Origin of the sequence: Dapis brunnea BLCC-M229 (genome assembly GCF_050015995.1) — a bacterium.
GTDB lineage: Bacteria > Cyanobacteriota > Cyanobacteriia > Cyanobacteriales > Microcoleaceae > Trichodesmium.
Genome location: NZ_JBNHEP010000253.1, coordinates 1 through 92081, shown reverse-complemented (window position 1 = coordinate 92081; position 92081 = coordinate 1). Strand labels below are relative to the sequence as shown.

The 92081-nt window shown below is 36.6% G+C and carries 77 protein-coding genes, 2 tRNA genes and 4 pseudogenes; 43 read left to right on the top strand and 40 right to left on the bottom strand.

All coding sequences use genetic code 11. From position 1 onward, the window contains the following. Window positions 1–207 precede the first annotated feature (207 nt). From ACP6PM_RS29570 to ACP6PM_RS29560, 3 genes and pseudogenes are all read left to right on the top strand, one after another. Complete coding sequence (locus ACP6PM_RS29570) at window positions 208–384, top strand: hypothetical protein (protein ID WP_426590453.1); 177 nt, start codon at window positions 208–210, stop codon at window positions 382–384. 218 nt (window positions 385–602) lie between these two features. Beyond that, window positions 603–755, top strand: a pseudogene (locus ACP6PM_RS29565) (IS5/IS1182 family transposase); the annotation flags it as partial. A gap of 261 nt (window positions 756–1016) precedes the next feature. After that, window positions 1017–3704 (top strand): HEAT repeat domain-containing protein, encoded by a 2688-nt coding sequence (locus ACP6PM_RS29560; protein ID WP_426590452.1) that lies wholly within the window; start codon window positions 1017–1019, stop codon window positions 3702–3704. 332 nt (window positions 3705–4036) lie between these two features. Here ACP6PM_RS29560 and ACP6PM_RS29555 read toward each other — a convergent pair. The 5 genes and pseudogenes from ACP6PM_RS29555 to ACP6PM_RS29535 all read right to left on the bottom strand — a co-directional run. Then, a pseudogene (locus tag ACP6PM_RS29555) lies at window positions 4037–4210 on the bottom strand (IS630-like element ISMae25 family transposase); the annotation flags it as partial. Between the two features lie 325 nt (window positions 4211–4535). After that, window positions 4536–5420 (bottom strand): tetratricopeptide repeat protein, encoded by an 885-nt coding sequence (locus ACP6PM_RS29550; RefSeq protein WP_426590451.1) that lies wholly within the window; start codon window positions 5418–5420, stop codon window positions 4536–4538. Between the two features lie 156 nt (window positions 5421–5576). Beyond that, window positions 5577–6911, bottom strand: a complete 1335-nt coding sequence (locus ACP6PM_RS29545; RefSeq protein WP_426590450.1) for a sensor histidine kinase — start codon at window positions 6909–6911, stop codon at window positions 5577–5579. Window positions 6912–7699: 788 nt separating this feature from the next. Beyond that, the gene (locus tag ACP6PM_RS29540; protein ID WP_426590449.1) at window positions 7700–7858 is read right to left on the bottom strand and encodes a hypothetical protein; all 159 of its coding nucleotides are present in this window, start codon (window positions 7856–7858) and stop codon (window positions 7700–7702) included. Window positions 7859–8672: 814 nt separating this feature from the next. Continuing rightward, on the bottom strand, window positions 8673–8825 hold the full coding sequence (locus tag ACP6PM_RS29535; protein ID WP_426590448.1) for a hypothetical protein: 153 nt from the start codon (window positions 8823–8825) through the stop codon (window positions 8673–8675). A 351-nt stretch (window positions 8826–9176) separates the two neighbouring features. Here ACP6PM_RS29535 and mazG point away from each other — a divergent pair, with 351 nt between their 5' ends. Further along, window positions 9177–9977: a nucleoside triphosphate pyrophosphohydrolase gene (gene mazG, locus ACP6PM_RS29530; protein ID WP_426590447.1), complete on the top strand. Its 801-nt coding sequence runs from the start codon at window positions 9177–9179 to the stop codon at window positions 9975–9977. A 362-nt stretch (window positions 9978–10339) separates the two neighbouring features. Here mazG and ACP6PM_RS29525 read toward each other — a convergent pair whose 3' ends face one another. After that, window positions 10340–11161: an alpha/beta hydrolase gene (locus ACP6PM_RS29525; protein ID WP_426590446.1), complete on the bottom strand. Its 822-nt coding sequence runs from the start codon at window positions 11159–11161 to the stop codon at window positions 10340–10342. Window positions 11162–11290: 129 nt separating this feature from the next. On the opposite strand from ACP6PM_RS29525, the gene gcvH reads away from it, so the two are divergent. Together gcvH and ACP6PM_RS29515 are read left to right on the top strand one after the other, a co-directional pair. Further along, window positions 11291–11692 (top strand): glycine cleavage system protein GcvH, encoded by a 402-nt coding sequence (gcvH, locus tag ACP6PM_RS29520; protein WP_426590445.1) that lies wholly within the window; start codon window positions 11291–11293, stop codon window positions 11690–11692. 285 nt (window positions 11693–11977) lie between these two features. Beyond that, complete coding sequence (locus tag ACP6PM_RS29515; RefSeq protein WP_426590444.1) at window positions 11978–12331, top strand: hypothetical protein; 354 nt, start codon at window positions 11978–11980, stop codon at window positions 12329–12331. Window positions 12332–12455: 124 nt separating this feature from the next. Here ACP6PM_RS29515 and ACP6PM_RS29510 read toward each other — a convergent pair whose 3' ends face one another. Continuing rightward, window positions 12456–13577: a pentapeptide repeat-containing protein gene (locus ACP6PM_RS29510; RefSeq protein WP_426590443.1), complete on the bottom strand. Its 1122-nt coding sequence runs from the start codon at window positions 13575–13577 to the stop codon at window positions 12456–12458. Between the two features lie 638 nt (window positions 13578–14215). Here ACP6PM_RS29510 and gcvP point away from each other — a divergent pair. The 3 genes from gcvP (at window position 14216) to ACP6PM_RS29495 (ending at window position 18840) form a co-directional block, all read left to right on the top strand. Continuing rightward, on the top strand, window positions 14216–17095 hold the full coding sequence (gene gcvP, locus ACP6PM_RS29505) for an aminomethyl-transferring glycine dehydrogenase (RefSeq protein WP_426590457.1): 2880 nt from the start codon (window positions 14216–14218) through the stop codon (window positions 17093–17095). A gap of 913 nt (window positions 17096–18008) precedes the next feature. Continuing rightward, window positions 18009–18137, top strand: coding sequence for a hypothetical protein (locus tag ACP6PM_RS29500; RefSeq protein ID WP_426590442.1), 129 nt, complete (start codon window positions 18009–18011; stop codon window positions 18135–18137). Between the two features lie 238 nt (window positions 18138–18375). Then, a complete protein-coding gene (locus ACP6PM_RS29495; protein WP_426590441.1) occupies window positions 18376–18840 on the top strand; it encodes a COP23 domain-containing protein in 465 nt (154 codons plus the stop codon). A gap of 409 nt (window positions 18841–19249) precedes the next feature. Here ACP6PM_RS29495 and ACP6PM_RS29490 read toward each other — a convergent pair whose 3' ends face one another. Beyond that, window positions 19250–20434 (bottom strand): GUN4 domain-containing protein, encoded by a 1185-nt coding sequence (locus ACP6PM_RS29490; protein ID WP_426590440.1) that lies wholly within the window; start codon window positions 20432–20434, stop codon window positions 19250–19252. Between the two features lie 20 nt (window positions 20435–20454). Here ACP6PM_RS29490 and ACP6PM_RS29485 point away from each other — a divergent pair, with 20 nt between their 5' ends. Beyond that, window positions 20455–21132, top strand: coding sequence for an RNA-guided endonuclease InsQ/TnpB family protein (locus ACP6PM_RS29485; protein ID WP_426590456.1), 678 nt, complete (start codon window positions 20455–20457; stop codon window positions 21130–21132). A 194-nt stretch (window positions 21133–21326) separates the two neighbouring features. Here the strand turns inward: ACP6PM_RS29485 and ACP6PM_RS29480 are convergent, their stop codons facing one another. The 10 genes from ACP6PM_RS29480 to ACP6PM_RS29435 form a co-directional block, all read right to left on the bottom strand. After that, on the bottom strand, window positions 21327–22160 hold the full coding sequence (locus ACP6PM_RS29480) for a hypothetical protein (RefSeq protein WP_426590439.1): 834 nt from the start codon (window positions 22158–22160) through the stop codon (window positions 21327–21329). Between the two features lie 620 nt (window positions 22161–22780). Then, window positions 22781–23026 (bottom strand): alpha/beta hydrolase family protein, encoded by a 246-nt coding sequence (locus ACP6PM_RS29475; protein ID WP_426590438.1) that lies wholly within the window; start codon window positions 23024–23026, stop codon window positions 22781–22783. Between the two features lie 133 nt (window positions 23027–23159). Continuing rightward, window positions 23160–24623, bottom strand: a complete 1464-nt coding sequence (locus tag ACP6PM_RS29470; protein ID WP_426590437.1) for a hypothetical protein — start codon at window positions 24621–24623, stop codon at window positions 23160–23162. Between the two features lie 566 nt (window positions 24624–25189). Then, window positions 25190–25327: a hypothetical protein gene (locus tag ACP6PM_RS29465; protein WP_426590436.1), complete on the bottom strand. Its 138-nt coding sequence runs from the start codon at window positions 25325–25327 to the stop codon at window positions 25190–25192. Further along, window positions 25328–25510: a hypothetical protein gene (locus ACP6PM_RS29460; RefSeq protein ID WP_426590435.1), complete on the bottom strand. Its 183-nt coding sequence runs from the start codon at window positions 25508–25510 to the stop codon at window positions 25328–25330. 557 nt (window positions 25511–26067) lie between these two features. Beyond that, window positions 26068–26142, bottom strand: a tRNA-Asp gene (locus ACP6PM_RS29455). Between the two features lie 283 nt (window positions 26143–26425). Beyond that, a complete protein-coding gene (locus ACP6PM_RS29450; protein ID WP_426590434.1) occupies window positions 26426–27415 on the bottom strand; it encodes a GNAT family N-acetyltransferase in 990 nt (329 codons plus the stop codon). Between the two features lie 6 nt (window positions 27416–27421). Then, window positions 27422–28285: a GNAT family N-acetyltransferase gene (locus tag ACP6PM_RS29445; protein ID WP_426590433.1), complete on the bottom strand. Its 864-nt coding sequence runs from the start codon at window positions 28283–28285 to the stop codon at window positions 27422–27424. A 51-nt stretch (window positions 28286–28336) separates the two neighbouring features. Beyond that, window positions 28337–28406 (bottom strand) — tRNA-Leu (locus ACP6PM_RS29440). A gap of 217 nt (window positions 28407–28623) precedes the next feature. Beyond that, entirely contained in the window at window positions 28624–28824 is a 201-nt protein-coding gene (locus ACP6PM_RS29435; RefSeq protein WP_426590432.1) for a hypothetical protein, read from the bottom strand. A gap of 730 nt (window positions 28825–29554) precedes the next feature. Between ACP6PM_RS29435 and ACP6PM_RS29430 the strand changes: the two genes are divergently transcribed. The 8 genes from ACP6PM_RS29430 to atpC all read left to right on the top strand — a co-directional run bounded on the left by ACP6PM_RS29430 (window position 29555) and on the right by atpC (window position 36172). Next, a complete protein-coding gene (locus ACP6PM_RS29430) occupies window positions 29555–30289 on the top strand; it encodes an SDR family NAD(P)-dependent oxidoreductase (RefSeq protein WP_426590431.1) in 735 nt (244 codons plus the stop codon). A gap of 166 nt (window positions 30290–30455) precedes the next feature. Continuing rightward, window positions 30456–30674: an AAA family ATPase gene (locus ACP6PM_RS29425; protein ID WP_426590430.1), complete on the top strand. Its 219-nt coding sequence runs from the start codon at window positions 30456–30458 to the stop codon at window positions 30672–30674. A 102-nt stretch (window positions 30675–30776) separates the two neighbouring features. Then, a complete protein-coding gene (locus tag ACP6PM_RS29420) occupies window positions 30777–31067 on the top strand; it encodes a hypothetical protein (protein WP_426590429.1) in 291 nt (96 codons plus the stop codon). Window positions 31068–31290: 223 nt separating this feature from the next. Continuing rightward, on the top strand, window positions 31291–32082 hold the full coding sequence (minC, locus tag ACP6PM_RS29415) for a septum site-determining protein MinC (RefSeq protein WP_426590428.1): 792 nt from the start codon (window positions 31291–31293) through the stop codon (window positions 32080–32082). A 361-nt stretch (window positions 32083–32443) separates the two neighbouring features. Beyond that, window positions 32444–33250, top strand: coding sequence for a septum site-determining protein MinD (gene minD, locus ACP6PM_RS29410; protein ID WP_426590427.1), 807 nt, complete (start codon window positions 32444–32446; stop codon window positions 33248–33250). Between the two features lie 61 nt (window positions 33251–33311). Then, on the top strand, window positions 33312–33596 hold the full coding sequence (gene minE, locus ACP6PM_RS29405; RefSeq protein ID WP_426590426.1) for a cell division topological specificity factor MinE: 285 nt from the start codon (window positions 33312–33314) through the stop codon (window positions 33594–33596). A gap of 588 nt (window positions 33597–34184) precedes the next feature. Continuing rightward, window positions 34185–35639: a F0F1 ATP synthase subunit beta gene (atpD, locus tag ACP6PM_RS29400; protein ID WP_426590425.1), complete on the top strand. Its 1455-nt coding sequence runs from the start codon at window positions 34185–34187 to the stop codon at window positions 35637–35639. 119 nt (window positions 35640–35758) lie between these two features. Continuing rightward, window positions 35759–36172, top strand: a complete 414-nt coding sequence (atpC, locus tag ACP6PM_RS29395; RefSeq protein WP_426590424.1) for an ATP synthase F1 subunit epsilon — start codon at window positions 35759–35761, stop codon at window positions 36170–36172. Here atpC and ACP6PM_RS29390 read toward each other — a convergent pair. Together ACP6PM_RS29390 and ACP6PM_RS29385 are read right to left on the bottom strand one after the other, a co-directional pair. Next, complete coding sequence (locus tag ACP6PM_RS29390; RefSeq protein ID WP_426590423.1) at window positions 36169–36468, bottom strand: DUF7734 family protein; 300 nt, start codon at window positions 36466–36468, stop codon at window positions 36169–36171. The two genes, atpC and ACP6PM_RS29390, sit on opposite strands and share 4 nt — an antisense overlap. 296 nt (window positions 36469–36764) lie before the next feature. After that, window positions 36765–37385 (bottom strand): DUF3177 family protein, encoded by a 621-nt coding sequence (locus tag ACP6PM_RS29385; protein ID WP_426590422.1) that lies wholly within the window; start codon window positions 37383–37385, stop codon window positions 36765–36767. A 375-nt stretch (window positions 37386–37760) separates the two neighbouring features. On the opposite strand from ACP6PM_RS29385, the gene ACP6PM_RS29380 reads away from it, so the two are divergent. Then, window positions 37761–37895 carry a hypothetical protein gene (locus ACP6PM_RS29380; RefSeq protein WP_426590421.1) on the top strand — a complete coding sequence of 45 codons (135 nt, stop codon included), beginning with the start codon at window positions 37761–37763 and terminating at the stop codon, window positions 37893–37895. A gap of 795 nt (window positions 37896–38690) precedes the next feature. Here ACP6PM_RS29380 and ACP6PM_RS29375 read toward each other — a convergent pair. Continuing rightward, the gene (locus tag ACP6PM_RS29375) at window positions 38691–38918 is read right to left on the bottom strand and encodes a Calvin cycle protein CP12 (RefSeq protein WP_426590420.1); all 228 of its coding nucleotides are present in this window, start codon (window positions 38916–38918) and stop codon (window positions 38691–38693) included. Window positions 38919–39828: 910 nt separating this feature from the next. On the opposite strand from ACP6PM_RS29375, the pseudogene ACP6PM_RS29370 reads away from it, so the two are divergent. The 3 genes and pseudogenes from ACP6PM_RS29370 to ACP6PM_RS29360 form a co-directional block, all read left to right on the top strand. Continuing rightward, window positions 39829–40239, top strand: a pseudogene (locus ACP6PM_RS29370) (RNA-guided endonuclease InsQ/TnpB family protein); the annotation flags it as partial. After that, the gene (locus ACP6PM_RS29365) at window positions 40240–40521 is read left to right on the top strand and encodes a zinc ribbon domain-containing protein (protein WP_426590455.1); all 282 of its coding nucleotides are present in this window, start codon (window positions 40240–40242) and stop codon (window positions 40519–40521) included. 56 nt (window positions 40522–40577) lie between these two features. After that, the gene (locus tag ACP6PM_RS29360) at window positions 40578–41822 is read left to right on the top strand and encodes an FIST signal transduction protein (protein WP_426590419.1); all 1245 of its coding nucleotides are present in this window, start codon (window positions 40578–40580) and stop codon (window positions 41820–41822) included. A 342-nt stretch (window positions 41823–42164) separates the two neighbouring features. Here ACP6PM_RS29360 and ACP6PM_RS29355 read toward each other — a convergent pair whose 3' ends face one another. After that, a complete protein-coding gene (locus tag ACP6PM_RS29355) occupies window positions 42165–43256 on the bottom strand; it encodes a metallophosphoesterase family protein (RefSeq protein ID WP_426590418.1) in 1092 nt (363 codons plus the stop codon). 436 nt (window positions 43257–43692) lie between these two features. On the opposite strand from ACP6PM_RS29355, the gene ACP6PM_RS29350 reads away from it, so the two are divergent. Next, the gene (locus tag ACP6PM_RS29350) at window positions 43693–44898 is read left to right on the top strand and encodes an RNA-guided endonuclease InsQ/TnpB family protein (RefSeq protein WP_426590417.1); all 1206 of its coding nucleotides are present in this window, start codon (window positions 43693–43695) and stop codon (window positions 44896–44898) included. 863 nt (window positions 44899–45761) lie between these two features. Next, window positions 45762–47489 carry a hypothetical protein gene (locus ACP6PM_RS29345; RefSeq protein WP_426590416.1) on the top strand — a complete coding sequence of 576 codons (1728 nt, stop codon included), beginning with the start codon at window positions 45762–45764 and terminating at the stop codon, window positions 47487–47489. 600 nt (window positions 47490–48089) lie between these two features. Here ACP6PM_RS29345 and ACP6PM_RS29340 read toward each other — a convergent pair. The 8 genes from ACP6PM_RS29340 to ACP6PM_RS29305 all read right to left on the bottom strand — a co-directional run bounded on the left by ACP6PM_RS29340 (window position 48090) and on the right by ACP6PM_RS29305 (window position 57324). Then, window positions 48090–48827: an XcyI family restriction endonuclease gene (locus ACP6PM_RS29340; protein WP_426590454.1), complete on the bottom strand. Its 738-nt coding sequence runs from the start codon at window positions 48825–48827 to the stop codon at window positions 48090–48092. Window positions 48828–48830: 3 nt separating this feature from the next. Further along, window positions 48831–49025, bottom strand: coding sequence for a hypothetical protein (locus tag ACP6PM_RS29335; RefSeq protein ID WP_426590415.1), 195 nt, complete (start codon window positions 49023–49025; stop codon window positions 48831–48833). Between the two features lie 11 nt (window positions 49026–49036). Then, a complete protein-coding gene (locus ACP6PM_RS29330) occupies window positions 49037–49795 on the bottom strand; it encodes a hypothetical protein (protein ID WP_426590414.1) in 759 nt (252 codons plus the stop codon). A 36-nt stretch (window positions 49796–49831) separates the two neighbouring features. After that, window positions 49832–50371, bottom strand: a complete 540-nt coding sequence (locus tag ACP6PM_RS29325; RefSeq protein ID WP_426590413.1) for a hypothetical protein — start codon at window positions 50369–50371, stop codon at window positions 49832–49834. A 125-nt stretch (window positions 50372–50496) separates the two neighbouring features. Continuing rightward, the gene (locus ACP6PM_RS29320; protein WP_426590412.1) at window positions 50497–51084 is read right to left on the bottom strand and encodes a hypothetical protein; all 588 of its coding nucleotides are present in this window, start codon (window positions 51082–51084) and stop codon (window positions 50497–50499) included. Between the two features lie 1351 nt (window positions 51085–52435). Further along, complete coding sequence (locus ACP6PM_RS29315) at window positions 52436–54154, bottom strand: ABC-F family ATP-binding cassette domain-containing protein (protein ID WP_426590411.1); 1719 nt, start codon at window positions 54152–54154, stop codon at window positions 52436–52438. A gap of 1986 nt (window positions 54155–56140) precedes the next feature. Beyond that, window positions 56141–56539 (bottom strand): response regulator, encoded by a 399-nt coding sequence (locus tag ACP6PM_RS29310; protein WP_426590410.1) that lies wholly within the window; start codon window positions 56537–56539, stop codon window positions 56141–56143. A 146-nt stretch (window positions 56540–56685) separates the two neighbouring features. Further along, window positions 56686–57324 (bottom strand): hypothetical protein, encoded by a 639-nt coding sequence (locus tag ACP6PM_RS29305; RefSeq protein WP_293103599.1) that lies wholly within the window; start codon window positions 57322–57324, stop codon window positions 56686–56688. Window positions 57325–58926: 1602 nt separating this feature from the next. On the opposite strand from ACP6PM_RS29305, the gene ACP6PM_RS29300 reads away from it, so the two are divergent. After that, window positions 58927–59295 carry a hypothetical protein gene (locus tag ACP6PM_RS29300; RefSeq protein ID WP_426590409.1) on the top strand — a complete coding sequence of 123 codons (369 nt, stop codon included), beginning with the start codon at window positions 58927–58929 and terminating at the stop codon, window positions 59293–59295. A gap of 43 nt (window positions 59296–59338) precedes the next feature. Here ACP6PM_RS29300 and ACP6PM_RS29295 read toward each other — a convergent pair whose 3' ends face one another. Then, on the bottom strand, window positions 59339–60274 hold the full coding sequence (locus tag ACP6PM_RS29295) for a TauD/TfdA family dioxygenase (protein WP_426590408.1): 936 nt from the start codon (window positions 60272–60274) through the stop codon (window positions 59339–59341). Between the two features lie 141 nt (window positions 60275–60415). Further along, complete coding sequence (locus tag ACP6PM_RS29290; protein WP_426590407.1) at window positions 60416–62179, bottom strand: pentapeptide repeat-containing protein; 1764 nt, start codon at window positions 62177–62179, stop codon at window positions 60416–60418. A 781-nt stretch (window positions 62180–62960) separates the two neighbouring features. Between ACP6PM_RS29290 and ACP6PM_RS29285 the strand changes: the two genes are divergently transcribed. From ACP6PM_RS29285 to ACP6PM_RS29270, 4 genes are all read left to right on the top strand, one after another. After that, window positions 62961–63608 carry a DUF3386 domain-containing protein gene (locus tag ACP6PM_RS29285; protein ID WP_426590406.1) on the top strand — a complete coding sequence of 216 codons (648 nt, stop codon included), beginning with the start codon at window positions 62961–62963 and terminating at the stop codon, window positions 63606–63608. A gap of 95 nt (window positions 63609–63703) precedes the next feature. Beyond that, window positions 63704–63946, top strand: coding sequence for a NifU family protein (locus ACP6PM_RS29280; protein WP_426590405.1), 243 nt, complete (start codon window positions 63704–63706; stop codon window positions 63944–63946). Window positions 63947–64489: 543 nt separating this feature from the next. Further along, window positions 64490–66433 carry a response regulator gene (locus tag ACP6PM_RS29275; RefSeq protein ID WP_426590404.1) on the top strand — a complete coding sequence of 648 codons (1944 nt, stop codon included), beginning with the start codon at window positions 64490–64492 and terminating at the stop codon, window positions 66431–66433. Window positions 66434–66488: 55 nt separating this feature from the next. After that, entirely contained in the window at window positions 66489–68555 is a 2067-nt protein-coding gene (locus tag ACP6PM_RS29270; protein WP_426590403.1) for a PAS domain-containing sensor histidine kinase, read from the top strand. Between the two features lie 989 nt (window positions 68556–69544). On the opposite strand, the gene ACP6PM_RS29265 is transcribed toward ACP6PM_RS29270, so the two are convergent. The 3 genes from ACP6PM_RS29265 to ACP6PM_RS29255 all read right to left on the bottom strand — a co-directional run bounded on the left by ACP6PM_RS29265 (window position 69545) and on the right by ACP6PM_RS29255 (window position 72047). Continuing rightward, window positions 69545–70576 (bottom strand): methyltransferase, encoded by a 1032-nt coding sequence (locus ACP6PM_RS29265; protein ID WP_426590402.1) that lies wholly within the window; start codon window positions 70574–70576, stop codon window positions 69545–69547. Window positions 70577–70773: 197 nt separating this feature from the next. Next, the gene (locus ACP6PM_RS29260; RefSeq protein WP_365674077.1) at window positions 70774–70908 is read right to left on the bottom strand and encodes a zinc ribbon domain-containing protein; all 135 of its coding nucleotides are present in this window, start codon (window positions 70906–70908) and stop codon (window positions 70774–70776) included. Window positions 70909–71150: 242 nt separating this feature from the next. Then, on the bottom strand, window positions 71151–72047 hold the full coding sequence (locus ACP6PM_RS29255; protein ID WP_426590401.1) for a sulfotransferase domain-containing protein: 897 nt from the start codon (window positions 72045–72047) through the stop codon (window positions 71151–71153). 1033 nt (window positions 72048–73080) lie between these two features. Between ACP6PM_RS29255 and ACP6PM_RS29250 the strand changes: the two genes are divergently transcribed. The 5 genes and pseudogenes from ACP6PM_RS29250 to ACP6PM_RS29230 all read left to right on the top strand — a co-directional run bounded on the left by ACP6PM_RS29250 (window position 73081) and on the right by ACP6PM_RS29230 (window position 77102). Next, window positions 73081–74622 (top strand): pyridoxal phosphate-dependent decarboxylase family protein, encoded by a 1542-nt coding sequence (locus tag ACP6PM_RS29250; RefSeq protein ID WP_426590400.1) that lies wholly within the window; start codon window positions 73081–73083, stop codon window positions 74620–74622. Window positions 74623–74841: 219 nt separating this feature from the next. Beyond that, complete coding sequence (locus ACP6PM_RS29245; RefSeq protein WP_426590399.1) at window positions 74842–75813, top strand: DMT family transporter; 972 nt, start codon at window positions 74842–74844, stop codon at window positions 75811–75813. A 151-nt stretch (window positions 75814–75964) separates the two neighbouring features. Beyond that, window positions 75965–76153, top strand: a pseudogene (locus ACP6PM_RS29240) (zinc ribbon domain-containing protein); the annotation flags it as partial. 179 nt (window positions 76154–76332) lie between these two features. Then, entirely contained in the window at window positions 76333–76461 is a 129-nt protein-coding gene (locus ACP6PM_RS29235) for a hypothetical protein (RefSeq protein WP_426590398.1), read from the top strand. Window positions 76462–76721: 260 nt separating this feature from the next. Beyond that, complete coding sequence (locus ACP6PM_RS29230; RefSeq protein WP_426590397.1) at window positions 76722–77102, top strand: response regulator; 381 nt, start codon at window positions 76722–76724, stop codon at window positions 77100–77102. On the opposite strand, the gene ACP6PM_RS29225 is transcribed toward ACP6PM_RS29230, so the two are convergent. Further along, window positions 77085–77207 carry a MerR family DNA-binding transcriptional regulator gene (locus ACP6PM_RS29225; RefSeq protein ID WP_426590396.1) on the bottom strand — a complete coding sequence of 41 codons (123 nt, stop codon included), beginning with the start codon at window positions 77205–77207 and terminating at the stop codon, window positions 77085–77087. The two genes, ACP6PM_RS29230 and ACP6PM_RS29225, sit on opposite strands and share 18 nt — an antisense overlap. A 514-nt stretch (window positions 77208–77721) precedes the next feature. On the opposite strand from ACP6PM_RS29225, the gene ACP6PM_RS29220 reads away from it, so the two are divergent. Then, window positions 77722–80247 (top strand): hypothetical protein, encoded by a 2526-nt coding sequence (locus ACP6PM_RS29220; protein ID WP_426590395.1) that lies wholly within the window; start codon window positions 77722–77724, stop codon window positions 80245–80247. Here the strand turns inward: ACP6PM_RS29220 and ACP6PM_RS29215 are convergent. Further along, entirely contained in the window at window positions 80186–80749 is a 564-nt protein-coding gene (locus tag ACP6PM_RS29215; RefSeq protein WP_426590394.1) for a Fur family transcriptional regulator, read from the bottom strand. The two genes, ACP6PM_RS29220 and ACP6PM_RS29215, sit on opposite strands and share 62 nt — an antisense overlap. 1175 nt (window positions 80750–81924) lie before the next feature. Here ACP6PM_RS29215 and ACP6PM_RS29210 point away from each other — a divergent pair. The 5 genes from ACP6PM_RS29210 to ACP6PM_RS29190 all read left to right on the top strand — a co-directional run bounded on the left by ACP6PM_RS29210 (window position 81925) and on the right by ACP6PM_RS29190 (window position 85026). Further along, window positions 81925–82212: a DUF4212 domain-containing protein gene (locus ACP6PM_RS29210; protein WP_426590393.1), complete on the top strand. Its 288-nt coding sequence runs from the start codon at window positions 81925–81927 to the stop codon at window positions 82210–82212. After that, window positions 82213–83904, top strand: a complete 1692-nt coding sequence (locus tag ACP6PM_RS29205) for a sodium:solute symporter family protein (protein WP_426590392.1) — start codon at window positions 82213–82215, stop codon at window positions 83902–83904. Between the two features lie 88 nt (window positions 83905–83992). Continuing rightward, window positions 83993–84145, top strand: a complete 153-nt coding sequence (locus ACP6PM_RS29200) for a hypothetical protein (protein ID WP_426590391.1) — start codon at window positions 83993–83995, stop codon at window positions 84143–84145. 228 nt (window positions 84146–84373) lie between these two features. After that, the gene (locus tag ACP6PM_RS29195; RefSeq protein ID WP_426590390.1) at window positions 84374–84625 is read left to right on the top strand and encodes a type II toxin-antitoxin system Phd/YefM family antitoxin; all 252 of its coding nucleotides are present in this window, start codon (window positions 84374–84376) and stop codon (window positions 84623–84625) included. Window positions 84626–84627: 2 nt separating this feature from the next. Next, window positions 84628–85026 (top strand): type II toxin-antitoxin system VapC family toxin, encoded by a 399-nt coding sequence (locus tag ACP6PM_RS29190; protein WP_426590389.1) that lies wholly within the window; start codon window positions 84628–84630, stop codon window positions 85024–85026. A gap of 210 nt (window positions 85027–85236) precedes the next feature. Here the strand turns inward: ACP6PM_RS29190 and ACP6PM_RS29185 are convergent, their stop codons facing one another. Both ACP6PM_RS29185 and ACP6PM_RS29180 read right to left on the bottom strand, forming a co-directional pair. After that, window positions 85237–85563 (bottom strand): hypothetical protein, encoded by a 327-nt coding sequence (locus ACP6PM_RS29185; RefSeq protein WP_426590388.1) that lies wholly within the window; start codon window positions 85561–85563, stop codon window positions 85237–85239. 147 nt (window positions 85564–85710) lie between these two features. Beyond that, window positions 85711–86124 carry a hypothetical protein gene (locus ACP6PM_RS29180; protein ID WP_426590387.1) on the bottom strand — a complete coding sequence of 138 codons (414 nt, stop codon included), beginning with the start codon at window positions 86122–86124 and terminating at the stop codon, window positions 85711–85713. Between the two features lie 204 nt (window positions 86125–86328). Between ACP6PM_RS29180 and ACP6PM_RS29175 the strand changes: the two genes are divergently transcribed. Then, window positions 86329–87702, top strand: a complete 1374-nt coding sequence (locus tag ACP6PM_RS29175; RefSeq protein WP_426590386.1) for a helix-turn-helix domain-containing protein — start codon at window positions 86329–86331, stop codon at window positions 87700–87702. Between the two features lie 138 nt (window positions 87703–87840). Further along, the gene (locus ACP6PM_RS29170; RefSeq protein WP_426590385.1) at window positions 87841–89586 is read left to right on the top strand and encodes a sodium:solute symporter family protein; all 1746 of its coding nucleotides are present in this window, start codon (window positions 87841–87843) and stop codon (window positions 89584–89586) included. 181 nt (window positions 89587–89767) lie between these two features. Here the strand turns inward: ACP6PM_RS29170 and ACP6PM_RS29165 are convergent, their stop codons facing one another. Beyond that, on the bottom strand, window positions 89768–90007 hold the full coding sequence (locus ACP6PM_RS29165) for a DUF4926 domain-containing protein (RefSeq protein ID WP_426590384.1): 240 nt from the start codon (window positions 90005–90007) through the stop codon (window positions 89768–89770). Between the two features lie 1011 nt (window positions 90008–91018). Here ACP6PM_RS29165 and ACP6PM_RS29160 point away from each other — a divergent pair. Further along, a complete protein-coding gene (locus ACP6PM_RS29160; protein ID WP_426590383.1) occupies window positions 91019–92068 on the top strand; it encodes an acetyltransferase domain-containing protein in 1050 nt (349 codons plus the stop codon). Window positions 92069–92081 lie beyond the last annotated feature (13 nt).

The following is a 92081-nucleotide window of genomic DNA, read 5'->3' as shown; positions in this document are numbered from 1 at the left end:
TGTAGACCAAGCATTATAGTCTAATTTGGCCAGTTAAGTTGTGTAAGTCCCAATAACTGAAATTACCCATACTTTTAATTCTTTAAAACCTCTCAATTGCTTTTGCCTCTTTTCAAGGTTAATGAAGCTGATAGCTAATAGCTGACGGCTGAATGCTTACGATTTTTTTGCAAATAGTTAATTTTTTTTGTATCCCAAGTATACTTGATGATCCGAAACTGCTGTAATCAATTTGATGGAGAAGAGGTAATTAGAGATTTGATAAAAAATTCTACTTTATGGGCAAGTTTTTTATTCACAAAACCGATTTTTGCTCCCGATAAAAATGGCTTGAGTTTTAGTGGTTTAATCGATACACTGTTAGTAATGGCTCACTTTTATTAACTTTAGAACGATTAGGAGCAGTCGTAATACTTAATAAAACCAGGGATAAATTGTCGAAATTAGAGGTGCTTTGGGTAGATCAGGGTTATTCTGGTAAGAATTTTGCGAGTGCAGTTCAGGAAGTTTGTAGCATTCGCGGAGCGTTGCGTCAGCAGTATTGCGTAAGGGTGGAAGTAATCAAGAGAACTTCCCAAACTTTTTAGCGCTTACCTAAGCGATGGATTGTTGAGCGAACTTTTGGATGGTTGAATAGATTTCGACGCTTAAGCAAGGATTATGAGGTGTATTCAGACGTGAGTGAAGTGATGATTTATGGCTCTCTAATTCACCTTATGGTTAAGCGACTAGCTAGTTTAAGATTTACTTTATAAATCAGCTCTAATATTAGTGAAGCTAGCGATCGCTAGATCCACTTTACTAAGAGAACACAATTAGCAAAATTTATGTATAGCTAACTAGCTGGAGATAATTAATATCTACTCTACCTACAATTTCTAAAATTTATCAGAATCTAACTCAATCTATAGGTAATTTAATCTATAATAAATAATCTGTACAACTGTACTATCTAGCTTATACCATTTACCTTTAAAAAATAGAAAAATTATTATTTCCTAGAGGCTACTATGATAATGCTCACAAATGATTCAAATACCTTATTATCCCTCAAACACAAAGCAGTGTTTGATGAGGACCCAGACTTACAACTAGCAGCAGTCGAACAGCTAGCCATCCAATGGAAAAACCACCCGGATACTGTACCTATTCTCAAACAACTAGCTATATCTGGTCAATGTCCAAATGTGCGGAAAGTAGCAATAGAACATCTTGTCCAAGGTTGGCCAAATGACCCCAATATCCTACCTTTCCTTAAACAATTAGTAGTATCCAACAATGAGTATTGGTGGTTGCAAGAAGCCATACTCACGCAATTAACCACAGGTTGGCATGACGATCCGAATACGATCGCTTTCCTCAAACAACTAATTTTAGCAGATCAATATCGGTCTTCAAATGTCCGCTCTGTAGCCCTCAAACAATTAGCGCGAAACTGGCAAAATAAACCAGACACACTACCTTTTCTGAAACAACGAGCCATATCTGATATTGATGAAACTTTGCGGGAGACCGCAGTCGAACTCTTAGCTGAGGGTTGGCAAAAAGACCCCTTTACTTTTGCCTGGCTCAAACAACGAGCGGAATCAGATCGACATTGGGGAGTGCGTCTCGCAATAGTAGAAAAATTGAACCAAGATGGAAGATATGATGCCGAAAATATCGCCTGGCTGAAACAAATGGCGATATCCGATCCAAATTCCCATGTGGCTTCAGAGGCAGTATCCCAGTTAGCCCGACTAGCCAAAGACGATACCGATACTGTAACTATTCTTAAACAGTTGGCTGTTTCTGCTCAAGTTGCAGAAGAAGTAAGACAAGCAGCTATGAGTCAGTTAGCTGAAAATTGGCAACATGACCCGGAAATCTTATCAACTCTCAAACAACTGGCAGTGTTCGATCAATGTTCTCATGTCCGACTGGCAGCAGTGGAAAACTTAGCACAAGATTGGAGAGAAGATTCTGATATAGTGGCTATTATGAAGCGGTTGGCTGTATCAGATGCAGTTTTTTCAGTGCGAAAAGCAGCTTTGGGGTATTTGATCGAAAACTGGCAACATGACTCAGATACTGTAGCTATTCTCAAACAAGTAGTTCAGTATGACGAATCTTGGCAGATGCGAGAGTTAGCTCTGGTACAGTTGGGAGCATTTTGGCAACAAGACCCCGATGTATTAACTTTTCTCAAACAACAGGCTGAATCTCCTGAATGTTGGGTAGTCGGAGAGCTGGCAGTAGCACAATTAACTGTTGGCTGGAAAGATGATCCTACTGTTTTAGCTCTCCTGAAAAAATTGGCTATGTCTAATTCTGATGTACGAGTGGCAGCAATACGGGAATTATCTATAGCTTGGAAAGATAACCCCGATACTATAGCTATCCTCAAAAAAGCTGCTTTGTCTGACGACTCTTGGCACGCTAGGAAAATAGCAGTTGAACAACTAGCGACTGGTTGGCATGACGATCCTGATACGTTTGCGATTCTCAAAAAAGCTGCTTTGTCTGACGAACAGCACGATGTAAAAATTGCAGCAATGGAGATGTTAGTCACTGGTTGGAAAGATGACCAGGAGGCGATGGCTACTATTAAAGAAGTAGCTGTGTCTGATAATTTCTCAGAGGTACGCAGAGCAGCAATGGAAGTGTTGACCAAGACTTACAAAAATGATCCTGATACTCTGGCTACTCTCCAGCAAATAGCTGCTACAGACCAATGTTCAGATATCCGAGTAGCAGCAATTAGCAAATTAGCTAATGATGGTAAAGATGACCCCAAGATTTTAGCTTTGCTCAAACAACAAGCTATTGACGATCCATGCTCTTCTGTACAACGAGCAACAATGGAACAGTTAGCTACAGATTGGAAAGATGACCCTGATACTCTAAATATTATTAAAGAACTTGTTATGTCTGGCAAGTGTTCCGAGCTACAACAATCAGCAGTGGTACAGTTAGCTACAGATTGGCAAGATGAACCTGATACTATATCTGCTCTCAAAAAGCTGGCTGTATCTGCTCAGTGTCCAGATTTACAACAGTTGGCAATGCAACAATTAGCTTTGGGGTGGAAAGATGACCCTGATACTTTTACTATTATCAAACAAAGGATTGAATCTGCAGATGAACTGGAAGTACGACAAGCAGCAATGCAGCAGTTAGCCATCGGATGGAAAGATGATCCTAATACATTGAGGTTGTTTAAACGGTTAGCTATTTCTGATGAGGATGTGTGCGTGCGACAAACAGCAGTAGTAGAGTTGGGTATTTGTTGGCAAAATGACCCTCAGACAATAGAAATTCTCAAACAAGTGGCTATCAATGATGATAGTTTTTATGTGCGACAAACTGCTGTGGAATTATTAGCTTTGGTAGAAAAAAATCATCCTCATACCTTTGTCATTTTGAAACAATTAGCTCAGTTCGATCGGAATGCTTATGTGCGACGTTCAGCAATACAGCAGTTAGCTTTGGGTTGGTATAATGAACCGGGAATGTTTGAGTTTTTCTGCGATCGTGCCTGCTCTGACCCTTTTGTCCGTCAGGAAGATTGGGAGGATAACCCGCGCCAAGCTTGCCTAGAGGCAATTATCGAACAACATCGAGAAAATGATTTGGTTCTCCAGATATTGCGCGATCGAGCCGAAAATGATTTAGATGATCAGATCAAAGTATTTGCTATGAAAACTTTGATCCAATTCGGATAAACGGGGTTGCTATCGATCGTTCTCTCAATTACCAACGACTAAATTAAGACCTCTTGAGACACAAATCTAGCTAAATCTCTTTCCGGGATACAAAACCTCTGAGTTTTCCAAGACCGTAATTGTTTTTTTTAAGAAGCGGTCAGCACTCAGAACTCAGCAATCAGTAGGATCATTTTTTTTACGTGCGAGATGGATATTTTAACCCATAGCTACAAAAGCTCAAGTTCATAGTTCCGACCCAGGAGACTAGCTGTTTGCGGAGCATTCCGGCACCGAAATGCTCAAAGCTGATACCTAGTTAAAATACGACATACAGTTTCACTGGAAATTTAGGTGACAATTGTACGTTTTTTGAGTTCTGAAGTTAATAATTTAATTGTCCAAGAATATCTTGCTTCAGAAGGTTCAGAACAACACAAGGCAATAATTTGCCCTTCGGTCGCTCCGTCTACTTTTGGGGGTGTGGGTGGAGTTTTTCTGTGTTGTCGATTCAAAGCAAGATTTTCTGTTCTATAGCAATGAGCGCTCAGGTATTTACAACTTCCAGTTCAAAGTGCAGTAAGCGAAAAGGTCTACAAAAAATAATGTGTAAAGATGCCAGCGCACATTGCTATACTAAACTTACCGAATAATTAAGGTCTAAAGCCTCTCCTTTTAAGGAGAAAAAAGAAAAAAATCATTTTGCTCAATCCTATCCGTTTTAAGAAGAGGTAATTATTAATTATTAATTATTAATTGTTAATTATTAATTATTGAACCAAACTTACCCATACACGATAGTCCTCCTTTGCTATATATATTGCAATATTTTAGCTGTGTCAGTCCACTACCTCAAGGAGAAACCTGGCGAGACGGTGGTAAATCTTCTATTTGAGCTAAAGTTTCTTGAATACGAGGAGTTGCCAGAAATCTTTTCGCATCTTCAATTAACCGTTCCCCCCACAGATGTTGGTCAAGATAATCAATGTCTGCATAATTGCTATCTAATCGCAGTGCTTCTTCTCCCATAGCAAGACTTTGTTCTTTATCACCTTGAGTGTAGAGAGCTACTGCTAGCGCTAGAAGTGGTTCTGCAGCTTTATTATCAATAGAGACAGCTTTACGCCATTTTTCGATCGCATCATCTACTTTTCCCATCTCATATTTAACTAAACCAATATTATTAATTGCAGGCCATAGATTTTTTTCTAGGTCATAAGCTTGTTCGTATTGTGCGATCGCTCTTTTAAATTTACCATGCTTGTAATAAGCATTACCCAAGTCAAATAAAGCTCCTGGGTTTTCAGGTTTAGATTTCAAACCTTTTCTTAATTGCTCGATAGCGTTTTTATAATCAGATGTTTGAAAATAAGCTCTACCAAGAACAAATCTAATCTCCGCATTACTTGGGTTTAGTTCTTGAGCTTGTTTCAAGGCAGCAATACCTTCTTCTAACTCTTCAGCTTGAATGTAAAGACTGCCTAATAGTGCCCAAGTTCGTTGATTATTTGGGGCTAATTCTGTAGCTAGTTCGGCTCTAGATAAAGCCAAGTCAAACTGTTGAAATCTTGCTAACTGTAACGCTTCCTCAGCTAAACTTAAACCTGTCTGTTCTAGTTGAGCTGAGTCCAGTTGTAATATATGAGGAACTAATGCCTGCCCTAGTATAGGTTTAACATTAGTACCCCACATACCTAGGGTAATTAATAAACAAAGTAATAAATTTCGATTTGGCACAGTTAAAGAGTATATATGGTTAAAAAGTTCAGTTTAAAGTATCTAGTCTCATATACTAGCCTAAAAATTTCACAATTTGCAGTATAATCTACTAAAAATTATCTTTTTATAGTTTTATCGTTTTAAGTTTAGGATAAATATCCTATATTCAATTAATTAAAATATTGGTAAAATAATTTCAAATTCAGTACCCCTACCTTGTAAAGATTTTAGTTTAAGTTTTCCACCATGTTTTTCATTAATAATTTGGTGACTAATAGCTAAACCCATACCTGTTCCTTTGCCCACCGGCTTAGTTGTAAAAAAATTATCAAAAATTTTATCTTGTATCTCTAAAGGAATACCCAAACCATTATCAGCCATTGTAATACTCACCCTATCATCGTCTTTTCCTACTATAACTTCCGTAGTAATCTTAATTTGAGGTTGCCAATTTGAATCTTCTAGTTCTACATATTTTTCATTTAGTGCATCAATACTATTACTAATTAGATTCATAAATACCTGGCTAAGTTGACCAGAATAACAACTAACCATTGGTAAGTTAGTACAATAATTTTTAATAACTTTAATACCGTATTTAAGGCGATTATTTAAAATTAGTAAGCTACTATCTATACATTCATGGATATCTGCTGGTTTCTTTTGAGATTCATCCATGTGGGAAAAGTTACGAAGACTATTCACAATCTTCAGTAATTGTTCTGAGCCAAATCTAATACCTTGAGTCGTCTCAGATAATTCTTCCTGTAAGGAATCATATTCTATTTGTTCCTTAATTTGATTAATAATTGGAGATGGCTCTGATATTTCGTCATAGGTAGATAAAAGTTTACTAATTTCTTCTAGATAAGAACAGAGAAATATTAAATTATTCCAAATACAGTTAACAGGATTTCTAATTTCATGGGCTACCTCAGCAACCATTCTGCCCAAGCTAGCCATTTTCTCTGTTTGAATAGCTTTTGCCTGAGTTTGTTTTTGCAGTAGATTACTTGTAAGTTCATGAATCTTTGATTGAGCCACCAATAATTGATGCACATCTAATAGTTTATAAACATTAGGTTCTATTTCTACAACAATAGGCTCATAAAGTAATTCCGGCCGTCTGTGTAAAGATTTTTGCGCCGCCTCTACTATCAATGTATTACCAGGAAGAATAGAAATATCTATTTGAGAGAACTGATACAAAGCTTCTATAGGCCGCTTATAAAACATCTCTATACCATAACGACTTCCCATTCTTTCAAAAAATAATCGTCGGGAAATCATACCGATAAACCTACCTTGCTGATCGATCAGAATTACACCTGGTAGTAAAGGATTAGCCTCAAACACAGATGCAACATCTTTACCAAAGTAGCTAGATTCAATCAGAACATCTTGCAGTGGTAGTTCCTGTATAGTTGATTCTAAAGATAGAATTTTACTTTTAACCTCTAAATTAGGCACTGTAAATGAATCTGAATTTGACTCATATAAAGCAAACATATTAAGAAAGTTCCTAGTATGCTAGTATCAAGAGATACATATTTGAAAAATATTCCAGATAATTTGCCTTAATCCTAAGAATATATTAAGATTAGTTTTCACCTTTCTAGCATAACCTCAAAAGGATAATCAGAAAACATAAAAATTACTTAACTTTCTTGATAAACTAATTTGTTTATTTTATATAAATTAAACAGAAGATTGAGTAGCCTCCCTCTTAGTCAAGAGATGACCTATATTTTGAGAGGCATTCCCATCGGCATTGCAAGTGTAACTATCAAAACCTCTCAAAGTATGCTTTACCCTCTCGCCTATTACACCGTCTAGTATATGGGGCGGTTCAACAATTAATAATTAATTATTAATTATTAATTATTAATTATTACCTCTCCTTGAAAAGGAGAGGATTGACTAATTATGAAAATTTTTTCTTGTTTCTCCGTTTCTCCTTTAAAGGAGATGCTTTAAACCTTAATTATTTCGGTAAAGACTCTACTGGTACAGGGGCTTTAATAGCCTTGTACCTGCTCAACAACTATAACCGATGAAAAGCCAAGTGGTCTTGGTTTTGACTAATACCTTCCCCCCTTTCAAAGGGGGGAACTAAAGGGGGGATGGGTTGAAGTGAAGTTTGTCTGATGTCTGATAAGTCTTCAAACCGCAATCCCATATTATACCTTGGCAAATTGTACTAATTGTTTAGAAATCACAGGATCGATCTGAGTCATTATTATAGGCTCACTTCTTTCAATGTCCTTAATTTTCCTCAGCTTTTGAGACTCTTGAAGTTACGCAAAGAAGTTTTGATATTTACGCCTTAAGCTTTTTACTTGCTTTCCACTCCAGAACTTACCAAAACTATTCGGTAATGCTGCCACTGCAATATTATTTTGTCGTCTATCAACTCCGATCCAACCATTCACTAATTCCGGTTCTGGAACATCCATAGATACCGAGATTAGGAAATACTAAATACCTTAGAGAGTCAAACAGAGCATCTCCATTAATAATCTTGTTCAGAGTTTTTTGGTGTGAAGCAGAATGGACTCTCAGAGGTATTCGTTTTCTCTTACCTCGATATAGACTCAGAGAAACTGTGAATAAATCACCTTGACGACTAATATCATCTCCGGATAATTAGTGATAAAAAAAGTTTTTGTTTGTAGTAGGGCTTTAAGCCCGTGAAATATCTATCTTAGGGCTAAAGCCCTACTACGAGCTGTAATTATAACTATTCAACCGGAGATGATATAACATTGTACCCTTGGTTATTCACTTCCAAAGGCAAGCGTTTAAACTTTTTAACTTTAGTAAAAGCACAAGTATTACCGAAAAATTCAGGTATAAAGCCTTTCCATTCATGGAAAAAAAGCGGTCGTTTGCGTTAGCGTTAGGGAAGCTCCTCTGCAAGAGGCAGCTCCTCTGTTTCGCTGCGCGACATGAAAAGCGCAGCTCCTCCGTTTGCGAAGCATTCCGCAGGAAAGGAGGCAAGAGTCAGCATGACCTAGGATGGGATGGCGAGGAAACCTCGCCATCCCTCGACCAAGAGAGCGGTCATTTTACTGGGGCACAACTTCGCACTTCGGGGTTTCGCCGACTTGAATTGCGCAGCAGACCGTAGGGTGGGATGGCGTTTCAGCTATCGCTGACTTTAATTGTGGAGCGGCTCTGCAAGAGTGAGTTTCCCTTCCCTGGGGTCTCGAAGAGAACACCATATAAAATCGACCAACAGAAGAAAAAAACCTTCTAGCCAATCTTCATTTAATAAGAAGAGATAATTATTAATTTTTGAAGAATAGTTTGATTAATACACATTGAACCTATTTCAACATGATGAAAATCCTTACTCGTATACTTGCGACCTTCTGATTTATCTACTCTCAGCAAGGTGTTAGCTACTTGAGTATTGAGCAAGGTCAATAGCTCACTCTTCAGCAGCCTTATAAGCATTAAGCCGATAAGAAGGTAGTTTTAGTGTCAAGGTTAATTTACTCATGGTATGATGATAACATAATCCTACACACCTGTGTATAATACTACGGAATAAATCCCGTGGCTCATGTTTTATCCAGGGATTAAAACTGCCTGGCTCTCATCTTCTACGAAAAAATTGGTAGGGGTTTAGTGACCAAACCCTGACAATTAATTCTCCTGACTTTAGTCCAGGGAGTAGTCAGATATGTCTTTATAACTACCTTAGATGCCAACTCCAGAGTTGATTTGAATATCATACTATATTAATATTAAGAAACTTCGTTATTTAACATGAATTCGACATTATCTGCATTACAAGAACTAATAGAAATAGTAGCTAAATTACGTTCTCCAGAGGGGGGTTGTCCGTGGGATTTAGCTCAAACTCCAGAAACTTTAACTCCTTATATTGTTGAAGAAGCTTATGAAGTTGTAGATGCCATAAAAGGTGGGGATAAAGAAGCGATAATTGATGAGTTAGGAGATTTATTATTACAGGTAGTTTTGCAAGCACAAATAGCTAGTGAAGCAAATGATTTTACTTTAGCTGAAGTTGCTGAAAATATTAGCAAAAAAATGATTAGAAGACATCCCCATGTATTTGGAGATGTGAAAGTAAATAGCACTGAAGAAGTTAAACAAAATTGGGAAGAAATTAAGGCAGCAGAAATTGGGGAAACTAATGATTTACTGAGTAAAAAATTAGGCAGATATGCTCGGCAGTTACCTCCAATTATGGCAGCAATGAAGATTTCTAAAAAAGCTGCTGCTGTTGGTTTTGAATGGGAAAATGTTGATGGGGTTTGGGAGAAGTTTCACGAAGAAGTAGGGGAGTTTGAAGAAGCTTTAAAGTCAGAAGATAAGGAACATCAACAAGCAGAAATGGGAGATATTTTGTTTGTTTTGGTGCAGTTGGGACGGTGGTATGATTTAAACCCAGAGCAAGCATTACAAGGAACGAATCATCGGTTTTTGAAACGATTTGCTTTGCTGGAGGAAATGTGCGATCGCCCTATTTCGGAATATAGTTTGGTAGAGTTTGAACAAATGTGGCAAAAGGCAAAAGCAAAATTAGCAATGGATAATGGATAATGGATAATTAGAGAAAGTTTTCAGGTAGTCTTGTTGATGTAGTGATTTAGGGTAAAAGTAGGAAACATAGATTACCTTAAAGTTCGGCTTTTTCCAAAAATATTGTATTCTCTTGACTAATTGACTTCTGCCAGAAACTGGGTTTGTTAGAAACAAATATTAGTATGGTAAAGTATCTAAGGGAATAGCAGAAAATAAATTATCCCAATTTTTGTACTCTATTTTTGTACTATATCCTGACTGGTTACTCCCTACTCTCTTACTTTTTCAATTTCTTCCCTATTCCCTACTCCCTTATTTTCATAGCTAATGGGATAATTTTTTATTTGGAAGTCCCTAAATACAAACCCGGTTTCTAAACTTTAGTTTCTTTCTATCAAATTAACAAACTCACCCATAACCTTTACATATTCCTCACCTGCCACTTCTAATAAATTAAGATGACCAGCACCATCAACCCATAAAGAAAGCTTGGGTTGATTAGCTGTAGCAAAAAGTTGCTGTCCATGGGAAAAAGGAATTACTCGGTCAGCATTTCCGTGCATTACCAACACCGGGCAATTAACATTTTTAATCTTGTCAATACTGGTAAATTTGTCAAAGGGATAAATAGGGATACGGGTCACTACCCGAAAGGCAGTTGTAAATGAACTTTCTATTACCAAACCAGCTACAGGTTGACGGGATGCCAAATCTACTGATGGCCCCCCACCCACTGAACGTCCATAAACAATAATTTGATTTGCAGGTATCCCTAATTTTTGGGTCAAATATTCATAAGCAGCATTAATATCTTGATAGGCAGCTTTGACTGAAGGTTTTCCCTGACTTGTACCATAACCCTGATAGTCATAAGAAAATATATTAAAGCCAATATCTCGCAAATCTTGTAACCGGGGTAAAATTGCCCCCAAGTCTTCAGCATTGCCATGACTGTAGAGAATTGTATATTTTGCCTTGGGTAATGGTAAATAAATTCCTGTAATTTGGACTCTATTGCTAGACTCAAGCTTGACAAAATCCTGGTTTTCCTGGTATTTAGATGGACGAGGTAAAAAAATTAACCGATCTGAGAAAAAGAAAGCCCAGAAACCTACAAGGAGATAAATAATTAAGGCAGACCGAATTAATCTGATAACAGAAAATTTCCCTAAAAGTACTCCTATAATATTTTTCTTGTCCATAAGAACTGGGTGTTTACCTTATTAATAACTGGGTGTTTACCTTATATTATTCTTTACGGAATAATTTTTAATGCAAGTCTAGTCTTGCTTTGACTAACATAATTTGTACTATTTTTGGTGAGGAACTAAATGACACTAGAATTTCCAGACGACCTCAAATATCTCGAAACCCACGAGTATGTAAGAATGGATGGCGAGATTGCCACTATTGGTATTAGTGCCTTTGCTATTGAACAGTTGGGAGATATTGTATTTCTGGAACTTCCAGAGGAGGGAGACCAAATAGAAAAAGAAGGCTCCTTTGGCAGTATTGAGTCTGTCAAAGCAGTAGAAGACCTGAAAGCTCCTATTACTGGTACGGTAGTAGAGCGTAATGAAGAAATATTAGAAAGTCCAGAGCGGTTATCAGAAGAAGACCCATACATAGATGGTTGGCTCCTCAAGGTGCGTGTTAAAGACCCTGATGAACTAGAGGGAGATGATGTTTTCTCTGCTGACCAATATCGTGAGATGGTAGAGGGAGAAGAGTAACTGGATAATGTCTGATTAATTCTGTATTTTTCAGATAATTTACAATATATTCCTTTACTTCTTTTTATCCCTTATTTCATTGACTGAAGTTAGAGGATTTAATGTAATTTAATACCCGGTCGGGAATTGTTAATGCCCGGTCGGGAATTGTTTTTTTTGATGAATTTATATTTTTCAGTAGGGTATATATGTTCTGAGTTAATTTTATTTTTTATCTTGCCGGAGTATGATAATTTGCAGATGATATAATAAATATATAGGAGAAAATATACTTGGAGAACTCAAATGAAAAAATGTTATATATTGTTCGGTTTAACTATTGGTTTAATTACCTTAATACCTTTGCCAGTACGAGCAGAAAAAACGGAAACGGCAGAGGAAATTGCTAAGATGGTTGGTGCTATGACTTGGTGTACAAATAATGTCGCTAGAAATAGATCGGAAGAATCTCTTTATGAGTCTGCTATAAGTGCTGGAAATACTAAACTTTACACAGCTAATAATCAAAATGATCGAAGTCTAGAGGGATTAGAAAAAGTAGTAGCAGAAACGACAAAGGGTAAATATGATAATAAACAACTTAGTCAAGAACTTTGTGAAGAAATCCGCCAAAAGCTTCTTAATGTTCTTAATGAATGAAAGTTTGATATTGAAAAAATAAAATTATACTTCTTACACAAGTAACAATTAAATCTTTTTTTTCCTTTCTTTTCATTTATTTTTTTCCCTGTTTCTAACCTCTGCAACAAACTTATGAAATTAATTAATTGGCTGGGCAATTTTTATCTTCTCTTTTTCCATTTGGCATAGTTGTCTTACAGAAAGTAGCAAACAATAATATGGTGGTTTTATCTATTTTGGCTCCAGTAAGGTTGGCATGACTTAAGTCAGCTCCGCTTAAGTCAGCACCACGCAGATCGGCATTATTCAATTTAGCATGACTAAGATTAGCATCCCTTAATCTGGAACCTCTCCATTTACTTCCTACTAATGTTGCATGACTTAAGTCAGAATTTACAAGAACAACATCTTCAAATTTGGCATTAGACAAGTTGGCACCTCTTAAGTTAGCGTCTTTCAAATAATCACCAATTAATTGAACATTTTCTAGGTTGATACTTTGAAGATCTATTTGATTACAATCTAAATCTGTTTGACATAGAATTAATCTAGTTTCATACAAAAATAGCAATAATAATCCTTTTAGTTTAGCGTCATCTTCTAAACGTAATGCTAAATTCCATGTATTGGCCTGAATTAAACCATTAAATATATCCTGATTATCCCGATCGGTATTATTAGGATTAATCTTTTTTCTCTCAACATTAATCCTTTCTTGCTCTAATAAAATTTGTCTAATTTCTTTCATATAGTTAGCCAATATTTGCTCATGGAAACGTTTGTCAGAAATTTTTTCTTCAAGTTGTTCTAGATCGTAAGCAATAAAACTAGCAATTAAACCTATAAAAATCGGCACAAATATTTTCTCGAATATTTCCCAAGGTTCTTTCTTAGCTATAGAAGATAAGAGATTATTAAAATAAGTAATAAGATTAACTCTTTCATGCCTCATAGTAATTGGGTTTAACTTTAATTCTTTTTCCCGCCAGATTGCAAAGACAAAAATCAAGAAAAATATTAAAGTTATCCCTGTCGTATATCTGAACAAAGGGAAACTATTAATTTGCTCCCACAACTCCTCCCAATCAAATTCCATCTGAGTATAATTAACACTATCAGGTTCTATTGAGTTTTCCTGCAATTCCATCTGAGCATAATTAACACTATTCTCAACTGCTTGAGCTTGTCCTAAGTTGGCTTCACTTAATGATAATGAGAAAGCAGTTAAAGTCCCTAAACCAGCAGCAATAAATTTTATATTCATAATCAAAAAACTACTACTTTAATAGTAGTAAAAACTTTAATAATATATTTGCAGTTAAAAGTTTCGATTCAGTATTTTTTCAGTTCAGTATTTTTTCAGTTTTAAGTAGGTAAACGTGAATAAATCTAACTATCTTAGGATTTATCCAAAATAACTTATTTCTGTCATCTTAGGATTTATGCAAAATAACTTATTTTTGTCATTACGTTCGACAAACCAGAGCCTTTGCAAAGCATTCCGTCAGGAAAGTAATCTCAAGCCAATACTTTTGTGCTAAATGCGTAAGTCCTATATCTAACAAAATATTGATGCAGCTCCAACACTTGAGATTGTTTCCTTCCACTCCGTTACAGTCGCTGCGGACATAGTGACATTTAATTATGTCTGTAATTATGCCTGGCTACTTAACTTTGAAATACTTGATTTTTTGATCTGTAACTGCTTCTTGATTAACAATACCTAAATTTGGCCCATAATCCCAACAGATGACTTGACTCTCTACCTAGCATTTAGGTATTAATTTTTGTTACAACTATAATGAGACATTGATTTCAAGGAACATCAAAGTGGTAGCAATACATCAATCGAAGACAAAGTCAAGCAATCAACTACAACTAGCTAACCAAGGCCAAAAGTCTATTGACTTTTCCCAACGACATATTGGCCCTACTTCTGAGAAAATTCAACAAATGCTGGCCGTATTAGGTATTTCTTCCCTAGAGGACCTAATTGACAAAACAGTTCCCCAGAAAATTCGATACCAGCAACCCCTCAATTTGCCCAAGTCTCTAAGTGAAAGTGCTGCCCTTGCTCAAATCAAAGAAATAATCTCTAAAAATCAGGTATTTCGTTCCTTCATTGGTATGGGTTATTACGACTGTACTACTCCACCAATTATCCTCCGCAATATCCTAGAAAATCCTGGTTGGTACACCGCTTATACTCCTTATCAAGCAGAAATAGCTCAAGGACGGATGGAAGCATTGCTAAATTTCCAAACTATGGTTACCGACTTAACTGGTTTGGAAATAGCTAATGCTTCTCTGCTTGATGAAGCTACAGCAGCAGCAGAAGCGATGAGTATGAGTTACGGTTTATGCAAAACCAAAGCAGAAGCTTTCTTTGTTGACTCTAACTGTCATCCTCAAAATATTGAAGTTGTGAAAACTAGGGCACAACCATTAGGAATAGAAGTAATAGTCGCCGACTTCCGGACTTTCACTTTTGACAAACCAATTTTTGGCGCTCTCCTCCAATATCCTGCTACCGACGGAGCAATTTATGACTATCGCGACTTTGTGGCAAAAGTTCACGAGTTAGGAGGTTTAGTAACTGTTGCTGCTGACTTACTCAGTTTAACTTTACTAACACCTCCTGGAGAATTTGGTGCTGATGTTGTGGTAGGAAATACTCAACGTTTTGGCGTGTCTCTGGGATATGGCGGTCCCCATGCTGCTTACTTTGCTACTAAAGAAGCTTATAAACGACAAACTCCAGGACGTATTGTTGGAGTTTCTCAAGATTCTAATGGCAACCCAGCGTTACGGTTAGCACTACAAACGCGGGAACAACATATTCGCCGGGAGAAGGCAACGAGTAATATTTGTACTGCTCAAGTTTTACTGGCAGTAATGGCAGGTATGTATGCGGTTTATCATGGTCCGGATGGTTTAAAAGAAATTGCCGAAAATATCCATAATTTGACTTTTAAATTGGCAGAAGGTTTAAAACAGCTTGGTTATCAAATTGGTGCAGAATCATTTTTTGATACTATTCGGATAACAGTGGGTGCTGACTCTCCTCTGAAAAATGCAAAAGAAATTATTGATGCTGCTGAAAATGTAGGTATTAATCTGCGAACCTTTGACGAACAAACAGTTGGTATTTCTCTAGATGAAACTACCACTGAGACGGATGTACAAAATCTGTGGCAAATTTTTGCTGGTGGGAAAGCACTGCCAGACATCGAAAACGTTTCCCCCCTTACTAAGAACACCGAAAACACTCCCCCCCTTACCAAGGGGGGTCAGGGGGGATTCTCTCGTACTAGCAGTTATCTAACTCACCCAGTATTTAACAGTTATCATTCTGAAACCGAACTCTTGCGTTACATCCATCGCTTGCAGTCAAAAGATTTATCTTTGACAACATCAATGATACCCTTGGGTTCCTGTACAATGAAACTTAATGCTACAGCAGAAATGATACCTGTAACCTGGCCGGAATTTGCCAAAATTCATCCTTTTGCTCCTACTTCTCAAACCAAAGGTTATCAAATAATGTTTGAGCAACTAGAGGAATGGTTGGCAGAAATCACAGGTTTTGCAGCAATTTCTCTACAACCAAACGCGGGTTCCCAGGGAGAATATACTGGTTTATTAGTAATTCGCGAATATCATGCTCACCGTGGGGAAGCACATCGCAATGTTTGTCTCATTCCTGAATCTGCTCATGGTACAAACCCTGCTTCGGCAGTGATGAGTGGGTTAAAGGTTGTGGTTGTTAAGTGTGACCGTCAAGGAAATATAGATATTGCAGATTTACAGAAAAAGGCAGAAAAGCATAAAGATAATTTAGCTGCCATAATGATTACTTACCCTTCTACTCACGGTGTATTTGAGGAAGAGATTCTTGATATCTGTGAAATTATCCACGGTTACGGTGGGCAAGTTTATATGGATGGAGCGAATATGAATGCTCAAGTAGGATTATGTCGTCCTGCGGAAATAGGTGCTGATGTTTGTCATTTGAATTTGCACAAGACTTTTTGCATTCCTCACGGTGGCGGAGGTCCGGGAATGGGTCCGATCGGGGTCAATTCTCATTTAGCACCGTTTTTACCGGGGCATTCTGTTATTAATATTGGTGGGGAAAATTCTAGTGGAGCGGTATCTGCTGCACCTTGGGGTAGCTCCAGTATTCTACCTATTTCTTGGATGTATATTGCCATGATGGGTGCAGATGGTTTGACTGATGCAACTAAGATCGCGATTTTGAATGCTAATTATATTGCGCAACGGTTGGAGAGTTATTATCCAGTTTTGTATAAGGGTAAGCATGGGTTTATTGCTCACGAGTGCATTTTGGATTTGCGTCCGTTGAAAAAGTTGGCTGGTATTGAGGTCGAAGATATTGCCAAACGCTTGATGGATTATGGCTTTCACGCGCCGACTGTTTCTTGGCCTGTGGCGGGTACAATTATGGTGGAACCGACGGAGAGTGAGTCGAAGGAGGAGTTAGACCGTTTTTGTGATGCGATGATTTCTATTCGTCAGGAAATAGAGGAAATTGAAACTGGAAAGGCAGATAAAGAGGATAATTTGTTGAAGAATGCGCCTCACACTGCTGAGAGTTTAATGGTCGATGAGTGGAAACATGATTATTCTCGACAACGTGCTGCTTATCCTGCACCTTGGACGCGAGAGCATAAGTTTTGGCCTGCTGTGGGGCGGGTTGATAATGCTTTTGGCGATCGTAATTTTGTCTGTTCTTGTTTGCCGATAGAAGCTTACAGTTAAAATGGATAATTGATAATGGATAATTGATAATGAGAAGTAACCACCGCTTCTTCCATTATGTTCGGTGCGTTACGCTTCGCTAACACACCCTACTAGATTACTACTATCAGCCAAATTTGTAGGGTGCGTTAGACGGAATAAATTTAAGCTCTGAAAGAGATTTGGCAATCCGTCGTAACGCACCGTCTCTTCTAAAGAAGCACTCAGCGGTTAGCACTCAGCCATCAGCTAAAATGTAGGGTGCGTTAGACGGCTGAAATTCAGAATATGAAGGGAGTTCATAAATCCGTCGTAACGCACCGCCTCTTTTTTTATAATGTTCGGTGCCTTAGCGTTTGCGCAGCATTCCGTAGGAAAGCGCAACGCACCCTACTGAACTGCTGATAACTGATAACTAATAACTGATAAAAGGCGAACGCTCCCATGAATATTTTCCAGAAAAAAATTTGAGCAAAGGGTTGACTTTAAATAATTTTGTGTTATTATTATTTATAATGGGAAAAGTGCGCACAGATATACTCACAGTCTAATTCTGCAATTATCGCCTCATTTATAACTTTGATATTTGAGAAGCATGAATTTTACTAGAGGAAAGTTAATCTGGGAAAACTGATAACTGAACTATCAAAAGCTGATAACTGATATTAAATCAGGATAATTACTAGACCCAAGTCCGCAGCGACTGGAACGGAGTGGAAGGAAGCAATCTCAGAGCAGAGGTGCCACGAGATTGCTTCCTATCGTCGCAATGACGACTGTTCAACTGGATTTTATATGATAACTGATAACTGAAATAGCTCAACTTTTCCGAAAACTCCTCACAGAACATTGGATAAAATATTGGGGGGGTCTATTTCGATACCCTAAAAAAATATTCATAACTATATATATATATATATATAAGGAGAAACTGGTGAGACGGAATCGAAAAATTGCAGCAATAGGAGCAGTAGCAAGTCTGACAATTTCTGCAATTTCATTATTAATAGATGCCTTAGAGACTGTTTGTAAAATAAGTCTTAACAGAGCAAATAATGACTAAAATCTAAAAGCGGTAGTACTTCAAGAGATTGAAATTTCCTAGATACCAGAGGTTTAAAGGTACATATATTCCCAGATTTTTAACTTACAAATAGTTGTCTTGATTTCTTCCTCCCTCCATACCTATTCCCTATTCCCTGTTCCCTGTTCCCTGTTCCCTATATCCTTTTTATATTTCCTTTACAAACAGTCTCTTAGGTTTAAGTATTACTTTTGGGCAAGGTCGGCCTACTTTTTTAGTGAAAAAAACAGACCGCTTTTCTTGCGAGCTACGACAAGATACGAATAAAGGCAAAGAAGTTTGGACAGTAATGTATGACAATGACAAGAAAAAACAACCCTGGTTAGGTATGGTCATACCGATGGGAGGAGGTTGGTCTCCTGAAAGACGATGCCAAGAAATAGAAAGGCGGTTAGAAAATTTTCGGGAAGATGGTTTAGTTTCTCTAGGATATCGCGATGATCCTGATACTCCACAACAACAAGTCTTGTGTGTCAAAACGAAGTCAAGCGGTGAGAATTGTCCGTTGTTGATGACTTTGGATGTGGGGATGGATGGTTATGAGGCGTTTCGAGCTACTACTAAAGCATTAAAAAATGAAGATGTTTTTTATCAGTCGGCAAATTCTGGTTCTTTTGGGGAGTCGCGTGTTGTTTATTTGGAAACTTTTTTGGCAGAGGAAGATAAGTTGACCGGAAAGTAGTAGGGTGTGTGACGGTATCCTTTTTTTCGATTTTGGGGAAACTCAAGAAATTTTGCCGTCATGCACCTTTTTTTTATTGATAATCTGATGGTGCGTTACGCTGAAAGCTAACTAAATTTGCATAGCAGATAATTTATATCGAGCGCTCGATATATTTTATTCAACAAAGGTAGGGTAGGGAAATATTGGTTGACTTATTTTTGAGGAAAGTTTGAATTTGGCAATCGCCAATCTTGGAAAAATGCTTGATCGGAAATATTTAGGTGAGTAATTAAGATGCTTAACCGTACTGGGCATTTTTGGGATAAAGACTAATAACTGAACTAGGTGCCTGGTATCGAATATGCTCAAATAAAGAAAACTACTAAAAAAAGCTTTCCAAAACTTTTTTCATTAACGTCTGAAACAACTATATGTTAAAGTTTACAAGTTTTCGCACCAGAGAGGAAGTTCCACATCTATAGCCCCCCCCAGGAGGTGCCCAAACTCCCCAAGGAAGATGCCCCTTGTAATGCTTATCGCTAAAACTTAAACTGTCATAACTCAACCATTTTCCCCCTTTGCGCCATCCAACTTTATTACCGAAGGCTATCCATACTTCTTTGTTATACTTTTTTGTACCACCCATACTTTGATAAATTTGCTTCTGCACAGAAAAACCAAACTTACCATTACTATATTTTACCCAAAGTTTGTCAATCGTGCCTAAATCCTGGCAAGAAAAATTCTTCACATCCTCATATCTCAGCCATCCTTCCGACTCCCTACCTGCCACTTGTAATATTACTCTGTCTGTTTCTAAGTCTGCCTCTTTCCAGTGTCCTGCTGCCAATAAGTCACGCAGTTTTGTATAGTCAACCTCCTTAGCTGAATCTAGAGAAATTTCATTTTCTACCTGCCTTTGTTTTTCAGCCTTCAGCTCTCGCAATTGCCGTTCAGCATCTTGACGCTGCCGTTGTTCCTCCTTCAGTTGCTTTTGCAATTCTACTATCTGTTCTTGTTTTGCTTTCTGTTCTTGTTCTAGCTCTTGCACTCGCTTTTCAGCTTTTTGACGCTGCTGCTGTTCCTCCTCCAGTTGCCTTTGTAATTCAACCTTCTGTTTGTATATGCCTAGAGTGATCGCCTTTCCCCGATATTCTTGAAACAGATTAATAGGTATACCCCAAGAAAAAGTCAAACGTTCAACACCCTTTTCTAGTCGTTCCACAGCTTTCTGATAAGTCTGTTGTTCTTCCTTAGACCAACTTCCTTGTAGAGAAGCAAAAGTTTTCACAATTTCCACATCACTCATTCCATGCACTGCTACAACCTCACCCGTCACATCCGCAACAGGCGCTCCACTCATTCCACCCACTGTTAAAGCATCGTAAGAAACCCCATAACCCCGTGCCAAACTTTCCAAACCCGAAACATCACCTGGCACAAACTGGGATACCAACTTCCCTCCCCGAATAGGAAAACCAGAAATATAGATAGAACTACCTTTTCTCAGGTTGTCAGAATTACCTATTTTCAGCGCCGGATAATTACAACTTCCTCTCTCTGGTTTAAAAGTAACCAAAGCTAAATCTATATCACTGGGAAATATTTCCACCCTAGCCGACTACTCAAAAAATAACTATTAGTAGACAGGCTAGTGATTGGTATCTTAGCTGTAGCTATAAATTTACTCCGACTTCAACTCCAAAAACTACTCAAGTTGTAGGTGTTGATTTAGGTGTAAAAACCTTAGCAACTTTAAGCACGGGAGTTGTTTTTCCTGGTGCTAAATCTTACAAGAAATTTGAAAGCAAGCTCTCTAAGTTACAATACCTTAACCGCAATAAAATAGTTGGTTCTGCTAATTGGAAAAAGGCACAACTGAAGATAGCTAGGCTGCATAGAAAAGTAGCTAGCATCCGCAAAGATGGAATTCATAAATTGACAACATACTTAGCCAAAAACCACGGCACAATTGTCATTGAAGATTTGAATGTTAGTGGAATGTTAGCTAACCACAAGCTAGCGAAATCTATAGCAGACCAAGGATTTTATGAGTTTAGACGACAACTTGAGTACAAGTGTGAGTGGTACAGTTCTAAGCTAGCTGTAGTTGACAGGTTTTTCCCATCTTCTAAGACTTGTTCTAACTGTGGTCACGTCCAAGATATGCCACTAAGCCTGAGAACTTATGAATGTTCTGATTGTGGGATATCTATAGACCGTGATCTGAACGCAAGTATCAATTTGCGAAATGCGGTCGGCTTGACCGTTAATGCCTGTGGACGGAGTGCTGCCGACAGTTCCGGTTGAAGCAGGAAGTAAACAGTAAAATGTCATATTATGACGTTTTATATCAGTTTTATAAAGCAGACCATAATAAGTTTCCTCTGCTTCAATGCGGACTTTACTACCATTTTCTAATGCTTCTGTTAATCTTTGGTAAAGAAGATTAGACTTTTTTGACTTTTCTTTTTTAGTCACAGTTATTCTCCCTAACTATAACGTTATAGTTTTGTTCTTTTAATAGCACCAACGCACAACTGCACTACCAACTCAGTTGCAGTAGCAGCACTTTGTAATTGAGCAAAGTTAAGAGTATCTGCCTTAATATTAGTTTCAGACAAAACCGTCTTAATACCATCATCAGTTAACCGCATTCCTGCTTCCATAAAATCAGTACAAATTCCTTGATGTCGTTTAGTTAATGCTCGACTGCGCTTGCACCAAAAATGACTAATAACATGAAAAACGTGTCCCTTTTCCCAATCAAAACTAACTGCTACTACTGGTGCTTTGTGACGCACTAATAGATCGTGACTGGCAGCTTCAATAGTAACTTTAGGATTAAGAATTTCAATAGGATGACTGCTAGTTTCGAGCCACCATTGCGGGTCTGCTCCCAATACTACTACTTCTGACCACAAACTATTTAAACTTGGCTCTACAGAAATAACTTCATCCCCAGTGTGTTGTTTATTCCAACGAATTGTATTAGGAAAAGCATGGTCAATAAAATTACCTAATGCCCAGTCGGAAGTTACTAACCATTTACCATTTTCTACCTGTTCTCTCAGAGAATTAATTAGTTGATTTTCATAAGAATTAGAACAGTTCACAAATATAATTTTGGCATCCAATTTTTGTGGATTAGGATTTATTTGTATTGGTAGTTTTAAGCATTGGAAAATTTTTTCAACATGGTCATAACTACCTGAGTAAACAGCTATATCCTCTTTGCTAATATTATTTAAAATTGCTAAATCTTCTGGGCGTTGTTCCGTAAATCTTTGCTTTACAGCAACAGCAGCTACCTGATAAGCTTTCTGCATATTTTTCATAGTTTCACCAGTCTCTAAAGGGGAGTGGAGGAGTGGGGAAGTAGGGGAGATTGAGCAAAAAAGAAACCGGGTTTATTGCCCTGATTATTTTAAAATCACAAAATTTCATCGATAAACCCGTTTTCTGCGTAATACAGCGCTTTCCGTTGTTATGAGGTACACCCCGAAGCGGGCAAGATGCCCGCACTACAAATTTTTATCATTGACCCTGTACATCATTGCTCCGAAATTTGCTGTATCATGTCCGGATAAGGGCGTGATAAAAAAACTTTCTGCCTTCTAACCTTTTCTTTCCTTCTGCCTTCTGCCTCCTGCCTTCTGCCTTACTTCCTCCTAAGTGTAAGTATTCAACCAGACATGATATAACCTACATTCCGCACGACAAAATGTAGCATGAAAAACGGAGACAGGAGACAGGAGACAGGAGACAGGAGGCAATCAAAGTGGTCAATAGGAGTAAGTAATTGAGTATTTATGCTTAATATTTTCCTGAGAATCTGACTCCTGAGAAAGGTCAATGAATAGGATTTATAGAGTATAAATACGAACCCGCGCTACCATTTTTTATACTACTTTTAATATTACAACTTGACGTGCGGAATATGGGATATAAGTTCAAATTACTCATTGCACAAAGCATATTTTATGAAAAAATCTTCAATATTTTCATAAATATTGACATTTTGACTATAATTAAAACTCCCATGATCGCCCCCTGGAATAGTTAATAATTGATTGGGTACGTTAACCTGATTAAGTAATTCGTGAAATCTTACTGCATGATTATATGGGACACTTAAATCATTATCACCATGAACAGTAAAAATAGGCGGAAGTTGAGAATGTACATAATTAATTATCGACAAACCCGGTTTCTGCCTAAGTTCTATTTTTTCTTACTCAGGACTTACGCAGAACAACCATATCTAGTAGAGGGCGAATGCCATTCGCCCCTACAAATGGTGTATGACTTGGTATTTTGCGTAAGTCCAGTTACTTTTAACTTTTGACTTTTAACTTTTGACTTTCCTTATCATTACGCACTGGCAAAGAAGTCTCCATAATTTCCATCAACAACTCTAGTCGTGAAGGGTGAGACAACATTGGCACCAAGTTAGGCAAAGAGTAGTAGTCACCTTTGAAACTAAAAGTTTCCACTGGCGCTTGCTTTTGCTTCAGTTGACTTTCTACATAATTAGAAGCATAGTTACCTAAACGCACGATAACCACATTTGGCATTACCGCCAAGTCACGACAATAAGCAGTGTAAGCATCAGCAAAATAAGGTGAAGTATTTTCTCCTTCATCTGTCACCAGAATAAACTGTTCGACAACTTGCTTTTTGCGTCGCATTGCTTCTACAGCACAACCGCAACTTGTACCTCCACCTGCGCGAATATGTTTGAAACCACGTTCCCAGTCACTCAACTCTGTACCTTCGGCAGTCACAAGATAAGGCATAGTATCAAAAGCGTAGACAAATAGTTCCGCTTCAGTAATACCCGAAACTAGGGAAGCTAAACGCTTACCAACTTCGATCGCCTTTTCCATGGAACCAGACTTATCTACAAGTAAAGCTGTTGGTAGAGAAATTTTACCGCGCTTTTTGACTTGCTCGTTAGTCACCTGCTCTAACTTGGCAGCAGTTTCGGCATCAACCTGGGAAGCATCGGCAGCAACTTTAGCTTTATAAGCAGATACGCGATCGCTCTTTTGCGCCTCAGTCAATTTCTGATCTATTAACGCCTTTACCTCTGGGTGTTCCATTGCCCCACGAGCAGTCAGAGACTTCATGTTATTGATAATTTCCTGGGGAGACATAGAATTAATTAACGCTACTAATACAGTAGGTGTTAATTTTTTTACTGCTCCCACAGCAATAGTATAGGGAATGTTGTGTTCCACTATTAAAGCTGCTTGTTCTGCTGCTGTTTCTGTTTTTGCCAACTGCTTCAACATGAAAGCTAGACTATCTTCTGGAGGTCTTTTCTTAAATAAGATGGCATCAGCGCGAGGATTTGGTTTAATGTGCAAGGTAGCATATAAGTGCTTCATTGCCTTGCGGTTACGGATAGCAGCGCGGTCGAAAAATTCTGAGTTTTGTTCGCGCTTGCGCAAATAACGGGTAACAGCAGTACGCGCGGAACGTGGCATTTTATTTTGCTGTTGTTTCATAAAGTCTACAATGCGTGAAACCTGGTAAGGAGGGAAATTTTGTAGCATTATGAAACCTGCGTCTCGGTGTTCTGTAAGATTACTTGTTAGCAAATTTCCTAAGAACACTTCTTTATGGTCTCGCACGTCACCGTTATTTTGATACCAAACTGCTAAATGTCCGTAAAAAATTGGGTCTAATTCAACAATTAATTGATGAATTTCTGCTACTTTTTCTAATTGACGGTGAGGAGTTGTGAGCAGACTATTGAGCATTTCTAGACGTAAATCGCGTTCATCTTTATTCATCTTAGTTTTATTCATTTTAACTACCCCTTTATTCAGTTATCAGTTATCATTCAACAGTTATCAGTTAATATTTTTAAGGTTAAATGTAAAATTAATCATACATTGAGAACCTATAACTGCTGGCTATTAACTGATTTAATTATAAAAAAATCCACTTTTAGGAGACAATTATCGTTGGCATTTTTGCGGAGTATTAATATTAATATTTATGATGAAATACACCGCGCAAGTTCAGAGAGTTTTGTACTTATAAGCTCCCCAATAAGTTGTATGTAACCTCTCTGGTTTAGGGCGCGACGATAACTGCTATAGTAGTTCTTTAATCTATGAGGTACAGTTTTAGATCCCCCCCCCGCCCCCTTGAAAAGGGGGGAGCCTTCAAAGTCCCTCTTAAAAAGGGGGATTTAGGGGGATCGTAAATGTACCTTATAACTTTGGGAATTGCTATAAATAAAAGCTCGTAGTAGGGCTTTAGCCTATCGGGCTGAAGCCCTACTACAAACAAAAACTTTTTTATCACTTGTTATTTAGACATAATATTAGTGTTTAAGGATAATTAAAAGTTATTAATGAAATTGGTCAAAGGATTTCAAATCTAGTTTTACCCAATTTTTTCGAGCTTCCCAAGACATTAGGCATTCTCTACTATAATATTCAAAAGGTAAAGCTGAATTTTCGTAAAGGTTGACTAAATTATTTGCCATTTATACAAAATAATTGTTGGCTGAATTAATAGCTACATATTGCCGAACTCTTTTCACCCAAAACATTGTAATTGTTTCATGGTAACCACTATTTTTAGTCATTTGAATGCCCATTGCTGCGTTATATTTTTTGATGCGATCGCGAATATAATTTATAGCCTCTGATTCTGAGTAATTAGTCAAATACCAAAGTGCAATAATTAAATGTGCAGCATGAGTCCAATTACTTCTTGGTAGAGTAAAATTATGTAAGCATTCAGCGGTCAGCTCTCAGCTAGCCTCCTGGGTCGTAACTGCCTCTTGCCTCCTCCGGAGGAGCTGCGCTTTTCATGTCGCTCCGCGAAACGTTAACAGCTTCATTACCTTTAAAAGAGGAAAAAGTAATAAGCGAGATTTCATGCTAATTAAAAGTTACTGTAAAAGTCTATCAGTTAACCTTAAAAGTCTATGGAGCTACATCGTTCATTTTTATTGCGCTCAAGCTGACTGCTAATAGCTGAATGCTTACATCATTACTACTAAAATACAAACTTTTTTTACCGAAGAATTAAGGTTTAAAGCCTCTCCTTTAAAGGAGAAAAAAGCGGTCGTTAGCGGAGCTTTCCATAGAATGGGATGACGAGGTCTCCCGAAGACTGCAGAGCCGCTCCTTAACGCCATATCCAATCTCCCCTTGACTAGAAAAAGTATTTTAAGAGATAGGAATTAAAATCACTCCGCGCAAGTCAAGAAAGCTGTTGTTTCATACGCAGGAATTGAACCTGCTACCACTTGCGTGACAGGCAAATGCTCTAACCAAATGAGCTAGTATGTAAGCTTTCATTGTTAGGGCGCGAAGTGAAATTTTCTATGCTTTATTTAATCTATTCAAGCTGTTAAAACTTGAGTATTAAAAGTATAAAGGGCATATTAAGTAATAGAATTTTACTAAGTTCAAAAATTATCTAAAAGCATAAATTGAATATTTAGTTTTCTAGGTTCAGCGATCGGGCAGCTTTGCCTCTTTATTTACCTTATATATTTTATGTTGCATAAATAATACATGACTGTCAAGAGGATGAGAAAATATTTTTTTAAGAATGCAAAAGTTAGAAATATTCATGCTGAAAATTCTTTACTATAAAGAATGTTGGTGTGAACTTTATGGAAACCCACAGACTCATAAAGTCGATTTGCTCCCGACATATTCTCAGCATCAACACCAAGTAACGCCTTATCCATACCAACATCTCGTAACCGCTGCATTCCCGAAAGTAACATCGCTTTTCCTAACCCACACTTCCGAAAACCACGACGAGTACCAAGAATACCTATCTTACCTTCTTTCGTTCCTTTCTGCTGGTTTTTTTCTGGATTAATAAAGCAGGAACAAAAAGCAGCAAATGTACCATCACTAGCACTAATTGCCACTAAATCCAAATCTTGTCTGTAGTGGGGGTGACTTGTTTCATGCTTCAACTGCTCAACTGTCAAATCATGGTGATTCCAATGATCGATAAACGTTTGGTTAAACATTTCCACCCATGCTTCCAGGAAATGTTGCTGCCCAATTTCACCAGAAAACCGCTGGGATAGAGGAGACTCCAATGTAAAACCTCTGGGTAATTCTGGTTTGGGAAAGGGTTCGGTGAGCGATCGCTCCATACGCAAAAAGTAACGGTTTGGGGTAAAACCACAACTTTCTAATAATGCCATGGGTTCGGTTTGAGTGTCGCGACTATCTGAGCGCAACTTTACAGATGTACTTGTATGAATAGCCACTTCCCGGATTCGCTGTTCACTCCATTTAATGATTTCTTGTTCTATACCTTCGCCTCTGAAAGTAGGATGAACTTTGAAAGACAGATGAGCATCAACTGATGATTCTTGGATTGATAATTTCCCAAAACCAACAAGCTTACCATCTCCATCTTCCCAAAGACAAATTTCGCTCTTTATATCTGGAGCTGGAGTATTAAATGCTCGTCGCAGAGCGGAAATAGATACGCAGTCATCTAGGCGATCGACTATTTCACAAGCTTGGAAAAGTTCGGCGATCGCCTCTAGATCCCTTTCACCTTGATAAGAACGGAGCACTAATGTTTTCATAGATACTTAGAATTCTTTGCTATAAACAATATTAGTATGAACTTTACGGAAACCTACAGACTCATAAAGTCGATTTGCTCCCGACGGGTTCTCAGCATCAACACCAAGTAACGCCTTATCCATACCAACAGCTTGTAACCGTTGCATTCCAGAAAGTAACATAGCTTTTCCTAACCCACACTTACGAAAACCACGGGGAGTACCTAGGGTATCTACCCAACCTTCTTTCGTTCCCTTGTGCTCATTTTCTTCTGGGAAAGTACAACAGTAGCAAAAAGCTGCAAATTTACCATTAGGAGCAATTACAACTGAGGTCAAATCTGGTCTATAGTTAGGGTTACTGACTATATATTCTACCTGTTCAACCGTCACTTCATGGTAATTCCAATGGTCAATAAATGTTTGATTATACGCTTCCACCCATGCTTCTAGGAACCGTCGCTGACCCACCTTACCAGAAAACTGTGGAGAGCAGTGAGAGTGCAATGTAAAACCTATAGGTAACTCAGGTTTAGGTATTGGTTCGGTGAGCGATCGCTCCATTTCAAAAAAGTAACGCTGTGGAGTAAAACCACAACTTTCTAATAATGCGATACGTTCAGTTTTGTCAGCACGACTAGCAGAGCGCAATTTCACAACAGATGCACCGCCTTTCGTAGCGACTTCCCGCATTTGCTTTTCGCCCCAGTTAATGATTTCTTCCTCTATACCTTCACCTCTGAAAGTCGGATGAACTCTCAAAGAGAGATAACCATCAACTGATTCCTTTATTGATAGCTTCCCAAAACCAATGAGCTTACTGTCTCCATCTTCCCAAAGGCGAATGTCGCGCTCCTTGTCTACATCTGGAGCGTTAAGATCTTGTCGCAAGTCGGAAATAGGTTAAAAATCACTTCGTACAAGTCAAAAAAGCTGTTGATTCATACGCAGGAATCGAACCTGCTACAGTTTGTTCTTGAGACAAATGCTCTACCAAATGAGCTAGTATGTAAGCTTTTTTTGTTAGGGCACGAAGTGAATTTTAACCACTATTATTATGCTCCGCACAAGTCAATAAAGCGTTTGACACTAACGCTCTATCCATTGAGCTACACCCCCACAAAATATTAAAGAGGGGATGGTAGGACTCGAACCTACAACCTTTGGTTTAGCAGACCAAAATGTATGTACGCTTTACAAGTTAGGGTGCGGAACATTAGCTAATTAATTTAACCATAAACTGCTTCAGGACGAACAATTAAATCCCCACTTGGACGATGGTCTAAAACGTAGGAATTAAACCGTTCTCTACCCACATCAAAATATTGAGATAGACGTTCTTTAATAGCATTTTCTTTCATATTTTCTGTAATGCCTAGTTGATTTTCAGTAACATCATAAGAACGCCCTTCAAATCTAATATGAACCATATTAACACCTCCTAATTTTTTATCTGAAGAAAAAAGAATATTTTTCTAGTTAATTGTATACTTATTGATCGTTAATAAAAGACCAATAATATTGCAGTTTATCGAATTTAAAATAACTTCAAATTTCACAAGTTTCAAGTCATAGTATAGACAACTCAGATAGATTTTGTATGGTGTGTAGCACTTCTTTAATCTATGAGGTACGGTTTTAGATCCCCCCCGTCCCCCTTCTAAGGAGGGAGCCTTCAAAGTCCCCCTTTCTAAGGGGGATTTAGGGGGATATTAAATCTATCTTATGACCATGGGAATTGCTATAGTAGTCTCTATTACTATTAGACTTATACAAAAATTATCAACATTATTCACAACAATAATTTAACTTCTTACTGCTGTTATACCTGATAGATATTTGTGAAAATTCCGATTAATTATTTAGTTTTCAAGGTGCAGATATGGCTTCTTTCTCTAGAGTTTGTTCGCCTCTCCTTTAACTGCCACATTTATATGCTACATAAATAATACATAAGGTGTCAAGGGGGTAGAAAAAATTTTTTTTCAGGAGATTGAATGTTAGCTATATCTATTGATATAGGGAAATTACAGTTCGTAAAATATAAATATTCTGCCAAAAAGCTTCCATAAAATCTAAAATCTAAATCTAGATTCTATACCTCAAGAACATAGTATTAAACAGTAGTCCAAAATTATTAGTTTTATTTAGGAAAATAAGATGAGTGAAAAATCTGCAGCAGTTGTCATGGGTGTTGGTTCAGAAGAAGGTTTAGGTGCGACACTTGCTAAATATTTTGCCAACCAGGGTTTGCACGTTTTTGTTGCTGGCCGTAGCGGAGATAAACTACAGTTAATTGTAGAAAAGATCGCACAACAAGGGAGTACCGCAACTGCGGTTGTTACTGATGCAACAGTCGAACAAGATGTCGAACAACTATTTAGAGTTGTGGACAAAGAAAGTTATCCTCTTGATATTGCTGTCTACAATGCTGGTAACAACATTCCTTCACCCCTATTAGAAACAGACAGCGAAACTTTTATCAACCTTTGGCAACAAAATTGTTTTGGTGGATTTTTATTTGGCAAACAAGCGATCGCTACCATGAAAAAGCGACAACAAGGTACTCTGATTTTTACAGGAGCGACTGCTTCCTTAAGAGGAAAACCACCTTTTACAGCTTTCGGTGTAGCAAAAGCAGGTTTGAGAGCATTAGCTCAAGGGATGGCGCGAGAATTTGGTGCCGAAGGTATTCATGTTGCTCATGTAATTATTGATGGTGTTATTGATGGGGAAATGTCTCGCACAAAGTTCCCAAATTTTGTTTCCCAAAAAGGTAAGGAGGGTTTATTACAACTTGAAGCTATTGCAGAAACCTATTGGGCAATTCACCAACAACATTCGAGTGCATGGACTCACGAACTTGACTTAAGACCATTTAAAGAATCTTTTTAAAGAGTACAAAATTAGGTCAAAAATCAAAATTTAAAAATTAAGATAAATAGTTTGAGATAAATAAATTTTTACCTCAAAAAAAGCATTTTTCCATCTTGTGTAGTATTGCATAATGGCAAGATACCAAAAGTGCTTTCTTCTTTTTTCCAAATTATTAATTCTGCCAATGCTAAAAAAACTTTATGTCAACAACTTTAAATGTCTGGTTAACTTTGAAATTAAATTATCAAATATAAATTTACTATTAGGAGCAAATGGTTCGGGAAAAACAACAGTTTTTGAAGTTTTGCATAAACTCCAAAAATTTATATTAGGAGAATTTGAAACTACTGGAAAATATTATCAAGTCTCAGAAATTTTTCATCAGCAAGATTTAACTAGATAGCAAAACTTACCTATTCAGAAATTTGAATTATAAATTGCAGGAAATGGAGGCACATATAAATATGTTCTGGAAATCGAATATCCATATAATTCTTTTCCCAAAATGCGTTATGAAAAATTGACCTTCAATAAAAAACTTCTATTTGAGTTTAATATCCAGCATACTTTCGGAGAAATTCCTTTTGCAACACTATTTAATGATTACTCTAACACCGAAGGATCTATGCTTGGATATTTTGATTTTTCGCGCTCAGGAGTAGGTTTTGTTCCTGAAAGACCAGACCAACAAAAACTTACTTTCTTTAAAAAGTTAATTGCCAATTTTTTTATTGTTCAAATAAATCCTTTTGCCATGACAACAGAAAGTCGTCAAGAAGATATATATGTTTTGTAATTTCTTCCCACACTCCCCACACCTCCCACACTTCCCACACTCTCTCTACCATTACGCGATCGTCACGACCATTTATTTATATGTAAAGAGTACCTTAAAAGTCGCTTCTGACTCCTGACTCCTGAATCTTGACTCCTGACTCCCATAACAGAACTCTTAACTAAATGACTGATATGATAGGATAGTTTGCCTATAGGAAAAGATAAAAAACATCCCATACTTTATGTCTTCTGATGCTTCTGATGCTTCCGTCTCAACTACTTCCACCTCAACACAAGAAGTAAGTACCAACTTACAAGTCAGGTTCAAAACAGAGGAAGGAAAGTTGTTATTACTATTGCCACCAGAATCTAATCATGGTGATATGGAAAGTCCAACAGCCATGACTTGGACAGAAATTTGGCAACAATTAAAGCAACGCCTCAAAGCGGGAGAAAGATTTTGGCAACCAAAAACAGAAGTAGAACTAATTGCATTTGACCGCCTATTAGATACTCGTCAACTCCAACAAATAGCTGAAGCTCTCTTAGAAGTAGAACTAAAATTAGAGAGAATTAGCACATCACGTCGTCAGACTGCTGTAGCAGCAGCTACAGTAGGCTATTCTGTGGAACAAAAATCTACCTTGACTACCCTAAGTCAAACTCCTATAGAAAAAGTTCAACCTTTAGCTGAACCACTTTATCTACAAATGACTGTACGTTCTGGAGTAGAAATTCGGCATCCAGGTACCATAATAATTGTAGGAGACCTGAATCCAGGTGGCTCTGTAATTGCAGATGGGGATATTCTTGTATGGGGTCGTTTACGGGGAGTAGTCCATGCAGGTGCTAAAGGAAATTCTAAGAGTATGATTATGACTTTGCAAATGGAACCTACTCTCATTAGGATAGCCGATCAAGTTGCTCGTGGGCCAGAAAAACCACCAGCCCAATTTTATCCTGAAGTGGCTTATGTGGTAGACCAAGGGATTCGCATTAGCAGAGCTAAAGATTTTGCTAAGATATATCGTTAACGAAGTCAGAATTCAGAAGTCAGAAGTCGGAAGTTGTTTTTGTAATGGGGATTTAAGCTCCCCTCCAAAAACATTTCGCCTTTTAAGGCGAAGTTTTAGACCCAATTATTTTGATAAATTTATTTAGGATATAGATGAGAAATCTCTAAAAATTATATTTTTAATCTCTGGCAATTAATGGCCTCAAGATAAACAGTTAAAATTTAGGCGGGAAAAATACTCATACAAAGTTTAGAATGTATCAGCTTTAAAGTCTTTGCTAACTAACTTAATTTGGCAAAAACCAAATTTTATTGACACAATTATCCTTTGTATTGTAACAAAAATTGACTATACACAATTACTTAATGTCTAATAGCTTATGAGCAGAATTATTGTGATTACTTCTGGTAAAGGTGGGGTGGGCAAAACTACCTGCACAGCCAACCTGGGGATGGCTTTAGCTCAACAAGGTCGCCGAGTCGCAGTAATTGATGCAGATTTCGGTTTGAGAAATTTGGACTTACTTCTGGGTTTGGAAAATAGAATTGTCTATACAGCAGTAGAAGTTTTAGCAGGAGAATGTCGCCTTGAACAAGCAGTAGTTAGGGATAAACGACAACCCCGTTTATCTCTTCTACCCGCGGCTCAAAACCGGATGAAAGAGGTAGTTACTCCCCAACAAATGCAGGAATTAGTAAATATGTTGATGCCAAAATATGACTATATTTTGATCGACTCTCCTGCTGGAATTGAACAGGGCTTCCAGAATGCGATCGCGCCAGCCCAAGAAGCTATAATTGTTACAACTCCAGAAATATCTGCTGTCCGTGATGCAGACAGAGTAATTGGACTCCTAGAAGCAAATAATGTCAGGAATATTCATCTAATAGTTAATCGGATTAGACCCCTGATGGTGCAAGCTGATGAAATGATGTCTGTACAAGATGTAGAGGAAATACTTGCTATTCCACTGATGGGAATTATTCCAGATGACGAAAAAGTAATTGTATCTACTAACCGAGGAGAACCTTTAGTATTAGCAGAAAATATTTCTCAAGCAGGTTCAGAATTTAATAATATTGCTCGTCGTTTGGATGGAGAAAAAGTAGAGTTTATAGACTTGAACCCACCACCAGAAAACTTTTTTACTTGGTTGCGCAAACTATTGTCATCTAAAGTTATTTGATCCTTGAAGATTTTACCTCAACCTACCTCATAAATTAACTATCTTAGTTAAAGATAAGCTAATGCTAAACGAAATTATAGAAAAACTTTTTTCTAGAAATACTCCTAATAGTCGTGAAGAAGTTAAGCGTCGTCTGAAATTAGTTATTGCCCATGACCGCGCCGATCTAAATCCAGAAATCATTGAAGCAATGAGAAAAGAAATTATGGAAGTAGTATCTCGCTATGTCGAAATAGATGATAGTGATTCAGAATTTTTGTTAGAAAATAATCAAAGAGCTACTGCTTTAGTGGCCAATTTACCTATTAAACGTATTAGGGCTAGGCCAGATACTGATAATAGTTAAATAATAATATAACGACTAGTAATAATTTTCACATTATATTATTGTTAACATATATTTTTCTTGGTTTTTTATATTTGACAATAGTAACATAAAGTGATACTTAGCATTATTCCAGCCAGTATAATATAGAAAATTCGTCAGCAAAATAATTAATATTATCCTGGATGAACGCTTCAGTGATACTCTAAAAAATGACCGGAAAATTGGGTTTCAAGCCTAAGCCCTTTTAGGACAACTAAGGTCTTTCTTAATAATTTGAATGTCCTGTATTTGTCCGGGAAAAGCGGAAAGTCAATGAGAAATTCATGCCTTGAAGCACTATCTCAAAATGTCAATTCCCCCTAATCAGGCTTTTTCAGGGGGAAAAGGTATAAAAGGGCGGTGGGGCATCCCGTCCTTAAAGCTCGCGGAGTCCGACGCCAAAGCGGGACTGGGAAGCGAGAAGCATACACTATACTGCAAGGTTAGTGTAGGAATATGTAACTAGGAATCTCATGTAGAACATGGGAGAGAATGTCAAATATTAACCTTCAAACCAAAACCTTTCCGACCAATTTCGGATAGCTCAATAATTTATAGATAGGTAGAATGGTAAGCACCGCAGAAAAAACAAACGTAGGATATATTACTCAAATTATTGGTCCAGTAGTAGATGCTAAATTTCCTAGTGGAAATCTTCCAGAAATCTACAATGCCTTAACAATTACAGGTCAAAATGAAGCAGGACAAGATGTGTCCGTGACCTGTGAAGTACAACAACTTCTAGGGGACAACCAAGTTAGAGCTGTGGCCATGAGCGCCACAGATGGCTTGGTGCGTGGTATGGAAGTAGTAGATACCCGTGCTGCAATTAGTGTACCAGTAGGAACCGCCACCCTTGGTAGAATATTTAATGTTGTCGGTGTACCTGTAGATGAACTAGGTCCAGTTGGAACCGAGGACAAATCCCCAATTCACCGTCCAGCTCCTAAACTTGTAGAACTAGAAACAAAACCTGCCGTTTTTGAAACAGGTATTAAAGTTGTAGATCTACTAGCTCCCTATCGTCGTGGTGGGAAAATTGGTCTATTTGGTGGTGCGGGTGTAGGTAAAACCGTTATCATCATGGAGCTAATTAACAACATCGCTAAAGCTCACGGTGGAGTATCTGTGTTTGGTGGTGTGGGAGAACGGACTCGTGAAGGTAATGACCTTTATAATGAAATGATTGAGTCCGGCGTGATTAACCCAGACAACCTGAGCGATTCTAAAGTGGCCTTGGTTTATGGTCAGATGAACGAACCGCCAGGAGCTAGGATGCGTGTAGGTCTGTCAGCTTTGACAATGGCAGAATATTTCCGGGATGTTAGTAAGCAAGACGTACTACTATTCATTGACAATATCTTCCGATTTGTACAAGCTGGTTCTGAAGTATCTGCTCTTTTAGGAAGAATGCCTTCTGCTGTGGGATATCAACCTACCCTTGGTACAGAGATGGGTGAGTTGCAAGAACGAATTACATCCACAAAAGAAGGTTCAATTACTTCTATTCAAGCTGTGTATGTACCTGCGGATGACTTGACAGACCCGGCGCCTGCTACTACTTTTGCTCACTTAGATGCTACTACAGTATTATCAAGGGGTCTTGCTTCTAAGGGTATCTACCCAGCAGTTGACCCCTTGAATTCTACATCCACTATGTTGCAACCAAGTGTAGTTGGTGATGACCACTATAATGTTGCTCGTTCAGTACAATCTACTCTACAAAGATACAAAGAACTTCAAGATATTATCGCCATTCTTGGTTTAGATGAATTATCAGAAGATGACCGCCTAGTTGTAGCTCGTGCTCGTAAGATTGAGCGTTTCTTATCACAGCCATTCTTTGTAGCAGAAGTATTTACTGGTTCTCCTGGTCAATATGTGAAGTTGGAAGAGACCATGAAAGGCTTCAAAATGATTTTATCTGGTGAACTTGATGATTTACCAGAGCAAGCTTTCTACATGGTGGGTGGTATTGACCAAGTAATTGCCAAAGCTGAAAAACTTAAGGCAGAAGCATAGTCATATTTGCTCTGTTAGTCATAAGCTAGCAAATAAATGTTGACAGTTGACTTGTTGGTTATCAATCCTGAGAACGACAGTCAACTGACATATAAAAAACAATAACAAATCATTGACAAATGACATTAACTGTGCGTGTAATAGCTCCCGACAAAACAGTTTGGGACTCAGAAGCTCAAGAAGTAATCCTACCTAGTACAACAGGTCAATTAGGAATTTTAGGTGGACACGCTCCACTGTTGACCGCTCTTGATGCAGGTGTAATGCGAGTTCGTGCTGAAAAGAACTGGATGCCGATCGCGCTGATGGGTGGTTTTGCTGAAGTAGAAGCAGATGAAGTAACTATACTTGTTAATGGCGCTGAAAGAGGAGATGAAATTGACAAGGAAACAGCTCGTTTAGCTTATGAGGAAGCCGAAAAACGTCTGCAAACAGCTGAAAGTGGTGATAATCTTCAAGAAAAGATTCAAGCTCAACAAACCTTAAAGCGAGCAAGAGCACGTCTACAAGCTGCTGGTGGAATGGTTAACTAAAGTCCTACTTCTGTTAACAGGGACTGCATTTGCTCCCAGGTCAGTCCCTGTGTAATATAAATAGGTGCTTCTGGATTGTAGGGACTAGCAAGTATATCGACACTGACAATTCTAGCTGTTTCTGGTAATACAGGTATATCTGGGTTAAAAGCAGTAGGTCTCATCAGAGAACTAGAAAAACCTTTAAATATAGCTATTTCATCTGGTTGTTCATTAATTACTACCTTAACTATTAATACTTGATTTGGTCGTTTAATTGTATATTGTTCCAAACGATGAGCAATATTATGATTCATTGCTTATAGATAAAATACTATGTTCAGGATATAGTAATTTTCATCAGGAGTGAGGTATAAAATTTTTGATTTTCAGGGAATAGGGAATAGGAAAGAATCAAAACAAGTGTACTTTCACAAAGATTTATCTAGGCTATACCATATTAATATACATAGATATTTCCCACACTAGTACAATTAACAAATACTCAAAAATAAGCAGCAGTGCAAAATTATTTGTATATTTATTAATTGCCTTTTGCTTCTTGCATACCTCACCCAAATATTAAATTAATTTTCTCTAGCTACTTATAATATTAATTTCCTGTAGCAGATCGCCCTTGTCTCTGTAATTTAACCAAAACAAAATAGCAAAGAAAAATTGTATAAATTACTAATCCAGAAAATCCCAAAAAACCTATAAATTCTTGAGGCCAATCTGGATGAATAATTTGTTTGAATAACCAAGGTGGGTCTAACCAAACATTACAAAAAGGTTCATTCAGTAAATCATTGCGGGATTTAAAAGCACAAACAATAAAAGGAATTTGTGATATGATTCCTATCAAATTATAAATAGTAGCAGCCCAACGCCAAGAAGTAAAACTTGCCTTCAAGGGAGAATTTCGTAACTCTCGGATTTCCTCATTCAAATCTACCCAAAACCACAAAGTTACAGTAATTAAAAATCCAGATATTAATAATGTTAAAAAGCCGATAGGTACTGCCGCAATCATTAGGTAAACTGTAATTGCAAACAAACTAGCAACTCGCCAATAAATAATCAATAAGTGTTGAATAGGTTCAGATTTTTTGACAAAAGCCCAAATCAATAGAAATAGAGGTACTACTATAGTAAATAATACTGCTAACCTATAGTCCATCCAGACCAAAGTCTCTAATCCAGATGTAATGGCTAAGGGTAAAACAATCAACATAATCAGTAATTTATAAAAATTATTTCAAAATTATTATTAACTATAAAAAAAGTAAGAAACTGTTTGTTAAATGAAAGTTAAATCCTTGTTTAGGGTGGGGTAGACCCGAAGATTGACGGTTTCTCACCCTAGGTGGAAGCTGTCCACCTTAATGCACCGAAATTAACTATTATAGCTACCTTATATCTTCGTTTGATAAAAAGTGTCTTATTTATCAAATTGTTGGTTGAAGAAACACGATCTCCTAGTAAGGGAGCTTCCTATGGGAAAACTAATCAATATTGCTTCTGCCAGAAAATTTCTACTATACATGAGACTGATGGCTGACAGTTTCTAGGGTAGTCGTTGAATTGGTAAAATATTTGGCGATGTACTGTGCAGCTATCCTTTAGACTGAAAAGAGATTCGACTTCGGACGCAGGTGCGCGAGAAGTAGAAACTTCACCTCATAAGTTTGAGGAATCAAGCGTTGTCACAGTTTTGCAACGTCGGGAGGATGTGAAGGTATGAAAATGAATTTTTAGGTAAGCAACTGAGTCACAAAGTCAAGGATTTCAGTTACTTACCTTCTGGATATAATATAATTCAACAAACAAACTATATTGACATCTCCAGGGGTTGAAACACCCTGGATTCTGTGAAAAAAACACTGCAAAAGGGATAAACCCACTTTTGCTTCGAGCCTCTCAACAGACTTCTAGAATCCTCGGAGTAGAAAACAATCTACCTGTTACCTTACTGTGAGAGTGGTTTTACTCAATATATTGGAGCATTGACATCATCCCGACGTTGCGCTTACAAGGGCATTGCGGGATTCCTAAACCTCGCGGATTAGGTCTTTCTGCTTCATAGCACCTGCCTCCAAGGCCGAACCTCTTTCTGGTATTACGGTCGCTCCACAGACTGACACTGCTAGCCCAGCAGCCTTAGTTTATCTAGTATAGCACAAAACTTGTAAAAACCGCAAAATTAATTAGTTTTAATCCCAACGCTCCCTTTCAGGAGAGCGCGGGTCTTCAACCAACGTTGAGATAAATCGCTGTTCTAGCTGTATTGCTTGCTTTTCCTTCGGAATGCTGCGCAAACAGCCGTCGTAGGAAATTAATTCCCCGTCTCGTGTCCACCGGAATCTCACCGCACTAGCTAAAGGTCATGGCGACAAACCTTGTTCTTACAAGTTGTTTCTAGCATAGCAGATTTTTACTTCTGGTTAAAACCCGCGTGTCGCTATTCAACCAGGGGATAAATCCGCCTGGCTAACTTTCTACCGCCATTTGTTAGGTTTATTGAATTAGTTAGTTGATTCTAGTTATCGTATACTCGACACTCAGCAGCGTCAGGATTATCATCGCAATAATTTTCAAAGGAGTTTTTAGGCTTTTTCTCGTTTTGATGAGAAGCTTCAGCTTGAAGTTCTTCCACCACATCCCAAGCTGCTGCACATTCTTTAGAGTTAGCACCAGAAGAATCACAAGCGTTACGAGCTATCTCGCGCTCTTGTTCAATTTTTTCTTGAATGTCATTATTAGTCATAGTTTTCTTAATTTTGACTTACTACCTACAGATTTTAGGATCTAATTCCTAACTAAACTAGAACACTAGAACAAGGGCTAGGAATTGAAAAACAGGCCAAGAAATCAGCTAAAATTATTCCTCTTTCCTAGTTATATGTTATATAGGTTTTCAGAGGTTCTTAACCAAATGATCTTGATCTTTTAAGATTTGCCCACCAAGAATCAAAGCATCAGACTGTTAAATGTCCAGGCTTCAAAACAACATTTAACATACTAACATAGCTAAAATGACAAGTTGTTCTATAAGTAAAAATTATTAAAGCAAATAAAAAATAATAGTAAAACTCAGACTATTTCTGTAGATCTTTATATTTATAGTGACCAAGTTAGAGCTTATTCAAAAATTAAATAAGCATTCTAGTAACTAGAAATAATTTTGATGTCAATAGCAATAAATTCAAACATCTGCCAATAGACAAAAATATAGATAACAAACCTCTACAAGAAATAGTTAAGATTGGGGATGAAATCAACTCTAGAAGTTGATGAATGGAACTATAATCTTTTGAGGGACTCCATTTAATTCTTATAGATATATAAAATCCTTAATTTATTATATACGGTGTCTTCTAAATTCAGAATTTAGGCTCCTGACTCCTGTCCTTAGCCAATCCGACGGCTCCTCTACCTAACAATTTGTAGCCAAATTTTTTCCAAATGGCACCATCGGGACTTAGGCCAAGAAACTATTATATATAACCAATTTGACATTCTCTCACTGTTCTAAGATGAAATCAGCAATCAAGGCTAAAATACATCGACAGATTGAAGGGGAAATCAAAACTGTTACTGTCAGTTTAAATCATTCAGGAAAATACTTTGCTTCTATTCTGTTTGAAGTATAAAATCAAGGAAGTAATACTCATCAACCTGATGGAATTATTGGTGTTGACTTAGGGATTAAATATTTTGCTATTACCAATAATGGTAAAAAAGTGAGTAAATATGAGTATCCTAAACATTTTCTCAAACATGAGAATAACCTCAAACGAAAACAAAAGAAACTAGCTAGAAAAGAAAAAGGCAGTAATTCAAGAAAGAGGTATAGAAAACTTGTAGCTAAAGTATCCGAAAGAGTTAGTAATTCACGTCAGGATTTTTTACATAAACTTAGTGCTAAGTTAGTCCGTGAAAACCAAACGGTAGTAGTGGAAAATATTCATATTCTAGGCATGGTTTTTAATCAGAAACTGGCTAAAAGTATTTCTGATTGTGGATGGGGAATGTTTGTCAATTTCCTAGCTTACAAGTTGGAACGTAATGATGGTAAATTAGTATAAATTGATAGATGGTTTCCTAGTTCTAAAATCTGCTCTAATTGTTTTTATCAGGTTGATGAAATACTACTAAATGTAAGAGAGTGGACTTGTCATAATTGTGGGACTAAACATGACCGTGATGGGAATGCAGCACATAATATTAGAGCAGAAGGAATCAGAATACTACAGACGGATGGAACAGCCGTCTCTGCTGCTGGAGGGAATGTAAGTCCTAAGCTTGGGCGTAAGTCTAGGTTTGGGCAGATCCCTGTGAATGCAGAAGCTCATGCTGTACCTGATTAGGGTCAGCTTTGGGTAGTTCACAAATATAATCATAAGTTATAAGGAGCGTCAAACAGATGCGGTGGTCAAATTCTATTTCAACCCGTCCCTCATTAGAAGCAGCAGTTAAAGAAGTAGCAGAAAAAAGTTTAGAGTCATTAGGAACTACAGCAGATTTAGGATTGGTATTTATCTCATCAGCTTTTACCAGTGAATATCCACGAGTTATGCCCTTGCTAAAAGAATATCTACCAGAAACAATTATAATAGGCTGTGGTGGTGGGGGTATTGTTGGTATGAATGAGGAGGGAAAACCACAGGAAGTTGAACAACAAACTGCCATTAGCCTCAGTTTGGCAAATTTACCAGAAGTAACAGTAAAAGCTTTTCACATATCGGCAGAAGAACTACCTGACTTAGACAGTTCTCCCGACCAGTGGTGCGATCTAATCGGAGTACCCACTGTAAACAAACCCCAATTTATTATACTCGCGGATCCATTTTCCGCTAAAATCAATGACTTGCTTCAAGGATTAGATTATGCTTATCCTAATTCACCCAAGGTGGGAGGATTAGCTAGTAGTGGCCTAACTGGCAACAATGCTGGACTCTTTTTTCAAGATCGCCTCTACCAAGAAGGAGCTGTAGGAATCTCTCTATCTGGCAAGATTATCTTAGACACAATAGTAGCTCAAGGCTGTCGGCCTATTGGCAAACCTTATCGTGTTACTGAAGGAGAACGTAATATTGTTCTAGAACTGGAAGAATTAGTTAGTTCTGGCCAAATAGTTAGTGATGGTGTTAAACAATCTCCATTAGAAGCATTACAAAATTTATTACAAAATCTCAGCGAAAAAGACAGAAAACTAGCAGAAAACTCTCTATTTGTCGGTATAGTCGGAGACGAATTTAAGCAAAATTTAGAACAGGGAGACTTTTTAATCCGTAATTTGATTGGGGTAGACCCTAAAGCAGGAGCGATCGCCATAGGTGATCGAGTTAGGACTGGCCAACGAATTCAATTTCATTTACGGGATGCCTATACTTCAGCAGAAGATTTAGAAATGTTACTACAACGTTATCAAAGAGAAGTGGCTTCTGAGACTACTTCTACAAAGAATGCTACTGCTTTAATGTTCTCTTGTTTGGGACGCGGGGAGGGACTATATGGTAAACCTAACTTTGATTCTAGATTATTTAGTCGTTATTTGAATATCCCGATAAGTGGCTTTTTCTGTAATGGTGAAATTGGCCCTGTGGGTAATAATACATTTTTACATGGTTATACCTCTGTATTTGGTATTTGTCGTCAACCTTCTTGAAGCAGAAACAACTGATAATGAGTCAAAGCTCAAAAGCTAAAACTATTAACTTTTGACTTGACTACTTTTTACCTTTTGAAAAGAGAGTCTAAAATTAATAGACTTCCTGCCAAAATGAGAAACATAGAATACAAAAGAGAAACAGAATAAAAAGGTATAGAGCTAGGGGCAACTCAGAAGTCAGAAGTAATATCTGAGTGATTTTTTCCTAAGGAAATGCTCCGCAAACAGTCTTTAGTAATATCCGCGTCCTTTGCTTTAACTGATATAATCAAAATCAAAAAAGGTTGATTTTTATTTTGGCAAGATGTCTCATTATTTATTCAGACAAATAGACCAATTTTATGGCAACAGTAAAGTTGCATTATTGTCAATATTATTTGTTGCACTAAAACTTTGAAAATAGCGTCGAGCATGAGGCGGAAAATGAGGAAAGTCTAACACAGCGTCGCCAGCAGCAATATCAGCCCAAAAATAACGCAGACTAGGAGCAAGTTTTTTGGCAACTTCTGGGGATAAATTTAAAGGAGGATTAGTCAAAAGTTTAGACATAAAATGAAAAGAACGATCGCCGATCCAGTCCCTAGAAATATTACTCAGATTAGGTAAGTTGGGCAAAGAATTAACGCGATGACTCTCAATTTTTAAAGACTGTTGACCATTGGCATCAGTAGTAAAATCAATTATCCGATAAGGATGAGGATAACTAACTAAAGAACCAGTTGTAATTTCATAAATTCCTTCATATTCAGCAATATCCTGAACATGAAGATGACCAGTAAATATAAGTTTTACACCATAATATTGGAGAATATCTAACAATACAGACCTATTTTCTAACATATAACGACGACCAAGAGGATTATTATATTGATCTGGCAAATGTTCAATCACATTGTGATGTATAATTACCATCACTAATTCCTCTTCAGCAGTGGTTAAAACCTGTTGCAACCAGTCTAATTGTTCTGTCTCTAAACCACCAGTATATTCTTGTTTCCCTGAAGTATCAAATTGATTAGAATTAAGCCCAATTATTCGCACTCCAGGCAATACTTGTTCAGTATAATATAATCGTTGCTGATAATCATATCCACAATGATGATAATAACTAGGAAAATCTGCTAAACCAATAGAATAATCATTGGCAAATTTGACAGGTACATCGTGATTACCAGGAACTACATAAACAGGGTAAGGAAGTGCAGCTAATCTTTTGCTTAACCAGGTATGATTTTCTGGTTCACCATCTTGAGTTAGGTCTCCAGGTAGTAGTAAAAAATCAATATCTAACTTACTTAAATGTTCGAGTACTACTTCCAAAGCAGGAATACTAACTTCTACTGAATGAAAACGATGTGCTTGTTCAGCAATAGTATGAGGGACTGCAATATGTAAGTCACTCGCAACAGCAAATCTAAAATTTAAAGCCATGGAAAAAGTCCTCTGGAAGTTAGGCTAAATCAATATATTAATTATTTCTCTAGATTTCCATTGTATTTCACAATCAGTGAGAAATAAAAATATGGCCATAAATCTCAAGCTGCTGCAAATTTAGAATAGGTCTTGTTGAAAAAGTCTTTGGATCGCGAAAGGGAATTGGGAATAGGTAATGGGCAATAATTTGACTGCTAATTTTTCTGCATTTTTCCCAGTCATGTGAAGGAAAAATTCCTAGTTTTTGATCTTGATTTAGTCATTTGATCTCAACGTTGGCCCTTGACCCGCGCTCTCCCGTTTCGGCTGTCGCCGACATGAAAGGCGGAGCCTAGCGGCAGCTATTAGGGGAGCTGAGAGATGGGAAAACCAATCAATGTTGTGGTTTCACATATAATATGCTAAAATGTAAATATTGAGAAGTAAACAGTAGATGGTCGAAAAAGCGTACAAATTTAGATTCTACCCAACTCCTGAACAGGAAAATCTGTTGCACAGGACTTTGGGTTGCGTGCGTCTAGTCTACAACAAAGCTTTAGCTGCTAGAACTCAAGCTTGGTATGAGCAAAAGCAACGAGTGAGCTACAAACAAACTTCGGCTATGCTTACCAACTGGAAAAAGCAGGAAGATTTAGATTTTCTTGACAGAGTAAGCAGTGTACCATTGCAGCAAGGTTTAAGACATCTACAGACTGCCTTCACCAATTTTTTTAGTGGACGTGCCAAATATCCTAACTTTAAGAAAAAACGGAATGGTGGTAGTGCTGAATTTACGAAGTCGGCATTCAAATGGAAAGATGGTCAAGTATATTTAGCCAAATGTCTTGAACCATTATCAATTAGATGGAGTAGGCAACTACCACTTGGTTGTGTACCAACTACAATCACAGTGAAACTTGACCCCTCTGGTAGATGGTCTATATCTTTGAGAGTCAACGACACTAGAAATTTATTGCTCAAACCAGTAACCAAACAAATAGGTATTGACTTAGGAATTACCAGTTTAGTTACTACCAGTAATGGAGAAAAAATTGCTAACCCAAAGAATCTCAACAAATTACACAAAAAACTGAGATTGACTCAAAAGTCTCTATCTAGAAAAACCAAGGGGTCTAATAATTATCAAAAGGCTAGGCTGAAAGTCGCTAGGATACACGCAAAAATTAAAGATTCAAGGCTTGATTACACCCATAAGCTAACCACTCAACTAATCAGAGAAAATCAAACTGTTGTAGTTGAAGACTTGGCAGTAAAAAACATGGTCAAAAACCATAAATTAGCCAAAGCAATAAGTGATGCCAACTGGTCTGAATTAGTAAGGCAATTAGAATACAAAGCTGATTGGTATGGACGGGAATTAATCAAGATTGATAGATATTTTCCCAGTTCAAAGCGTTGTTCTAATTGTGGGCATATAGTAGAAAAATTACCTTTAAATATAAGAGAGTGGGATTGCCCAGAGTGTGCAGCTCACCATGACCGGGACATAAACGCTTCGGTAAATATTTTGGCTGCGGGACTCGCAGTGTCAGTCTGTGGAGCGACCGTAAGACCAGAAGAGAGTAAATCTCGGAAGGCGGGTGCATTGAAGCAGAAAGCCCCTAGTAGTGATGTTAGGGAATCCCACCCTGTCTCGTAGAGCAGCGTCGGGAGGATGTCAATGGACTCTATTCAATCTGATTGAGCAATTAAACCTCTGATATGTATGGGTTCGGTGATTTATTCAGCAGACCCTAGAATAAAACCTGATTTTTGTGCCAAATGTATAATACCATTTCTCAAAATTTTATTGAGCCGGGGACCCACCCCTAACCCCTCCCAGGAGGGGGAGTAGTAGGGACGTTGCATGCAATGTCCGAGAGCGAGAAGTAAACATAAGAATAATTAACATTAACTTGGCTGAAATTAGCAAAAAATTTATTCTGCCCTTTTTAATTACTTAATAACTGAAATGTTACTTAAGTATAGGATTAATGCATGGGAATTGGTATAATACCAAGGGTGAAAAAATAATGTTACGAATAATAAGGGCGATAAAAATACTTTACAGGAGATGTCCCTTTGACTAATAAAATAAGTTATGAACGAAGAAATGGTATTGAAGCTATTCATTCTGACTCGGTCCGACTGAGTTCGCCTCCTGGGAAGGGTTAAGGGTGGGTTGGCTCAAACAAAAATCCCCTAGCTATTTGTAGCAAACATTTATCAATTTGGTATAACTAAGCATATTATACAATTTTTACAAAAGAATGTTACGAATAATCAGCAGTATTAAAAGACTCGATCAGAAATTTATATTTGACGAAAAGATAAATTACGACATAAAAAATGGTATTCAACCTATTAATTCTGACTCCTGAATTCTCAGAAATAGCCTAACTATTTGTAGCAAACATTGATAAATTTGGTATTACCTAGACGAAATAGTTGACGGTCAGGGATGATAACATTAAGATTAAAGATAGAAACAATAAGGCAATTTGTAGAATCTAGGTGAAAGCAATGCCAGAAGCTGAACTTCCTGGAAACCAGCACTTATCAGAAACAAATGATCCAGTAAATCACCAAAAACTGGACTATACTCATGAAGTGGACAAAATCGAACAACATCTAGCTCCAGAAAAACAAACATCTCCAGAGAATGATGAGTGGGAGACCGTTAATTTTCCTGATTCTATTAGTGTAGATTCAATTCCAGTATTAGAAACAACCTCACCAGAAGTAAAAGATTTAACGTTAGATCATCGAGATAGAACTGAAAGAAAGTCCCAGGAAGTTCCAGAAGTTAAAGTAGTTTTGACAAAAAACTCTACCGAAGAGCTAGAATCTGCAAATCTTATGGAAGCTTTGCATGAATGTAACCGTGAACTGATAAATCGAGTTACAGAATTAGAAACATCTTTGGAAGAATGTCAGAAAACTCTAGAAAATCAAGAAAAGTTACTAGAAGAAAGAACTAGAGAACTAGCAGCAACTCAACAGCAGGTAACTCGTCTATTCTACAAACTAGAATTGTGTAATCAAATTATTCAGCGCCAGGAAGTTTTAGTGGAGTCTCTAACAGATAAGTGGGAAAATAGTCAACAACAACAGGCACAAATGGAAAGAGAATGTGCGTTAACCAAACAATCTTATAACCAACAAAGTTATCATCTTAAAGAATTAGAAAATAGTTGCCGAGAGTTACGCTCAAGACTATACCGCCAGCAGCAGCAAACTCTGCAATTTAAAGCAGCTTTAGAAAGATGCTTGGAAATGCCAGGGAGAATGGATACGGTAAATCAACCAATAGAAAAACCTACAGAACTATCTCAAGTTATGGCATCTCAAGTAAGTTCTAAATCAGAACCTTTAAAAGAAGAAACATCTCAGATAAGTTCTAAATCTAAACCTTCTAAGGAAGAAAATCCTTTCATTCAGACTAACACGAAAATATTACCTCTGATAAATTCAGAACCAGTTAAACCTTGGTCTGCACAAATAAAAAATCAACAAGAAGAAGAATCTATTCTTGACAAGAAAGAAATAGGTATTGCTAAGATTAATTTGGGAAAAAAGTTAGATTTACCTCAAGGTTTGACAACACCCCAACAAGTATCATCATCAGAAGAAAATACTCCTGAGAATGACTTTTTTGCTGAGGTTAGCGAAAGTACATTAAATCCTAGCCTACCCTCATTTAGTAGAATAGGTGAAGTTTCAGATTATGAATCAGCAGAGGAAGCATCCCAAAAAGATATTTTACAAGAGACAGAAGTAGGAGAGTATGTGGTTATAGAAAATGATTTAACTGAAGAGCAAAGTAAATATCAGGAAGTAGAAAGATTGGAAGAAAATAAGGTTATAGCAGAACCTAAAAAAGTAGAGACTTTTGAAGAAGAATCAAACAGAGGGATTAAACACGAACGCATATCATGGAATATATCTACAGGAAAGTGGAATGTTTGTGAGTATCAACCTGAACTAGAAACAGAAATAAATCCAGAAATAGATGCAGAAGATTTTTCTGAAGTTGCAGAGGAAGTGCAGCAAGATATGGAACAAACAACACCAGTAAGTAGTAAGTTACATTTACCAACTTGGAACACTCCTATATTTGAGTCTGAACCTTTTGAAGAAGATGTGGTGTCAGAAGTTCCAGAAAAACAGGACTTATCATTAGGAGCAATAGATTTGCCTACCTTTCCTAGAATTCCTATTGACGATCAACCATCAGCAGTAAATGGTTAAGATTTAGTTAAGAAAGATTTTAGCGTTTTGCTTTGCGTTTCATTTTGAGTAGTGTGGCCTCAAGAGCATTAATTTTGTATATGGAACGCATTTGGTATTTTTAGATTGATTTTCCTTTCTACAGCATTCTCGATCGCGAAGCGGAACGGAGTTCTATCGCTGAGAAACTATACTTTTTTAGTTGAATAAAAACTCATGTATATAGGCGAGCTACACCATATAGTTTTTATGATATCAGAATTTTTGTGAGGATGCAACCGAAAATCCTTTGACCCGCCGATTTTTTTCATGAGCTTCATAAAATGAAAATGTTTGTGATTTTCCACTGAGGAGTAATGGATAGAAAGATTTAATGATGGGAAAAATCTGATTCTAATCTTAAAAGAAAGGGAGTAGGGGAGTAGGGGAGTATTTTTCAATCTTTTGTATTGCCTCTATTCCAAGGACGACTCGTAAATTTTAATTCTTCGCTCCTTCACTTATCCTTATGCTAGTAACTGAATGCTTACTATACAACTAATTTTTAAGAAGGGAACAAGGAACAGAGAACTTAATATATAAAATTAAAATTTGTCTGAGCTAAATAAGATGAATTTAAGATTAAATATCTAGTATTGCAAATAATTGTTTTTGCTTTTGGTTATTTTCCAAGACTTCTTCAACAGTGAACCAATGATTGACAATAAGTTGATGGTTATTCAGGTCATCTATTGCTTGTTGAGTAATAGACACACCTTGTAAAATCAAAACTGTTATTGATTCAGAATTAATTGTTTTCGCTCGACTTAAACTTTTAATTGCAGCACCTATTCTCTCTAAAATACCAGCTCGATCAATACCTCCTTTTATTTCAACAGCAGCTATAATTTTTTCATCTTTATAAATTCCTATATCTGGTTCATCTGCAAATATAATAACCCTACCATCAAGCAAATTTATTGTAGAAGCATCAAGATTTTCATTAGTTACCAATCTTCGTTCATTTAACCTTCTTTCTAATAGTCCTCGAATGATAATTTCAATTTTATTTCCCTTGATATTCTGCCACGAACCTTGAGCTTGAGCGCCTGCGGCCATACCTCGCCAAATATTAAATTCACGGGAGTCAATTTGCCCATCAGCTTCAACAAGATAACTAATAATTTTGTTCAAATGTTGATAAATTTCTATAGCAATTAATTCATCAGTTAAACTACTACCTTGCTCATAACGAATAATTGATAATCCAAATTGACTCATAGACTTTTGAGAGACCATTGCTAACATTCTATAATAGCTAACAGAACATAGAATATTAATTAAAACTTGGGGATGAGCAAAAACAATTACAGGTTTAATTCCTCAATGAATTACTTTATTCCATGCTGTTTGAGAAATACCTAAATTCTGTAAATTCCATTCCAATGTTTCTCCTTTTACCTCCTCTATTTTATCCGCAATTTCTAACATTCCCCATTCATGTAGCTTTTGATGAAAAAGTTCACTTTTAGCAAGCTGGTCTAACATCCAAGCTTGGCGTTTATCCTCATTTACCACAACTTAAACCTTCAAATTTTTTGCCAAACAACAACACTTTCACGCACTGGAATTCTGTCATATTTACCCATTTGCTGTGAACTATTACCCTTGTAGCGAGCAACAATAATTCTCTCAACTTTAAACTCTACTTTTTCTGCCATTTCAGATAATATTAAATCCACAGGTACTAACTCACCTGCAAACCTAACATTATCAACTACCATAGCAACTTTAGCACCAGGAGCTAATACCCTAGACCACTCCTGAATAACCTGACCCATATCAACAAAATACCCGACTAACATATCAGGAATTCGAGGGTTATTTAAGACTTTACCTTGTTGTCGCAAAATATCTACTACCTCAGCAATAACTGGATGATTTGGAGTATCATTATTCTGAACTTTTGATTCTATATGGGAGCGCAAAACACTAAACCGTAACTCTTTTAACTCTTCAAAATTTTTGACAAAGTTAAAACAAAGTTCTAAAGAATAGATACGAGTATAATCATAACGGTTAGGGTATGGAGGTGAAGTAATTATAGCAGTAGGTTTTTGGGAAAATTGAACATTCTTTAAGTCACGAGCATCTGCTAATTGAATTTCAGGAGGTTGGCGTTTTTTATTCCCCCATAAAGTTCGCATAGATAAGATATCTTGTTGTGCTTGATATATTTTTTGTTGCAGTATTTCAATGGGAGAATAAATTTTTTTATCCTTTTTGATTCTTAAAAATTGCCCGTCTTTAGCTGTATAACTACAAGGTTCCAAAATTGATAAAAACAATAGTAAAAAAATATCTTTTATAGGACTAGATAAAGTTTATATTGCACTTTTCCATTGGCAAAGTTCTGTCAAAGTTTCTGCTGAGAATGCCTTTTTCATAATTGCCACATCAGAGGCAATATCAGCAGGGTCAAATTGTCTTAATTTATTTTTTAATAATTCAAAATTATGGTGCAGGGAAGAAGGTTCTACTAGCCAGAATAAAGGCATAGTATTAGCGATAAAAGCTGCTATTGGTAATTTATCAATTGCTACAGCTTTAATATTAGCGTGCATTGCAGTAAATGGTGTTGTTCCCATACCACAAAAAGGCTCAAAAATTAAGTTTTTGTCTTTTAGTTGGAATCGCTTAATAAATTCCTCAACAAATGAAAATGCAAAGGCTTCTTTATATCTATATAAACCTAGAATTGGTAGAGATTTATTGCCAATATAAGAGACCAGTTTACCTAACTTTAGTTCCTCTTGAATGAGATGTGAAAATTTAGCTTCTATGCGCTGTCTTTCATCACAGGTATTGATAGGTATTTTGGCAGTTTCATCTTCCCATTCCGGAAATAGACTAAGTTGTTTCATTAGTAATTTTTTTCACTTATTTGTCAGAGTAATAGAGAAGATTTAGGTAGAGTCATTTCAGTTCTCAGTTATTAGTCTCCCCACCCTCCCCACACTCTGCTTTTTTCAGCAAACCCTAATTAATCTTATCTTGCCCCCGCTTCAATGGCAGAATTAGCCATTTTTGCTAAAGTGTCTCCTTCAATTTCAGGACTTTGACCAACACCTTTTAAAGAAATGCGATAAAACACTCCTTTATATTCCCAACCAATAATTGGAAGCGCACAAGATGCAGCACAAGTTAAGGGTCTAAAATATCCTTTAATGTTTTGTACTAAACTCAATTCTCTACTAAATTCATCTTCTAAAGATTTACCACCTTTTTCAGCACTGATATAACCAATTGAACAAGCATTACCAGTACAATTAGGTTCAAAAGCTAAAGTAATTTCATAACCATTACTTGTACCTTTACCCTCAACATAAATCTTTCTATCTGTACCTGTAATTAATAATTTACTAGGTAGCAAAATTGGTATTTGAGTTTGTTCTTTTATTTTCGGCAAAATTTCCTGAAATTCTACTGCAACTGGTGTGGAATTTTGAGCAACTAATACATTATTTGGGGGATTAATTGGATAATTAAATGCTTTAAGCATTGGCTGTGAATAACCCCAAAATACCATTAGACTGCTGAGTAAAAATGTACTTTGAAAAAGAGCAACGATAGTCATAATTAGAATCCTACCAAAATATTAAACTGAATATTGAAGAAGGTTTTAGGTAGTAGGTTTTAGGTGTTAGGTTACAGCACTTTGCGCGGATGATGAGGTACACTTTAAAATTAACCTTTATTTCCTCTTCTCTTTTCCCTGTTCCCTGTTCCCTACTGCTCCAAAATTTTGTACCTCATTAACTCTAAAAATGCTGTAATAGTTCAATTGGATAGGAGTTAAATCCCAGGCAATTGTAGATACTATATAGACTGTAAAGTTTTAAACCAAATTGCTTCAAAGGTCTAAAATAACTATAATTTACCACCCTTAGAGTATAGCAATGATAATATAGGAATTTGAATTATAATAACTAATACCAGTTTGATAAATGTTTGCTATGAATCTCTGTTGCCAGATGAGCTGTTTCCTGTAGCCTATAACTAGAGTTTTGTAACATTCTTTTTTAAAATTGGTATGATACCAATTCACTTTTAAGGATGTCACAAATAGTTTCAAACTGTCAGATGTGGAATAATTTTCCGAAATTACTATAGCATCAAAGTTTGCACTATAGCATCAAAGTTTGCAGTCTATAAAATCTTACTTTTAACTTTTGAATACATGACTTTTGACTTCCGTGAAATGGTCTAATTCCTAAGACAGCTAGAAGATAAAAATAAAAAAACTGGTATATATAATGCTAAGAGATTGAATGTCTTGGGAAACCTAAAAAAGGGAATAGGGAGTAGGGAAAAAGACACAAATATACTAGTGCAGGATGACGGAAATAAGTGACCAGTGACAAAATACTCAAAGCCTTACTAATCAAAACTTCTGAATTCTGAATTCTGAATTCTGACTTCCGCGTAGCGGTACTAGGTTGTAACTATAACTTTATTATTGTCAAAATAATTGGGTCTAAAACCCCATCTTTTAAGGCGAAATGTTTTTGGAGGGTTGGTCAAAATTCCTCTTACAAAAACAACTTCTGAGTTCTGAGTTCGTTAAAGAATACCTTATCTATCCCTCACATTTTTATTCCTTGAGTTATTCCCCTTTTAATATTTAGTCATTCAACAGTATCTTAATACTTAGATTACAAACACTCTCTAATTGCTATATTATAGTAATACCATTTTGAAAAAAGAATGTTACGAATAGTAAGGGCGATCGCGCATACTTTACAGGATATGTTCTTTTGACTAATAAGATAAGTTATGAACTAATAAATAGTATCAAAGCTATTCATTCTGACTCGTTCCGACTGAGTTCCCCTCCCAGGAGGGGTTAGGGGTGGGTTGACTCAAACAAAAATCCCCTAGCTATTTGTAGTAAACATTTATCACGCTTGGTATAACAGACTAAAAAATTATTTACGTTTAGCAGCAGCTTTCTCTTTTTCCTTCTGTTTTTTCTTGGCTGCTTTTTCAGCTTTTTTAGCCGCTTTTTCAGCAGCTATTTTGGCTAACCTTTCTCCTTCTCTCTCTTCTTCAAGTTTATCTAGATAATAATGATAGTCTCCTAAGTAAGGATAAAATTCACCATCTCGAATTTCCACAATTTTATTAGCAACTTGAGAGATAAAATAGCGGTCGTGAGAAACAATAATTACAGTTCCATCATAATTTTGTAGTGCTGATTCTAACATTTCCTTTGCTGGAATATCTAGATGATTTGTCGGTTCATCTAATAACATAAAATTTCCTGGTTTAAGGAGCATTTTTGCTAAAGCCAAACGTGCTTTTTCTCCACCACTCAAAGCAGTTACTTTTTTAAATACCGTATCGCCACTAAACAAAAAATTACCAAGCAAAGTTCTTACTTCCTCATTTTTCCAATCAGGTACCTCATCATGGATAGTTTCCATGACAGTTTTTGTTAAGTCTAAAGCTTCCGCTTGGTTTTGCTCAAAATAACTAGGTATAACATTGTATTTACCTAATTCGACCTTACCTTCTGTGGGTTTTTCCAATCCCATAATCATCCGCAGTAAAGTAGATTTCCCACAACCATTCGGTCCTAAAAAAGCAATCCTATCTCCCCTTTCTATCTCTAAATTTGCACCTAAAAAGAGAATTTTCTCATCATAAGTATGAACTAAATCTTTAATTATTGCTACATCTCGACCACTACGAGGCGCTGGCGGAAAATGGAAAGTTAAAGTTTTTAATCCTACTGTAGGAGCTTCTATAACTTCTATTTTTTCTAATTGTTTTTCCCTGCTTTTTGCTTGGGTACTACGAGTAGCACTAGCACGAAACCTTTCCACAAAAGCCTGTTGCTTTTCTATTTCTTTTTGTTGTCGTTCATAGGTACTAAGTTGTGCAGCTTGATTTTCTAATTTTTGTTCTAAATAAGCTGAATAGTTACCCAAATAAGTAGTAGAAACACCTCTTTCCGTTTCCACAATTTGAGTGCAAAGACGGTCAAGAAATTCCCGGTCATGGGAAACTACAACCATAGGAGTTACTAAATTTTTTAAATAATTTTCTAACCACTCAATAGTTTCTAAATCTAGATGGTTAGTCGGTTCGTCTAAAAGTAATACATCTGGATTTTGCAAAAGAATTTTTCCTAAACTCATCCGCATTTTCCAACCACCACTAAAAGCACTAACTAAGCGATCGCCATCCTCAGACTCAAACCCCATTTCTGGCAATATTTTTTCAATTTCTGCATCTAATCCATAACCATTTAAAGCCTCAAATTGTCGTTGTAAACGGTCTAATTTATGAATAAGTTCATCTAATTTTTCTGGAGTAGCAGTTTCCATTTCTCGCTGTACTTGTAGAAGGGATTCGTGAGTTTTATTAGCCTCTGTAAATACTGTCCAAAATTCCTCTCTAACTGTACAATTAGGATTTACTTCAAACTCTTGAGTCAGATAAGCAATATGTAAACTTGCAGGGCGAATAACTTCTCCAGAAGTAGGTTCCATTTCTCCAGTAATAATTTTTAATTGAGTTGATTTTCCTGCTCCATTAACACCAACTAAGCCAATACGATCGCCTGGTTTAACTTCCCAGTTAACATCTTTGAGAACAACACCTGTAGGATATATTTTACTTATATGTTCTAATCTCAGCATTTATAATTTATCTCCTAGGTAGGTTAACAGTAAGTTAAGTTTTTTTATGGCCAAACTATTAATATTGGCTCTCAAGTATTGTATATCTTAACAAATTTTAATTAGGGCTTGCTGATTAAATCCAAAAGCATTTACATATAAAGACTTTAGCCTTTTTTATGGGAAAAAAGTACAAGCTTTTTGTTTACCATCGCTGAGAATGTGAGGATTTTTTATAGACAAGGGCAGAAAAATTAAGGGGGAATTCTTCCAACTACATCCTCTGTAATTTCTATTTCTGCTGAGGACTGAGGACTGAGGACTGATTCCTACCCTTACCTATAAGAGTTATTCAGCAAAACCTAATTAGATTTTCTATCTGAATATTTTGCTAGTTTTGAATATTAGTTAAAGTTCTGAGATTCTAACATTTTTTGGAGTCAATAATTGTTAAAAATTATCATCAACATATCAAGACAATTATTTCTCCTATTGAAAAGCAGCTATGCCAAATTTCAAAAGTTTTCCAAGATATTTTTAAACAAAATAGTTTTATAGCAGTTTGATAAATGTTTGCTACGAATCTCTGTTACCTGTTGCCTATTCCCTATTCCCTATTCCCAGTTAACTGTTCCCTGTTTCCTATAACTAGAGTTTTGTAAAATTCTTTTTTCACGCTTGGTATTATAACCAGTTTAATAAATATTTGCTACAAATGGCGTTGGTCAATGCGTAATGCTTTTGTCTCAAATATCTATGAAAAAAATATAATTGTACGGTTCATAAATATTGAAGAGCATTACCTAATCACCAACCCCCTACAAATAGTTAGATTATTGCTTAGGAGTCAGGTAGGGGAGCCATCGGATTAACTAAGTACAGGAGGACAGAGGCAGAATAAATAGCTTAAATATCATTTATGAGGAAATAGCAAAAAATAAATTATCCAATTTTTTAACTATACCTATTTGTTTTGCTGCCTAATTTCTCTACTCCCTAAATTCAGGGTAATTGTAGATTTTTTTATTTGTAAGTCCATAGATTTAATCTCCCTTTTTAGTCAAAGAGATATAGTCGCTTCAATAATTAATAATTAATTATTAATTATTAGCTGTTCTTTTTAAGAAGAGGATTGGTTCAAAGGAAATTTTTTTCTTCTCTTGGTCGATTGGATATAGCGCACTTCGGAGCGGCTCTGCATTCTTCGGGAAACCTCGCCATCCCAACCTACGGGAAGCTCCGCTTTTAATGTCGGCGATAGCCGTTAACGTAGTTGTGCGCTAGCTAAACGACCGCTTTTTCTCCTATTAGGAGAGGCTTTAAACCTTAATTTTTCGGTAAAGTATTTTAATTCCCCTTATTATTCGTAAGTATAGAAATTCCCATACTGGTAAGGTACACGCATTCGTAATTTTTAGCAAACACTTAACTAGGAATAGGGAATAGAATAGAAATCCGGAGCCTGAAAAACGCTATATCTTTTTTGAAAAAAAGTCTTGCTACGCTTATTACCTTGATTTTCCCAACTGATAAAGTTATTAATTATAGCAAAGTTTTTGATAATTGATATTAACTATCTATAGGGGGTGGTGGTGCATAGTAATGGTAAAGGAAACACCGGGAATGTGGGGAGATAGGGAGATAGGGAGATAGGGAGATGGGGAGATGGGGAGAAATTAAAAAATATATATCCTCACCATTACCATGCAGAACTACCCTATAGGGAATGTATCTTATTTATTCACAAAAAAAAGCTGTTTGTGCAGCATGACAAACGGAAATGCTGACCCCTAATAACTGAATACTCAGAATTAGTGAGATATATAAGTTTTGAATTTTAGCTAATAAGGAGGAGGGAAAAGATCAGACAGAAAATCAAAAAGATACTATATTCCATTAATATCATAACAACTATAATAGACTAAAAATTAACCCACGAAAATCAATAATTTTTAGTAATTATATTCCTTTAGATGTATTTAAAATTTTCAGTTATTTTATTCTTACTTATAAACCTTTCTTAGCTTTATATACTTCCAGACATTCTTGAACCACATCCTTGAGTTCTTGAGGAGAACAAGGTTTAGTTACACATTTAAAAATATCAGCCTGTTGTATCTCATCAACTTGAGAATTTATTTGTTCTTCTGCATAACCACTTAACAAAATCCGAACAGTATCAGGAAAGCTATCTTTTGTTTTTCTGAGAAATTGAATACCCGTCATATCTGGCATACTTTGGTCAGAAATAATTATAGCCATTTCCCCTTCAACTTCGAGAATTTCCATAGCTAAACTAGCATTTTCTGCCCTAAACACTTTAAATTGACGCCTAAAAGTCCGATAGAGTAAATCTAAATTATTAGGTTCATCATCAACAACCATTAACTTAAGTTTTTCCGACATTGTTAAATTTCCACAAAATTAGTACTCTACAAATTTTAGTATCTATAGTTCATAAAAATATAGTCAAATATGACATATCCTCATTTGGTCAGTGTTACCCCTTCAGATCAATTGAACTATTAATCTAAAACCTTCTTAAAGCTAATTTATTCTTGGCGTTGGTCAAAATGTTCTCGACCCGAAACATTTTTCATTGCCTCTAAAGCTGCTCGAGAACCTGCCAAAATATCCCGTTCTTCTCCTCCCAAATAAAGCCTTCCAAAACTACCCACCGCTTGAATTTGTAAGATATTAATTAAAGCAGCTTTTTCTGCTTCATTGGCCGCTAAAGCAGCATAGGCAGCAGGTTGGACTTCCAGCACATACAGAGTTTGGCCACCCAAAATCATCTGGCCACGACGATTACGATTAATCAACTGTGCTTGGTGGGAATCAATATTACGGATCACCTGACTAGAGACAATACGAGGTTTTAGGCGATCGCGTTCCTGCACTTCCAAAGCTTGCAAAATTGCTTGACCAGCAGCTTTTGTATCTCCCTGACGACTCGAATGAATTTCCAGCAAACCATAAAGTCGTTCCACAAACTGTACCCCAGGCCGAACTGAATTAGATTTGAGGGCCACATCTGTAATGCGATTAATTTCAATACCTGGAGAAATTTCTACCCATAGGGAAGTATCACCTGGTAATGGTAAAAAGCCAAGAGCGACTGTACCAATGTAGGCCGCGTGCTGAGGTTGCAAGTTGTCTATAAATACATAACTGCGCAGTTCTATACCCAAGGCTTAAATCTCCATGTACGGGGATGAAATTACATTCTTAGTCGTCGTCATTATATGTCAAGGGTTTCTCTTAAGTCAAAAGTTAAAAGTAAAAAGTAATTCTACTTTGAAGAGTAAATCTAGTTGCTTGATATCTAATACTAATGAGATATAGTCATAGTAAATTAGTCAAATTCAGGAATGAATCACACAGAAAAGGGAAAAAAATAAATCAAGAATCAACCAAAGCAAATAACTATAGATATAGGTAGCAAGTGGTATTCAATAAACTACAGTTGGACATAAATTTGGCATCTTTTAATAGACATCTCCAGAAAATAAAATTGCCCTTTATTTAGGATTATATATAGTTGTAAAAATTCCTCACAAAATTCTTTTTAGTACTTTTTTACCTAAAAATATATTACTTTTTCCCTGTTCCCTGTTCCCTACATAGACATCTCCAGAAAATAAAATTGCCCTTTATTTAGGATTATATATAGTTGTAAAAATTCCTCACAAAATTCTTTTTAGTACCTTTTTCCTAAAAAAATATTACCTGTTAAGTGTTCCCTGTTCCCTACATAGACATCTCCAGAAAATAAAATCGCCCTTTATTTAGGATGATATATAGTTGTAAAAATTCCTCACGAAATTCTTTTTAGTACCTTTTTCCTAAAAAAATATTACCTGTTCCCTGTTCCCTGTTTCCTGTTCCCTACTCTGACAAAAAGTCTATATCTTTTTCGGAGATGTCTAATGTAAGTATTCAGCCATTAGCCTAGCGGTCAGAAAACAGAATTGAATTAGAAATAATTTTCAGGGATTTGTAGTCAGATCATTTTCTGTCAATCTCTTGAGAATAATTATTAGGAAAAAGGCAGTGCTGTTTCATACTAAGCTGTGCCATTTTATGTATTGAGGAAGCAGGTTATTTCAAGCTTTAGGAAATTTAATCTTTCCCTGTCTGAAAATCAATAAATTCATTGCCGAAATCTAGAATGAAATGACCCTGGGAAAAAGGTAATTAGCTGATAGCTAAAATCTAAATACTTACCTTTTAATTAGCATAATGTAGCGGTTCTGATATTTATGAAATACAGTATTTTTTTCTATTGCCTATTCCTGAAAATCCAAAACTTGTGTATATCACCAATTTGATCGATTCTATATATTTTTACTCCAGAGCTAAATTTTACTATAATTAATTTTTTAGCAATACTTACAGCACTTTTCAAAGATACTAAGGTCATTTCAGTTATCAGTTATAGCGCTATGCGCTAGGGAATAGGGAACAGGGAACAGGGAACAGTTGACTATCAAAAGGTTTCAGGATTTAGAAATGTCCGCGCCCTATTTGCGTAGTGCTATATCAGTTAGCCTCCTATGGTCGGAACTGCGCAATTCAGTACCTCTAGCTGAAGCATCGGGATTGACATCAGGAATAGTCTCTTTTCTCGAGGGGAGATTTGTACTAAATATGTTTCTCAAAAACAGCAACAATTACAAAGCATTAGGTATTCACAAATTTCCGCAAAACAACAAAAAGAATATTTACAAGCTAGCCAAGAATTAACTAATAATATTTATGCCGGACTAGATTTACAGTCAGAAATTTTAGCAGTGGAAAATCAAAGATTAGGAGATACTTTATTTATCGGGAAAAATGGTAATTTAGAAGGATTTGCTGTTTGTCATTATGGTGCAGGTACTGAAGCAGGAAGTGATACTTGCTATATTAAATTTGGTGCAGTTAATTCAGGGAAAAAAGGGAGCGAACGCTTTGCACAATTATTGAATGAATGTGAAATATTTAGCAATATTATTGGAATGTCTAAACTGATAGCTGGAGTCAACACAAGTCGTCACCAAGCCTACCTTCAAATATTAAATATGGGGTTTAAAATTGATATTTTAGGAGTAGCAATGCACCATCCTAACGAACAAGGTTATAATCGTCCGGATATTTATGTTATCGATGACTCACGGTAAAAAAATTGTCAGCATTCAGCGATGAGTAGTCAGCTCTCAGCTTTTAATTTTTCCTTAACCTGTCTTGTACAAATGTGATTAAAAATAAGATAAAAAATACTAACCAACTCCTGAATTTTCTTTGAAACTTAGCAACAAACCAGGCATCAATACAAACACCCCAGATATGAAACCAAGGGAACCATCCAGTCCAGATAGTTTCAGAAGTAATAGGATGAGAACTAATTGCCTGCATCGGACAAGAAACAATTAAGTTATCATTAATAAGCCACTCAGTCTGTCGCCCTGAATCACGACATTTTGCTTCGACTAAACCCTTATTCTGAGTGTTAAATACAGCCTTCCAAGATTTAGCATAACGAAACCAAGGCCACTGCCATAATCGCACATCAAATAATTTTTTCTGTATACTTACCCAATAAAATTTCGTGACCAAATTGGTATGGGAAAACTTCTGCTGTAACTGTTCGGGTAAATCTAATAAAACTGATTTCATATCAATAACTGGAGTTTCCCCTCCACTTTTAGCAACTTGAGGCGAAAAAAATAATATATAAGTAGGTCTGTCTGATGGCGAGTAAGATAATTCTGTATGACCAGCAATTGGCAGATAATTTGGTAATTCAGAAGCAGTCCAAACATATTCAGCAACTTTATGACGAGGTGCCCCACCAGGATATTGATTTTGCAGATTGGGAAAAATATTCAATCCCACCTGTTGAAACTGGTCAGGAGTTTTCACCTCATATCCCCTAATAACCACAGCACCATAATTTCTCAGAATAGACTTGAGTTCGTGCCGATAATTTTTGAGATAATCAAGTAAGGAATTAAAATCAGTGCAGTTTGGTTTAGCAGTTACCAGAGAAAAACTTTGATTAAATTCTTTATGCGATATATTGTCTTCATTCAGTTTCATTGTTGTTGCTGCCAAAATATTGCCTTCAAGGAAATTATTGCCAAGTAGGAGTTTGGTCACCAAACCCCCACTAACTGACCAAAAAATTAGGTCTCAAACCTCCCATTTCAAGAGGATAAAATCAAGAAAATTCAGTATTTCAAGTCTCCTACTTCAGATTTGAGGTATTGATAACTGATAACTGATAGCTGAAATGACCATCTATTCAATCAAACTACCATCAGGCATAATTGCACCTTGCAAATTAGCACCCTCCAAATTTACATTTTCCAGGTTTGCACCTAGTAAATTAGCATTCTTCAGGTTCGCTCCCTTCAAGTTAGCTCCCTCAAGGTCAGCATCCAGTAGCTTAACCCCTGCTAAATTTGCTCCGACTAAATCTACTCTCCTGAGACTAGCATCTTTTAAAGTCGCACCTCTGAGGTCTAAACCTCGGAGACTAGCACGATGCATCTTTGCACCACTTAAATTAGCTCCTCTTAAATTAGCTCCCTTTAAATTAGCTCTAGTGAGATTAGCATCATTGAGATTAACACCATGGAGATTAGCAGCACGCAAATTAGACCCATGTAAATTTGCACCAGATAAATTAGCTTGCCGTAGGTTAGCACTTTCTAAAACTGCTCGACGTAAACTTGCTCCACCAAGAGAAGCTCTTTCCAATGTGGCATTTTGCAAATTAGAATGGGTTAAATTTGCACCTTCTAAACGAGCGCGAGACAAATTTGCTTCCTGTAGTTTAGCCTTGATTAAATTTGCTCCTTGCAATTGCGCTTCCTTGAGATTCGCATTTTGTAATCTTGCCCCCCTAAGTTCAACACCCCTCAAATTAGCTTTCCGTAAATCTGCATCTCGCAAATAAGCATCTTCAAGTTTGATAGCTGCCAAATTTTTACCACGGAGGTTACAACCGTAACATTCTGAAGTTGCTCGCAATTTAGCTATTGAGCTGTTACCAGAAAATCTTTTGATAGTCCTTTCCTGCTGAGGTCTTTCCGTTCTCTGGAAATTCGTTTGATATCGTTGCTGTCGGAAAACTGTTAAACTTGTCGCCAAGACAGCAAGAGCAGCAATACTAGCAACTCCCACGATAGCAGATGCTTTTACAGGTTGCATTGCCATCGCCACATTCTTAAAATTAGCAGCATCACCAAAAACAGGAATTGGTTTGAGTGCAGCTAAAGCTGCTGCTGCATTTTCAAAGCGATCTTTGTCGTTAGGAGATACCATTTTTTCTAGCCACATTGTGAATAACGTACTCAGTTGTGGCGTTAATTTTTTGACATTAAAGCGATAGTTGCGGTCAATTAATTTTTTGACATCTGTACTAGGAGTACCTGTCAGTAAGCAGATTAGAGTTACACCCAAACTATATAAATCAGAATTAATAGTGACTGTGCTATTCAATTCTTGTTCTGGTGGCATAAACCCAGGTGTACCACTAAAACCCTCACTCAAACTATCTTCTATTCCCATACGCGCAGAACCAAAATTAATTAAATATGCGGTAGGAAATTTATCACCGTTGGAGTAAGCGCCAACTAATATATTTTCTGGTTTAATATTACCATGAATAATTGGTGGCGTAGACTTTTGTAAATAAACTAAAATCTCTAAAATTGAAATAGCAATTTGCTTAATTTGTTCTGGAGTAAAACTTCTTCTTTCTGCTAAAGATTTTCCCTCTTGATATTCTGTAATTAAACAAAATCCTTCAGAAGTTTCTAGGGCATCAATATAGTTGGGAATACGGGGATGTTGTAGTTGTTTGAGAATTTCTACTTCCCGTTCATAAGCTTCAAATCCTGCCCAATTAGCTTCACCATCTGCAAAACGAAATTCTTTAATGACAACTTCTTGGTCTTGCTTGAGAGCTAGTCCCTGATATGTAACTTCTCCTTGCTGTTGGTGACGTTCCATTTCTCTAATAATTTCATAGCCGTGACTGGAAAGGTCTTGTTTCATATTAATAGTACCACCGTATTTTTTCTGCTTGTCAATGGGGGGGCTGATGCAAAAATTATATTTTTATTATTGTATCATGTTTTTTATTTAGTAGCAATTACAAATTCTCAGCGTAATTGTTAACAATTCTAATTTTTTTTTATTTCCTCATAAAAAAATCTGCTATATCTCCGACTTTCCATTTTTTCATAAGTTAAAAATTGTGATGTTTACAGGATTTTTCAGATAGATAACCTCACGTTACAATCAAAATCTTGTAGGGACTTTCCATGGGACGTCCCTATTATATTCTAACCATAAAAAAACTCCTGTATAGTTAAATAAAGCTGAATAACAGATATAGCAATCCGCCCATTGGTTGTGAAAATCTTTATAACAGTTAATTTTAACTTAAAACTCTTGAAATTCTGTACGTCGCCAATCCGACGGCTCCCCTACCTGACTCTTAACTACCACCAAAATATTACAACTGAAATAGGATTGCTATACAAGTATATTTTTGCTTTCCAGTAATTATTCCTGCTGACAAATGTTAAACTATTTTGGCACATAATACTTAGTAATTATCAAGAAATTTTGAGGGATTAAATAATAGCTAAAATCAACTATAAAATCTCGAAATTATAACTAGGTGAATCCTGACTCAGCAACTCCCAATATGCACCAAAATATTATTACTGTAACACAATTGTTATACTTGTCATTCCCTATAGTCTTAAATGCAAAAACTACTATTTAATGGTAAAATAATAGAAGATAATTTCTAGAAAACGAGGTTTCTATGACTGAGCAAAATGCTCGTGATTTATTTAAAGCTGCCTACGAAAATCGCTACACTTGGGACTCTAATTTTCCTGGTTGTAGTGCTAATATCGAACTTAAACAAGGGTCAGAAGTATACAATGGCCAAATTTGGATTAAGCCAGACTTAACTGTAGAAGTCACAGGCATCCCAGACGAAGAAGTACAACAAAGCGTTTATACCCAACTACGGGACGTAGTTACTCACCGCAAACGTTCATCATTTGAAGCATCCCACGGTAAAAATAGCTTTAGTCTTGGTAATAGCGACGGTTCAGGCGCAGTTGAAATTCTCGTTGAAGGCGATGCCATGGGGTCAAATTACAAAGTTAGAGGCAAAGAAATTTGTCTAGTCAGTCGAGTAATGGGTCGGATGGCCTTTGTGATTAACACCCATAAAAGCTTGGAGACACCAGAAGGTTGTATTGCTACTCACTATAACGCCATTTTCCGTAACCCTCAAACCAATGAAGTAATTAGGGAACTAGAATTTGAGGACTCTTATGAAAAAATTGGCAACTACTACATAATGGTTTGTCAAGTTGTTAATTCTACAGAAAAGGGTCAAAAAACAACAACTGAATTTAATTATTCTAATATAAAACTATTAGAACCAGTAGTTGTATAAAAATCTGAAATTTTGGTTTATTTCCCTGTTCAGTCAGTTAGAATTAACTATAGTTCTACTATCGGTAATAGATTCAAAAAAACAAGGAGAAAAAAATGAGTCAAGCACTAGCACTTACTAAGGAAAATGTTGAAACTGTATTAGATGAATTACGCCCCTATCTTGCAGCAGATGGTGGTAACGTCGAATTAGTAGACATTGACGGTCCAATAGTTAATCTCAGATTACAGGGAGCTTGTAGTTCCTGTCCTAGTTCTACCATGACTCTCAAAATGGGTATTGAGCGTAGACTCCGGGAAGAAATTCCTGAAATTGCTGAAGTTAATTCTGTAATGTAGAAATATTTTATCCACCCACATTATTTTTCAATGTGGGTGGTAAATTTATCAATATAAATTACACAGTTTCATCAACAATTAAATAATTAATTGGGTATTATATTGAAATATTAGTACCATATTTCTAAGTGTAAAAGTAAAAAGATTATCTGCTAGCTATAGCTTGAGGTGGTCTTATATAGCACTAAAACTAGGCATTAAGGTTTTTGACATTGGTACAAGCTGAAAAGCTATTGTAGTTAACTTTTGTATAAGTGTATCAGTCCCTGACCCATAGCGGTATAGATGTAGTGATTTACGGTGGAAGTAGGAAACATTTTAAGAGGAAACATAAAACTGCCCTAATTCCCTCGTTTCAAAATAATAATTACTTGCCTACTGGAAATTTTTTCCCTCCTCTTGTGTTCCCATATTCGGTGCTTTCTAAAATGATCAAATATTGTATATAATCTATTTGATAAACACTATTTTTTTAATAAAACTTACTTACTCAAAAAGCTGATTAAAACAACACTAACTACAATGAATTAAAACAGGCAATCAATGAAAATTTTAGTTGTAGAAGATGATAAGATTATCGCCGAAACTTTAGCTGATGCCTTAACCGAACAACTTTTTGTAGTTGATGTAGCCACAGATGGTCAAGCAGGTTGGGAGCAAGCTCAAGCTTTTAATTATGATTTGATTTTATTAGATGTAATGCTGCCAAAATTAGATGGTATTACTCTATGCCAGAAGTTGCGTTTTATGAATAAAACCATCCCTATTTTACTTTTAACAGCTCGCGACAACAGTCAAGATAAGATCAAGGGTTTAGATGCTGGAGCTGATGATTATGTAGTTAAACCATTTAATCTGGAAGAACTTTTAGCTAGAATTAGAGCATTATTACGACGGGGAAATGAGTCTGCTTCTGTCATTAAAAAATGGGGTGGTTTATGTTTAAATCCTCAAAGTTGTGAAGTTAGTTACAATGACAAACAGTTAAATCTTACTCCTAAAGAATATGAAATACTAAATCTGTTGATGCACAATACCCAAAGAGTATTTAGTTGTAGTGTAATTTTAGATCGGGTTTGGGATTTGGAAGATACACCCACAGAAGATACTGTTAGAGCGCATATTAAAGGTTTAAGACACAAATTAAAATCAGTAGATGCTCCCACTGATTTAATTGAAACTGTCTATGGTTTAGGCTATAGGCTTAAACAACAAAAGAATAATTCACCTCTAAAAAAAAGTCAAAAAAAGAATAAAACTCAACCTAATATATCTAATAAATCTCAACAAAATCTGCAACAGTCAATAAATAAAATTTGGGACAGAGTTAAGGGAAGTATAAGTGAGCGAATTGATGTGGTAGAACAAGCAGTAATAGCTGGAAAAAATGGAAAATTAGAGACTAATTTGCAACATCAAGCACAACAAGAAGCTCATAAATTAGCAGGTTCTCTCGGCACATTTGGTTTGGCCTATGGCTCAGATTTGGCTAGAGAAATAGAAACTTTATTGACAGCAGAACTACCTATTAATTCTGCAAAAAATTTTCATATATCTAAACTACTTAGCACTCTACGCAACGAGATAGATAGGTATAATAGTAATATAGATAATAAACAAACTTTAAATCAGCAACTCAAATATATTGATGCTAAATCCTCTACAGAAACTTATTTAAGTTATACAGATAATTTTTCCCAAGAATGCAAGTTATTGTTAATACTAGAAGATAATTTATTAGCTAAAAAATTACTTCAGGAAGCTGCCACTAAAAAAGTACAATGTATACTGGCGAAAAATTCTACATTACTTACAGATATAGATGCTTATATTAATCATGACTGCCACTCCCATTGCCAAGATTTATTATTTTCTGCCAATGTAGTTTTACTAGACCTTGAGATTGCTAGCAATGCTGAAAAAATATTAGCAAAATTTTCTAGTCAGATGCCATTTTTACCAGTAGTTGTACTTAATACTCAGGGAGACTTGAGCGATCGAATTAAGATTGCTAAATTAGGGGCATCAGCATATTTAACAAAGGAACTACCAGCAGCTCAAGTAATAGATGTAGTATTAGATATCTGGCGAAAAAATCAGATACCTGGAACTGTTATGATAGTAGATGACGATCGAGCAACTTTAGAGATTATTAAACATATACTAACGCAGTGGGGAATTAAAGCTGTAACCCTGAATGATGAACGATATTTCTGGAAAACTTTAGAAGATACAGTGCCAGATTTATTAATTTTAGATATAGAAATGCCACATTTTAATGGTATAGATTTGTGTAAAGTTATTCGTAACGATCCTCATTGGAATAGGATTCCTGTTGTATTTATCACAGCTCACAAATATCCTAATATTTATAATCAAGTATTTGCTGCTGGTGCAGATGATTATATTAGTAAACCTTTTAAATATTCTGAGTTGATAACTCGTGTTATTAATCGGATTAAACGTAGTCCAAGTATTGGATTTTGATAAATTAATAAATATGAAATAAATATTTTGTTAAAGTTAATAATGGTGAATAAAAATGATTAAAGATACCACTAAAAATAAAACAGATTTAATAGCATCTCTCAAAGCTAATAATGCTCAATTAAAAATGGAAATAGGGGAACGTAAACGAGCAGAAAAAGCTTTACAAGAACTGGTTAAAACATACCAAGAAACTTCTCTAAAGCTTCGCACTTTAATTAATGCGATGCCAGATATTGTTTGTTTTAAAGATGGTACAGGAAAATGGCTAGAAGCTAATAAGTCAATGCTAGAATTATTTGAGATAGAAAAACTAGATTATCATGGTAAGTCAGATACTGAATTAGCAGAAAACAGTCCTTTTTATCAAGAAGCTCTTTTAAATTGCCAATGTAGCGATCGAGAAGCATGGAACAAAAGAAGTTTGTCGAGGAGTGAAGAGTTAATTCAGAAAAAAGATGGTAGTGTAAAAGTTTATGATGTAATTAAAGTGCCCTTATTTTATGAAGATGGAAAACGGAATGGAATTGTCGTTTTAGGGCGTGACATTACACAACAAAAGCAAACAGAAAAAGCCATGAAGAGATTAGCTTCTATAGTAGAATCCTCTAATGATGCAATAATTGGTAATACTTTAGTAGGAATTATCCATAGTTGGAACTCAGGAGCAGAAAAAATTTATGGTTACTCTATTTCTGAAGTAAAAGGTCGTTCTATTTCAATGTTAGCTGTACCAGAAAGACCCAATGAAATCCCTCAAATTTTAACAAATATTACTGCGGGTATCGGTATAGATAATTATGAAACTGTACATCTCAGAAAAGATGGTAAACACATAGATGTAGCTTTAACAATATCTCCAATTAAAGACGCTCAAGATAATGTCATAGGAGTATCAACTATTGCCCGTGATATTAGCGATCGCAAACAAGTAGAACAATCTTTGGAACAACTCCGTCACCAACATCAATTAATTTTAGATTCAGCGGGAGAAGGAATTTGTGTGATAGATATGTTTTGTAAAATTTCTTTTGTTAATCCTGCTGCAGCAAAAATGACTGGTTATGCGATTAAAGAACTGGTAAATAATGACTGGAGTTTCATAATTTATGGAGGTAAAACTAACAACAAAAGTGACATAAGTTCGACACTAAAAAATACTCGAGTTTGTCCTGTTCAAACAACCTTAGAAAAAGGAATAGTTTGTCAAGTTACTGATGATTTTTTTGGGCGACGAGATGGCTCATTTTTTCCTGTAGAATATGTTAGTACACCTATTGTAGAACAGGGAAAAATTATCGGTGCGGTTGTGACATTTAAAGATATTACAGAACGACTTGCTGTCGAACAAATGAAAGATGAATTTATTTCTGTAGTTAGTCATGAATTACGCACTCCTCTAGCTTCCATTCACGGTGCTTTAGGTTTACTGAAAAGTGGATTACTAAATCAAGCACCAGAAAGAGGTGGAAGAATGCTAGATATTGCTGTTGCTAACACCGATCGTTTGGTAAGGTTAGTCAACGACATTTTAGACTTAGAGCGTCTTCATTCTAATCAAGTCACAATGGTAAAACAAACTTGCAATGTTTCTGAGTTAATGATGCAAGCGGCAAATGAAATGCAACCTATCGCAGAGAAAACAGGAGTTAGTTTATCAGTAACACCAATAGATACTAACTTGTGGGGATGCGCCGACAAATTAATTCAAACTTTGACTAACCTATTGAGTAATGCTATCAAATATTCCTCTAGAGGAAAAACAGTATGCTTAACTGCCAGCAAACAACGAATCAATCAAAATCAAGTTGATAACTCGAATAACTTGACTTCCGGGATTCACAGTGATTGTGCTGTAGCACCAGCTTATAGAATTAATTCTGGTTATCAAGTTTTGATTGCAGTCAAAGATCGAGGACGAGGTATTCCTGCTGACAAGATAGAAAGTATTTTTGGTCGCTTTCAACAGGTTGATGCTTCTGACTCTCGCCAAAAGGGAGGCACTGGTTTGGGTTTAGCTATTTGTCGTAGTATTGTACAACAACATGAAGGCCAAATTTGGGCAGAAAGTACTTTGGGAAAAGGCAGCACTTTTTTTATAACTTTACCAATTTTGGATTAAATGTATGATTAATACCAGTTTGATAAATGTTTACTACAAATATCTAGGTTTTTTTTGAGGAGTCAGAATAAATAACTTCGATACCATTTTTAGTTCATAAATTATTGAATTCGTCAAAGAGACATCTCCTGTCAAGTATTTGTATAGACCAAGATTTTCCCCAATATTTATCAATTATTATTAAAAGTTAATTAACCAATTGTTGTGGCTTTGAGGGAATTGAAGCAGATTTAATAACACAATTCGGGCTGAAAAATCGGCAAATTTTGGCTAATTTCTCTATTTTCTGACCCTCTCATCTCTTGTTCTCCTTAAATTGTTAACTCACGATACTTTGAAACAGCCCTAGCCTTTCAAAGGGGGTTAGGGGAGATGCCTTCTGCCTTACCTCCTCATGCATTGTAAGTATTCAACCGTACATGATATTATTCGCTCTTATTTGCCTCAAAATACTGAGATTTTCTGCTAAAATTTCAGAAAATGTCTTCATATAAAATGACCGAAACCTTTGCTTGTTCTCCCCATCTCCGTGTCTCCACGTCTCCGCGTCCCCCTGTACTCACCTCAGCAACCAATTTTTTCAGCAAGCCCTAAGTAGGTAGGTACGAAAACAATGCCGTATAGAGGTATTTTCAGAAATGGCAACGCCGTGGTATATTGATAATCTCAAGAACTATAATACTGGGCACCCAGTTACCTGAAACTTTTGAAATTCAAAAGGAAAATTTACCAAAGAACTAACAAGATGTACCACAAAAAAATTTATCAATTTTTCCTACTCGTTAGCCTTTCTAGCTTAACAATCATTGGTTGTTCTAACAAAGTTGAGAAACCCAAGTAGAAACCCCCAACTCTGAGCAAAAGAAACAACCAAATGAAGTGCCGAATGTGGGTTGGATTGATTGGCAATTTACAACAGAAGATACTCCTATCAAGCTTCGGCGAATTTACCCATCAATTCAAACTTGAGAGACCACTAGCTTAGTTTATTATTTAATTGCCTTAATTATGTCGATATTTCCCCGAGTAGGAATAATGCTATCCATTCTAAATCCAGTTTTTTCTAGTAATTGTCTGTATTCTTGTGCTGTTCGTTCTTTTCCTGACGTAATAACAAACCCTGCCAAATCTCTAAGTTTAGTTATAGAAGGCTCGTTACCCGAATGAATCACAGATTCACAAACCAACAAAATATCTCCTTCGTTCATGGCTTGGTAACAATTTTGAAGAACAACCGTTGCTAGGTCATCCTGCCAATTTTCAACAATATGTTTCATTATCAAAATATCTCCTCGCGTCGGAATAGACTTGAGAATATCTGTATCTTTCAACTCACATCTTTCTGTGACACCACTTTGTTCAAGCAAATTACTCGCTGCTTTGATAAGGTGAGGCATCTCTAACAAGATTCCTTTGAGATTTGGATTCTTTTGGAGAATTGCAGCAAGTAACCTTCCTTCGCCACCTCCGACATCAACAATAGTCTTAATTGAAGAAAAGTCGTAAGCTTCAACAATAGCCTCTTTTTCTATTTCAGTTTCAGTTGTCATCCACTCATCAAAGAGTTTGGGTACGCCAGATTTTTCTTGACAGTATTGATAAAAATCCATGCCGTATAAGTATTCACTGCCAGTTTCACCTGCTTTTATGCTCTGAAGTAAATTATTCCAGATGGGATACATCAACTCTCCTTTGGTTAAAGCCATCGTGTGCAGGGAATGAGGCACATGACTTTGCAAATAAACCCCCCTTGAGGTTAACTGAAAACATCTATCATCAGTTTCAGAAAAAATTCCCAAGCTTGACAAAGCGCGTAATAGACGATACATACTATCGCTTTTGATATTTGTTTTAGCTCCTAGTTCATCGCAATGTTTCTGACCATCTTTCAGTAAATCTGCAATTCCTAATTTAGCAGCAACATAGATAGCTTGTGTTATTCTAAAGCCATCAATCATTTGCAACATTGCTTCTCTATCAGAGTGTTCGCTAAACATATATGCAGTGTTTTCTGAGTTCATAATTCTCATTCCTATTTTATAAAACTGACACAAAAGGTAACATAATTTGACAAATATGTATATATCGCATTTAGAGCCGTTAAACATTCTCATATCTAATGGCATATAGCGCTACGCGCAAGTTAGAAGTCAGAAGTTAGAAGTAATCCCTGACTGAGTTTGAACATTGATCGATGTTCTAACTTTTGTTTCGACTGCTATATCCTTATGCATAAACCACAGTTAGAGCAAGTTTTTGATGGTGGAAAAAACCTATCAACTACTACTAATTTAGAACCGTACCACTGAGCTTTATATTCAAGACGTAATATTTCAGGAGTTTCGTTTGACAAATTTTACTTGAGATAACTATCATATAATAATGCTTGATGACCTCATTTCTCTACTAAGTAGATTCTCTAAGTTTAACCATCTAAGTCTATTTGACTGGAAAAACTAGAGAATACGTCTGGAAAAGCCTAGTAATCTGGATTATTGCTATTAGAATAAAGATAGAAATATCATAAACTTCTACAAAATAAACTAGCCTTTAGCTGGTTGAAAAATTTATTTCAACTCTGGCATATTCAAATAGCTAAATAGTTGACATTGCTAGAAAATTCCCGCCATTTTTTACCCACAAAGCGCAAGCATAACCTAACTTCTGCTCCAAAATATCTTCATACTCTTTGATCTGCTTTTGGCTTAATAAAGTTTGCCAGCGCCCATTAATTCCTTTGTTAATAAATCCGTGTTTTTCAAAGTCTGGATGCTTGAATTTTTCGTAATTTTGTTTCATGTATTCTAAGGAAGACTTATAGAATATTGTATCCTTTAGGGGTCTGTCAAGGTTAATCTTGAGAAAGTCAGCAATTTTTTCAATTTGAGCTGGCTTATCGTGAATCAAATCTCTATAATGAACTAGCAATATATTAGGAAAATGACGAAATTCCCACCAATTTTTGATAAATTCAAACCAATCCCAATAAGGCTTTCCAGTTTGTAACCATTCCTCCCAAAATTCTACAAAATTAGATGAGAGATTATAGAATTGAACCGGAGAGGTCAGTCGTGCTTCTTGAGTCAGAGCATGAAGGTGATTAAACAAAGACATGGCAACATCTCTACCGTCTCTAACCAAACAAATGTATTTCCAATCTGGATAATAGGGTAATGCTTTAAAAGATAGGTGGGTCTTTAAAAATCTGCGACTGGGTAACTTGTCTATTTGCTCAATCTTTTGATCTAAAGGGTCATGCTGATGTTCTACCCAAGGACTTAAATTATGAAGGCTATCGAATTCATCGTGACCATGTACCAAAAGATTAATAATCTGTTGGGTCAAAGTTGTCCCTGATTTGTAACAAGACGCAATCACAATATCGCTGACTCTAGGGGTAATGCAATCCCAAATTGTTGAATCGCGTAAATAGTCTTGAACAACTATTTTGTCTTGACTCTCTAAACTTGGTATCTGTTGATAATTTTTCATTTTTGAGTACGAATATTTTTAACCAGGTTGGGAAAATCCAAATAAAGTGAAGATTAAATTATATCCTTTTCATTGTCAAATTTTTGGCAAAATACAACATATTCACCAATTCCTTAACTACAACCTTAAACCCATAAATTGCACTACCTTTTGTATCATGTCCGGTTGAATAGTTATAATTAAAGCTCGTAGTAGAGCTTTAGCCCTAAGATAGATATTTAATGGGCTTCAAGCCCCACCACAAACAAAAACTTTTTGATCGCTGATTATCCGGACATGATATTGGACTAGATCTGACAAAATAATCGAATGGACTCACCGGCAACTTCGTTTTTGTAGCCGGTACAAAATACTACCGCATCGACATTTCGCAGAATTTGTCCTTTCACTTTCAGGAGTCCAACTGCAAAAATCACTACTTGTACACCACCAAGGTGTTCAGCATTTACATCATATATCCAAATTGTTGTCAAAGGCAACAGGCAAAAGGGAATCTAGAATCTAGATGCACGATAGTTTACCGAATAATTAATAATTAACTAGCTATTAGCTTTCAGCATTTAGCTATCAGCGCTCAGACCTGAGGGTTTAAGTTTCCCACAAGAGTTGGAAAAATTAGTGGTGCGCTTTTTTGGGGGATTCAAACCCCCATTATACACCATGAAAAGCTGATAGCTGATAGCTGAGTGCTGACTGCTACTTCAATAATTAAGAGTTGATAGTCAATTAATTATTCATTCAACAATTCACGCTTTGAAGCCGACCCTCTTTGTAATGAATAATGAATAATTAATAATTAATAATTAAAAAGCGTACATCTACTCAGAAACTCTCTGATTAATTATCAATGTGGCCACGAGTAATAATTAATAATTATTAATTGCTGAAAAAACCTTACAAACAGGCTCTCAGATCAAAAAAACAAAGTATAGTATTTTCATAATTCCACTATTTTTTTTAAGTGCTCAATCAACCAACCAAGATTATAATCTTTGTAATACGTTATTATTAGTAATAATTTAGATAGATGTAGATGAAAAATTCCCAGAACAACTCTAACACGAAAGTGCAGCACAGCGATCCTTCCTTACCTCTAGACCTCTCAGAAGAGGCACTAAATGAACTTGCGAGGCAATCCCTTGCCCTAGTAACAGACTACTTTACCCAGGTTGCTAAAAATTCTCTTTTTCAATATACTTCAGCCTCCGAGTTTGCCGATCGCTTCAATTCAGAACTTTCCCTAGAAGGGGAATCCCTAGAGCAACTGATGGCAGATTGCCGTTCTATTTTCGAGGCCACTCGCCACACTGGTCATCCACGCTTTTTAGGTTATATTGGTTCGGTTTCCACTCCGGTAGGAGCTTTTGCTGACTTAATAGCCTCATCCCTCAATCCGAATGTTAACTCTTGGCGCGGCGCTCCAGCAGCAACGGAATTAGAAAAAATTGTTGTTGCCTGGTTGGGTTCGCTCATCGGTTATGGCGAGAACTCCCAGGGTTTTTTGACCAGTGGCGGTTCCATGGCAAATTTGAATGCCTTAGTGATAGCCCACCGAGTTAAATCCCCCAATCGAGTTTCAGAAATAGGCTTGTGGAACTTGACACCCACGATAATTTATGCAGGGGAGCGCGCCCACTTTTCAATTTCCAAGGCAGCAGATATCATGGGATTGGGGCGAAATTGTGTCCGCACAGTCTCATCGGATGCCAACTTCCGACTGGATATATCCAGCTTGCGCCAAGGCATCGAAACGGATATCAGTAAAGGATTACGACCTTTTTGTGTTGTGGCTAATGCTGGATCGACATCGACTGGCACTGTAGACCCCCTAGCAGAAATTGCTAGTATTGCTGAAGAATATAACTTGTGGTTTCATGTTGATGGTGCTTATGGAGCACCAGCAGCATTAGACCCCGGCAAACGCTCCTTATTTGAAGGCATTGATCGTGCTGATTCCGTTGCTATAGATGCCCATAAATGGCTCTTTACGCCCATTGATTGCGGTTGCTTGTTGTTTCGCAACTCTGATCAAATTCGCGATTCTTTATCGTTTGGGATTGGAGAGTATTTGAAATTACACGAAGAAACTGAGGCTGAATCTTTTACGTTTTGGGATTATAGCATAGAATTGTCACGACGATTTCGTGCTTTAAAAATCTGGATGCTACTGCGTTACTACGGGGTCGAACGTATCCGTGCTGCAATTTGCGAGAATAATGCTCTAGCAGAATACTTTGCTGAATGCGTCAATACAGCAGAAGATTTTGAATTACTAGCCCCAGTCGAGTTAAGTATTTGCTGTTTTCGTTATGTGCCTTCTTCTTTGGGTGCTAAATTTGCCTTGGCAGATGAAACTGAGAGTGAGACACTTAATGCTGAAGTGAATCGATTGAATGCTCAAATCTTGTATGCCGTCCAGCGTAATGGAAAAGCTTATCTCTCCAACACTACTATCTCTGGCAAGTATGCTTTACGAGCTTGTATGGTCAATTTTCGCACCACTCGTGCAGATATTGATGAAGTTCTTGATATTGTACGTGAGGAGTTTTTTAATCTAAATTACAGCAGTTCTTAAATAATTAATAATTAATAATTAATAATTAATAATTATTAATTAATAATTAATTATTACCTCTTCTCTTCTTTTCTGGTTTATCAACAAGCTTGGTAGTTTGAGAGAAAATAATCAAGCAATAAACCCGGTTTCTTGGTTGGGATTGCGTAAGTCCTGTAAGTATTCAAGCCGACATGATATGATTCTCATAAACTAGAAATTTTAAGCTCAATTAATTAAATGACAAACCAATTGGAATTACCGGAGTCAAACTATTCCCAAGCCGAAGTTAAAAAGGCTTATGTTGCCATATTAACTACTCTATTAATGGTTGCTTTCATGCCTATATTACTGCGAATTAGTGAAAGTTCTATCTCCCCTAATGCAACTATATTTAATCGTTTTTGGATCGCTACCGTAGTTCTTGGATTATGGAATGGAGTATTGATTGTCAAACGGCGATCGATCCCCACCCCTACAGAAACGCTTCAAAACTCACCTCCTATTAAACTGTTTCCTGATTCCTATAGTTTTCTGCTGCTACTAATTTTGGCAATAATATTTGTGGGTTTCCAATTATTTTGGGCTTGGTCTCTGACTCAAACCAGCGTTGCTAACTCAGAAGTACTCCACAGTGTCACCCCACTATTTACGACCTTACTAGGATGGGGTTTATTGGGTCAAAAATTCGACCGCCTGTTTCTGATCGGAGTAGCGATCGCCCTTAGTGGTTCAATTCTCCTTGTTGCTAATGACTTCTCCATTGCCCTTGACAAACTAGAAGGAGATGTGCTGGCTTTACTTTCGGCTCTTTTCTGGGCTGGATATCTACTGGTTGCTGAAAAACTGCAAACCAAGTTGAGTATTACAGCAATAATAACGTGGATATGTGTGCTAGGAACTTTTCTTTGCCTGCCAATTCTGCTGGTAGCAAGGGGCGAATTATTTCCCCACTCTTGGCAAGGATGGCTAACCTTAATTATTTTGGGTATGGCCATAATTCTGGTTCAAGGTTTGATTAGTTATAGCCTTAAATGCTTATCTTCGGGATTAGTTGCTACCATCCTCCTGCTCAATCCTATCCTTACTAGCATTTTTGCTTGGATAATTTTCTCAGAAACCTTAAATTTGCTAAATTTCCTGGGATTTTTTATCATTTTATTGGGCATATATTTAACCACATCCAGCAAATACGCCGTGAAGACTCACTAGCTCTAGTTTCGGTCAATTGGATTATTCAATAGTCTTCCCGAATGACTGCAATTGATCGTATATTAGACCTCTCCAGAAAAGAGGGAATAGGGAGTAGGGAGTAGGGGGAAAGAATTGATGATTAAGGGAACGCGCACCAAGACACCAAAAGCTAGCAAGTGCTATAGCAGACTGTGGTTTTTAAGAGTTTAAGCGTCAGCTCACATACAAATGTGAATGGTATGGCAGTGAGTTAGCGATCGCTGATAGATTTTATCTAAGTTCTCAATTATGTTCTCAGTGTTGGCATCAACAGAAAATGCCATTGAGTGGGAGGCGATACGAATGCAGTAACTGTGGTTTTATATCAAATCCGGTTGAATACTTATTATATAGTTGGGGGTGGGGAGTGTGGGGAGTGTGGGGAGTGTGGGGAGTGTGGAGTTTGAAATAATTATAGAATTATAAACATATATTATATAACCGGATTCTATATTAGTGCTGACAGAGACTTTAATGCTGCTGTCAACTTAGAAAACTATGTGGGTAAGTAGGTGGGGTTATCACCGTTTTGAAGCCTGTGGAGAAGATAAATTGGCGACTGCGGTCAGTGGTATATGCGTGAAACAGGAAGCTAGTTCCAAAATTCATGCAACCATGTATGGGTAAGTTTGAGTAAGTTTAGTAGAACGGATTTTTTCCCTCTAACCTAGAAGGCACAAATCCATTGCTGTTTGACATGATTTAAGTTTCCTAGATATTCTGAAAAAAGGTGGTAGGTGGTAGGTGTTAGGAAAAAATACTAAAGTATAAAGTAGTCGTCAAATTAAGTATTAATGTAGGATAATTGGTATAAGAAGTTTCTTATCTATCAGCAACTGTTCTAACAACAGTGTCAAAAAGCTAATACTTTTCAAGCGTGAAGTCGGATGACAAAAAAACGAATTTTACTAATAGACGATCAAGATGATATTAGGGAAGTCGCCCAACTTAGTTTAGAAATGGTTGGTGGTTGGGAAGTAATTACTGGTAGTTCAGGTAGAGAAGGTATTGTTAAAGCAGAACTAGAACAACCAGATGCTATTCTCTTAGATGTAATGATGCCTGAACTGGATGGATTTGCTACTTTTCAAGAATTACGAGCTAATCAGGCCACTAAGCAAATTCCAGTAATTTTCCTGACAGCGAAAGTTAGTTCAGATGATCGGCGTCAATTTTTTGAGTTGGGAGTAAATGGAGTAATTACTAAACCCTTCGATCCTATGTCTCTACCAACGGAAATAGAAACAACTTTAGGTTGGAATTCTTAACGAAGTTCTAATGGATTGGATTTTTCCTTCTTTGTCCCACCTTCTGAGAGTTGAGATGGAGACTCCAAGGTAGTTGCAGGCTTCTTTCGGGGTGAAATATTTCATGTTCTACCTAGCTGTTCTACTCTCAGTTTAGCAAGGTTTTCCAAGACATGAGCAGGTTTAACAATATTTTTATCTACTTATTAGCACCTCAGAACTCAGATGTTGTTTTTGTAACGGGTATAAAGTATATTATTCAGGCGAAAGTATTAGATCCCCTATCAGACTGACATCTGTCTCCCATAAATCAGGTTTCTAATAACACTCCACGCGCAAGCGGATTTAATATGACCTATAGCGAATTTTATCTCAGTCAGGTACACTACCAGCGGGTAAGATGCCCACAGGACAAAACCTTATTGGGACGTCCCTACTATGGTCTACCCATAAAAAAACCGCAGTAAGTATTCTCTACAAGATTTATCTTGACAAAAATAGTTATTTGTGATATATAAAAATTCAGAAAATATTAAGATTAAAAAAATTATGACTTTTAGCTTCTAAAATTCTTCAGATAACTAATAATCTGAGATAAACTTAAGAATATATATTTTGTAAAGTAAAGCTGTAGCCGTAGATGTCAGACTGGGAATTTTTGCTACAGAAAGAGGGCGACCAAACCTGGCTACCTTTAGAATCAGCCGATGTGGAAATTCTAGAAGGTCGCTATCGCATTGTGGCTAATACCCATATAGCCAATACAGAAGTCCAGATTCGGATTATTCACGATTCTACTGAAGAAATCCCACCTGTAAGGCGAGTTCATAAACGTTCTAGTCGTACCCACTCTCAAGGTCTCATATCTATTATCCCCTTTACCCGTCTCAAGCCTGGTAAATGGGAATTTCGTTGTCAAGCTAAATTAACCACATCATCAAAAGAAACAAAGCAACATATTGTCCATCTAGAAGTATTGCCCACTGAGTATGATACTTCAGATTTTTCACAACAACTAGAACCACAGAATCACGAACTATATATAGTAGCAGATTCCCCACCTCAGCCAAAGGATTTGATTACTAATGAAAATATATCCTTTTTTTCCGATCAAATAGACACAGATGAAGTGGCAATTAATCTAGAGGAAAATACAGTCAAAAATAATCCTGAATTGCCAAAACTTGAGGTAGTTAAATCAGATGAAATAGAATTATTGGATGGTCAGATTCAAGATGAATCACAAGCATTATCAAAAGAATCAGAAAGTATGGAAAATATCACTGATTTACTAGATAGTGATGAACAAGAACAGCCAAATATTCAAAGTCAAAACCAAGAAGTAAAAAATATAGAGAATCAATTAAAAGAACTAACTGAAACTCTAATCAATAACTCATCAATATTGGGGCAACTTCAGAAAGAACAAGAAATAGAACTAGAGCAAAATAAAGAAACAGATACAGATACTAATACCCAAACTAACTCTATTGTAAATTTCCCTTTAGAGCTAACCTTAGATCAAGCATCTTACATTGCCAAATCAGGTGAAGCATTAATTATATCTGGGCAGATAATTCTTGATAATCAAAATCAGAATATTCAATCTAATGAAGGCTTTAATAACCTGCCCTTGCAGAACGATTTAACAAAAAAAGATTCTGTTATTGCAGAGAATAATACTCCGATAGTCAATGGAAACTTAAAAATTTGTTTGCGTAATCCTGAAACTTCAGAAATTTTAATAGAAGTACAGCAAACTTTACCAGAGCAAGTAACACCTATTGTATTTGCCTGTACAATTAATGTGCCGGAAAATATTAAAACTCGTCTAATATTAGGACAAATTATCCTCACAGATAACACAAACACTCTAGCCAATAAATCTTTCACAATTACAGCCCCACTCCAGAATTTGTTAGCAGTAATTGATGATAATTTTGTTGAAGATGAGCATCAAGGAATTACTCTAGAAAAACAAACTTTAGCAGCAAGAAAGCTAGATCAAAAACCCCCTTCTTTTCTAGAATTGGTAGAAAAAATCAATCAGAGTCAACCAGAGCAGAAAACAGATAAAGAGCAACCTTTACCACCACAAATATATAAATCTGGTACAGGTGAATCAGATTCCGAATCACTAGAATTACCAACATTTGGAAATCCACTACCGGATAATATGGCCAAAGATGCAAATCGGATTGATGATTTGTTAAGAAAATCAAATTCTCTCACAGATTCAGATCGAGTAGATGATGTTTGGAAAGATTCAGATCAGTCTGAAGATCGGACAAGTTTACAACCAGAAAAAGAGTCAGAGTCCAAAACTCTTAATGAAAAAGAGGAAGAAGCACCTGAGACTAAGCAAAATCTTGTGGCCTTTCCGACAAAATTTGATCCTACAAACAAGGATTTTAAGGCTTTGAAGTTGGAGGATAGATTCTTTTCAAAGGCTTATTCCTTGATTAATGATTCTGAGTTGTTGCAATGGATGAAGGCTTCTTCTTTACAAGAAACGGAGGAAACAGAGAATAGTACAGAATTAGAGAATACATCAGAGTCTAAGCAGAAAACTGAAATAGAGGAATTGCCGGATAATGATTCTATAAGTGTAATGGTTGATGATGAGGAATTTGCTAGTGGCAATAATGATGAAATTAATTGGGAAGCGCAAGAATTTGTGGTCGAAGATGAACAACTAGAAGAAATTTTGCCAAACCAAGATAAACAATGGAATTTTGGTTTAGCTAATATTTCTCAACAGCAGGATGAATCAATTTCGACACAGCCTTATATTTTACCTGATGAACAACCATTGCCAGTTCCTGATTTAGAAGTTCTGGGTAAAGATGTTATTGCGGGGCGAGCGGTAAAAGTGAGGGTGAAATTACCAGAAGGTTTACCTAGGATTTATGTTAAGATTTGGGTTTACGATCGCCAAGCTCAAACAATAGTAGCTGGACCACGTTGGTTAACTGATTTTATTCCGAATGGAATGGGGCAACTAGAGGTAATTACAGAACTGGATATTGCTTATGGTTGTTTGGAAATTAAGTTTGAGGCGATCGCTGCAGAAGTCCAAACTAACCGGGAGAGTCATAAAGCTGTTATTGAGCGTTTGGTAGTTCCTCCTCCTCCTCCAAAGTTGCCTTTTGATGATTTGAGTTAGACTTGATTCCCAAGTTAGTTCTTGGACAAGACCAATTGGTAGCTACTAAAGCAGGCCAACCTTTGCGTAAAGCCTCAATACAAATAGTATGAACTGTTAGTTGACAGTCCAACATTTCAACACCTTCTTTTTGAGCTTGCTTCTTACTTATTTTCAGTATGGAATCATCATTAAACTCAAAGGTTTTATGACATTGAAGACAAACTAAATGGTGATGTTTACGAAGGTTGGGGGAGTTTATCTCATAATGTTTATGTCCTTCGGCTAATTCTAGTTCCCGCAAAATACCTACTTTGGTCAATAAATGTAGTGTCCGGTAAATTGTAGACAGACTAATTTGTTCTTGTTGATGTAGCAACAGATGATATATTTCTTCTGCACTTAAGTGTTTACCTTGAGGTAGACGTTGAAACACCTGCAGAATAGTTTCCCTTTGGGGAGTTAAACGCCAACCTCTTTGGTTCAGTTCAGACTTAAGTGAATCATGGTTATAGAATGCCATATTTAGAATTTAGAATTTAGAATTTAGAATTTGCAATTTAGAAGTAATCCCTGACTGAGTTTGACCATTTATAAATGTCCTAACCTTTGCTTTAATTGCTATATCTACAATATATGAAAATATATACTTATTGAAATATTTTTGCAAGAGCTATATTGCTACGCACAAGTAAAAAGTCAGAAGTTACAAGCTTGAGGTAATCCCTGAAAGAGTTTGAGGATTTATAAATTTCCGCGCCCTATTTGCGTACTTATATAAATTAGGGCAAATGAAAACTTCAAAGAAAGACTTTATCTTATACTACTAGCAATACTTTTTGTCTGCTTAACTATAACTCTATATTACTCCTAAGTCTTGGAAAAAATCTGCTATTACAGAAGCTTTGGAGTTGATGATAATTTTTTGATAAATTTCTTAGATTGAGAAATTTTTGATAAATTTCTTAGATTGAGAAATTGTCGTAAATATTTATTATTTAAGAATTGAATTAATTGATGTTTAAGAGATTGAATGGATCGGGAAATATAAAAAGGAGATAGGGAACAGGGAATAGGGAAGAAGAAATAAATAAAGACAACTATTTTTCATTTATAAATCTAGGAATGTATCTACCGAACGCCTCTGTATCTACCAGATTTCAATCCCTTGAAGTATTAACGCTTTTAGATTTTAATAACTCTTTGCTCTGTTAATACTTATTTTACAAACAGTCTCTAAAATATTCTAAATTCCCAGATTAATATAACCATACAAAAGCTACAGAAATGATAACTAATATTACATTTTTTCCAAATACCAAATAATGCCTTAATAATATACTTGGAATTAAGCCAAGCTACCTATTTCACAGAAGTCAGAAGTTAGAAGTCAGAAGTCAGAAGTATAGAGCTTTTGAAATGGCTTCAGCTATTAGCTAAGGATTTCTTGTATAGCGCTAGGGAATAGGGAATAGGGAACAGCGGTGCGACCCCGCGTCGGCGACAGACGCAAGGGAACGCGCACCAAGAGAGGGAACAGGGAACAGTTGACTATCAAAAGGTTTCAGGATTTAGAAATGTCCTAACCTATTTGCGTAGTGCTATAAAAACCGGGTTTCTTTGCATAAGTCCTAAATTAATCAGATTTTGGGTAAAAAATCTGATAAAAATATCCATCATCAATCAAAAACTTAAAAAATGAACGAAGAACAACGCCAAGCATACTGGCGTGCTAATACAGCATTAATCAGAAACTTGCTAATAGTTTGGGCTTTAGTTTCAATTGTTTTTAGCATTTTATTAGTCCAACCCTTAAACACTATTCAATTCTTTGGTGTCCCCTTGGGTTTTTGGATGGCACAACAAGGTTCAATTTATGTATTCGTAATCTTAATTTTTACATACGCCATTCAAATGGATAAACTCGATAAAAAATACAACATGGATAAACTCGATAAAAAATCTAATACTGACAGGAGAGACTAAATGAGTGCAGAAGTCTGGACATTTATACTCGTTACTATTTCCTTTATGGGTTATCTGTACATTGGATGGCGCTCGCGAGTGAAAGATAGTAAAGGCTTTTTCGTCGCTGACCAAGGTGTACCTGCTATTGCCAATGGTGCTGCTACTGGCGCCGACTGGATGTCTGCCGCCTCATTTATTTCAATGGCGGGGTTAATTTCTTTTTTGGGTTACGATGGTTCTATCTATCTGATGGGATGGACTGGCGGTTTTGTACTATTAGCACTACTACTCGCCCCATATCTGCGGAAGTTCGGCAAATATACAGTACCTGATTTTGTGGGCGATCGCTACTACTCAAATGTTGCCCGTATCGTTGCAGTTATCGCTGCCATCTTTGTCTCCATGACTTACGTTGCTGGGCAAATGCGCGGTGTCGGTATTGTTTTCAGTCGGTTTTTGCAAGTTGATATTGGTACTGGTGTTGTTATTGGGATGATTATTGTTGCCTTTTTTGCCATCTTAGGTGGAATGAAAGGCATCACTTGGACTCAAGTCGCCCAGTATAGCGTACTCATTATTGCTTATCTAATTCCAGCTATTGCTATTGCGACAGTTATTACAGGTATTCCCATTCCTCAATTTGCTTTTACTTTCAGCGATATTGTCGAAAAACTAAATCAGGTTCAGGTAGATTTGGGTTTCCAAGAATACAGTGCTGCTTTTACTAACAAAAGTATGCTTGATGTTTTGTTTATCACTATTGCGCTGATGGTGGGAACTGCTGGTTTACCTCATGTTATTGTTCGTTTCTACACAGTTCCTAATGTAAGAGCTGCTCGATATTCTGCTGGTTGGGCATTATTGTTTATTGCTATTTTGTATACAACTGCTCCTGCTTTAGCTACTTTCGCCCGATATAACTTAATTGACAGTTTACACAACAAAACTTTGGAGGAAGTGCAACAGTTAGACTGGGCAACAAAGTGGAAAAATACCGGTTTATTAGAATTTACCGATAAAAATAATGATGGTAGTTTCCAACTAACTCCAGATATAGAGACTAATGAAATTAGGATCGACAGAGATATCATTGTTTTGTCTACTCCAGAAGTAGCTAAACTTGCTCCTTGGGTAATTGCGTTAGTGGCAGCAGGAGGGTTAGCTGCTGCTTTGTCTACTGCATCTGGTTTATTATTGGTGATTTCCAGTTCCATTGCCCATGATGTTTACTATCGAATGATCGATCCAGGGGCGTCTGAGTCGCGACGGTTAATGGTAGGGCGAGTCATGGTAGGGTTTGCTATTGCTATTGCTGGTTACTTTGGAGTTAACCCACCAGGGTTTGTTGCTCAGGTAGTAGCTTTTGCTTTCGGTTTAGCTGCTGCAAGTTTTTTCCCGGTGATTATTTTAGGAGTGTTTGACAAACGCACTAACCGAGAAGGAGCGATCGCTGGTATGGTATCGGGTTTGTTGTTTACTACTATCTATATTATAGGTGTCAAATTCGCTGGAATGCCAACATGGTTTTTCGGCGTGTCTGCTGAAGGTATTGGCACTGTGGGAATGGTGCTGAATTTTATTGTGACTTGGGTAGTATCTCGGATGACACCTCCGCCACCATTGGAAATACAAGAGATGGTAGAAGATTTGCGATCGCCTGTAGCTGTACCTGCTCCAATTAGCGATATTGGCGAAGAAGAGTTGGATTAAAATGGTGCAATAGTAGGGGCGGGTTTCAGTAGGAATTTTCATGTTTACCCTAAGATTAAGTAAACCCGCCCCCAGGCGATATGGGTGCATGAGGTGCGGGGCGGGTTTTGATGAATTAATATCATGTATCAAGGTTATTGGTGAAACCCGCCCCTACAAATTTTTCCATGTTGATGATGAGAATGTTTCAATTCACAACCCCCCAGATGTAGGTTGGGTTGAGGAAAGAAACCCAACATAATAGATATATTATAGAAGTCCTTGTTGGGTTGCGCTGCCGCTTAACCCAACTTACTGCCGTGTCAAGCTTAAAATGGTGGAATAGATTTTTGATGTCAAGCTTTGAAAAATCAGCATCGTAGCATTTTCCTAAACTAACATTTAAGGCTTGACGTGCCACTACAATCTCTAAAATATCCTAAGTTAAGTTAAACTGGTAATGTAATATAAAAGTGATTCTGAAACAAAAATGGCTACACTTCAGATAGAAAACTTATCCAACGACTTCAAAATCAATCTCTCGGAGTTATTATCTGGCATCAAACCTGGAGAAGAAATTATTATTTTAAATCAAGGGGTAGCGATCGCGAAGTTGGTTCCCATTTCTCCCTCATCTAACCGACTAGCTAGTTTGGGGCAAGATAAAGGAAAATTTGTAGTGCCAGATGATTTTAACGAACCTTTGCCGGAAGAGATTATGGCAGCATTTGAGGGAGAGTAAGAGTGAAACTGTTATTGGATACCCAGTGCTGGTTATGGTGGTTTGCTGAACCTGAACGGTTAAACGAAGAGGCAACCACCTGTATTGCTGATGAAAGTAACGAATTGTGGTTTTCTGCTGCTAGTGTCTGGGAAATAGCAATCAAAGTTGCCTATGGAAAATTATCTTTGCCAGAACCGATAGATACCTGCATTTATAGTCGCATAGCGTCGTTAAATATGCAAATTTTAGAAATTACTGCTGCTCATGCGTTAGGAGCTGCTGCGTTACCGTTACATCATAAAGATCCTTTTGACAGAATGCTAATTGCCCAAGCTCAGATAGAGGACATGACGCTTATGAGTGCGGATTCAATGTTCAGGCAATATAGCAATATTTCCCTTCTTTGGGCAGCAAGTTAGTTTTGGGAGAGCGCTCGCTAATGTAGGTTAGATTGAGGTGCTCACACAGATTATGGCACGGATGCACAAATACTGGCCTCTTTTTTGTAGAAGAGCGATCGCTCATGTAGGTTGGGTTGAGGAACGAAACCCAACATCAAAGATATATTATAGAGGTTTTTGTTGGGTTGCGCTGTCGCTTAACCCAACCTACAATCTGATAATTCCTGACTATAATTTTTTGTCAATATCTATTTTATCTCTATTATTAACCATCAATTTTATCAAAAAGCTAACAACAAAAACAATTAATTCATATCCGCCAACAATGATTAGTAAGGCTATAAAACTGCCGGTGAATGAGTAAGGTAAGCTGAAATTTTCTTTTGAACTTAATAGTTCATTTTTATATTCATCGAAGTTTAAAATATATTCTTTTTTATCTAGCAGTATTCCTTGATTGTATCTATCTAAGCTGTATTCTCTAAAGTAAAACGTAACAACAATGACTAATACTAAAAATACTATTACTCTAGAAACTAATTCTATCTTTTTCATTTTGTACTTTCTAGAAAAAACTAAGGCTATTTATCTATAAACTACTGCTGGAAATTTGAGTTGCTGCCATAACACCAAAACAAATATGAATGTTGCTATAATAGCTAAATTAATCATTTTGTATTGCAGAACCCCCAAGACTACTTACTAATAAATATAAATATCTGCCAAATAAATAAGAATTGTGGAAACATTGTCGTCGTTTGATAAATTGTTGTTTGAAATTTGAGCGCCTGTCATAATACCAGCAAATACACCACAAAATACAACCGCAATCTTCGTTGCTTTAGTTTCTAAAGTACCTTCTTTTGAGCGGAGTACAATAACAGCATATATGAATGCTCCTATAACAGCTAGACCGATTATGAATTCATGGTTTTGTATTGCATAACTCCCAAGACCACGAATAAGACCACCAATAAGACCACCAATAAAACTCAAAACACCTGCAACTGCGGCACTGGCAGTCCCAATAGAACTAAAAATACCTGCAATAGAACTAAAAATACCTGCAAATGTGGCCACAAGAGCCTGGAAAAAACGAGTTAAATTGTTGAGCATAAAGTTACTACTTTCTTTTATTTCATTTCAATTTGGAATTTTTTTTAATAGCCACATAATAACGCTTTACCTAGTGAAAAATTATTTAGCTCTGTCCATATTTTGTTTTAATTGCATCTACTTTTTGTACAAAAATGTTGAAAATGTACTAAACTGTTTCTAAATGTCAACAATAATACAAGTCAAACCTTATCTCCTAACCCCATGAGTCTAGAAGAAGCCTTAAAAATGGCCGATAAAATAGTCTTTGAGAAAACAGGCCAACATTTAGACGACTTACAAAAGGCGGTATTGCAAGGAACTCTAAAACGCAAAAGATACAGGCAAATAGCTGAAGATTTTGACTACTCTGAAAGTTGCATTAGGGGTGTGGGTGCAGAATTATGGAAAATTCTTTCAGAGGAATTAGGGGAAGATGTAAATAAATCAAATTTTCGCTCCACAATGGAGAGGTTTCATAACTCTAATATTTTAAACTTCACAGAAAATGTGAGCGGTAGTGTCAATATCTGTCAAAAACAAAGACACCCCCCAGATATACCAAACTCACACAAAACTCAACAAGAAACATCTCACCCCAAACAACCCGCAACGCCAGATCAAGATTTAGACGAAATGCCAGATTTAGGCGACTTCTACAACCGCACCACTGAACTCGAAACCCTAACAACCTGGATTTTACAACAACATTGTCGCCTCATTGCACTCACAGGTATCATTGGTATCGGCAAAACCACATTAGCAGTAAAACTCGTTCAACAAATAAAAGATAATTTTGACTATGTAATTTGGCGCAGTCTAGAAACATCCCCCACTTTTGCCGAATTTCAAACTGACTTAGTTCAGTTTTTCTCTGAGTCTCAACCACAAAATGCACTGGAAAACACACAAAAACCCTTACCTCTAATCAAATATTTACAGAAGTATCGTTGTTTAGTTATCTTGGATGACATTCATCACCTTTTCAGCAGTGGGGAGTTAGCAGGAAAATACAAACCAGGGTACGAAAACTATGACTGCTTTTTCAAACAGATAGAAAAATTATCCCATCAAAGTTGCCTGCTATTAATAGGTTGGGAACAACCCATTAAACTTCCTCAACTCAAAAGCAAAAAAACACCAATTCCTATTTTGCAACTGACTGGTTTAGATTTCGCCAGCGCCAGAGAAATACTCAGAGATTATGGTTTAACAGAAATTGAAAAATGGGAAAAGATCATTCACCTCTATCAAGGCAACCCTTCATGGTTAAAAAGTGTGGCAACTCAAATTCAAGAATTGGAAGAAAATTTGATTGAGTTATTGCCCGATGATGCAATTTTATTACCAGAAGATTTAAAAGATAATTTACAACAACAAAGCGATCGCCTATCCCAACCAGAAAAACAAATCCTGTCACTCTTAGCAACAAAAAATCAACCTATTAGTCTGGCGCAACTATTAGAAACTACACAAACGTCACCATCAGATTTACTCAACACATTACAATCATTGTGTCGGCGTTCCCTCATCGAAAAACAAGAAAATCTCTACACTGTGCCACCTGTACTCAGAGAATATTATATAGAATCCGATTGAATAGTCGTCATTGCGACGATAGGAAGCAATCTCCTAAAACCCTGAGATTGCTTCCTTCTTTCTTAATATGCTGTAATATATTGTAGGGACGTTCCATGGAACGTCCCTACTCTTCTTATTTCTTTTACTTTTTGTTAAATGTTTATTCCCTCTTCCCTTTTCCTTCTTCCCTCTTCCTTCTTGCTTCTTCCTTCTTCCACAGAAACTTGGACATTTATCTTCGTAACAATTTCCTTGATGCTTTACCTCTACATTGGATGGCGATCGCGAGTCCAAGATAGTAAAGGCTTTTTTGTCGCCGATAGAGGTATACCTGCTATTGCTAATGGTGCTGCCACAGCAGCGGACTTTATGTCGGCAGTTTCATTTATTTCTATAGCAGGAGCAGTGTCAATTTTAGGTTATGATGGTTCTTATTATGTAATGGCAGCAACAGGAGGTTATGTACTCTTGGGTTTGCTGCTTGCTCCATATCTACGAAAGTTTGGTAAATATACCTTACCAGATTTTATAGGCGATCGCTACTATTCTAATATTGCTCGTATCGTTGCGGTTATTGCTGCCCTGATTATATCCATAACTTTTATTGTCGGGCAAATGCGAGGTGTTGGTATTGTCTTTAGTCGATTTTTGCAAGTTCCCATTGAAGTTGGTGTTGTCATCGGTATGGTTATAGTTGCCTTCTTCGCCATCTTAGGAGGGATGAAAGGCATTACTTGGACTCAAGTTGCTCAATACTTTATACTTATTGTTGCTTATTTGATACCAGCTATTGCTATTTGTAATGCTCTGACAAATATTCCAATTCCAGAATTAGCTTTTACCTTTGGTGACATTGTAGAAAAACTGAATCAAGTTCAGGTGGACTTAGGTTTTCCAGAATATACTGCTGCTTTCAGCAAAAAAACTATGCTAGATGTTCTATTTATAACTATTTCTGGTATGGTAGGGCTTGCTAGTTTACCCCACGTTATTGTTCGTTTCTATACTGTACCTAACGTGAATGCAGCCAGATATTCTGTAGGTTGGGCATTATTGTTTATTGCCATTTTTTCGACAACTGTTCCTGCCTTAGCTGCTTCTGCGCGATACAATTTAATAGATAGTTTGCACAATAAAACTGTGGAGGAAGTGCAACAGTTAGACTGGGCAAGAAAGTGGCAAAATACAGGTTTATTAGAATTCTCCGATAAAAATAATGACGGTCGTTTGCAATTGACCCCAGACGCAGAAACTAATGAAATCATTCTTGACCCGGATATTATCACTCTCTCTACTCCAGAAGTAGCTAAACTCCCTCCTTGGGTAATTGCATTAGTGGCAGCAGGAGGATTAGCTGCTGCTTTATCTACAGCATCGGGTTTGTTATTGGTGATTTCTAGTGCCATTGCTCATGATATTTACTACCGCCTAATTAACCCAGAAGCATCAGAGTCACAAAGATTAATGTTGGGCAGAATAATGGTAGTATTAGCGATCGCTGTTGCTGGTTATTTTGGCATTAACCCGCCCGGTTTTGTAATTGAGATAGCAACTTTAGGAGTTGGTGTCGCTGCTGCTACTTTTTTTCCAGCGATTATTTTAGGAGTGTTTGATAAGCGCACTAACCGAGAAGGAGCAATAAGTGGTATGATAGTTGGTTTGGTATTTACGACTATCTATATTGTTGGTGTAAGATTCTATGGAATGCCAACATGGTTTTTAGGGTTGTCCGATCAGGGTATTGGTACAGTAGGAATGTTATTGAATTTTGTTGTGACTTTGGCAGTGTCTCGGATGACAACTCCTCCACCATTGGAAATACAAGAGATGGTGGGAGATTTGCGATCGCCTCTAGCAGCACCTGCTCCAATTAGCGATATTGGGGAGGAACAGTTGGATTAATTTGTAGGTATAGTAGTAGAAGCAGTAGGGTGTGTTAATGAAATGTAACGCACCGCTAATGGTGCGTTACGACGGATTGTAAAATTCTTTTCACAGTCAAGATTTTAGCCGTCTAACGCACCCTACTGGACTGACTACTGGACTGACACTGTAGGATCGTTTCAGTTTTTCAAAGGATAACCTAAGCTATTTCTACTAATTCATAATATAATAGCATTAATTGATGATGGGGAACAGTTTCCATTGCATAAGTTTTTCCGTCATTATTAGAAAAATCTACTTCAAAGACGTTGTTATCGTATTCCATGACAATTGTTCCTACTTGTCCTTTATATAGAGTAATAGGTTCTCCTGTTTCAAAATGCTTTGGTTGCCGCTCTTGAGTTAATGCCACTATATCTAATTCTTTTAATCTAGTCATTTTAATCTAGTCATCAGAATACATCTCCAATTGTTGATTCTCCAGAGACTAATATTGAAGCAGATAATCAGTGTATTTAGGGCTGCGAATAAATTGAAGTTAGATTTTGTTTGTAGTTGGACTTTAGCCCAAAGATAGATATTTTAGGGGGTATATCCCAACTACCTCCTACCTTCCCACTATCAATCACTCAAGGAAAAACTGATGCGTTTTAATTACAGAAAAATTGTTATTGTACTGACCATTATACTTACAATAGTAATAATTATTGGTAATTTATATGTTCTGAAAAAAATTTCAGCAGCCAATGGAATTCTAAGACTAAGACCTACTTCTATGTTTATTATAGCTTATGTGCGATGTAAATACCCCCAAATAATATCTTTCATGCAATTGATAGAATCTTTTTTCCAGCCTTTATTCATTGCCACTTTAGTTGAAGTTATTTTAATTTTAGTCTTAATGATAAGCAATATTATATCCAAGTGTCAGGCTATGATGGGTGCTACAATTCTCTGTTTTTTGTATGTAATTTTGATTATTTATTATGAACTTACATTTCGTTATTGTATTTATGGTACTTAAGTAATAATCTCATCCAGCCAACCGCTAATAGTTTTCTATCCGTCGGGAAAATATTTTTTAGCTTTTGACAGCCATTTTTCCAGTTTAAATAATCCCCCTAACCAATTATATGCATTCTCGAAAATTTCGCTAATTTTCTCTTTTAATTCATGTAAAGGATACCGAAAAAACTATATCAGACTATAAAAAAGTTGCCGACTTATACAAACAACAAGAAAATCAAAAGTGGTATAAAGACTCTCTATATCGACTCAAAAAATTACGAGCATTTTAGTCTTTTTAGGTTGGGTTTTGTTGCCTCAAGCCAACTCCCCTCTTCTAACAATAGCAGTTTTGATTGAGGTAGACTAGAGTATGGAAACAAAAGAGTTCAATCCCCCCAACCCCCCTTGGTAAGGGGGGCTTAAGAATTTATAACTTATTAAAATGGTATTAGAATCGAAAAATCAAAATCAAGACCGCATTCCACGAATAATATCAATTGACATTTTGCGTGGACTCGTAATGGTGCTGATGACATTAGACCATGTACGAGGATTTTTCTCTAATACCAACTTTAACCCCTTAGACCTTACCCACTCAAACATTCCTCTATTTCTAACACGCTGGATAACTCATCTTTGCGCCCCCACATTCATTTTTCTAGCAGGAATAGGAGCTTATCTCTCCCTGAAACGTGGCAAAACTAAACAACAACTTTCTCAATTTTTGTTGCTCCGGGGGTGTTGGTTTATTTTTCTAGACTTAACAGTAGTGCGTTTAAGCTGGAGGTTTGACCTGAGTAACATTTTTTCTGCTGCCGGAGTATTGTGGGCGATCGGTTGTTCGATGATTTTCTTGGCAGCAATAATTTATCTTCCTACTCGGACAATTTTAGCGATAGAACTCCGTTCCGCTGGCGCGATCGGAATTTTGCTCATAGTCGGACATAATCTTTTTGATAATGTACAAGCAGAGCAACTAGGAAATATTGGTTGGTTGTGGGCAATACTTCACCAGCGCACAATGATTGAACCAATTTCTGGGTTTCGCTTATTTATCCTCTATCCTCTGATTCCTTGGATCGGAGTAATGGCATTAGGTTATGCGTTCGGAACGCTGTTTGAAATGGAAAAATATCGGCGACTTCAGCTATTAAGAAAAATAGGTTTAGGTACGATTGTTACTTTTATTATTATTCGAGCAACTAATATTTATGGGGACCCCAATTCTTGGTCAATTCAGTCTAGCTTTCCTGATACCTTACTATCCTTTATCGATTGTCATAAATATCCACCTTCTTTACTATATTTATTAATAACACTCGGTCTAGCCATCCTATTACTTTATTATTTTGAAAAATCAAACATACGTTATTTTAAGCCATTAATTATATTAGGTCAGCAACCATTATTTTTCTATGTTATCCACGTTTACTTAATTCATCTAACTGCTATTTTAGAGATTGTTTGTAAAGGAAATATAAAAAGGAGATAGGGAACAGGGAACA

Coding starts and splice junctions, on each gene's coding strand:
- ACP6PM_RS29160 (WP_426590383.1), top strand. CDS start 91,019: ATGGTATTAGAATCGAAAAATCAAAATCAAGACCGCATTCCACGAATA.
- ACP6PM_RS29175 (WP_426590386.1), top strand. CDS start 86,329: ATGAGTCTAGAAGAAGCCTTAAAAATGGCCGATAAAATAGTCTTTGAG.
- ACP6PM_RS29315 (WP_426590411.1), bottom strand. CDS start 54,154: ATGCTGAGATTAGAACATATAAGTAAAATATATCCTACAGGTGTTGTT.
- ACP6PM_RS29230 (WP_426590397.1), top strand. CDS start 76,722: ATGACAAAAAAACGAATTTTACTAATAGACGATCAAGATGATATTAGG.
- ACP6PM_RS29235 (WP_426590398.1), top strand. CDS start 76,333: ATGTGGGTAAGTAGGTGGGGTTATCACCGTTTTGAAGCCTGTGGAGAA.
- ACP6PM_RS29285 (WP_426590406.1), top strand. CDS start 62,961: ATGACTGAGCAAAATGCTCGTGATTTATTTAAAGCTGCCTACGAAAAT.
- ACP6PM_RS29170 (WP_426590385.1), top strand. CDS start 87,841: ATGTTTATTCCCTCTTCCCTTTTCCTTCTTCCCTCTTCCTTCTTGCTT.
- ACP6PM_RS29470 (WP_426590437.1), bottom strand. CDS start 24,623: ATGAATAAAGATGAACGCGATTTACGTCTAGAAATGCTCAATAGTCTG.
- ACP6PM_RS29465 (WP_426590436.1), bottom strand. CDS start 25,327: ATGGCAAATAATTTAGTCAACCTTTACGAAAATTCAGCTTTACCTTTT.
- ACP6PM_RS29375 (WP_426590420.1), bottom strand. CDS start 38,918: ATGACTAATAATGACATTCAAGAAAAAATTGAACAAGAGCGCGAGATA.
- ACP6PM_RS29245 (WP_426590399.1), top strand. CDS start 74,842: ATGACAAACCAATTGGAATTACCGGAGTCAAACTATTCCCAAGCCGAA.
- ACP6PM_RS29350 (WP_426590417.1), top strand. CDS start 43,693: ATGGTCGAAAAAGCGTACAAATTTAGATTCTACCCAACTCCTGAACAG.
- ACP6PM_RS29345 (WP_426590416.1), top strand. CDS start 45,762: ATGCCAGAAGCTGAACTTCCTGGAAACCAGCACTTATCAGAAACAAAT.
- ACP6PM_RS29225 (WP_426590396.1), bottom strand. CDS start 77,207: ATGAAATATTTCACCCCGAAAGAAGCCTGCAACTACCTTGGAGTCTCC.
- ACP6PM_RS29255 (WP_426590401.1), bottom strand. CDS start 72,047: ATGAAAAATTATCAACAGATACCAAGTTTAGAGAGTCAAGACAAAATA.
- atpD (WP_426590425.1), top strand. CDS start 34,185: ATGGTAAGCACCGCAGAAAAAACAAACGTAGGATATATTACTCAAATT.
- ACP6PM_RS29165 (WP_426590384.1), bottom strand. CDS start 90,007: ATGACTAGATTAAAAGAATTAGATATAGTGGCATTAACTCAAGAGCGG.
- ACP6PM_RS29430 (WP_426590431.1), top strand. CDS start 29,555: ATGAGTGAAAAATCTGCAGCAGTTGTCATGGGTGTTGGTTCAGAAGAA.
- atpC (WP_426590424.1), top strand. CDS start 35,759: ATGACATTAACTGTGCGTGTAATAGCTCCCGACAAAACAGTTTGGGAC.
- ACP6PM_RS29280 (WP_426590405.1), top strand. CDS start 63,704: ATGAGTCAAGCACTAGCACTTACTAAGGAAAATGTTGAAACTGTATTA.
- ACP6PM_RS29355 (WP_426590418.1), bottom strand. CDS start 43,256: ATGGCTTTAAATTTTAGATTTGCTGTTGCGAGTGACTTACATATTGCA.
- ACP6PM_RS29310 (WP_426590410.1), bottom strand. CDS start 56,539: ATGTCGGAAAAACTTAAGTTAATGGTTGTTGATGATGAACCTAATAAT.
- minC (WP_426590428.1), top strand. CDS start 31,291: ATGTCTTCTGATGCTTCTGATGCTTCCGTCTCAACTACTTCCACCTCA.
- ACP6PM_RS29275 (WP_426590404.1), top strand. CDS start 64,490: ATGAAAATTTTAGTTGTAGAAGATGATAAGATTATCGCCGAAACTTTA.
- ACP6PM_RS29560 (WP_426590452.1), top strand. CDS start 1,017: ATGCTCACAAATGATTCAAATACCTTATTATCCCTCAAACACAAAGCA.
- ACP6PM_RS29210 (WP_426590393.1), top strand. CDS start 81,925: ATGAACGAAGAACAACGCCAAGCATACTGGCGTGCTAATACAGCATTA.
- ACP6PM_RS29215 (WP_426590394.1), bottom strand. CDS start 80,749: ATGGCATTCTATAACCATGATTCACTTAAGTCTGAACTGAACCAAAGA.
- ACP6PM_RS29195 (WP_426590390.1), top strand. CDS start 84,374: ATGGCTACACTTCAGATAGAAAACTTATCCAACGACTTCAAAATCAAT.
- ACP6PM_RS29420 (WP_426590429.1), top strand. CDS start 30,777: ATGCGTTATGAAAAATTGACCTTCAATAAAAAACTTCTATTTGAGTTT.
- ACP6PM_RS29320 (WP_426590412.1), bottom strand. CDS start 51,084: ATGACTATCGTTGCTCTTTTTCAAAGTACATTTTTACTCAGCAGTCTA.
- ACP6PM_RS29515 (WP_426590444.1), top strand. CDS start 11,978: ATGAAAAAATGTTATATATTGTTCGGTTTAACTATTGGTTTAATTACC.
- ACP6PM_RS29220 (WP_426590395.1), top strand. CDS start 77,722: ATGTCAGACTGGGAATTTTTGCTACAGAAAGAGGGCGACCAAACCTGG.
- ACP6PM_RS29570 (WP_426590453.1), top strand. CDS start 208: ATGATCCGAAACTGCTGTAATCAATTTGATGGAGAAGAGGTAATTAGA.
- ACP6PM_RS29185 (WP_426590388.1), bottom strand. CDS start 85,563: ATGAAAAAGATAGAATTAGTTTCTAGAGTAATAGTATTTTTAGTATTA.
- ACP6PM_RS29425 (WP_426590430.1), top strand. CDS start 30,456: ATGCTAAAAAAACTTTATGTCAACAACTTTAAATGTCTGGTTAACTTT.
- ACP6PM_RS29200 (WP_426590391.1), top strand. CDS start 83,993: ATGAGGTGCGGGGCGGGTTTTGATGAATTAATATCATGTATCAAGGTT.
- ACP6PM_RS29205 (WP_426590392.1), top strand. CDS start 82,213: ATGAGTGCAGAAGTCTGGACATTTATACTCGTTACTATTTCCTTTATG.
- ACP6PM_RS29545 (WP_426590450.1), bottom strand. CDS start 6,911: ATGTTTGCTTTATATGAGTCAAATTCAGATTCATTTACAGTGCCTAAT.
- ACP6PM_RS29510 (WP_426590443.1), bottom strand. CDS start 13,577: ATGAATATAAAATTTATTGCTGCTGGTTTAGGGACTTTAACTGCTTTC.
- ACP6PM_RS29360 (WP_426590419.1), top strand. CDS start 40,578: ATGCGGTGGTCAAATTCTATTTCAACCCGTCCCTCATTAGAAGCAGCA.
- mazG (WP_426590447.1), top strand. CDS start 9,177: ATGAATTCGACATTATCTGCATTACAAGAACTAATAGAAATAGTAGCT.
- ACP6PM_RS29525 (WP_426590446.1), bottom strand. CDS start 11,161: ATGGACAAGAAAAATATTATAGGAGTACTTTTAGGGAAATTTTCTGTT.
- ACP6PM_RS29180 (WP_426590387.1), bottom strand. CDS start 86,124: ATGCTCAACAATTTAACTCGTTTTTTCCAGGCTCTTGTGGCCACATTT.
- ACP6PM_RS29290 (WP_426590407.1), bottom strand. CDS start 62,179: ATGAAACAAGACCTTTCCAGTCACGGCTATGAAATTATTAGAGAAATG.
- minD (WP_426590427.1), top strand. CDS start 32,444: ATGAGCAGAATTATTGTGATTACTTCTGGTAAAGGTGGGGTGGGCAAA.
- ACP6PM_RS29390 (WP_426590423.1), bottom strand. CDS start 36,468: ATGAATCATAATATTGCTCATCGTTTGGAACAATATACAATTAAACGA.
- ACP6PM_RS29435 (WP_426590432.1), bottom strand. CDS start 28,824: ATGGTTCATATTAGATTTGAAGGGCGTTCTTATGATGTTACTGAAAAT.
- gcvH (WP_426590445.1), top strand. CDS start 11,291: ATGACACTAGAATTTCCAGACGACCTCAAATATCTCGAAACCCACGAG.
- ACP6PM_RS29450 (WP_426590434.1), bottom strand. CDS start 27,415: ATGAAAACATTAGTGCTCCGTTCTTATCAAGGTGAAAGGGATCTAGAG.
- ACP6PM_RS29385 (WP_426590422.1), bottom strand. CDS start 37,385: ATGTTGATTGTTTTACCCTTAGCCATTACATCTGGATTAGAGACTTTG.
- ACP6PM_RS29270 (WP_426590403.1), top strand. CDS start 66,489: ATGATTAAAGATACCACTAAAAATAAAACAGATTTAATAGCATCTCTC.
- minE (WP_426590426.1), top strand. CDS start 33,312: ATGCTAAACGAAATTATAGAAAAACTTTTTTCTAGAAATACTCCTAAT.
- ACP6PM_RS29540 (WP_426590449.1), bottom strand. CDS start 7,858: ATGGATGTTCCAGAACCGGAATTAGTGAATGGTTGGATCGGAGTTGAT.
- ACP6PM_RS29325 (WP_426590413.1), bottom strand. CDS start 50,371: ATGAAACAACTTAGTCTATTTCCGGAATGGGAAGATGAAACTGCCAAA.
- ACP6PM_RS29480 (WP_426590439.1), bottom strand. CDS start 22,160: ATGAAAAATATGCAGAAAGCTTATCAGGTAGCTGCTGTTGCTGTAAAG.
- ACP6PM_RS29265 (WP_426590402.1), bottom strand. CDS start 70,576: ATGAACTCAGAAAACACTGCATATATGTTTAGCGAACACTCTGATAGA.
- ACP6PM_RS29250 (WP_426590400.1), top strand. CDS start 73,081: ATGAAAAATTCCCAGAACAACTCTAACACGAAAGTGCAGCACAGCGAT.